The following is an 82,451-nucleotide window of genomic DNA, read 5'->3' as shown; positions in this document are numbered from 1 at the left end:
CCGTCGCCATGCTCACCTCGCTTTGGTGCACACGAGTATTGAGCATAGTCGAGATTGGTGCAGATCACTTCTGATATTGAACTGTCAGGAGCTGGCTGCACAACAGCCATTACGCCCAATCAACTGGTGCAGTCGTCTTCTGAAAATGACACATGGCATCTGACATCAAGTTAGGGTATGCCTCAATCTGACGGCTGCGAACCGCCAGGGACAGGCGCAATGTCAGATTCTGTCGCGGCCTTGGCGCGTGCCTGGAAGCGTTCATAGCAATCCAGCCCGCAGAAATGTTCGACGTATTCCGCGCCTTCCGGGGTGAAGGCGGCATCGAGCGGAATTTCTTTGCAGCATACGCAGCAGGTGGTGCAACTGGCAGTGTTCGGGGCGTTTGCGTTCATGGTGGTACTCCTCCAGATTGGTAGCGAAGCTCAAAGCTGCCCACTCTCGGCTGGCTGGGAAGCGGTCATGATCTTCCCTTGAAGGCCCGCAGCAGCCGCGTCACAGACAGGACAAACAAGCCGGTCAGCGTGAGGGCTGCAATACCCCAGTGCTCCCCGATGAACGCGCCGGCCGTCGTGCCGGCTAGCACAATGGCGAGAATCGGCAAATGGCAGGGACAGGTGAGCACGGCCAGCGCGCCCCACAAGTAGCCGGTGATCGGTTTGTGCGTCTCAGACGGCAAGTGCTCTGGGCTGTTCATGGCAGACTCTCCGCGTGCTGTGCCGGTTCGGTTGGCATGGCGGCCAGTTGCATTTCGAGGCTGGCCAGGGCCTCGCGCCGACGCTCGACGAGTTGCCGCAACACGGCAAGCTGCGCAGACGCACCGTCACCGTCCGCAGCATCCAGCGCCCGGCACAGCCGCGCCAGTGCGTCCAGGCCGATACCCGCTTCGAAGGCAGCCCGTACAAAGCGCAGCCGTTGCAACGCGGTGTCATCGAACAAGCCGTAGCCGCCCGTGGTGTACGCGACCGGCCGTAGCAATCCGCGCAGCAGGTAGTCGCGCACGATATGCACGCTCACCCCGGCATCAAGGGCCAGCCGGGACACTGTGTAGGCGCTCATTGAACACCTCCTTTTCCTCATCCGGCGCAGCACGAAAGCTGCTTCACGTCCTTGCTGAAGGTCTGCGCCGCGAGCTTCAGCCCTTCGACCATGGTCAGGTAGGGGAACAATTGGTCGGCCAGTTCCTGCACGGTCATACGGTTGCGAATGGCGAGCACCGCCGTCTGGATCAGTTCACCCGCTTCCGGGGCCACCGCTTGCACGCCGATGAGCCGTCCGCTACCTTCCTCGATGACCAGCTTGATGAAGCCGCGTGTGTCGAAGTTGGCAAGCGCACGCGGCACGTTATCCAGTGTTAGCAGGCGACTGTCGGTCTCGATCCCGTCGTGATGTGCTTCCGCCTCGCTGTAGCCCACGGTGGCGACCTGCGGGTCGGTGAACACCACGGCCGGCATTGCGGTCAGGTCCAGGGCCGCATCGCCGCCAGTCATGTTGATCGCCGCACGAGTGCCGGCCGCTGCCGCCACATAGACGAACTGCGGCTGGTCGGTGCAGTCGCCGGCCGCGTAGATGTTCGGGCTACTGGTGCGCATGCCCTTGTCGATGACGATGGCCCCCTGCGCATTGACGGCTACCCCCGCCGCTTCCAATGCCAGGCTGCGCGTGTTCGGTGTCCGGCCGGTGGCGACCAGCAGCTTGTCGGCGCGCAATTCACCGTGCGTGGTGGTCAGCACGAATTCACCGTCCATATGGGCGACCTGGCTGGCTTGCGTGTGCTCCAGCACCTCGATGCCCTCGGCACGGAAAGCGGCTGTCACCGCCTCGCCGATGGCCGGGTCTTCACGGAAGAACAAGGTATTGCGCGCCAGGGCCGTGACCTTGCTGCCCAGCCGGGCAAAGGCTTGCGCCAGCTCCAGCGCCACCACCGACGAGCCGATTACGGCAAGGCGTTCGGGAATGGTGTCGCTCGCCAGGGCCTCGGTGGAAGTCCAGTAGGGTGACTCTTTCAAGCCCGGAATCGGCGGGACCGCCGGGCTGGCACCCGTGGCGACCAGGCAGCGGTCGAACATCACGACGCGCTCGCCACCCTCGTTCAAACTAACGATAAGGCTCTGGTCGTCCTTGAAACGCGCTTCACCGTGCAGAACGGTGATGGCTGAATTGCCGTCCAGGATGCCTTCGTACTTGGCATGACGGAGTTCTTCGACACGGGCCTGCTGCTGGGCCAGCAGCCGCTCGCGCAAGATCGTCGGCGGTGTGGGTGGCATGCCGCCGTCGAATGGGCTTTCCCGGCGCAGATGGGCGATGTGGGCGGCGCGGATCATGATCTTGGACGGCACACAACCGACGTTGACGCAGGTGCCGCCGATGGTGCCGCGCTCAATCAGCGTGACCTGCGCGCCTTGCTCGACGGCCTTCAGTGCTGCCGCCATCGCGGCTCCACCGCTACCAATGACGACGACCTGCAACGGGCGTTCGTTGCCACTGGGCTTATCAGCGGCCCCTATCCAGCCGCGCATCTTGTCGAGCAGGCCGGCGCGGTTGTCCGTCGGTGGCGCATCGGCAAGCGTTGCCTCGTAGCCCAGTCCGGCCACGGCGGTAGTCAGCGCATCCGATGACGTGCCCGCCTCAATGGCGAGTTGCGCTGTGCCCTTCGGATAGGACACCAGCGCCGATTGCACGCCGGGCACTTTCTCCAAGGCTTCCTTGACGTGAGCCGCGCACGAGTCGCAGGTCATCCCGGTGATTTTCAGGGTGGTCATGTATTTTTCCTTTTCTGTGGTGGCTACGGCTGTTGCCGTCAGCCACGTTGTTCTGGCAATTCACAGCTGTCCGGCCCGCAGCGGCGATGTGCTGGCGAGATGAAATCCCAGACCGACACCCCAACCATCAAGGCCAGGCCGACATAGAGCAGTCCACCGCTCTGCCAGCCGTAAGCCCGCATTAAAAACACCGCTGCCAGCACCAAGATCGGGCCTATCGTGCCGAGCGCCGTGCGTCGCCACTGTCGATGATTGAGCCAAGCGATAGCATTGGCGAGTAACGCGATGCCGGCGAACATCGGCAGCAGGATGCCAATGAATAGCCCCTCGTACTGGCTCAAGAAGCCCAGTCCGATGGCCGCGCCAAAGCTGGCGATGGCAGGAAAACAGGCGGCGCAGCCCATCGCGGAAACGACGCTGCCGAGCGCGCCGGTTTTGCCAGCGATGCGCGTGATGAGTCCCATGTGTCGCTCCCGAGTTCGGTTAACGGATCAGCGTTTGAGGCTGGACGGATAGCCCGCGTCCTCGGTCGCCTTGGTCAACTTCTGGACGTTGGTCTTGGCATCGTCGAAGGTGACGACGGCCTGGCGCTTGTCGAAACTTACGTCGGTCTTGCTCACGCCCTCAACCTTGGAAAGCGCGTGCTTGACAGTGATCGGGCAAGAGGCGCAGGTCATGCCAGGCACGGACAGCGTGACGGTCTGGGTGGCGGCCCACACGGGGGCAACAACGGCAGCGAGGGCGAGGGCGGCAAACAGTTTTTTCATGATGAACTCCTGTGATTAATAGAAAAATGGCATGACGTAGGGAAATCCGAGCGAGACCAGGACCAGCGCGGCCACGATCCAGAAAATGAGCTTGTAAGTAGCTCGCACTTGGGGAATCGCGCAGACCTCACCCGGTTTGCAGGCTTGCGCCGGGCGGTAGATGCGCCGCCAGGCGAAAAACAGCGCGACCAGCGCTGCGCCGATGAAGATCGGGCGATAGGGTTCCAGCACCGTCAGGTTGCCGATCCATGCCCCGCTGAACCCCAAGGCGATCAAAACCAGCGGCCCCAGGCAGCAGGCCGACGCAAGAATGGCGGCCAGCCCACCGGCGAAGAGCGCGCCGCGCCCGTTTTGTGGTTCAGACTTTTGTGGTTCAGACTTTTGTGGTTCAGACTTTTGTGGTTCAGACATACGCTTGTCCTTTCAAATTTGGTTTGGATAGCTTAAGCTTACTTCCGTAGTTATGTACGGAGTCAAGCGATATGCAAATTAATTTTGAGAATCTGACCATTGGCGTTTTTGCCAAGGCGGCCGGGGTCAATGTGGAGACCATCCGGTTCTACCAGCGCAAGGGCCTGCTGCCGGAGCCAGACAAGCCCTATGGCAGCATTCGCCGCTATGGCGAGGCGGATGTAACACGAGTGCGGTTCGTGAAATCGGCCCAGCGGCTGGGCTTTAGCCTGGACGAAATCGCCGAGCTACTGCGGCTGGAGGATGGCACCCATTGCGAGGAAGCCAGCGGCCTGGCCGAGCACAAGCTCAAGGATGTGCGCGAGAAGATGGCCGACTTGGCACGCATGGAGGCCGTGCTGTCTGAACTGGTGTGCGCCTGCCATGCGCGGAAAGGGAACGTTTCCTGCCCGCTGATTGCGTCACTGCAAGACGGAACGAAGCTCGCTGCATCGGCGCGGGGGAGTCACGGGGTGACTACGCCTTAGCGTGCTTTATTTTCCGAATTCTGAGACGACCCCTGGTATGGATGACGGATGGCTGGCCGCTGTATGAATCACGCCTGAAGGGAAAGCTGCACGTTATCAGCAAGCGTTACACTCAGCGCATTGAGCGACATAACCTGAATCTGAGACAACATCTGGCAAGGCTGGGACGGAAGTCACTGTCGTTCTCAAAATCGGTGGAGCTGCATGACAAGGTCATCGGGCATTATCTGAACATAAAACACTATCAGTAAGTTGGAGTCATTACCGGTTTAGTCTATGAATAAACATTAAATAATGTCTACTTCCACCAGAACCCCAAAGTGATCCGATACAACCGGATAAAAATCGTTATTAAAAATCACCTGATGCTGCTTTACCACCATCGGTTGATTACTAAGAACCAAATCAATGCGTAGCGCTTGGCTATTTTGTTCCCAACCGTCAATATTTTTAATTACAGTAGTTCCGGAGTCTTTTATTTCTGCTATTTCATAACAATCTATCAAACCGCACTGTAATACATAATCATAACCTTCATTGCGTATATGGCTTGGGTTGTTGAAATCGCCTAATAGAAAGCTCAACTCTGTTGATAATGTTGCCTTTATTCTGTTGAACTGGTCCTCAAATGAGCTCTCTGAGTCACTCCACCAGCCGCAATGACAATTATAAAGATTGAAATCACCTCGTTGAGAAGTGACCTTAATACGCACTGCTCGCCTATGTTTCCAAAAGTTCACATCATAGTTATCACTTAGGTCAATGACCTCATGCTCGACAATCGGCAGTCGCGTCAAGAATGCCAGTCCCTCTTGATATACGTCATAACTTTGATGAACGAAATCCCATGTAAGTTGGTAGTGATAGCCGTATTCCATGAGTTTTTTCTGTAATAAATATCCATAGTTATCAGCGAGCACGGTGTGATTAGTTAATATATTGGCATCAACAGCCGAGCTATTTTGATGTTGATTCACTTCCTGTAATGCAACGACATCGCACCCTTGCTCGATAATGGCTTGCGCTACCACATCCAACTTTTCTAGTTGTTTCTCTTCTTGCCAACTATGGGTATTTAGCGTCATTAACTTCATTTATTATTCACTTATTCATTGTAGCGAGTTAAACGCAGCTCAAGGCTGCGTTTCTCGAGGTTATTTTATCTAGGGTAGAGAATGAATTACGCAGGTTGTGCTGAAAACTTCTCAACTAATCTAGATTTAATGACATCCACTCCTGGACCATAAATAACTTGTACTCCCTGTTCTTTAATTACAGCACCAAGTGCTCCTGTCGGCTTCCATAATGCATATTCAGCAACCAACTGCGGGTCATTAACTGTAATGCGCAAGCGAGTCATACAAGCATCAATCTCAACAATATTGGCACGGCCACCTAAATTCTGAATAATAATGTCCATCTTCTCATCTTCTGACATGGATTCTGAACTTTCATCGAGGTAGTTACCCATACGGCCCGGTGTTGGCAATTTAAATTTGACAATGAGCACACGGAATAATCCATAGTTAACACCAAAGAAAACAATAGAAACCAATGCGAAGCGAACCAAATCACCACCGATTCCCGCTGAAACCATCATAGGTATACGAGTGAGTAACTCAATCAAACCAAAGGCATGTATACGTAGGTCCATCACATCGACCAACGCAAATGCAATCCCTGTTAATACCGCATGCGCAACATACAAAACAGGAGCAATAAACATAAACATGAATTCAATAGGCTCTGTCACACCGGTTAATAACACAGCAAGACACGCAGATAAAAACATTGGCTTGTATTGTGCGCGCTTATCACTATCAACACAGTGATACATCGCAAGTCCAATACCAATCAATGAAGACGCTGCGATAATAACTTGGCCCGCTTTAAAACGTGCTGGATGCACCGTATCTAATAGATGTTGGTAAGTTGTCGGATCGCTTAATTTAAGATTATTTAAATCGCTAACCCAAGCAAGCCATAGTGGATCTTGACCATAAACACTTGCCCCCGCATTCACCCCTGTTAAAAGCTCATAAGTACCACCCAACTCGGTGTAATTCATTGGAATAGTTAAAGTGTGGTGTAAACCAAATGGCAGTAATAAGCGCTCTAACGTACCATACAAGAAAGGAGCAGTGATCGGCGCAGTGTCTTTAGAGGTTGCAATCCATTGACCAAAATCATTAAGCGCACCTTGAATTAAAGGCCATACGATTGATAAAGCAAACGCAATAATCATCGAATAGAAAATAACAACAAAAGGTACAAAACGCTTACCGTTGAAAAATGCTAATGCCTGAGGTAAGCGAGCGAAGTCATGATAACGGTTAAATAAGTTGGCACCTAAATAGCCAGACATAATACCGATAAACACACCCATATTTAGAGCAGGAGCACCCAAAATATTAGTGAAGAATTGAGAGACAGGTAGCTCAGAACCAAATAGGCTCATCACAACCGCCTCGGGATCACTGAGCATAGCGTTATCCACGCCTAATATAACCCCAGTGATACGGTTAATTAAGATGAAGGCGATCAGCGCGGCAAATGCTCCTCCTGCACGTTCTTTAGCCCATGATCCACCAATAGCGACAGCAAATAATAGGTGAAGATTAACTATGATCCCCCAGCCTATGTTTTCCATAATAGCGCCTAGTGTTTCAATGGCACCAATACCACCAGCATACATTGCGACAACTTTACCGAGTGATATCATGATACCAGCGGCTGGCATCACCGCGATAACAACGATAAGGGATTTCCCAAATCGTTGCCAAAAATCAAAAGATAGTAACTGACTCATAAATGATTCCTTGGTTTAAATGCAGGGTAGCCTTATCAAGGCCCTGCGATAAATATAATTTAGTGCTTTCTTGCAAATATATACGCAGCATAAGGTGGGGCAATTTGCGTCGCTATAAAATCTGAGCGAACGTGTTCATTGTTGACATTCTGATTATCAAGCATTAACTCGCCTAATTGCATGCGGTCGATATCAACGATGCTCTCTTGTGGACTTAAATTGGTAATAATGGTCCATGTCATATCTTGTGCAACACGTTGATAAGCATAGATATTAGGGTCGTTAGGTAGCAGCAATTGATAGCGGCCAACCACTAAACTTACATTTGACTTACGCAGAGCAATCAGCTGCTTATAGAAACTCAAAATCGAATTTGGATCTTTCTGTTGTTGCTCAACATTGATATCTGCGTACTGTTGATTGACGGAGAACCAAGGTTGCACCTCAGAAAAACCGGCAAAATCCTGCGCATTCCATTGCATTGGCAAGCGACTGTGGTCGCGAGATACTTGATTTAACAAGGCTAAGATGTCTGCATCGCTTTGACCTTGTTGAGATAGCTTTTGAATTAAATTTCTAGCAGACACATCATTAAATTCATCAAGAGAAGTAAACTGATGATTTACCATACCAATCTCTTGGCCCTGATAAATAAACGGAGTTCCTTTCATCAAGAAATAACAACTCGCTAACGCGGTAGCACTGGCATACCTAGAGGTAGGGTCGGCAAAAGTATCAATGCTACGAGCTTGATCGTGGTTTTCTAAATAAAGCGCATTCCAGCCTTTACCTTCTAATGCATCTTGCCAACGCGATAAAATGCGTTTGAACTCCACTAGATCTAAAGGCACGTTGCTTTGTTCTTCCGACCATAGCTTCATGTGTTCAAACTGAAAAATCATGTTGAAAACACCGCCTTGATCGTGCTCGGTCGCTTCGGCAACCCAAAGTAATGCATTGTCGGCAGTCACCCCATTAGCCTCACCAACTGTCACTATGTTAAAGGGATCAAACGCCTGCTCTTTTAACTCATGCAGATGTTTTTCAATCCCTGCCACATTCATATGATAATCAAACGAAGAGACATACTTTTCACCCTTTGGATTGGGTAAAGAAGGTAAACCTGGTTGTTTCTGAATATGGCTAATTGCATCCACACGGAAGCCATCAATACCACGCTCCAACCACCAATAAATCATTTTAAATAGTGCTTGTTTAACTTCAGGATTTTCCCAATTCAGATCAGGTTGTTTTTTTGAAAATAGGTGCAAGTAGTACTGTGCAGTTTTTTTATCATATTCCCATGCGCTGCCATGAAAAATACTTTCCCAGTTGTTTGGGTCGCAAGTCGGTTTTTCAGCGGTAGGCTCACAACCATCACGCCAAATATACCAATCGCGCTTAGGGCTATTTTTGTTATCTCGAGATTCAATGAACCATGGGTGCTCGTCGCTAGTGTGGTTGATCACTAAATCCATAATAATGCGAATGCCACGTTTATGAGCAGCACTGATTAGTTCATCCACATCCTCAAGGGTTCCAAAGTCAGGATGAATCGCTTGATAGTCACTAATATCGTACCCGTTATCATCATTAGGTGATGCATAGAATGGGCAAATCCATATTAAATCAATGCCCAAATCAGCAAGATAATCGAGCTTAGCAATGATGCCATTGATGTCACCAATACCGTCCTGGTTTGTATCATAAAAACTACGGGGATAAATTTGGTAGGCGGTTGCTTTCTTCCACCACGCGAGTGGTTTTGAGTGCATATTAGGAGCGAGTGTCATCGGTTATACTATATGTGTTATCGTTAACATATATAGTTAAGTAGAACCGATTTGGACTCAACACAATTTCAGAGGAATTGTGAGCTTTCTCTCATCTTTATGTCGAATGTGCCTTCAACAGAACTGAAATCGCGCTTGAGCAATTTTTTGACAGCTTGGTAGCCCACTTGATAGTAGTTAAAAGCGACAGTCGTCAGGCTCGGGACTAACAAATCGCTGTAGTCATAGTCACCCATGCCTACAATCCATACGTTATGACCGATCTTGAGTTGCTGTTCTTTGGCGCGACGATATAAACGAATGGCAATATTATCGGTGGCACAAAAGTAGACATGATTAGGCTGTAATTGAACGGCCTGATAGCCAGCTTTGTCCTCCGAGTTGGCTAGGGCTTGTAGTGATAAATTCAACTCAGGGACGGTGTCGGTAATAGTGGCTTGCATCAACTTAGTGCGGCTAGAAAGCATACGCTCATCATAAATATAATGTACGGCAGCCAGCGGTGCCTGCTGCTGTTTTAACTGAGTGATGGTGTGGGAGACGAGGGCTTTAATCGCTGCATGATCGGGGTAATATAAACAGCAATGGTGGGGGGTATTTTTGCCAATAAATACCACATTGTCTAAGGTTCGATAAAAAGTCTCTTCGACACTGTGCTTTGACGCAATAATAATCGTGCCCAATGCATTTAAGCCGTTAAACTCTCTCACAGCTTGGCATTCTGACTCATGGTTAAACCCTGTGGCATGAAACAGCATTCGTACTTGTGATTCATTGGCAGCAGCCAGCGCCCCTTTAATCACTAAACTGGTCGTATATGACTCAATACGAGGCGCGATGAAACCAATAATATTGGATTGGCTACGAATGGAGCGAGCAAATATATTAGGCGTGTAATGACTCTCTTTGACGATGGCATCAATTTTAAGGCGGTTCTCTTCCGAGACATAACCGCCATTAAAGTAACGCGACACAGTCATTGTTGAAATTCCAAGCTGCCTTGAAATCTCAGCCATGGTCATTTTTTTACTCATTACCTATTTCCTTCAATAATGCACTATTGCCATATCTCCAAGTGACTTCAAGATACAGAATTCAGAGTTGAGTCACTTGGGCATAGTATCCAATATATTGGCTAACAACACAGTAAATAAAACTGGGTGGACGTATGAGTGTTTAATTTTCACTCACAAGATTTAGACCTGAACTCAAGACCAAGGAGCGAGCGGTAATGCTGCCAACTTACTGATTTAGTGTATGATGGTGATTTTAAGGTGCTTGCGTGGCTTCCATTTCCATCAGATGTCCTTCCTGCTCCGCTACTGAAGGCGTGGTGCGTAACGGCAAAAGCACTGCCGGACATCAGCGCTATCTCTGCTCTCATTGCCGTAAAACATGGCAACTACAGTTCACTTACACCGCCTCTCAGCCCGGTACGCACCAGAAAATCATTGATATGGCCATGAATGGCGTCGGATGTCGCGCCAGTGCACGCATTATGGGCGTTGGCCTCAACACGGTTTTACGTCACTTAAAAAACTCAGGCCGCAGTCGGTAACCTGGCGCATACAACCGGGCAGTGATGTGATTGTCTGCGCTGAAATGGACGAACAGTGGGGCTACGTCGGTGCTAAATCACGTCAGCGCTGGCTGTTTTACGCGTATGACAGGATACGGAGGACGGTTGTGGCGCACGTCTTCGGTGAACGCACTCTGGCCACACTGGAGCGTCTTCTGAGCCTGCTGTCGGCCTTTGAGGTCGTGGTATGGATGACGGATGGCTGGCCGCTGTATGAATCACGCCTGAAGGGAAAGCTGCACGTTATCAGCAAGCGTTACACTCAGCGCATTGAGCGACATAACCTGAATCTGAGACAACATCTGGCAAGGCTTGGACGGAAGTCACTGTCGTTCTCAAAATCGGTGGAGCTGCATGACAAGGTCATCGGGCATTATCTGAACATAAAACACTATCAGTAAGTTGGAGTCATTACCGAGTTATCCCGATAAAAACGTCCGCCGTAAACATGTTCCCGAGCCGTTCAGGCTTGCTGGTCATGATGATGCAATAATAGAAGATGATTTCTGACCCGGCCGGCTCAGCTCGTCACAGGAAAAACATTATGACTTATACCAAAAACCAGCACATGCTCTCGCAGTGGTTTCTCAGGAACTTCCGCAGCGATGATACGGCACTGAGTCCGAAGGAGAAGCAGCGGGTCTGGGCTCATGTAGTGGTTCTTACGGCAGAAGGCGAAAATGACATAAAGGATATCCCGCTGCCCATCTCCAGCGTGGCCGTCTGTAAGGATTGCTTCCGTCTTACCGACGGTGATACCGGGGATATTTTTGACATTGAGAATGAGCTCAGTGACTACGAAAAGGAAATGGCTGTGCTTGTCCGGGATCTGGTTCAAAACCATAACTTCACGAGGCTGGCTAACTGCGACAGGGATGATTTTCCGATAGAGAAGCTTGCAAGTTTCGGCATATTTCAGATGATACTCAACCTGAATAACCCGCAAAGCAGATTCCCGGGTAAAGCTGAGTTATTCCGGTCATTTATTATTCCAGTTAAAAATGACCTTCAGAATATCATTTCTGAGACGCTTTCTTTGCCTGAAGTTATGCCGGAGATTGCTTCTTTAAGTATCTATCAGAAGCTGATTCGTATCGCTCGTTCCTCTTCAGAAGATGATGAAAAAGCGAAGGCCATGTTTGTATTATTTTCCCTCCTTGCGCTTCAGGGAAAAATAACAATGGTTGACGTAATGGCTAAGTTACGCGGAGCACTTTTTTCCGGTATCCATCGTGTGGATATATTTCATACCGGGCACCACTTTGACAGTACAGAACCACGGCCGGTGTTTACAGTATCACCTAACGTATTTTGTAAAATGACAGAAGAACCCGTTCTGTACCTTCCCCTGGCTCATAATTTGGCGCTTAAGTTTCATCAGTATCCGCAATCCGGATTTTTTACCCCTCTGGAAATTAATGTATTCAGCCCTGCCCCCCAGAACTTAATGATCGAAGACCCATCACGGATCAATATTTATAAATGCTCCTATGATTATATTGATCAGACCATGTCCACAATTGATATGTATAACGTGGGATTTTCGAATATTATTTATTCAAGCTGGCAGCTGAGTGACGTTGAAAATTATCTGCGACTGCAGAACGAACATCGTGACACTTATTATCTTCCGGAACATCCCGTCCGCTGGACAGTAACCACGGAGAAAGGCTGATGGCCCTGACCCCGGAACAGATAAGCCGACGACAGCAGCTCGTGGCAACGGGTACCTTCAATGCCGATACCCTGCTGCCCGGCGAGGAGTGGACCAGGCCCAGTATCGCTGACGTCCGGCACGTCCTGTCGCTGATCACACTGAATGACATACAGCTGGCCGATCGGCTGTATGTCAGGGAGCGTACGGTGCGAAAATGGCGTAAAGGAGAGACCAGAATGGTGTTCACCACCTGGTGCTGCCTGTGCCAGGTTGCCGGACTTGGATCCCCGTTAGAATAAGTTTCTGAACCATCTGCGGATCCTGCATTTCATCTCAGGGAAGATGAAACGGCGATAGTATCGCCAGTTTCGCTTCCAGATATGAGGAATATCGTCAAAATTGGTCAAAATCCAGGTCAGGCCCCGGTAAGCGGCCACGATTGCCCAGATGAAGTGGCCAATGGCGATTAGGGTGTAGATTACAGTAAATACTGCAGTTACGAATGTAGACATCATGTTCTCCTTAACGTCTTTGTGTATGTGCAGGTATTTACTTTCAGGTGGGGAGGCCTTTAAGGCCGGTTGGAAGAAAAACCTGTAAAAAGTTTTCCTTTTTACTTTGTTGCTATTTCAGGTTCAGTCAGTCAGTAATTTTGCATTGCATGCAATAATCCCCTCTTTGCAACAATCTTTCGCCATTAGTGCCTTGCAAGCACTAATCATTCTCCACCTCCGCTTAGATCCGAAAAAAGGTAAAGTCGGATCTCCAGACTACAGCCGGGTTGCTTTGGCTAAAAAAGCCTGAGATGGAAGCAGGGGAGTAAGCTGATATAATGATGTAAGAACAAATCTTACATTAAGAAGCGGAGGGGTTATGGCCCGTACGATGACGGTGGACGTGGGTGATGAGCTGCGGGAATTTATCGATTCCCTGGTTAAGGCCGGTGATTACCGCACCCAGAGCGAGGTCATGCGTGACGCGTTGCGTCTGCTGCGTGAGAAGCAGGCTGAATCCCGTCTTCAGGAACTGCGCGATCTGCTGGCTGAAGGGCTCAGCAGCGGCGAGGCGAAACCATGGAACAAGGATGCATTCCTGAATAATGTCAGGGCCAGGGTGGCAAATGAAAGAGATTGAGCTGACACCCAAAGCAGAAGAAGATCTGGAAGCAATCTGGGGCTACAGCTTCCGACAGTTCGGGATTGTTCAGGCGGATGCGTATATCAGCCGTATAGCAGCGGTTTTTAACGTGCTGGCCATGCATGACATCGGCACGCATCGCGCTGAGCTGGGAGACAATATCTGCTCGTTGCCGGTGGAACAGCACATGATCTATTTTGTGCCATCGCATTCGGTGGTTACGGTCATACGTATTCTCAGCCAGTCTCAGGATACGGCACGGCATGAACCCTGGATATAATCGGGCAAGAAACTTTAAATACATAAAAATCAATTACTTAGTTCGTGTAATCCATCTTATGTTAAATTTTATTTGATCAGGGCCAAATATGGTAATGGATGCTTTTAATGACACTCATGAATTACGAAAAAAAACGCTCCCGGACGGGAGCGTAAGCCAGTGACTTCGGCGTCAAATGAGGGTATGACAAGTGGAGCGGCGGGTTAATTCGGGGTGATCTGGCTGCGATGCTTTTCAGCCTGCTGCTGATGAATAACGGAAGACTGACCATTATTCGCTTTCTCATGCACAACTGCGGCTTTTTCATGCTCGTTCATTTCAGAAAATGACTTTGCGGTCTCGTTGGTGGCTCCTGATTTGCCATTCATCATTTTTTTATGCATTTCCGCCATGTCCTGGTGGGCAGAAGCATTACCGTTTTGCATCATTTCATGGGACATTGCAGCCTGATCGTGGCCGCTCATATCCATCATTGTCATGCTGTCTCCCTGAACAGCGCTTTTTTCAGCAGAAGACTGCATCTGATGGGCAGGTGCCTGGGCATTATTTACCTGGTCATGCATGTTCATTGTCTCTGCAGCCATGGCGGATGAAGTGACAGCCAAAATGGCAAAAAATGATACAAGGATCTTTTTCATGGTTGGGTCTCCGGTGTTTTCATACCCAGGCAATCAACGGCTTGTAACAGAGAAAGCATTTGATCTCAGGGCTGATTAATCATCACTCCAGGAACCAGGCGATTGCGTTATCACACTGCTCCTGATTTACGAATGATTATAAAAAACCGCCTCTGTTTATCGCGTGACTGAATGATGACATTTTTGTCACCTTCCCTGTTTCGTCTGAATAACGGTATTAATCTCTTAACAGATGCACACTGAATACAATTTCCCGCCCCTGCTGTGCTGCTGACAGTTCGCCGCCGTGGGCATGAATGATCGACCTCGTGATTGATAATCCCAGTCCCGCGCCTTCCGTATTGTGGACCCGTGATGAGTCTGCGCGATAGAAACGGTCAAACAAACGATCCAGATTAGCGGGAACCGGGCCAGTCATCGTATTCGTAATCATCACGTTCACCCCGTCACTGACACGCTCCAGACGTATCGCAGTACAGGTGTTATCGGGAGAATATTTGATGGCATTGGAAAGCAGATTACTGAAAGCACGGCGCAGCATATCGCTGTCTCCGGCAACAATCCCCTCTCCTTCCACCGTGATTGTCTTTCCTGTTTCGTCTGCCAGGGGCTCGAACAGCTCACGTAATTCATTCAGCTCGGCGGCCAGATCCACATCATGTTTATCCAGCTGCAGCAGACCATGTTCTGAACGAGCCAGAAAAAGCATGTCGCTGGTCATTCGTGACAGCCTTTTCAGCTCTTCCAGGTTCGCGAACAAAATTTCGCGGTAATGCGAAACATCCCTTTCCTTGGCCAGGGCAAACTGCGTCTGCATCATCAGGTTACTGACCGGGGTGCGAAGCTCATGTGCGATGTCAGACGAGAAATCTGACAGTTTCCGGAATGACCCCTCCAGGCGATCGAACATATTATTAAACTCCTGCATGGTCTCAGAGATTTCAGGCGGAGCCAGTTCGGGATTAAGACGCTGATCCAGGCTGTGCACGGTCATGGAGGAAGCCAGACTGGTCATTTCCCGTAACGGTTTCAGACCAATACGTGTGGTTAGCCAGCCCAGAAAAATGGAAATAAAGACCAGACCGATATTGAACCAGAACAGCCAGGTACTGAGTTTGTCCATAAACAAGGTGTGATACCCTGTATCCGTGGCAACCGTAATAATGAAATGTTTGCTTTTACCCTGTTCCGGCGTCACGGCAACCCGCCGCGAGATACTGCGGTACACGGTGTTATTTTCTTCCGTCTGGATCATATAGTCGAGAATATCACCCGACTTATTAAGCAGGCTCGCTGGCACAACAGAATTTTTGGCATACAGTTCCACGATTTTTTCATTTTCCATGTTTTTTATAGAAATGAATAAACCATTATGCCCCACCATCGCATCGTTTATTTTTTCTGATAATGACTTAATATCCGTTTTGTTCCGGAACGTCTCTGTTTTAAGAAACTCTTCGGTGAGCTGAAGTTTCCCTGTCAGAAAATCGCGGTCCTGATTATCGAAGTAGCCATTAAGGGTGCTAATCAGGATAAAGCTTGATAACCACCATACCGTAAGCATCACTGCCGAAAAAATCAGGCTCAGGCGTGTGGTCAGGGAAATTTTTAACCTCACTCTTCTCTGATCTCCAGGACATATCCGGCACCGCGAACGGTATGGATCAGTTTTGGCTCAAAGTCATCATCAATTTTACTTCTCAGACGTCTCACGGCGACATCAATCACATTTGTATCACTGTCAAAATTCATATTCCAGACTAGGGACGAAATAAGGCTTCTGGGTAACACTTCTCCGGAGCGTTGCAGCAGCAGCTCCAGCAGTACGTATTCTTTACCGGTTAGATGGATCTTCTTCCCCGACCGGGTCACGGTCCGGCGCACCATATCAACAGTCATATCGGCGATGGTGCACACCGTGGCGGCCTGCGAGCGAGCCCGACGCAGCAAGGTTTTTACACGTGCAACCAGCTCGGTAAAATCGAAAGGCTTAATCAGGTAGTCATCTGCGCCAAGCTCCAGTCCTTTCACTTTGTCCCGCACATTGTCCTTGGCGGTTAAAAACAGGACCGGTTCTTCGTGCCCGGATTCCCTCAGTGCGCTGATGATTTGCCACCCGTCGAGGACAGGCAGCATTACGTCCAGTATTATCAAATCATACTGTCCCTTCGAGGCGGCCCCGAGACCATCACGGCCATTATTGAAGAGATCGGCCTGGTATCCTTCCTCAACCAGCCCCTGCTGGAGGTAACGACCTGTTTTGTGTTCATCTTCAACGATTAAAATACGCTGCATGGTCAACTCGCTGATATAAAATTAAAAATCTCACGCATGAGCGCTGGCTGTCCCCTAGCTGACCGAAGACGGCGAAAGCATGCCGAGCCACGCTACGGCGCCCAGAATGATAATCGCAACGATAAATTCAGTCAGGATGCTGTTTCGCATCAGGGCAACGCTGCGATCATAATTCCCTTCCCTGACCATAACTTCAAGCCGGGGACCAAGGTGAAACCGGTTTGCTGCAGCCAGAAGAAGCATCAGACCAAACAGAGCCGTCTTGGCAAGCAATATCCCTCCCCAGGAGCTGTTGAATAAGGGGGTTAAGTTACCTTCAGCAATATACAGATAGTTGACCAGCGCACTCAGGATAAGGGCGACAACAATCACCGTACCTGCCGTGGCAAATTTTGCCAGGGAGTCCGATATCACACTGACGCTCTGTGCATTATGCGCGTTTCTGCGCATAAGCAGGATAGCAAATGCAACCAGAGCACCTGTCCAGGCTCCGGCAGCGCCGAGATGAGTCAGATCGCTCAGTAAATGGAGATAGTAATGCAGACCGTCATGCATGACGGCATGTCCTCCCCAGGCAAGTGTGGCCAGCGCCACGCCCCCACTCATCGTCATCAGCAGGCAGGACAATACTCTCTTTTTAGTGTAGAGGAACAAGGCGCCGAGCGTGCTAAACAGGGCACAGAGCCTGACAATCCAGCTAATACCTACATCAGTTTCTTCTATAACCATCTCGATAATATGGATGGATAATTCCCTGAGATCAGTTACTCCGCTCATGGCATTAGATACCAGGAGCATATTAATGCCAGTAAGAATGATGCCTGCAACAACAGCAAAGGTTATAAACGACCTGAAATTAGTCAGGTTATACGTTTCATGTCTGACACCACTTAATCCATATATCTGAAAAAATGGCAATCCAAATATTACCATCAAATCAAGATAAAGAAGAAAACGAATAACAATCATAATCAGGTCGTTCATAATATTACTTCACTGTAAAGGTGTAATTACCGGTAATAGGGTGCGTATCTGAAGAAACTGCGCGCCAGTCAACACGATAAGTGCCAGCGGGTAAAGGTTCTCGCGGAATAATGATCATCGATTTAGGGTCAGCGCCTGGTGCCACTTTTGCCGCGACCGGCATCGGAGAATGTGATGACATACCTTTCATACCCGTCATCGTTAATTTTGCACCTGAGAATTTCACGGTCAGATCTTCCGAGAAATTAAGCTGAATCTTATCCGGGGCCGCTACGGCCGAATCAGCCTGTGGCACAGAGCTTTTTAATTCCGGATGGGCCATAGCAGAAAAAGCGACGCCCATAACCAGGCCACCTGTAAGAATGGCTTTATGTAAAATCGACATATTATTTACCTGTTTAGTTTAGTGTTTTAAGTCAACGCATTAAAACCAGATTCTGGCTCCCGCCAGGAATACTACCTGATGGTCTTTCTCACCCTCTCTTTTCGCCATATCGGACGTTTTCCCGTAAAGCTGATTCCAGGAGACGCCTATATAGGGTGCAAACTCACGGCGTATTTCGTAGCGCAGCCGAAGGCCCAGCTCTGTGTCAGCTAATCCCCTGCCGCGCCCCCGCAATTCATCGTCCTGACTGTAGAGATTTACCTCATAGGATGGCTGGAGTATGAGCCGGTTAGTCAGTAAAACATCGTATTCTCCCCCCAGACGGAGGGCTGCTTTTCCGTCATTACTGACAAAAGCCGTAATTTCAGACTCAAAATTATAGAGCGCGAGCCCCTGAAAACCGACAGCAGCCCAGGTCTGGGCTGAAGCAGGTCTGAAATCCTGTCTTACACCCGCAACCAAATCCCACCAGGGGCCAACCGCGTGCCCCCAGAGTAGCTGGGCTTCTGCCGTCTCCGTTTCCCCCCCGCTTCGTTCGCCTTCACTCTTTAGCCAGAGCCGGTCAGTGTCGCCTCCAATCCAGCTGTTAACACTCCAGCTGAAATTGTTGGAGTTATCCGACCGTTGCCATTCCAGTTGATCCAGCAAGACCAGATAATTAATCGCATTGTCGTGAATCGCATGCCCCGGTAAATTGCCGAATGCAGCCTTCCGGTCGGCATCGGTAACAGGCGGAATTGGCGTTCTGCTCTCAGTTAAAATGGGCTCCATTGACGTCATCTCAGTGAAATTCTCATCTACCGGCATCTGCATGGAAGACATGTCGTGCCCGGCGTGGGGATCTGCAGAGACGGCGCTCGCCGCAATAGAAAGCTGTGAGGTAAACAAACCGGCGACCAGAACAGGTATGGCCTTAAAACTTCTCTTCATTCGCATCATTCCTCCACCCGGACTTCACGAAACATTCCCATTTCCATGTGATAGAGCAAATGGCAGTGATACGCCCAGCGGCCAAGCGCATCTGCTGTCACTCTGTAACTGCGTTTTGTACCAGGGGGAATATCTATTGTGTGTTTACGAACCATGAAATTACCGTTTTCATCTTCCAGATCGCTCCACATACCATGCAGGTGAATGGGGTGAGTCATCATGGTATCGTTGACCAGCGTGATCCTGAGTCGCTCACCGTATTTCAGCAGCACCGGTGCGGCATCTGAAAACTTGATTCCGTTAAATGACCAGGCAAACTTTTCCATGTGACCGGTTAAATGCAGTTCTATGGTGCGGCCAGGTTCACGTCCGTCAGGATCCCCAAAGCGGCTTTTCAAATCCGCGTACGTGAGAACCTTTCTTCCGTTATTTCGAAGACCAATACCAGGATCGTTTAATTTCGGAGAGACGCTCATCGCCTGCATATCAACCAGTGGGTTACCCGTTTCTGACGCAGGATGACTTTGCATACCCGGCATTCCGGCCATCTGGGAATGATCCATACCGGTCATGCTGCTGTGATCCATGGGCGCGGAGGATGTCCCGCTATCCGCAAGGTCAGCACCGTCCATAGACATCATCTCTCCGCTGTTTTCCATGCCTCCCATCTGGCTGTGGTCCATTCCTGCCATATCATGTCCCATTCCTCCCATACCCATATCTTCCATGGTCAACAGAGGACGGGGATCGAGGGCGGGAACGGCAGCACTTAACCCCTCTCTCGTGGCCAGTGTCCCCCGAGCGTAGCCGGACCTGTCCATGGATTGTGCGAAGATGGTATAGGCCTCACCCTGAGGCTCCACAATGACATCATAGGTTTCGGCAACGGCAATCCTGAATTCGTCAACGGTAACCGGGTTTACATACTGGCCATCTGCAGCCACGACCGTCATTTTCAGCCCGGGGATGCGGATATCGAAATAGGTCATTGCCGAACCGTTGATAAACCGTAAGCGTATCTTTTCACCGGGACGGAACAGCCCGGTCCAGTTTTTCAGCGGGGCCTGACCGTTCATGAGATAGGTGTAGGTGTAGCCACTGACATCCGCGAGGTCAGTCGGATTCATTTTCATTTCAGCCCACATTTTCCGATCGGCAATAGTGGCTGACAGCCCCCTGGTATTCACGTCGCGGAAAAAAGAGCCAACGGTTGGTTTATTGAAATTGTAGTAATCCGACTGTTTTTTTAATTTTTTCAGAAGACTGTGAGGATTTTCATCGGTCCAGTCAGACAACATGACCACGTGCTCACGATCGTAAGCAAACGGTTCCGGCTCCCTGGCATCGATGATAATGGCACCGTATACCCCCTCCTGTTCCTGCAGACCGGAATGGCTGTGGTACCAGTAAGTCCCGTTCTGCTTAACCTTAAAGGTGTAAACGTAGGTATCATCAGGCTCTATGCCCTTAAAACTCAGCCCCGGAACACCATCCATATTGGCTGGAAGAATAATGCCGTGCCAGTGAATGGACGTCTGTTCATTAAGACGGTTCTTGACCTTCAGGGTAATGGTGTCACCTTCTTTCCAGCGAAGAACGGGCCCCGGCAGGCCTCCATTGATTGTTTTGGCCTGACGCTCACTGCCCGTGATATTGACGGCCGTTTCACCAATGGTCAGGTCAAACTGAGTACCCTGCAGGGATGCGGCAACTGGCAGGCTCAGACTGGAACGCGCATTGAAACTCCATACGCCAAGACTTCCGGCTACGCCAGAGAGGGTTAATCCCTTCAGGAAAGTTCGTCGAGACGTTTTCAACAGCATGCGCATTCCCTTATTTAAAGTATGGTTACTGACAAAGTTCGAGAACCGATTTAAATCAAATTTCTGGTTCATCCTCTTACAATGAAATGAAGCTAGCACACCTTAAGAAACAAATTCATTACAATCGTGTAATGTACGTAGCTGTATTACATTTACGTCATCTTCCCCACAGGTTGATTATTTTTATATATGATCGTGATGACATCTTTTATTTACCTAAGAAGGTAATTACACATGAATGTATTAATCACAACCACTGCGTTTACAACTTTATTCTGTGGGGCAGTTTTTGCCAAGTCCAGTGATATTGCCCATGAAGCACATCGATTCGTGAATAATGCCTCAGCCGTTAGCCATGTTAATTCCTCGACGCATGAAAACTTGCCTGGCAGGATTAATAAAAACAACACGCCATCATTCTCTGAAATGAATGAACATGAAAGGGCCATTGTTGCACATTCATTTATGAACAACAGCGCGTCCTATGCACATCAAAAAATGATTGAGGAACATAAAAAAATGCTATCCGGGAGTGATGCAAATTCAGAGACATCTTCTTCTTTTAACGAACTGAATGCCGGAGAGAAAGCCGCCCTCGTGCATGAGCAGGTCAATAATGCCGGTGCGGAAGCTCATCAGACGCAGGCAAGAAAGCTTCGCGGGCTGTATTCGTCCAGGTAAAGACAGGTGGGTTAGTGCTTAGCGTCAGGTGCGCAGCAGGACTTCACTGACGGGTTACGTCGCAGGACATGAGCCTCATATTGCTCTGCCGTAACCTGTTTCAGACCCGTTAATCATCACCGTCGGGCTGGTCATACACTTCCCAGAGCTTCAGGAGCAAACGGGAAATAAGATATGTTACAAAAATGACGACCATCAACGGTGCTCCCGGTTAACTGACAGATGACACGCCTCCTGAAAACCCCTAGCATACGCCGCAGTGTTCATGCTAACGGCGAATTCCAGTAAATGTATTCTACCGATGTCGTAAAAGAAAATGCCTACCTTTCTGCCACCCGCTCGGGGCTGGAATCGAACGAGATCGCTATCCTTCAGCGATCTTTGCCTTCCCGGTTTAATCTTCGGCATTTGAAAAAAAATGAATCATTAAAACTCGTACTGCAAAAGAAAGCGGGAAAATCACGTGTAGTGGCCTATAAATTTACGTCCGGTTCATTTAATTACACGGCGTATCGTATATCAGACAAAAAGTTCTATAACCTTTCCGATACTTCCGGGAAAGGCAGTCTCGATTATCCGTTACCGGCCACAGCAAGACTCAGCTCGCCTTTCAATCCAGCAAGACTTAACCCGGTATCGGGAAAAGTGAGCCCCCATAATGGCATTGATTATTCCATGCCCATGAACACGAAAATAGTCAGCGTCATCGACGGAAAAATCACCCGGGCCGAATATAACAGTACCATGGGGTATTTTGTTGAAGTAACGGGAAAAGCTGGTGTTATAACTCGCTATCTCCACCTCAATAAAATACTCGTTACTAAAGGGGCCAGGGTTACCCGGGGAGACGCTATTGCGTTATCCGGTAACAGCGGACGTTCATCCGGTCCTCATCTGCATTACGAGCTGGTCATCAATAACAATCCTGTTAACTCACTGGCGTTCCGGACGGCGGCACCCGCTGATAACAAACTCGAACAGCATGCCTTTGCGCATGCCAGAGACTACGAACGATACCTGGACTGATAACGGGACCGCGACGCGGTCCCGTCTGCCGGATTAATTTTTTTTATCGTTTTCACTTCCGTGATGTTGATGATCTCCATGCCCCCCGTGACCGTGGAAAAGATGCATGAGCGGACAAAGCAGCAGTAACAGATATGGCCAGTAGCCTGCCACATGTGACCAGTGTTCGCGCAGGAGAGCAAATGCCGCAATCGCGGCGACAGCAATAAGCGCATAGGTTGTACTTTTCATACCGGACTCCTTCTGTTAGTAACAGACCCTTCATTCAGGGTTATTTCCCGAGCCTGACACTTTTCAGACGCAACGCATTTGCAATGACGCTAACGGAGGAAAGGGCCATAGCCGCCGCCGCAATAACTGGCGACAGCAGTATTCCATACACAGGATAAAGCAGACCTGCAGCTACAGGCACCCCAAGAGCATTGTAGATAAACGCAAAAAACAGATTCTGCCGGATATTTTTCATGGTGATCTCTGACAGATGACGGGCCCTGTTGAGTATCATCAAATCGCCTTTGAGAAGGGTAACGCCAGCACTTTCTATTGCCACATCTGTACCCGTTCCCATGGCTATACCCACGTCAGCCGCTGCCAGCGCCGGGGCATCATTCACACCGTCTCCGGCCATCGCAACCACATGGCCAGACTCTTTCAGTCGGGTTATCACTGCTTTTTTGCCATCCGGCAGAATCCCGGCTTCAACCTCATCTATTCCCAGTTTCCGTGCGACTGCTTCAGCAGTAAGCTGGTTATCCCCGGTGAGCATAACAATGCGGATCCCCGCCTGACGCAAAGCTTTAAGCGCATCCGGCGTGGTTGCTTTCACGGGATCCGAGATAGCTATCAGGCCTGCAAGGTTCCCGTCTGTGGCCACATAGATAACGGTAGCGCCTTCCATCCGCAACGTATCCGCAACGGCCTTTTGATTATCAATAACGATACTGTTTTCCTGCATAGCCAGTTCATTACCAATAACAACCCGTTGACCTTCGACATCGCCTGAGACACCTTTCCCCGACGGGGCATTGAAATTACTGACGGCAGGTATCACGATCCCCTTTTCCTGCGCGGCTCTGACAACAGCCATACCCAACGGATGCTGCGAACCTTTTTCCACTGCAGCTGTTACACGTAAAAGAGATATTTCCCCACCCGGACTGAGACTGATAATCCCTGTCACCGTAGGCGAACCTTCCGTGAGCGTGCCTGTTTTGTCGACAACCAGCGTGTCCACTTTTTCAAGACGCTCAAGGGCTTCGGCATTCTTGATTAACACCCCGGCCTGGGCGCCTTTGCCCACCCCCACCATTATCGACATCGGCGTGGCCAGTCCCAGCGCGCAGGGACAGGCAATAATCAGGACCGACACAGCCGCAATGAGACCGTGCGCCATCCTGGGCTCGGGCCCCCAGACAGACCAGATCAAGAAAGCAACAACCGCGATAAGTATCACCAGAGGAACAAACCACCCTGAAACGCTGTCTGCCATTCTCTGGATGGGGGCACGCGAACGCTGTGCATCAGCGACCATCTGAACAATTCGTGAGAGCATCGTTTCATCACCGACTTTCTCTGCTCGGATGATAAGACTACCTGTCTGATTAATCGTCCCCCCAATGACAGGTTCACCCTCTTTTTTGGTAACCGGCATAGACTCCCCGGTCACCATCGATTCATCAACAGTTGTTTTGCCTTCGACCACGATACCGTCGACCGGAATACTCTCTCCAGGTCTGATGCGGAGCTTATCGCCAGGCAGGACATCTTCTGCATTAATATCCGTTTCATGACCGTCATGATCCAGCCGCCTGGCTGTTTTGGGGGCAAGGTTCAGAAGCGCAGTAATGGCACCTGAGGTTTGTTCCCGTGCCCGCAGTTCAAGAACCTGTCCCAGCAGAACAAGCACCGTAATTACTGCTGCGGCTTCAAAATAAACGGCCACCAGGCCATCCATGTTTCTGAACGATGCAGGAAACCAGGAGGGGAAGACGGTTGCAATGACGCTGTAAACCCAGGCTGCGCCGGTCCCCATTGCAACAAGGGTAAACATATTCAGGGAGCGGTTACGCAACGACATTCCGGCCCGGGCGAAGAATGGCCAGCCACAGTACAACACGACTGGAGAGGCCAGAAGCAGCTGCAGCCATGTGTTGTATTGTGGCGGTACTGTATTCCTCAAGGCGGGAAACAGATGAGATCCCATTTCGAGTATCAGAACCGGAAACGCCAGCAACAACCCCAGCCAGAAGCGTCTTGTCATGTCGCGAAGTTCATCACTCGGCCCCGTCGATGCCGTGGCTACGAGCGGTTCCAGTGCCATTCCACAGACAGGACAGCTTCCGGGACCACTGCGGCGTATCTCCGGGTGCATCGGACATGTCCACACACCTTCAGAAATATCTTTCTCCGCCTGATGGTGAGGCTGTTTTATCTGGTCTGGGCTGACTTCGTGGTGATCGTGGTGGTGGGAATGTTCACTGGCATCTTCGGTAAGATAACGGTCGGGATGGGCTGTAAATTTACTCTCACAGCTGGCAGAGCAGAAATAAAGCTGATGGTCCTGGTATCGAATGCTGCTGTGCGCCTTGTCGGGCAGGAATGCCATCCCGCACACGGGATCTCTCACCTTATGCAATACGTGGCTCTCGTCCGGGGATAATGTCTGTTCAGAAGCAGTCTGGTTGTTGTGTTGCACTACATTGTCATTTTTCACAGTAACTCTCCTTATGCATGCCTGAAGCATTTTCTGTCTTCAGGGTATGTCATGGATGCGATTACCACGAATGTCGCCGGCACAGGAGTGCCTGCTGCCGGCGTCCCGTTATCAGCCGTTCCGCTGACTATTCGATTCGCTGGAAGACTTTTTTACTGCCCTCCGGAGAGAATGAAATAACATCGTAAGCCTCTTTACGGGCCCCCATCTCCATTCCCGGGCTCCCCGCAGGCATGCCCGGGGTGGCAAGACCATAAATCCCTGAACCAGACAGCATTGCCTTATGTATCGTGGCTGCAGGCACATGGCCTTCAATGATCAAATTACCAGTAACTGCGGTATGACAGCTTCTCAGCTCAGCAGGAACAGCATATTTTTCTTTCAGGGCTGACAGGGCCTGATCATTCATGACGTGGGTCCGCACCTCAAACCCGTCCTTTTCCATCGCCTTGCCCCACAGGGAACAGCAACCACAGTTTTCAGACTTGTACATATCTATTACTTTTTCACCTGCCATTGCAGGAAGTGAAAGGCCAAAAGCCAGGGTCATTAAAATTATTTTTTTCATACTCACCTCTGTATGTTATCGATATAAACCCTGACGTCAGGGTGAATTTATGCAAAAGGACACCCGCAGGGGTGCCCTTTCAGGGTTATGACACGCTCTTTTTATGTCTGCGCAGCCAGATGAGTTTATAGGCGGCAGGAATAATGAACAGGGACAGCAGCGGAGCTGTGATCATCCCGCCAATCATGGGGGCCGCGATACGGCTCATGACTTCTGAACCTGCGCCGGTACCCCAGAGTATCGGCAGCAGACCCGCGATGATCACCGCCACGGTCATGGCTTTCGGCCGGACACGCAGCACGGCACCATGATAAAGGGCTTCATCAAGACCTTCCGGTGTGAACGTTTCTTTGTTTGACAGTTCCGGATGCGCTTCAATGGCATGACGCAGATACATCAGCATGACCACGCCAAACTCTGCTGCCACACCGGCCAGGGCGATAAACCCGGTTCCGGTTGCGACTGACATATGGAAGCCCTGCCAGTACAGGAACCATATCCCGCCAACCAGGGCGAACGGCAGACTCATCAGGATCAACAACGCTTCATCAACCCGGCGGAACGCCAGATACAACAGGATGAAAATGATCATCACCGTCATCGGCACCATCAATTTAAGTTTCTTGTTGGCGTGCTCAAGCAGTTCAAATTGTCCGGAGAATGACACGCTGGTACCCGGTCTCAGTTTCACTTTCTGACTGATAGCCGTTTTAATATCATTAACCACCGACACCATATCCCTGCCGCGCGCGTCAATGTAAATCCAGCTGGCTGGACGGGCATTTTCCGTTTTCAGCATAGTCGGCCCTGAAACGACCTTAATATCCGCGACATCGCCCAGCGTGATCTGCTGCTTCATCGGGGTCAGGATCGGCATCTGTTTCAATGCATTTGGACTGTTCCGATAATCCTGCGGATAGCGAATATTAATCGGGTAGCGGGCCACGCCTTCAACCGTTTCCCCTACCGTTGCGCCGCCGATGGCTGATGAGACAAACAGCTGTACATCACCAACAGTCATACCGTAACGGGACGCTTTTTCCCGGTTGATATCGATATCGATGTAACGCCCGCCTTCAAGTCGCTCAGCCAGGGCAGACACCACGCCCGGCACGGTTTTGGCTACCGCCTCGATACTCTGCGCAGTCGCATCAATATCGGCCAGGACAGTCCCTGAGACCTTGATACCTATCGGGCTTTTGATCCCGGTTGAGAGCATATCAATACGGTTACGGATTGGCGGAACCCAGAGGTTTGCCAGACCCGGTAAACGGACGGTCTTGTCGAGTTCTTCAATAATCTTGTCAATCGTCATACCCGGACGCCACTGATCCTCAGGTTTGAGCTGGATCGTGGTTTCCACCATTTCAAGCGGTGCGGAATCCGTTGCGGTCTCTGCTTTACCGGTCTTGCCAAATACAGAGGCCACTTCAGGAACGCTTTTGATTAACTTGTCCGTCGTCTGCAGGAGTGCTGCAGCTTCTGCCGGAGAGACGCCAGGCAATGTTGATGGCATATACAGCAGGTCGCCCTCATTGATCTTCGGCAGAAACTCCCCCCCCACCTGACTCAATGGCCATATAACGGTGAAAATGGACAAGGCCGCAACCAGCAGGGTTATTTTTGGCCAATGGAGGACCCGCAGCAGCAATGGATGATACGCTTTGATCAGCACCCGGTTCAGGGGGTTACTGGTCTCGGCAGGAATTTTTCCCCGGATCCAGAATCCCATCAAGATCGGAATGACAATGATGGCCAGCGCGGCCGCTCCCGCCATGGAGTACGTTTTCGTGAATGCCAGCGGGCCAAACAGACGTCCTTCCTGACCTTCCAGGGTAAAGATAGGAATAAAGGACAGGGTGATGATCAGCAGGCTGATAAACAGTGCGGGTCCCACTTCCACGGAGGCGTCGGTAATCACCTTCCAGCGGGTGGCATTGTCAATCTGCTCACCCGGATGCTGATGATCCCACTCCTCAAGCCGTTTATGCGCATTCTCAATCATCACAATGGCGGCATCCACCATCGCACCGACGGCAATAGCTATCCCTCCCAGCGACATGATATTGGCGTTTAGTCCCTGGAAGTGCATGACGATAAAGGCGATACATAGGCCAAGCGGCAGAGAGATAATCGCCACCAGGGCAGAACGTACGTGCCACAGGAACAGGGCACAGACGATGGCCACCACGAAAAACTCTTCCAGAAGTTTGGAACTGAGGTTATCAATCGCCCGGTCGATTAACTGGCTGCGATCGTAGGTGGTCACGATTTCAACGCCTTCCGGCAGACTGGCCTTCAGCGTGTCCAGTTTATCCTTGACTGCTGTGATAACGTCGCGCGCATTTTTACCCGACCGCAGGATCACCACGCCGCCAGCAACTTCCCCCTGGCCGTTCAGTTCGGCAATACCACGCCGCATTTCAGGCCCGGTCTGCACGCGGGCAACATCCCGCAAATAAACCGGCACTCCGTTCTCGCCTGTTTTCAGGACGATGTTATTAAAATCATCAATGCTCTGCAGATAGCCGCTGGCGCGGACCATATACTCCGCTTCGGCTATTTCAACGGATGAACCACCGGCTTCCTGGTTAGATGATTCAAGAGCCTGTTTCACTTCGGGCAGGCTGATCCCATACTGGGACAGTTTTACCGGATTGACCTGAATCTGGTACTGCTTCACCACGCCACCGACCGAGGCTACCTCAGCCACGTTCGGGATGGTCTTCAGTTCAAATTTCAGAAACCAGTCCTGCAAAGAACGCAGTTCTGAAAGGTCGTGTTTTCCGCTGCGATCGACCAGGGCATATTCAAATATCCAGCCCACTCCCGTGGCGTCCGGGCCGATTTCAGAGCTCACACCCGCAGGCAGTTTGCCCTGAACCTGATTCAGGTATTCCAGCACGCGCGAACGGGCCCAGTACAGATCGGTGCCGTCTTCAAAAATGACATACACATACGAATCACCGAACTGTGAAAAGCCACGCACGGTTTTTGCGCCAGGTACGGACAGCATGGTGGTGGTAAGCGGATAGGTGACCTGGTTTTCTACAATCTGCGGGGCCTGTCCGGGATAGCTGGTTTTAATAATGACCTGCACATCTGACAGGTCAGGCAGCGCATCGACCGGCGTGTTAATTATCGTCCATGTGCCCCAGATGCTGAGAAACAGTGCGCCCATCATGACCAGGAAACGGTTGGCGACAGAGCGCCGGATAATCCATTCAATCATCGTCGTCTCCTCAGTGCCCTGAATGCATATTTACAGGCTGCTCAGACATTGCTGGCATACTGTTTTCTGTTTTTTCAGGGTGGCGCATACGTTCCAGCGCGCCCGTAATATTGGCTTCGGAGTCAATGAGGAACAGGCCACTGACCACCACGGTATCGCCTTCATTCAGGCCGGAGCCAATGCCGGACTGTTGCTGTGATTCATGCAGAACGTGGATCTGTTTCGGCACAAACTTGCCTTCATCATCAACAGTAATCACGCGCTGTTCTTTGCCGGTATCGATAACGGCCTGGCTTGGTATCAGCAGCATCTCCTGGCTTTGGGTATTCAGTTTGAGATAGGCATTCATGCCTGGCTTGAGAAACTCATCCTTATTAGAAACCTGGAGGCGGACCTGAAGCGTGCGGGTTGTCTGATCCACGCTGGGAAGAATGTTCCATTTTTCGACATGGAATGTTTTATCCGGATAAGCCGGTACCGAAATTTCAAACTGCGACGTATCTTTCAGCAGATAGGCGATAGATTCTGGCACTGCAGCGCTGATCCAGACCGGGTCCATCCCCTGAATCTGAGCCACCACCTTATCTTTGGAAATATTCATGCCGGTGCGCAGGTCAAATGCAGTAATGACACCATCAATAGGTGCTTTAATGGTAAAACGGGTCTGGATTGTGCGGGTTGAACGCAGCCTTTGAATATCTTCTTCCGGCATACCAGCCAGACGAAGTCGCTCCAGAACCCCTTTTATCTGGGTTGGCGTACCGCCTGTACCGGATAACAGCAGAAACTCACTTTGTGCCTCAACCCATTCAGGAATGGTGATATCGATAAGCGGAGTGCCTTTCTTCACATGATCGCCAATCGTCAGGGGATACACTTTTTCGACGAAACCATCAGAACGCGCCTGCACAATGACAAACTGATATTCGTTGTAACTGACATTAGCCGGGATTGTCTGAGAATAATTCAGCATTCCTCGCGTGACTTTTTGCGTTTTTAATCCCAGATTCTGAACCTGAGTTGGATCGATACGGATCCCGCCACTGCTTTTATCGCCACTTTCATCAGCATATTTCGGCACCAGGTCCATATCCATAAAGGGAGATTTTCCGGGTTTATCAAATTTAGTATCCGGTTTCATCGGGTCATACCAGAAAAGTACCTTTTTCTCCGGTGCCTTTTGTTCTGTTTGTACTGTTTTTTGTGATGAGTTTAAATACTGCCAGGCAGTAACCGATATCAGCCCTCCTGCTATGAGGCTGCTGATAATTATTGCAGCATATTTTATCTTTAAAGAAGCCATACAATTTCTCGCTGAAAAATCAAAACACCTGGCATATGCGCCCGATCATTAATTCACAGTAATCCCATAATGAATGTTCAGGCGCACTGGATGTATTCGCTCCGGAGTGTCAATCAGGATTGCGTAACGTTAATGCTTTTGAGTAAGGAGATATTGCCCTGCTGAATAAACGAGAAATCGACATGGTTGCCGGTTTTCAGGGCATTGATAGCGTCGTCTGCATTAACAAAAGTGAAGCGCATGGTCATTGCAGGCCAGCCCACCGCCGGGATTGCTTCATGCGAAATGGTGATCTTTTTACTATTCATATCAATTTCTTTAACGATACCGGTGCCCTTGATAACCTGCTGTACCGAAGCATCACTGGCAGCATTCATATCGCCATGCTGATGTGTTTCAGCATTAAGACCGGCAGAAAACATGACAGAGAAGGCACCAAATAAAACGGCTTTAAGTGAATTACGCATTTTTAATTTCCTGATTAATTGAATAAATTTACTCTACCCAACCGCCACCCAGCGCGGTAAACAGATTAATTTCGTTAACCTGTCGGGAATAGGTAAGATCGAGAATGGTTTGCTGCGTCGCGAAGAGGGAACGTTCTGCATCCAGCACTTCGATGTAACTGACAGCACCACTTGCATACAATCCTCTGGCACGCTGTAGAGTTATCTGTAGTGAATCAAGATAACGCTGCTGTGACTCAAGTTGCTGGCTAAGGCTGTCGCGCAGCGCAAGCGTGTCGGAAACATCTTTAAAGGCTGACTGAATTTTTTGTTCGTAATTAACCACCGACTGTTGCTGGCGAATTTCAGCCAGCTTCAGATTGGCTTTATTCCTGCCAGCATTAAAAATAGGAATTTCAATTTTAGGGATAAAATTCCACATTCCACTTCCTGACGTAAACAGGCTGGACAGCTCCGTACTGCTTGCGGAAAGACCACTGGTCAGGGTAATGGAAGGGAAAAAGGCCGCCCGCGCTGCGCCAATACTGGCATCAGCCGCTTTCAGCTGATATTCCGCTTCCATAATATCCGGTCGCTGCAGCAAAATTTGTGAAGACAGATTTGGTGGCAATTTTACTGGGGCTATCTCCCCGCCTTTCATCCCTTTTTCTGACGGAAGTGCGCGGTACGTTCCCAGCACCAGTTGCAGGGCATTGTTTGCCTGAGCCAGATCGCCTTCTCGTTTGGCTATTTCGGCGCGGGTACTTTCGATTTGTCCTCTCGCCTGTTCAAGTGCCAGAACGTTCGTACTCCCGGTCACGAGCTGTTGCTCAACGAAAGCATAGGACTGTTGATAATTTTTCAGCGTTTCCCGCGCGATACGGAGTTGTTCATACGCCAGTTGCTGGCTGAAATAGCTCTGCGAAACGTTGGAGACCAGCAGGATGTGTACGGCCCGACGGGCCTCTTCGCTGGCGAAATAGCTCTGGCGATCAGCGTCACTCATGTTCTTAAGTTTGCCGAAAAAATCGAGCTCATAGCTGAGCTCAAGACCCGCGTCGTACTCCTGTGTGGTCGGCTTGTCGCCTTTCAGGCCACCGCTGTAGGTGATCCCGGATGAGGCATTCAGCTGGGGATAACGATCTGCATCCGTGACGTTGAACTGGGCCCGGGCCTCTTCAACCTTCAGGGCAGCCATTCTCAAATCACGGTTATTATTCAGAGCTTCAGTAATCAGCCGTGTAACCTGGGGATCGACAAAAAAGTTACGCCAGCCCGTATCCTGATAACCATTCACTGCTGGCATCAGGCTGTTTCGGGACAGTGAAAACTGCTGGGGTACCGGTGCTGCCGGGCGCTGATATTCAGGTGCCAGAGAGACACAACCGGCCAGGATGAATATCGTGCTAATGCTGAGTAATTTTAATTTGAACATAACGCTTCTCGTCCAGGCAGACCTGGTAAATGGTTCAAATGAAGTCCAGAGTATTGATAGGGGTACTTTACCGAACGCTCTCTGTTTGCCGGGTGACAGGATAATGACAATGTTGTCATTTTTGCTGTAATCCGTTGATAACGATCGTGGGCGCAATAGAATGACATTAGCAGCCAGCCGGGGAGCAAGATGAAAATACTGATCGTCGAAGACGAAATTAAAACGGGTGAATATCTCAGCAAGGGGCTTACAGAGGCCGGGTTCGTTGTGGATCACGTTGATAATGGTCTTACCGGATATCACCTCGCCATGACCGCCGAGTATGATTTAGTCATTCTGGATATCATGCTGCCTGATGTGAACGGCTGGGATATCATCCGTATGCTGCGCACAGCCGGAAAGGGGATGCCGGTCTTACTGCTGACGGCCCTTGGCACGATCGAACACAGGGTCAAAGGACTTGAGCTGGGTGCAGACGATTATCTGGTTAAACCCTTTGCATTTGCCGAGCTCCTCGCCCGGGTGAGAACCCTCCTGAGGCGGGGAAATACGATGATCACAGAGAGCCAGTTTAAAGTGTCTGACCTCTCGGTTGATCTCGTATCCAGAAAAGTCAGTCGCGCCGGGAACCGCATTGTGCTCACCAGTAAAGAGTTCAGCCTGCTGGAATTTTTCATTCGCCATCAGGGAGAGGTTCTTCCCCGCTCCCTGATTGCCTCTCAGGTCTGGGACATGAATTTTGACAGCGACACTAACGCGATTGATGTTGCTGTAAAGCGACTCCGCGCTAAAATAGACAACGATTACGAGACAAAGCTGATTCAGACAGTCCGGGGCGTGGGCTATATGCTGGAGGTCCCGGATGCATAGCAAACCTTCCAGGCGCCCTTTCTCACTCGCTCTGCGGCTGACCTTTTTTATCAGCCTGTCCACGATCCTGGCCTTTGGCGCCTTCACCTGGTTTATGCTGCATTCCGTTGAAAATCATTTTGCCGAGCAGGATGTCAGCGATCTGCAGCAAATCAGCACCACACTGAACCGTATACTGCAGTCCCCGGCGGATCCGGATGAAAAAAAAATAAGTAAAATAAAGGAGTCGATTGCCAGCTACCGCAACGTTGCCCTTTTGCTCCTCAATCCTAGGGGAGAGGTGCTCTTCAGCTCAGCGCAGGGGGCGGCACTACGCCCGGCCGTGAATTCAGCCGATTTTAGCGAGCACAGCCGCGCACGGGATGTTTTTCTCTGGACGGTGGAAGATCCTGCGGGTCCGGTGCACGCCGAATCCGGAATGAAAATGAACACCTACAGGATTATCGCCTCCTCTGGTCAGGCGATATTTCAGGGCAAACAGCAGAACTATGTCATGCTGACTGGCCTCTCCATTAATTTCCATCTCCATTACCTCGATGCGCTGAAAAAAAATCTGATTGCGATTGCCGTCGTGATAAGCCTGCTGATTGTTCTGATCATTCGCATCGCTGTCCGTCAGGGGCATCTGCCCCTTCGTAATGTCAGTAATGCCATTAAAAACATCACCTCCGAGAATCTTGATGCGCGGCTGGAACCGACACGCGTTCCCATTGAGCTGGAGCAGTTGGTTATCTCGTTCAATCATATGATTGGAAAGATTGAGGATGTCTTTACCCGCCAGGCCAATTTCTCTGCCGATATCGCGCATGAGATCAGAACGCCCATCACCAATCTGGTGACGCAGACTGAAATCGCACTGAGTCAGGATCGAACCCAGAAGGAACTTGAGGATGTCCTCTACTCCAGTCTTGAAGAGTATAACCGGATGACCAAAATGGTCAGCGACATGCTGTTCCTGGCGCAGGCGGACAATAATCAGCTCATACCTGACAGGGTCCGGTTTGACCTCAGAGCAGAAGTCATGAAAGTCTTCGAGTTTTTCGAAGCCTGGGCCGAAGAACGCAATATCACGCTCAAATTTAACGGGATGCCCTGCCTGGTTGAGGGAGATCCACAAATGTTCAGAAGAGCGATCAATAATCTGTTATCCAATGCCCTGCGTTATACCCCGGAGGGACAGACAATCACCGTCTCAATAAGAAAGGAAGAGAGCTTTTTTGACCTTGTGATTGAAAATCCGGGCAAACCAATTCCTGAAGAGCATTTATCAAGGCTGTTTGACCGTTTTTATCGGGTGGATCCGTCCAGACAACGAAAAGGAGAAGGCAGCGGCATCGGTCTGGCGATTGTGAAGTCAATCGTGGAAGCACATCACGGAAGCGTGCAGGTGGAATCGGACGTACGCTCAACTCGTTTTATCTTATCCGTGCCCAGACTGGAGAAAATGATCCCGGAGCCCCAAAACTGAGAATAAAGATTTAAATGACAAAGATGTCATTAGCCTGTCATGCAGCAAACAGAAGCCATTCGATATAATTAGTGCAACTTATCAGGAAGGCTGGATTGCTTCATCAATACCCGGCGTCAGATTACGCCAGGAAATGAATATCCAGCCCTCTCCCGGAGAAATAAACACTGCCGAACCTGTTTCAGTTATGGAACTGAAAAAACCGGTTGTACTTCCCCGGACATCACTAATTCAGAAATGGAGAGTTATCATGAAAAATATCGTCTTAGCTGCTGTTATGGGTCTTGGCTTAATCTCGTCGGCGTGGGCCTCAGAGACTATTGATATTCACGAGCAAGTTAATAATGCACAGGCACCAGCTCATCAGATCCAGTCAGCTTCAGCTACAAACGCAATAAAGGGGTCTACACCACAGATGGCCAGTATGAATCAGCATGAACAGGCCGTTATTGCTCATGAAACCATGACGAACGGATCGGCGGATGGGCACCAGAAAATGGTGGAAAGTCATCAGAAGATGATGGGAAATAACTCCGTTTCCCCTACCGCGCCGTCAACGTCGTATGCCGCGATGGATGAGCATGAAAGAGCGGCGATAGCCCATGAATTCATGAATAACGGTCAGTCTGGCCCACATCAGGCCATGGCCGAAGCGCATCGCCGCATGATGAATGCAGGCTGAATGCGACTGTAGTATCCGTGCTTTTACCCTTTCCTTGATAGATTATTCCTTAACCGGATATGTTGTGACATTTTGCCCCCATCAGGGGGCTTTTTTATCTGACTCAGCTACAATTAACCGGTACCTACCTGAAAAGGATTTATTAAATGAAAATCAAAAACACCCTTTTTGTTATATTAATGTTATCCCTGCCAGCCATTTCTGCCGAACATTCGGACATGAAAATGTCAGATATGTCCTCATCGGCATCGTCGCAGGAATATATGAAGGGCATGAAAGATATGCATGACAAAATGATGGCCGCCGTTAATGAGTCCGATCCCGACAAGGCCTTTGCAAAAGGTATGGTTGCACACCATGAAGGGGCAATTGCCATGGCGGAAACCGAGCTCAAATACGGAAAAGATCCCGAAATGAGAAAGCTTGCGCAGGACATCATAAAAGCGCAGAAAGGTGAAATCGGGCAAATGAATAAATGGCTAGATAGCCAAAAATAACAATTGCAAAAACGCCATGATAAGCGTAAATTTAAATCACTCCCGGGCACGGGAGCCTGTTAAACGTCAAATAATTAAAACCCGATTAATTTCGGGTTTTTTATATTTTGTCCCCAGTTCCTGTATTGTGGGGCGCAATATATGCACCTGCTATGTTTTTTCCTGACTTAATTCCTTCTGTTTCAAAAAATATAGCCAGCGCTTCCGGAAGCGTTGATTTCCCGAAGTCATTTCGGCCGACAATGCCCGTCATGCCTTCATCAAAAATGATCTCAGTGGAGTTTCTGTAGCCTCTGAAGTTCGTAAGTTTTAATTTTCTGAGCCGCATATACAGTCCTGTGTGTAAGAAAGCGTTGTGACCGGAACCCTGAATACAATATCTGTCGTGTATGAGCCTGAGCCCTGGCGGGGAAATGCCGTGATTCAGGATAACCTGATGGCATTCCGGGATTATGATCCGGTCGCGTTTCCTGAACATTTCTGCCCTTTCCGTCACCCGGAACTTTCTCAGGCTGGTATACAGGCGTCTCAGATCAGGACGGGCGGCAGACGCTTTTTATGACCCTTGTTTTCTGCGGAGCGGGCCTGAGAACATTTATTGCTTTATGGTGAACAAAGTCATTATCGGATGCTGAAAATGGAATAATCCTCCAATCGCAATAATCTACCTACTTTCTTGACCTATCTACAATAATCCCTCTCTTCTTATGCCAGGATCCGAAAAAAGTAAAAATCGGATCTCTGGTTAAGCTGATTTGGTGAAATGAAGTTTGCTGTAGCTGGTAAGAATTTCCGTGATGAGGGGAGGGGTCTCAGTCCCGTCAGCATGGTGCCGTATGTATCAGCACCGGAATGGCGGAGAGCATCTGATAGGCGCTTTCGTATATAGAGAAACTGGATGCATGTGGTCACGTTTATGCCCTTGTAAAGGCTTACGGTAACTATTAGTTTATGGTCTGTACTGACATCCCGGTTGCGTAAACGCAGATATCAATTTTTGATAGACATGTTAAAAGGAGGTAACAGTGAAGCGATTCCCGAATGGCTCAGACTGGCGTAAATGGGATCTGCACGTGCATACCCCTTCGTCATCACTTGAGAATCAGTATCGGAATGACTGGGAAGCTTATCTTTCTGCAATTGAAGCGTTTGGCGACGAGGTCGCTGTCATGGGTGCAACCGACTACTGCACTATCACCGGGTATGAGAGACTGCTCGCATACCGTGCGCAGGGTCGGATAGCCAACATTGAGGCCGTTTTTCCTAACATAGAATTTCGCATCACACCTGAAACGCAAAAAGATAAGGGTGTGAATATTCATCTTATTATCAATCCGGCGGATACCGGTCACGTTGACAAAATAAAACACGCTCTGGGCCGGCTTCATTTCCGTTACGGCGGGCAGAACTACTCCTGCAGCGATCAGCAACTGACTGAGCTGGGGATTGCGGTCGCAGGGTTGTCCTCTCCCGAGAAAAATCTGCGCGACGGCATTAATCAGTTCAAGCCTTCTTTTGACGTTTTTGAAGACTGGCTGAGGAGTGAAACCTGGCTGCGGAACAACGCTATTGTCATTGCATCTAATAGCTCAGGAGACGGAATCTCTGGGCTCCGCGACAATGGTCTCCTTGCTGTCCGGCAGAACATCTATCGCCTGGTAGACGCGATTTTTTCCGGTAACCCCCAGGATTGTGAGTACTTTCAGGGGCGTGGCAGCGACAGCAGGACTGAAGTCATCAGTAAATATGGCAAGCTACTTCCCTGCGTTCACGGTTCGGATGCACATGGACTGGCTAAAATTTTTCGTCCCGACGAGGACCGTTTTTGCTGGATTAAAGCCGATCCCACTTTTGCGGGATTAAAACAGGTGCTTTACGATCACACCCGCGTCAGGATTCAGAAAACGTCCCCCCATACTAAAACGCCTTATCAGTATATTAAACACGTCTGTTTTACGGACCGTAGTGGCCATGCACTTTTTTCAGGCCAGCCTGTTCACTTCAGTCCCGACCTGAATGCGATCATAGGCGGGAAGTCTTCAGGAAAATCTCTGCTGCTTTACCACATGGCATGCGCCATTAATGCCGGTGAGGTTAGCAAGAAAATCAGGATCTCCGGACAGGCAGCCTATGACGACTTTAGCAATCTCAATGTTGAAGTCACATGGGGAAACGGGGAAGTAAGTTCATTACATGGTGACGACAGCAGGCCTGTGACCTACATTCCTCAGCTCTATATCAATCACCTTGCCGAACGCAGCGGCCAGCTTCAGCTCAATCAACTGGTCGAGGAAATTCTTTATCAGAATAATAATTTCAAAGCTTTTGCACTTGAAAATACTGCACAGCGGGAAGCGACTATACGGGTCATAAAAACCAGGATTGATTATCTTACCGAGCTTCGCAAAAAATACAGCGAGTGCGGTAAGGAAATGGAGAAATACGGCACGCAAAAGGCGGTAAGTGATGAAATCCGCCGGCAGGAGGAGAAGATCGCTCAGCTGAGGAAGCAGGCATCTTTTACACCGGATGAAGAAAAGCAGTATATGGCACTCAGAGTGCGCACGGACAACCTTCACTCCCGCCGGCGCGCGATAGATGATCTTACTGATGCCAGTAGAAGTCTGAAAGAAAGCCTTTATCGGCATGCCGGTAGCACGATACAAAGCCTTACCGACCAACTCAGGCTGGATTTTCCGCTGTCTGAAAATTCCTCTTTTCTGGAGAAAAGCCTTCGTCAGCTGGAGGACAACCTTTCAGCAGCTGTCAGTGACTTCATTGGTCGCCACGAGGCCCGTTTTGGCTGCATCCCCGCAAGGCTGAGGCGGATTGATACCGAAAGCGCAGCCAAAAAGGAAACGCTGCTTCCCCTGTCGGTAAAAATTACCGATCAGGAAACGCTCAAAGCGGCCACGGCTGCGCTGGAAAAGGAAAAAGAAAAGCTCAGACAGCTACAACAGCTCTCAGAACGCCGTCAGTCCATTTTACAGGAAGGCAATGATACAAAAAGTCAGCTCCATACAGAGTATGCGTGCCTTACTGGTCTTTACCAGGCTTACGTGGACGAGCTCAGTAAGCCTGAATACCACCCCGAAGGTGAAATTAGCGTAATTGCTCGCATATCCTTCAATACTGAGAAGTTTGATCGCTTTACCGGCTGCTTTGACCGGCGAGGGAATATAAACCTACTGCTCGGCGAGCTGGCCTGTCCGAAAGGCGGCTATGCATTTTCCCCTGATCGCCATGCGGATACGATTGCAGGCATATATGACCGCTACAGAAACGGCGGGGTTGCTCCCGCTCTTCGTAAGGGCATTGAGGACTCTGATATGTTGAGTTACCTCTATGATGACTGCTACCTGATTGATTTTTCTGTCCGTTACCGGAGCGACGATATCGTGCAGATGTCGCCGGGTAAACGGGGTCTGGTGCTGCTTAACCTGATCCTTCACCTGAGCAATTCGCGGCACCCTATCCTTATTGATCAGCCTGAAGACAATCTCGATAACCGGACGATTTATTCCCAGCTCAATGATTTCGTCAGGCAGCGCAAGGCTGACCGGCAGATCATCATGGTGACGCACAATGCCAACCTTGTCGTGGGAACGGATGCCGAATGCGTGATTGTATCTAACCAGAGTGGGCAGCGCTCGGGCATTGAGAACAGTGAATTCCGGTTTGAATATTATACCGGCTCACTGGAGTGCTCGTTCATCTCACAGGATGATTCCGGCCGTCTGCACTCCCGGGGTATCAGAGAACACGTTTGTGAAATTCTGGAAGGCGGGATCCAAGCCTTTAAGGAAAGGGAGCGCAAGTACGGCCTGTAGACTAAAACGGTTCTTCAGTTCTTGCCATACGCTGCTGCGTCGGCCAGAACTGACCATATTTCTGTTCTCTTATTATCACCTTGATTCGAAACTCAATGTTCCGGATCTATCAGCCTTTCAACCGTCCACCATTTATTCCGGTTGCGCCAATCTTTTGACTGGCGGGATAATCAGCTCAGACCTATTTTGGATAGTTAAAATTTTACAGAGAGTGCAAGTAAATGGTTGATTCAACACAAATTAGTGAAAATCTTGGTTCACAAAAACCCCAATTTAACTGGAATGCCCTTTTCCAGGGTGATCATACACGTGGGGCCTACAATGCCTGTGTGGGGAACAACGGTTCACCGGACCTTTATTATTATGCTGACGGCTTCGCTGACAGCGTATTCCTGCTTATTGATGCCCTGATTTCAGGGCAGCGCGCATTACTGGATACCCTTATTTATCCTATCTGCTTCAATCTGCGGCACTCAGTGGAACTGACTATTAAGGGGCAGATACAGGATCTCAGCCGGCTAACGAAACTACGTAAACAGCCGCTTGCACCGGATGCGGACGTAGAAAAAGTGCTGAATCAGCACGATATTATGAACCTGTGGGCATTTTTTTCAGGCCATGCAGCCGCGTTTGATCGACGTTATAATGAAAAGGTGTCAGCGCTGGAACCTCTCATTCGCTGTATTGGGGAAACCGATCCCACTGGTCAGACGTTTCGCTACAGTTACAGTACTGAAGCCAAGAAACATCTGACAGACGTCAGTGTTATCAACGTATTGGTTCTGCGTGATCAGTTTCGCGTCATTCGTGAGCAACTGGAAGAACTAACAGGGTTGACTCACTGGCTATGGAAGGAATACTCAACCGGGGTTTTCACCAAAAACCTCAGTCGTAATGATCTTCAGGCTATCGCTGTTCAGTTGCCCGTGCGGCAGTCATGGTCTGAGCCTTCTTCAGGCCTTACTGGCATCAAAGATTCCATCAAATCTGAATACAATATTGGCAGCAAAGAACTGTCTGAGGCATTCAGAAAAATTCAAGACAGCAGAGATTTGGCTCGAATTATCGGCGTGCCCGGAGCTATTCCTGGATTGTCTATGGCAGATTTGATAACTCTCAACGACTTCTGGAAGGTGGCATGGGATCGCGATGCTTTGTCAGACGAATTACGTGATGACATATCCGGCATTAGTACTTCTCCGGTTGTACCGGTTAGCCCTATGCAGGGGTTGAACCATGAACTCCAGGTAACGAAAGACACCCGGGCTTCTTTCAATCAGTTTAAGCAGTGGGCAACAGCAGAGAAACTTGCCGGGCTACAGGCATTACTGGACGCCGGATATTATTGTTTTAGTGAGGAGCATGACAGCTGCTACGAATCTTACAAAAAGGAAGTGGAGGTCGCATTCTCAGCTTCTCAACGGAGCCGCATGGCTGAAATAAAGGAGGTCTGGTTGCGCAGCGTCGGGCGGCGAGCTTATCCTTCGCGCATCATAGATAAACTCAAACGGGCTGGTTTCAAAGAAGAAAGCGACTTACTGGAGCAAAATCTTTTCGCCTGAAAAAGAATGGCTGAATTTCCCGCATTAAGAAAGGCCACACGGTGGTGGCCTTAACGCAATTACTTCTGGTTTGCCGAGGAGGTTATGGTTGCGGTATAGGCACGGAGTGTTTCATCTACGCCATCGACAAGGGCATTGGCCAGTTCACTAAGTGTCTGGGTGTCTCCTATACGGGAGTCCTCCACGCTGTAGCAGTGCAGGGAGCAGGACTCTTCCTGGAAACGGAAGCCTATTCCCAGAGCGTTGTTCTGGTAAATGAAAGGTGCGCCATACCCCGGGTCAGGCATCAGAATGTGGCCATTGCAGTTGGGCAGGCTGAACAGCTTGGTAGCGCCAGCTGGCAGAGCCCGGGTATTCTCTGTACGTAACGTCAGCAGAACCTGTCTCAGTCCTTTCTCACCACCTTCGCCCTGAAAAACCTCCGCCTGGCTGTAAAAGCCTTTCGCCCGTGCCTCATAGAGACGATCTGCGGGATCAAGTCCCATAATACTGCGTAACTGATTAATGTGACCGTAATAATCCTGGCGGCGATACCACGCCCCCCAGAAGCGGGCAATACTGGTCTAGAAGGCTTCAATGGTCTGCTCATCTCGACTGGCGACTTCACAGAACAGAGCAAAATACAGGGCAGTACCACCGTAGAATTGCGGCACCCCCCGCATAACCTGGCTGGCCCGCGAGCGGAGGTGCTGCGCATTACGGAGCAGAATCCGGGTCAAATCATCTTCCGTACTTATACCAAGCAGATCGCGGTAGGCTACTTCAAACTGGGGGGCCGGAGGTACACTGTTCCAGGCCTGAAGAACCTGACTGCCGCTATACTGGGCGATATCCTGATCCAGGGAAGCGACCAGCGAGCTTTTGAGGCAGAAGACGTGGAGGAGGCTGCCCATGCTGGCACTGACCATCTCACGCAGCAACGCGGACTGGTTAATGTCGCGGGCTTTTGCCACTTCTTTCAGCGCGTGGCCCTGATCGGTCGGAATACCCTTGAGCGAAACCGACACTGTCCCCTGGGACTCATTTCTTCCATTTGTAGGCTGAATTTCCATAATGAACTCATCTTTGACTTTTTAAGCTAAATCACACAAAAATACCACATCCGGTGATTATGGCGCCAAATGGTACGTGTGTTATGATTGCCTGATTGTATTACGATTTTAATGTTTTTATTACCTACCCTCTCATCTTTTCACTGAGATCCGATTTCTGGTGAAGTCGGATCTGCGCTGACAAATCTCAGGAAAATGTTAACGAGAAACGCCATGAAGAAATCTAAAGAATAATGAGGGTCAGGTCCTGCTGTAAGCGGAAAGCGGACATCGGCTTAATGTCAGAAATGACATTTCTGATTCAATCTCACCATTGTGAATTTAGTGAAAAGCAGGAAGAAAAACTCTGCTGACGGTAAAATCGCATTCGGTTAAAGTCTTTCCTGCTGGAAATTTACCGAATGTCGCAGCGGTAAAACCGGCACGTTCTTCCTTGGTACTGGCTTACCGACTCCCCCGCAGGCACAACACATAGTAATCAGCGCCGTAGCGGGCACAATTCGGTCTTATTGGTGTTTTGCCTAATGCCGGAGAATGTGAACAGGGGTGAAGGGCTGTTATCCAGGATGAGCAGAGATGATTGACGGAGTCGTCATATTACGGTAGTATTATCTTAAGTACACCCGCCACGCCTAGTCTCTTTGAGATGCGCATTATGGCGGGTTTTTTTTTGCCTGATTTCTTTGAATGGAAAGGACGCAATGGCACCCCATCAGACCAATAGACCTCGACTCTACCAAAAACCTACTGAAACAAGCGAAGCATTAATTTCAAAGCTGCGTCTTAAAGGTTTAACCATCACTGATGAGAATGCTGCGAAAACTGCACTTACATTCATTGGCTATTACAGGTTAAGGGGATATTTTATCCCTTACTATCATATGACTCAGGAAAGGAAGCCTCAGATACAAGAGCCTAAAACTTTCTTACCGGGAACAACGCTACAGAATATTATAGAACTGTATGAATTTGACAGAAAACTGCGCCTGATAGTGCTGGAGCAAATCCAGAAAGTAGAGATCGGTCTGCGAACCTGCCTTTCTGAATATATGAGTGCGAAATACGGTTGTCACTGGTTCATGGATTTGACAAACCTTGATAATGACTATGATTATCAAGGTTTTTTTGAGCAAATCAGGAATTCTAAAGAGGTTTTCATAGACCATTATAAAGCAACATATGATCATCCAAAATACCCACCCTCTTGGATGATTACAGAGACTCTCAGCTTTGGTGCATGGTCGAGAATTTACAAAAATCTGCATCACTACGATCAAAAGCAGATTGCACTGAAATTCAATATACGCAGCGCGGAAATTATGGCTTCATGGTTTCATACTCTAAGCCATTTACGTAATCTTGCTGCACACCATAACCGTATATGGAACCGTTCTTTTAAAGCTTTCCCTCCAGGAAAACTTAATGGGTATGAAACCCATATGTCTAATCCGCAAACGCTTTATAGCCGACTCGTTGTGTTAAAGTATCTATCAGACCAGGTTTCATGGTCTGACGGTCTAAAAAATCAGTTGGATACTTTAATGGTAGAGAAACCTAGCTGTGTGACATGGCAAAAAATGGGCTTCATCGAAGATTGGAAACACACCCCCCTTTGGACACGAGCAGTAAATCCGCCTCCACAGGTTTGAGAGCGCAAAAGTAAAAACATGATCACTTCTCTTTAAGTCATCTTAAATAACTCTGAGGTGTCTGTTAAACCCGTGGCTATTCATACGGTATCAGCGCTCCCAGCCGCGGGACAATCTGACGGAATTCATAATGTCGTCAGTCAGTTCTGGCAGGAATTGTTCCTCTTGCAATTTTTCAAGGCGTTGAAGAATGATTTCAGAACTACCTAGCAGATCACTGAGTCTTTCAAGATCGAGAGATAGATATGGGCCGCGAACACTATTGTAAGCTTCTCCCCGTATGATAAGGAGTAGATTCAGAAAGCCATCATCTTTAGCGACAACTGACCGGATCCAGGATTTTACCGTCTCCGGCGAATCAATCTCTCCCCAGGCATACAGATAACCGCCAAGGTCATTACACATAAATAGCTGGTTTTTTCGGGCTGCGCTGCTCATTCTGCTGCTCAGTAGCATCCGCATGACGTCCAGTTCCTGTACTGTCAGTAACTGATCATCTGCAGGCCAGGCTCGGCCCCCTCTCATACCGTGACCCCAGAGCAAATCCCTCATAAACTGAGCGAGCCATGACCATGACTGCCCGCAACAAAACAGCCTGTGAAGTTGTGCCAGGGACTGCCTTCGCCGTAATTTCAGCATCCGTCGAAGCAGATCGCAAACCACGGCTTTTCCCGGTGTGTCGTGGCGATCGAGCCATCGCCCCAGAATTTGAAAACGTCGGATAGCATCATCGTTATAGTTAAAGAAATAGTTCAATAATCCCGAACACGATTCATAGCTCAGACTGTTTATCCGGCCGGCCGTCAGCTCACTCAGGATATGCTCATACCAGGTGAACGAGCTGATGCTGATTTCTTTAATCTGGCTCAGCATTTCAGTTGCCAGAGTCGTAAATTCCTCAGGCACAGCGAAGCGCTGCAGCAGCCCGTCCAGATATGCAGGAGGTAACACATTCTGTGGGGCTGAAAATGCAAAGTAGTAGCGCCAGTGCAGATGAGACCCCAGTCTTTTCTGGTCAGCCATGTCCTCCCGGGCTGCGCCATCTCCGGTTTCAAACAACAGTATCTGGTTTTTACTTCCCTGTATTCCTGGCAGCCATTTTTTGAGTTCCCAGGGAGAGGAAGCCCTTGTCGTACCATACAGATCCAGACATTCCTGCAGTGCTACGCTCATCTTTAATGCCTCTTCTTCACTCATGCGGCCCTGTCGGGTAACGACGACGGCATACTCACTGAGATAGTGTTCTGTCCAGTCATGTAAACGGGCATTAGTGACCCTGATAAGTTGCAGGAGGCACAAATCAGGAAACCAGACGTAATCCCTTACATCCGGGTAACGAAAGCGAAGAGCATCGATCGTCAGATCCACCATGCGGGGAGTGGACAAAAATACGCCGTAAACACTTGCAGCAGCAATGATCCCTGCGTGTGTTTTTTCATCCGGCTCATCACCATTGACTTGGAAGTAGACGGCGACAGCGCTCTGAATAAACGTTTCCTGAAGCCGGAAGGTTTCCGGACGGGGCAGACTGAACGGCAGCTGAATGATTTTCTGCAGATAGGCCAGCCCATCCCCCACCTTAAGAGCTGTGCTGAGCGCGCTGGCCAGAATGTCCCTGTCATAACTCAGGACGTAGCGAAAACGTGGAAAGTCAGCAACAGATTTCACCACCCTGATCACTTCTGCCGCCTGAAGGGGTTCAAGTCTGTCAAGATCATCGATCAGTATCACAAAGCTCAGATCCAGCTCTTCCATTCTGCGAGCGATACGGCTGCGCAGTTCGGCGGCTGTAGGCTTTCTGCCCGACAAATTGAGTTTGCCTAGTGCACGGGTATAGGCGCTGATGTCAGGTACTCCGGGAATTAGTGCAGCCAGCTCCGCAACGGGTGATACCAGACGCGAAGTGGCCTGGATGTACTGGAAAATGGTCAGTGTGGTCGCTGTGATCTTTTTCCGTTTCTGGTGTTTTTCGGACTCATACTGTTCAACAATGGCCGCCACGGGAAGCAGCAGCGAACCAACCGGACTGAAGCTGTCGCCATTTAACCAGGGCGACAAAGTGATGATGTGATCCTTATCTCCGCGGGAAGTCTGCAGCTGCTGTTCCAGCAGGTTCAGGAGACTTGATTTTCCAGCTCCCCAGGGGGCTTCAATACCAATCACCGCACTGCCTTCCCGGCCAAGACGCCAGACAGACCGGGCAAGGTGTCTGGCCACTTCATTCGCACTGTAGCGATCATCCTCAGGTCTTGTGATTGGCTGGCCCAGGCGGGTACCTGGCGACAGTGCTGACGTCTGGTTCATCAGATGTCTCCGTACAGGCAGCGCAGTCCGGTCACGGTCTCCGCCAGCGTGCCTTCTGCACATCGCATGCTGAGTTCCCGGACCAGGGTCTCAAAGGCTTCTGCCGGCATAAAAATCCGCAGCCCGTCGATGCCGAAAAATCCTTCTTTTGATACGTGTCCCGGGGGAGAGAACATCACGCGTTCCCCCTGATGGCCGTGTGCCAGAGCTTCAGGATGACGGGCGTACAGCGTGAACAGACCCAGCAGTTCGGAGAACACTTCCCAGCCGTACGGCACCACAAAGTCCTGGCCGGTGATCAGCAGGTGCAGGCGTGGGGGACTGTACCAGGCGCCCGGACGCTCGCCGGGATGCTGGCCGTCGGTGCGGATCTGAAGGCGCAGCGTGCCGGCTTCGATGGTTTCCGTCACGGCCGGGATCGCCGGGTGCAGATCCTGTGCCAGCGCGGTGGCCTTCCCTTCTGTCCAGGCCAGCCCCCGCAGAACCAAGGGAAAAATGGCCTTCAGCCGCGGCAGGGTAAAGATTTCCGCCAGGACCGCGTCCGGCACCTCCGCCAGACCAAAGCAGTCACTATCCAGCGGGCGCAGGAGGTGCCCGGCATACATCTGATCCACAACCGGGCGCAGCGCCGACCGGAAGGCGTCAAATTCCTCCGTCCTGTTCTCCCCGGCCAGGCGGAAGATCCCCTTCAGCCAGGGGCCATCCATCGGATGGTCGTGCTCCACCTGCCAGGCCAGCAGATCGCGGGTGATGTCGAGCAGGGTGCCCAGGGCCGGGAGGGTGGCCAGCCTGTTCTGGCCGCGGAGGAAGGCCTCCCGGGCATGAACCAGGATGAAGCGCAGCTCATCCCGTGAGACAGGGGCCGTGCCGAAGGTCTGGCCGAGAATGATATGCCGGTACAGCTGCCGGACCGTGGCCTCCGGATCGGCGATCAGCTGAAAATACCCGTCGCCGGTGGCAGCCGTTTTCAGGCCATCATCGAGGAAGCGTTCGGCCAGGGCATTGACCGACGTGTTCTCACGACCGGCGCGCACCTTCAGCGCCTCGATCAGTTTCTTGTGAAAGCGCAGGGTCAGCTGACTCAGCATGGGAACTCCTGTCAGAATGTCTGTATTCAATGAATACAGTTTCAGTGAATGAAATGAACATGGATGAAGTAAATCATTTAATAATTCAGAGGTCAATTTAATGACATGATGTCAACCTGATGAATGCAATTCTTAGGTGCTTACGCCTTTTCACCGCAGATCCGAAAACCCTGAGTCCCGGATCACGGCGATTTTCTGCGCATATTTTTGAAAAAAAGATTAAATATGTGCTATATTATAATAAGTTAGTAACACTCCTCCCTCCCAATTCCTGACCCGCCTGTCGGGGCTGTACTGATACAGCTTTCCTTCTCGCTTCCGGAAACCCTGCTATTATCGATTTTTCGGAATTTCGGGATTGGTGCATCCGGTAATTGCGGGATGGTACTGTTATCTTGCTAATCATTTTAGGCGGACAATGGAATGTTACGCAGATGATGATAAATACAGTAATTAGTAGAAAGCTTACGATAAGGAAATCAATTATGAGTAACACAACGACATACATCAATCAGGGCAACAGCGTTTCACCTTCTTCAATTCTGGAAATGCTTTCAGGTTATGGCTGCCAGAAAGTATGGCTATACCGTACGATAAATACGCAGGGGGAAACTCTTCTTGTGCTTCTCGATGAGGAGAATGGGATATACGAGGAAATGGCCAGCCGCCTCGATGCTCCGGATATGAAAGAGTGGGCCTTTCAGTATTCTGACGGCGGTTATAAATCCCGTACGCTTCCTGAAGGAGCGTTTGAGCTCGATTTGAGCTGCCCTGATGAAGCGGCATGGTATATGGATCTTTTATAGCAGCAGGCCGTAAGGAAAGCTGTGAACAGGCGGGATTTCTCATTTAGAGGACCACACAGAGAGGTGCAGGTGTTATGGGAAGCGTGAAAGACCAGTTGCTGGATATTGAAGCTGAACGATTTGATAAATGGCTTGAGGAGAATCATCCGGATGTGGTCCCCGGTTCAGAAGAATGGGAGCACGCCGCGAACCTGTACTGCTGGGAGCAGGAGGCGCTGGCCGATCAGGCTCAGTGGGATCATGAACACGGGTTGTTTGAGGCTTCCCTGAACAACGTTCATCAGCGTTACCTGCACGCCCGTCAGGAACTGACGAAGCTGTATGCCCTGCTCGATGCAGAGCAGCCTGAACTGGTATACAGAATGTCTTTCGTTCATGCCGTGACGGTTATGGAGGCATACCTGATGTACTGTGCGAGGGCAATGCTGGAGCATGACTGGCCGCTCAAAAGATACTTCGAAGAGTTTTACTTGCCTTTTGCCAGGGCAGACAAAAAAGTGAAGCAGGCTGCCCGTGAGATGCCACTTTCCAAGTTCCGCCCTGTTGCAAGGAATGTTGTTGCGAGTATGACGTTTCATAACGTGAAAACCATTGAGCGCTATTTCGGGACCGTGCTCCATATCCCGCCCGTCTGGCCAACTGAGCCGCTGGGTATCATCGCTGACTGGCGAAATGACCTGGTACACCGTAACGGTGTGGACGAACATGATGTGCCAAGAAAGATATCATCGCTGCAATTGCGGAATGCCCTTCAGAGAGTGACTGACCTTATAGAGGCCGCACATCAGTCCCTGCGTCTGGAAGTGGACTATTTTGGAAACTGGCGTAATGAAGAAAACCGGGAAATCATCGCATCGGCACTGAATATACCTCCAGCCGGAGAGTCATCCTGATGACCGGACTCGTTACCCTGGGGCAGCAGCCGGGAACGGTAGCTCAGTTTCCTGTGTCCATCGACTATCCGGCGGCGCTGGCGCTGCGACAGATGGCTCTGGTCCAGGATGAACTGCCGAAATACCTGCTGGCACCGGAAGTGAGTGCCCTGCTCCACTATGTGCCTGATCTGCACCGCAAGATGCTGCTGGCGACGCTGTGGAACACGGGCGCGCGTATAAATGAAGCCCTGGCCCTGACCCGGAGTGATTTTTCACTGCAGCCACCCTACCCGTTCGTGCAGCTGGCCACCCTCAAGCAGCGCGCGGAGAAAGCGGCCAGAACGGCCGGTCGTACGCCTGCAGGTAGTCAGCCACATCGTCTGGTTCCGCTTTCCGATCACAGTTACGTCAGCCAGCTGGAGATGATGGTGGCCACGCTGAAAATTCCGCTGGAGCGCCGAAACAAACGAACCGGCAGAACAGAAAGAGCCCGTATCTGGGAGATCACCGACCGGACGGTCCGGACCTGGCTCAACGAAGCGGTCGATACCGCGGCGGCTGACAGCGTGACGTTTTCGGTGCCGGTGACGCCGCACACATTCCGCCACAGCTACGCGATGCACATGCTGTACGCCGGCATTCCGCTGAAAGTGCTGCAGAGTCTGATGGGCCATAAATCGATCAGCTCGACAGAAGTCTACACTAAGGTGTTTGCGCTCGATGTTGCGGCACGTCACAGGGTACAGTTCCAGATGCCGGGGGCGGAGGCGGTCGCGATGCTGAAAGGAAATGGGTAAGACAGCATCACTACCTAACTGATACTCCCGGCGGGCTTGTCTCGCCTTACCCTGATTTACTGCCCTTTCCGGTTTCTGTATTTTCAGGAAGCGCTGCCTCACCGGGGGCAGTTTGTCACAGAACACATCATATGGGCCTTACCACCACCCGATCACCACATCATCCAAGGAAAAAGGATCCATTTTGGATCCTTCTCTGATCAGCCTGCTAAATTATCTCTTTCCTTTTTATGGTATATTTCCAGAAACAGGAAAATGTAAGATCCCGGCTCTGCGGGTTTTTTCCGTAGTTTCCGACGCCGGCAGCGGCGAAAATGGAACCAGAACTTCACCAGATTGCGCTAGGTGAAAAATGACACGGTTAACGGGGGTTATCGGGCCAGATTTTGCGTAGCGCATCCTTATCGCCAGGTGCGTTATGAATCTGCCCGCTTTTGTTCATCACTCCCCTGCCCTGCAGGTGACTGCCACTTCTGCACCGTTTGACTACGGCCGGGCTCTCTCGCTGCGGGAAATGGCCAGGCACTATAACGAGATGCCTAAATACCTTCTGGCACCGGAAGTGGCTGGTCTGCTGCATTACTTACCCGACTGGAATCAACACGCCTTTATTAACACGCTGTGGAACACCGGCGCACGCCTCAACGAAACACTGGCACTCAGAAGAAGGGACTTTCACCTCAATGATTAGATCCCGCACGTGGTGGTCCGTACGGCCAAACAACGCCGCACAGCTGGCGGTCGCCCGAAAAAGGAATAAAGTGCGAACCGGGTGATCCCGCTGTCAGACCCCGGATACGTGGATGAAATGCGTCGGCTATTTGCGAGCACGCGGGAAAGATTCGAGGACGACAAGCTAATAGGTGAACATCGGGCCATGCCGGTCTGGGGAGTTACCGACCGGACAGTACGCAACTGGCTTGAGCGTGCCGTCGACGCAGCGGAACGGGACGGCGTGTGATTCAGTATTCCGGTCAGCCCGCATACGTTCAGACACAGCTTCGCAATGCACCTTTTATATGGCCATGTTCACCCGAAGGTTCTGCAGGTCCTGATGGGGCACAAGAAGTTTGAATCAACGGAAGTGTACACAAAGATATTTGCGCTCGATGTGGCCGCCAGTCAGCAGGTCCGGTTCTCACTCGATACGCAGGATGCGCTGCAGCTTCTGCGCGGCAATCGTTAGCCCTGTTCACGATAAAAATGGCTTAGCTAACTTAATATCTGTTTCGTGTAGATAACTAACATCCAACGGAAAGCGGTCACTATCATAAATGGGCGGGAGCATTCATAACAGGCGGTTACTTTCATAACTTGATCACAGATAAGATATCGCTGCGTTCATAAAACTCGGCTCATTTAAACGGCGTAAAGCCCTCAGAATTGAAGTGGTTTACTGAATTTGGCCACCTGAACAGAGGTGATATGCTCACCTCAGAACAACACAGGTGCCATAATGAAAAAAAGAAATTTCAGCGCAGAGTTTAAACGCGAATCCGCTCAACTGGTCGTTGACCAGAATTACACCGTGGCAGATGCAGCCAGCGCTATGGATGTCGGCCTTTCCACAATGACGCGATGGGTGAAACAATTACGTGATGAGCGGCAGGGAAAAACACCAAAAGCCTCCCCCATTACCCCGGAACAAATTGAAATCCGTGAGCTCAGGAAAAAGCTACAACGTATTGAAATGGAAAATGAAATATTAAAAAAGGCTACCGCGCTCTTGATGTCAGACTCCCTGAACAGTTCTCGATAATCGGGAAACTCAGGGCGCGTTATCCTGTGGCCACTCTCTGCCATGTGTTCGGGGTCCATCGCAGCAGCTACAAATACTGGAAAAACCGTCCTGAAAAGCCAGACGGCAGACGGGCTGTATTACGCAGCCAGGTACTTGAACTGCATGGCATCAGCCACGGCTCTGCCGGAGCAAGAAGCATCGCCACAATGGCAACCCAGAGAGGCTACCAGATGGGGCGCTGGCTTGCTGGCAGACTCATGAAAGAGCTGGGGCTGGTCAGTTGCCAGCAGCCGACTCACCGGTATAAGCGTGGCGGTCATGAGCACGTTGCTATCCCGAATCATCTTGAGCGACAGTTCGCCGTACCGTTACCATGCTGTCCCGCCCTGGACGCATGACCGAAACGGAGACGCTGAATGAGTACGCTGTCTCCCGTCTGCGCGCGCCACTTATCGCACTTTATCAGGACCCGGCGCAACGCACCATGCAGGCTGTTCATACGCTTCTGGCACATTCCGGTCTGTACCTGAAAGAGCAGCATGACTGCCTTGTTATCTGTGACGGTTACGATCAGACGCGTACGCCCGTACGCGCTGAACGTGTCTGGCCAGCCCTGACGAAAGCGGTCATGAACAGCTATGAAGGTGGGTGGCAGCCTGTTCCTCATGACATTTTCCGCCAGGTCCCTCCGGCGGAACGTTTTGCCGGCGGAGGACTGAAAGCCCGCCCGGTCAGCGATCGGGAATGGGCAAAACTGCGCACCGGTTCGGGTCCGCAGGGCGCGCTTAAACGTGAGATTTTCTCCGACAAAGAAAGCCTGTGGAGCTATGCGGTACCGGGCAGCACGTCTGTACCGATTACGGCGATCGGGTGGTGTTCAGAAACGGCAGTGATTTTGCGTCCCTTCAGCGTGAGCTAAACCGGGTATCCCCTGTGCTTTTCGCCAGGGACCCGAAGATGGGCTTTGCTCCGGAAGGGAATGACATACAGTTTAACCAGGCGCTTGCTGAGATGGTGGGCTGGTATAATGTGTACCGTGCGGGAGAAGAGGATCAGGTCCGTATCAGCCGACCGGATGTGGACAGAATGCGTGAGCAGTGCGAAGCGTTTTTCCGTAACGCAGAGGCGGAGCAGAATACACCGGCATACATCTCACATGAGCCACGTAACGACTGGAAGCCACCTTCTCCGCGTTAGCATGAGCAGGCGCACTAAACCTCTTTACGCAAGCCATTCATCATGGTTGACACTAACTTATATTAGCGTAATATTATTTTTGAGCGGGAAGCCAACTGCATTAGGGTGCAATAGTTGGTGGATGAACCCCATAGAAGCCCTAACTTCTGTGCCTGGGTGAGACCTCAGCACCTTTAGTCTGAAGGTGTTTAATATAAAAAGACAACATTATTAGCCGCAGTGTTCATCATTGCGGCTTTTTGTTATCTGCAATACAGCAACTTCCCTCTGCGGTGTTTGTTCAGCCCCTTTGCTTCTGTGTGCATAAAGTTCCAGAGAACCTTTCCATCCCAGGGTGCAACAACTACCAGCATTTGCTGCCTCTGCTTGTATGTGCCGATAAAGATATAACGCACCATTTCATCGTCATACATTGTTTCCCATATCTCGTAGGGATGCTCAAGTGTGTCGAGTGCCAGCTTTACGTAACGTTCACGTGCGTCTACGCGCTTCTCCACAATGTGGGCAAGCTTATCGCGTACAATACACATGTTTCCTATATGCGTTGCCTTAATAACTGCAGACATTTCTGGCGAGCTGAAACCCATATGTGCTTCCAGGAACGCCAGGGCTTCTTCAGCTGTACTCCCTGCGACGATCTCTTCTGGTTGATCACGACGTTCTTCAGCTTCAAGGTTCCTGAGGTCTTTCAGGTCCAAATCTTTAAAGGTTGGTAATCCATTGAGAGCTTTAGCCATTCTTATTGTTAAATCCGCCATTTATACGCAGATGAGCAGGATATCATTACACTTCCCGGGTCGCCAGAACAGGCAGACCGAATAACACCGAAGGCAAGGCAGAAGCAGGCATAAGATAATTAAAGAAAAAAGGCCGCGCAAGCGGCCTTTTTTTATCAACGAGAAAGATTCGGCCACTTAACTGAGGCGGAGCCCTGCTGGGTTCGAATAATTGTTGTTTGAGCGATGTCCTGGCCGCTATCTCCGGAAGGCTAATATTACGCAGAATTGCATCTGTAGGTATCATCGCTTCCGGTGCGGCTGTTTCATCAGTCTCAGGTTTGTTGAGCGTGATATAGCGTAAGGTAAGTTCTGCCATGGTTGTGGTTTTGATAACTTCCAGTGCTTCCTCCCACAGACTTTTTTCACGCCCGCGGCGGTCCATGTCATATTCTGTCATCAGGTTGTGCGCTTCCTGGCGGTTGGCCAGCCGCCAGGAAGGTGGCGATCGCTTTCCACGGCTCTCCTCTTGACTTCTTTTTGCGGCGGGATGGTTTTCCGGACGGGGCAGGATTAGGCGAATGGCCTCGGCCTCCGTCCGGGCAACGGCCACGATCCCAACTCCTTCAATAAACCCTTTGGTCGTGTTTGCACTGTGCAGGGGGTAAAAGGGGGCCGCTTGGAAAACGGAAAATATCCTACGTTAAGCCTATTTTTTGAGCTGGCATGACGGGCAGCTATGAGCGAAGTATAGTCATTCGCCCTATCTCTTTTGTCGCACTTTCAACAAGGGGGTCGCTTGGAAAGCGGAACGAGGTCAGTCTCCGCCCGGACTGCTCAGCTCTTTAAACAGCAAAAGAGAGGCATCTTATGAGAAGGGATTGTTCAGTATGTCAGGGCAGACTGCTTTTTCATCCGCAGGTACTGAGGGTAAATGCTCAATTCCGGTACGATTCTTACTCTATAGCCAGACAGAATTCAGCATTGTGCTGAACCCGAATCTTTTTTTACTCTGACAGGCCTGTTCATCAGAACCCTGAAAAAACAATTTTCCCGTTCACATTTTTATTTTCCATGTCCTCATGAGCCCGGCGAAGTGCTTTTGTAGTGGTCATTCAATCCTTGTAACATCAGGATGATCCTGGTGTCAGTGAAAATACGAAATCAACACGTTGGTATCATTACCCACCTGTAAACTGACGTCGGCATTTTGAATCTCACTTCGGCGTGCCCCCTCCGAATGGCGCAAAACATTTCGTGGTATGGCATGATAGCACCCGAAGAGAGTCAATTCAGGGTGGTAAATGTGAAACCAGTAACGCTATACGATGTCGCAGAGTATGCCGGTGTCTCTTATCAGACCGTTTCCCGCGTGATGAACCAGGCCAGCCACGTCTCTGCGAAAACGCGGGAAAAGGTGGAAGCGGCGATGGCGCAGCTGAACTACATTCCCAACCGCGTGGCACAACAACTGGCGGGCAAACAGTCGTTGCTGATTGGCGTTGCTACCTCCAGTCTGGCCCTGCACGCGCCGTCGCAAATTGTCGCGGCGATTAAATCTCGCGCCGATCAACTGGGTGCCAGCGTGGTGGTGTCGATGGTAGAACGAAGCAGCGTCGAAGCCTGTAAAGCGGCGGTACATAACCTTCTCGCGCAACGCGTCAGTGGTCTGATCATTAACTATCCGCTGGATGACGAGGATGCCATTGCTGTGGAAGCTGCCTGCGCTAATGTTCCGGCCCTATTTCTTGATGTCTCTGACCAGACTCCCATCAACAGTATTATTTTTTCCCATGAAGACGGTACGCGACTGGGTGTGGAGCATCTGATCGCATTGGGTCACCAGCAAATCGCGTTGTTAGCCGGTCCATTAAGTTCTGTCTCGGCGCGTCTGCGTCTGGCGGACTGGCATAAATATCTCACACGCAATCAAATTCATCCGATAGCGGAACGGGAAGGCGACTGGAGTGCCATGTCCGGTTTTCAACAAACTATGCAAATGCTGAATGAGGGCATCGTTCCCACTGCGATGCTGGTTGCCAACGATCAGATGGCGCTGGGCGCAATGCGCGCTATTACCGAGTCCGGGCTGCGCGTTGGTGCGGATATCTCGGTAGTGGGATACGACGATACCGAAGACAGCTCGTGTTATATCCCGCCGTTAACCACCATCAAACAGGATTTTCGCCTGCTGGGGAAAACTAGCGTGGACCGCTTGCTGAAACTCTCTCAGGGCCAGGCGGTGAAGAGCAATCAGCTGTTGCCCGTCTCACTGGTGAAAAGAAAAACCACCCTACCGCCCAATACGCAAACCACCTCTCCCCGCACGTTGGCAGATTCCTTAATGCAGCTGGCACGACAAGTTTCCCGACTTGAAAGCGGGCAGTGAGCGCAACGCAATTAATGTGAGTCAGCTCACTCATTAGGCACCCCAGGCTTTACACTCTATGTGTCCGGCTCGTATGTTATGCGAAAATGTGAGCGGATAACAATTCACACAGGATACAACTATGACAATGATTACGGATTCACTGGCCGTCGTATTACAACGTCGTGACTGGGAAAACCCTGGCGTTACCCAACTTAATCGCCTTGCGGCACATCCCCCTTTCGCCAGCTGGCGTAATAGCGAAGAGGCTCGCACCGATCGCCCTTCCCAAGAGTCGCGCAGCCTGAATGGTGAATGGCGCTTTGCCTGGTTCCCGGCACCAGAAGCGGTACCAGAAAGCTGGCTGGAGCGCGATCTTCCTGACGCCGATACTGTCATCGTCCCCTCAAACTGGCAGATGCACGGTTACGATGCGCCTATCTACACCAACGTGACCTATCCCATTGCGGTCAATCCGCCGTATGTTCCCACGGAGAATCCGACGGGTTGTTACTCGCTCACATTTAATATTGATGAAAGCTGGCTACAGGAAGGCCAGACGCGAATTATTTTTGATGGTGTTAACTCGGCGTTTCATTTGTGGTGCAACGGGCGCTGGGTCGGTTACGGACAGGACAGTCGTTTGCCGTCTGAATTTGACCTGAGCGCATTTTTACACGCCGGAGAAAACCGCCTCGCGGTGATGGTGCTGCGCTGGAGTAACGGCAATTATCTGGAAGATCAGGATATGTGGCGGATGAGCGGCATTTTCCGTGACGTCTCGTTGCTGCACAAACCGACCACACAAATCAGCGATTTCCATGTTGTTACTCACTTTAATGATAATTTCAGCCGCGCTGTACTGGAGGCAAAAGTTCAGATGTACGGCGTGCTGCGCGATGAGCTGAGGGTGACGGTTTCTTTGTGGCAGGGTGAAACACAGGTCGCCAGCGGCACCGCGCCTTTCGGCGGTGAAATTATCGATGAGCGTGGCGGTTATGCCAATCGCGTCACGCTACGTCTGAACGTCGAAAACCCGGCGCTGTGGAGCGCCGAAATCCCGAATCTCTACCGTGCGGTGATTGAACTGCACACCGCCGACGGCATGCTGATTGAAGCAGAAGCCTGCGATGTCGGTTTCCGCGAGGTGCGGATTGAAAATGGCCTGCTGCTGCTGAACGGCAAGCCGTTGTTGATTCGCGGTGTTAACCGTCACGAGCATCATCCTCTGCATGGTCAGGTCATGGATGAGCAGACGATGGTGCAGGATATCCTGCTGATGAAGCAGAACAACTTTAACGCCGTGCGCTGTTCGCATTATCCGAATCATCCGCTGTGGTACACGTTGTGCGACCGCTACGGCCTGTACGTGGTGGATGAAGCCAATATTGAAACCCACGGCATGGTGCCAATGAATCGTCTGACCGATGATCCGCTCTGGCTACCCGCGATGAGCGAACGCGTAACGCGAATGGTGCAGCGCGATCGTAATCACCCGAGTGTGATCATCTGGTCGCTGGGGAATGAATCAGGCCACGGTGCTAATCACGATGCGCTCTATCGCTGGATTAAATCTGTCGATCCTTCCCGCCCGGTACAGTATGAAGGCGGCGGAGCCGACACCTCCGCAACCGATATTATTTGCCCGATGTACGCGCGTGTGGATGAAGACCAGCCCTTCCCGGCTGTGCCGAAATGGTCCATCAAAAAATGGCTTTCGCTGCCTGGAGAACTGCGTCCGCTGATCCTTTGCGAATATGCCCACGCAATGGGTAACAGTCTTGGTGGCTTCGCTAAATACTGGCAGGCGTTTCGTCAATACCCCCGTTTACAGGGCGGCTTCGTCTGGGACTGGGTCGATCAATCGCTGATTAAATATGATGAAAACGGCAACCCGTGGTCGGCTTACGGCGGTGATTTTGGCGATACGCCGAACGATCGCCAGTTCTGCATGAACGGTCTGGTCTTTGCAGACCGCACGCCGCATCCAGCGCTGACAGAAGCAAAACACCAGCAGCAGTTTTTCCAGTTCCGTTTATCCGGGCAAACCATCGAAGTGACCAGCGAATACCTGTTCCGTCATAGCGATAACGAGCTCCTGCGCTGGATGGTGGCGCTGGATGGCAAGCTGCTGACAAGCGGTGAAGTGCCTCTGGATGTCGCTCCACAAGGAAAACAGTTGATTGAACTGCCTGAACTACCGCAGCCGGAGAGCACCGGGCAACTCTGGCTAACGGTTCACGTAGTGCAACCGAACGCGACCACATGGTCAGCAGCCGGGCACATCAGCGCCTGGCAGCAATGGCGTCTGGCGGAAAACCTCAGCGTGACACAACCCTCCGCGCCCCACGCCATCCCGCAACTGACCACCAGCGAAACGGATTTTTGCATCGAACTTGGTAATAAGCGTTGGCAATTTAACCGGTTGTCAGGTCTTCTTTCACAAATGTGGATCGGCGATGAAAAACAACTGCTGACGCCGCTGCGCGATCAATTCACCCGTGCACCGCTGGATAATGACATTGGCGTAAGTGAAACGACCCGCATTGACCCTAACGCCTGGGTCGAACGCTGGAAGGCGGCGGGCCATTACCAGGCCGAAGCAGCGTTGTTGCAGTGCACGGCAGATACACTTGCCGACGCGGTGCTGATTACGACCGCCCACGCGTGGCAGCATCAGGGGAAAACCTTATTTATCAGCCGGAAAACTTACCGGATTGATGGTAGTGGTCAAATGGCGATTACCGTTGATGCTGAAGTGGCAAGCGATACGCCGCATCCGGCGCGGATTGGCCTGACCTGCCAGCTGGCGCAGGTCGCAGAGCGAGTAAACTGGCTCGGATTAGGACCGCAAGAAAATTATCCCGACCGTCTTACTGCGGCCTGTTTTGACCGCTGGGACTTGCCATTGTCAGACATGTATACTCCGTACGTTTTCCCGAGCGAAAACGGTCTGCGCTGCGGGACGCGCGAATTGAGTTATGGCCCACACCAGTGGCGCGGCGACTTCCAGTTCAACATCAGCCACTACAGCCAACAACAACTGATGGAAACCAGTCATCGCCATCTGCTGCACGCGGAAGAAGGCACATGGCTGAATATCGACGGTTTCCATATGGGAATTGGTGGCGACGACTCCTGGAGCCCGTCAGTGTCGGTGGAATTCCAGCTGAGCGCCGGTCGCTACCATTACCAGTTGGTCTGGTGTCAAAAATAATAATAACCAGGCAGACCATGTCTGCCCGTATTTTGCGTAAGGAAATCCATTATGTACTATTTAAAAAACACAAACTTTTGGATGTTCGGTTTATTCTTTTTCTTTTACTTTTTTATCATGGGAGCCTACTTCCCGTTTTTCCCGATTTGGCTACATGACATCAACCATATCAGCAAAAGTGATACGGGTATTATTTTTGCCGCTATTTCTCTGTTCTCGATATTATTCCAACCGCTGTTTGGTCTGATTTCTGACAAACTCGGACTGCGAAAATACCTGCTGTGGATTATTACCGGCATGTTAGTGATGTTTGCGCCGTTCTTTATTTTTATCTTCGGGCCACTGTTACAATACAACATTTTAGTAGGAGCGATTGTTGGTGGTATTTATCTTGGCTTTTGTTTTAACGCCGGTGCGCCAGCAGTAGAGGCATTTATCGAGAAAGTCAGCCGTCGTAGTAATTTCGAATTTGGTCGCGCGCGGATGTTTGGCTGTGTTGGCTGGGCGATGTGTGCCTCGATTGTCGGCATCATGTTTACCATCAATAATCAGTTTGTTTTCTGGCTGGGTTCTGGCTGTGCATTCATCCTCGCCGTTTTGCTCTTTTTCGCCAAAACAGATGCGCCCTCTTCCGCCACGGTTGCCAATGCGGTAGGTGCCAACCATTCGGCATTTAGCCTTAAGCTGGCGCTGGAACTGTTCAGACAGCCAAAACTGTGGTTTTTGTCACTGTATGTTATTGGCGTCTCCTGCACCTACGATGTTTTTGACCAACAGTTTGCTAATTTCTTTACTTCTTTTTTTGCCAACGGTGAACAGGGTACGCGGGTATTTGGCTACGTAACGACAATGGGCGAATTACTTAACGCCTCGATTATGTTCTTTGCGCCGCTGATCATTAATCGCATCGGTGGGAAAAACGCCCTGCTGCTGGCAGGCACTATTATGTCAGTACGTATTATTGGCTCATCGTTCGCTACCTCAGCACTGGAAGTGGTTATTCTGAAAACGCTGCATATGTTTGAAGTACCGTTCCTGCTGGTGGGCTGCTTTAAATATATTACCAGCCAGTTTGAAGTGCGTTTTTCAGCGACGATTTATCTGGTCTGTTTCTGCTTCTTTAAGCAACTGGCGATGATTTTTATGTCTATTCTGGCGGGCAATATGTATGAAAGCATCGGTTTCCAGGGCGCTTACCTGGTGCTGGGTCTGGTGGCGCTGGGCTTCACCTTAATTTCCGTGTTCACGCTTAGCGGCCCCGGCCCACTTTCCCTGCTGCGTCGCCAGGTGAATGAAGTCGCTTAAGAAATTAATGTCGGATACGGCGCGAGCGCCTTATCCGACCAACTTATCAGGACGGAATGTTAAAAATGAACATGTCGATGACAGAAAAAATAAAAGCAGGCAAGCTATTTACCGATATGTGCGAAGGCTTACCTGAAAAAAGACTTCGTGGGAAAACATTAATGTATGAGTTCAATCACTCGCTTCCATCAGAAGTTGAAAAAAGGGTAATGACTCCAACTTATTGATAGTGTTTTATGTTCAGATAATGCCCGATGACTTTGTCATGCAGCTCCACCGATTTTGAGAGCGACAGCGACTTCCGTCCCAGCCGTGCCAGGTGCTGCCTCAGATTCAGGTTATGCCGCTCAATTCGCTGCGTATATCGCTTGCTGATTACGTGCAGCTTTCCCTTCAGGCGGGATTCATACAGCGGCCAGCCATCCGTCATCCATATCACCACGTCAAAGGGTGACAGCAGGCTCATAAGGGATCGTCTCAGAAAACGGAAAATAAAGCACGTTAAGCCGGTGGCAGTGGTCGCAACGGTCTGAACTTGCCTGCGCCGACCTTGGTGCTGCTGCGCCAGAGGTAATCGCCGGTCAGATTGATGTGTTCCCACCCCAGCGGTGACAGGTATTGAAACAGCGTCTCGTCTACCGGTTTGCCGTGCCCGTTCAAAGCATTGGTTGCCCGTTCCAGATAGGCCGTGTTCCAAAGCACGATGGCCGCCGTTACCAGATTGAGGCCGCTGGCCCGGTAGCGTTGTTGCTCAAAACTGCGGTCGCGGATTTCGCCCAGTCGGTTGAAGAACACCGCCCTGGCCAGCGCGTTGCGCGCCTCGCCTTTGTTGAGTCCGGCCTGCACGCGGCGGCGCAGCTCCACGCTTTGCAGCCAATCCAGTATGAACAACGTGCGCTCAATGCGCCCCAGCTCGCGCAGTGCAACGGCCAGTCCGTTCTGACGCGGATAGCTGCCGAGCTTGCGCAACATCAGCGAGGCCGTCACCGTACCCTGCTTGATCGAAGTGGCGAACCGCAAGATTTCATCCCAATGGGCGCGTATCTGCTTGATGTTCAGCCGGTCGCTGCTAATCATCGGCTTGAGCGCGTCATAGGCGGCATCGCCCTTTGGGATGAATAGCTTGGTGTCGCCCAGGTCTCGGATACGTGGCGCGAATCGGAAGCCCAGTAGGTGCATCAGGCCGAAGACATGATCGGTAAGGCGATCAATGACAAGGTGCGGATGTATGGCCGCATCGGCCAAGCCTTGCTGGAAGCCAAACAGAGCGGCGGCGATCCGTTCGCCGCCATCGAGGCCGTAATGCCGTGGGATACCTTCGCCGCCAGCGTCACGGAGGCGCAAAAGCTCGCGCAGCCGGAGAGCTTCGACTTTCTGCATCGCATCGGTGAAAGCTACGCCACGTTGCGCCGCTACGCGCCGCAGTTCCTGGACGTACTTAAGTTACGGGCGGCACCAGCCGCCAAGGGCGTACTCGATGCCATCGAGGTGCTTCGCGGCATGAACAGCGACAACGCCCGCAAGGTGCCCGCCGACGCGCCGACCGCATTCATCAAGCCACGCTGGGCGAAACTGGTGCTCACGGACGATGGCATTGACCGGCGCTACTACGAGCTGTGCGCCCTGTCAGAGCTAAAGAACGCGCTGCGATCAGGCGATGTCTGGGTGCAGGGTTCGCGCCAGTTCAAGGACTTTGATGAGTACCTGGTGCCGGCCGAGAAGTTCGCTACTCTGAAGCTGGCCAACGAATTGTCGCTGGCAGTGGCCACCGATTGCGATCAGTATTTGCACGACCGACTGGCATTGCTGGAACAGCAGCTTGCCACCGTCAACCGCATGGCGGCGGCCAATGATCTGCCGGATGCCATCATTACCGAGTCCGGCCTGAAGATCACGCCGCTGGACGCGGCGGTGCCGGAGACCGCACAAGCCCTAATCGACCAGTCGGCGATGCTGCTGCCACACGTCAAGATTACCGAACTGCTGATGGAAGTTGATGAGTGGACAGGCTTCACCCGGCATTTCACGCATCTGAAGACCGGCGACACGGCCAAGGACAAAACCTTGCTGCTGACGACGATCCTGGCTGATGGCATCAATCTCGGGCTAACCAAGATGGCCGAGTCCTGCCCAGGCACGACTTACGCCAAGCTGTCGTGGCTGCAAGCCTGGCACATCCGGGATGAAACGTACTCAACGGCGCTGGCCGAACTGGTCAACGCGCAGTTCCGGCAATCCTTTGCCGGAAACTGGGGCGATGGCACCACGTCATCGTCGGATGGCCAAAATTTCAGAACCGGCAGCAAAGCGGAGAGCACCGGGCATATCAACCCGAAGTATGGAAGCAGTCCAGGCCGGACGTTTTATACCCATATCTCCGACCAGTACGCGCCCTTCAGCACCAAGGTAGTCAACGTCGGCGTGCGTGATTCAACCTATGTGCTCGATGGCCTGCTGTACCACGAGTCGGACTTGCGGATCGAGGAGCACTACACCGACACAGCGGGCTTTGCCGGAAGCCTGAAACTGCTGCTGATGCTTGTTCTTGGCGGCGTTGAATAGTTTGCCAATGATGCGGTCGTGCAGGTCGATGATTTCGTCGGTGACGGTGGCCATACCTTCAATGGCCAGCGAAACCAGAGTGGCATAGCGTCGTTGCATCTCGAACTTTGCCAGATCGGCAGGCGTCATCTGCCCACCCTCACGGGCGATCTTGAGCAGGCGGTTCTGGTGAACTTGTCGCTCGATGCCTGCGGGAAGGTCAAGCGCCTGCCAAGCCTTGAGGCGCTCGATGTGTTCAAGCATATGCCGAGAGTTCGGCTTGACGGGCGACTGGCGCAGCCATGCCAGCCACGTCAATTTGCTGCCGTCCTTGCGCTTGAGAAGTTCGTCCAGGCGCTGACGGTGGAGCGATAACAAAGAATCGGTCAACGCCGCGTAAATACGCCGGTTGGCACGGGTGATGGCCTCGGCGCTCGCGCGCTCGATGGCATTCATGGCGGGCAGGATGATGCTCTGCCGCCGCAGGTTTTCGACAAGGGTGCTGGCCAGCACAATCCCTTTATCGGTCTGCAAGGCCAGCTCGGTCAATGTATGCACGGCTGCCGGTAGTGACTCATGGTGAAGGGCTTGAACCCGAACACCGTTTGCAGCTCGACCAAGTGCTCCCGCCGCGTCTGCTCGCGCTGGCCGTAATCGTTCCAACTTTCCACCGGCACCTTGAGTTGTGCGGCCACCATGCGCAACAGGGGCGGAAACGGAGGCTCATCGATGCCCAAGAAGATGCCAGGGAATCGCAAGTAGCAAAGCTGCACGGCGAAGCCCAATCGATTCGCAGCGCCGCGACGCTGGCGGATCACCGATAGGTCGGTTTCGTTGAACGTGTAGTGCCGTATCAGTTCGTCTTTGGCATCTGGTAGTGCCAGCAGGCTTTCGCGCTCGGTGGCGGACAGGATTGAGCGGCGCGGCATGATCAGTCTTCCCGCAGGTACTGGTACAAGGTTTCGCGACTGATGCCGAAGTCACGGGCCACCAAGGTTTTTTGATCGCCTGCCGCGACTCGCTGTTTCAACTTGGCAATTTGTTCGCTGTTCAGCGATTTCTTTCGTCCCTGGTAGGCACCGCGCTGCTTGGCCAGCACGATTCCCTCGCGCTGGCGTTCGCGGATCAGTGCGCGCTCGAACTCCGCAAAAGCCCCCATGACCGACAGCATCAAATTGGCCATCGGTGAGTCATCGCCGGTGAACGCCAGCCCTTCTTTGACAAACTCCATCCGCACGCCCCGTTGTGTCAGCCCCTGAACGATGCGGCGCAGGTCATCGAGATTGCGTGCCAACCTGTCCATGCTGTGCACCACCACGGTGTCGCCCTCGCGCACAAAGGCCAGCAGCCTTTCAAGTTCGGGACGTTGCGTGTCCTTGCCGGAAGCCTTATCGGTGAATACCTTACCGACTTCGATTTGCTCCAGTTGCCGATCAGGGTTCTGGTCGAAGCTGCTGACGCGGATATAGCCAATGCGTTGACCTTGCAAGGTGCCTCCAAAGGTAAAAGTGTCAGGATGAAATCCATTACCCTTGGCGGCTTGTGTCAATAAATACAAACTACAACTCTATTCTGACGTGCTTTGCGCCAAGCATCTGACATCAGGTTAGGGTATAGCTTAACCGGACACCTCGACCTCTGTGCCTTTACTGCTTTTCGGTACAACCGTCAAGAACAGGCAGAGCGCTCCGATAGTTATCGCCACATCAGCGAGGTTGAAGGCGGGCCAGTGCGCAAGTCGCCAATGGAAGTCAAGGAAATCAACAACCTGTCCACGCAGCACACGATCCGCGACATTGCCCAGCGCACCGCCGAGGATCAGGCTGTATCCCATCGCTTCGAGACGGGGCAATTGCTGGCACAGCATGCGTCCCAGCCAAGCAGAAACGACCAGGCCCAGCGTGATGAAAAAGTAACGTTGCCAGCCGCCAGCGTTCGCCAGAAAGCTGAATGCCGCGCCGGGATTCAGGACATGGACGAAGTTGAAGAAGGGCGTGACTTCGACCTGTTCACCGTAGGCAAACGTGCGGGTGATGGCGAACTTTGCGAGCTGATCGGTCATGACAGCACTGGCGGCCACTGCGAACCAGACCCAAGTCGATGTGCGGCGAGCCGATTGCCACACAGGGACGGCCAGCGGCATCAGCCACCCGGCGAGCGCCGTGCAACTCAATCCAAGTACCCACCCCGCCAGCACATCGGCAGGAAAGTGCATTCCGGCTGCGATGCGTGACCAACCGACCAATGCGGCGTACAACACCAAGCCGATGCGGCCACGACGGCCTATCAAAGGCCAGAGCGCGCCGACCACCAGCGCGGCATAGGTGGCATGCCCGCTGGGCAGGCTGTAGTGTCGTTCGATGCCCCCGATAACGCGCACCATGTCGCCAAAAACGGCAGGCGGGCGTGGAAAGTCGATCCATAGCTTCAAGATGGTGGCGACGAGAAATGCCAACGCAAAGGCCACGCTAAAGACTCTGAGTCTGTACCGGATGGCATCGGCCCGCGTTGGGTCAGGTGCCGACTTTGACCATCCCCACATCGCCAAGAGCATCAGTGGTGCAGTCCAGTAGTTGCCTATCACAAGGTTGAAGAACGATGCCAGCGGTTCCAGCGCTGCAGGTGTGCTCATGTTGATGGCTTGGAACAACGCGATGTTCAGACCACCCCAGTCGTAGAGAAAGAATTTCCAGCTCATTTGCGCAACAGCCTCAAGCCATTGCCAACGACGAGCAAGCTGGCCCCCATATCAGCAAACACCGCCATCCACATGGTCGCTTGACCCGTGAAGGTCAGCACCAGAAATACTGCCTTGATGCCAAGGGCCAGCACAATGTTTTGCATCAGCACCTGCGCCGTCGCACGCGACAGGCGCACGAAGGTCGGAATCTTGCGCAGGTTGTCGTCCATCAGGGCCACGTCGGCGGTCTCGATTGCGGTATCTGTGCCAGCCGCTCCCATTGCAAAGCCGATGTCCGCACGCGCCAAGGCCGGGGCATCGTTGATGCCATCACCGACCATGCCAACCTTGCCGCTTCGGGCCAGTTGCTCCACTTCGCGCAATTTGTCATCTGGGAGTAGGTTGCCTTGCGCACGGTCGATTCCGGCTTGTGCGGCAATGGCCTGTGCCGTATGGGGGTTGTCGCCGGTCAGCATCATGGTGTTGATGCCCAGTGCGTGCAGCTCGGCGATGGCGGTCCTGCTGCTGTCCTTGATGGTGTCCGCTACGGCGAATAAGGCATGTACCGCCTTTGCGCCTACCAACATCACGACGGTCTTGCCAGCGGTTTCCAGCGCAGCGATGCGCTGCTCCAGCTCTGGTGTGCACTGCCCCAGCTCTTCGAGCATCCGGTGGTTGCCCAGATGGTAGGTCGCACCGTTGATTTGGCCTTGCACACCCCGACCGGGCAGCGCGTTGAATTCGGCCACGTCGAGCAAGGCAACCCCGTCCGTCTGCGCGGCCTGTGCCACCGCCTTGGATACAGGATGGTCCGAGCGGGCCGCCAGACTGGCAGCGATGCTGCGGCTGTCCGAGGCGAGTGCATTGCCCCATGTGACAAAGTCGGTCTGTGCGGGCTTGCCGTGCGTGATCGTGCCGGTCTTGTCCAGAGCCAGCCAGCGCAGCTTGCGGCCTTCTTCCAGATAGACGCCACCTTTGATGAGAATGCCGTGGCGGGCGGCGGCGGCCAGGCCGCTGACGATGCTGACCGGTGTAGAGATCACCAGTGCGCACGGGCAGGCGACCACCAGCAGAACCAATGCACGGTAGATCCAGTCGAGCCATGCCGCACCCATGAACAGCGGCGGCAACAACGCGACGGCGATGGCAACGCCGAATACAACGGGGGTGTACCAGCGGGCGAACTGATCGACAAAACGCTGAGTCGGCGCACGACTACCTTGCGCAGCCTCTACCGCGTGAATGATCCGGGCCAAAGTGGAGTTGTTGGCCAAGGCGGTGACGCGGTACTCGAACGAGCCGGATTCGTTGATCGTGCCAGCGAACACCGAATCACCGGGGGATTTTTCGACCGGGAGGCTTTCACCCGTGATCGGGGCTTGGTTGACGGCAGAGCGGCCTTCCAGCACCTCACCATCAAGGGCGATGCGCTCACCTGGTTTGACCCGGACGCGGGCGCCGATGGTGATTTGCTTGGCGCCCACCTCGCGCCATGTGCCGTCAGCCTGCTGTACCGTGGCCTGTTCCGGGGTCAGGTCGAGCAGGCCACGGATAGCGTTACGAGCGCGATCCAGCGATTTGGCTTCGATTACCTCGGCCAGCGCGAACAGTACCATCACCATTGCCGCTTCGGGCCAGTGGCCGATCAACATGGCACCCGTGACCGCAATCGACATGAGGGCGTTCATGTTGAGATTACGGTTCTTGAGCGCAATCCACCCCTTCTTGTAGGTGGAGAGGCCACCCGTGAAGACCGCGACAAGCGCCAGAACGACAACCGACCAGTGATTGCCGTTGTGGAGCCAGTAGACCGCCTCGGCCGCCGATGCAGTGACCAAGGAGATGCCCAGCGGCCACCAGTTGGTCGGCGTGGTCACAGGGGCGGCGGATGGAGATGCGACCTCTGCCGTGTCCACGACCTGCGCCTCGAATCCAAGCGCTTGCAGTGCCACGAGCACGTCTGGCAGAACCTGGTTCGCATGGCGTACCGACAGCGTGCGCTGCATCAGGTTGAAATCGAGATCAGCAACACCGGCCACGGTGCCGAGCTTGTTGCGGATCAACGTCTCTTCGGTCGGGCAATCCATCTTGGCAATGGACAGCTTGGTCGTCTGCTCGGCCGACGCCTGATCCATGCGCACAGCTTGCATGCCGATGGCCTTCAGCGCCTGCTCGACGGGAGACAACGAAGGCAATTCGTGTCGCACGGCCAAGGTACGTTGCATCAGGTTGAATTCAAGACCCGCCACCCCCGCCAGACCGGCCAGTTTGCTTCGGATCAGCGCCTCTTCGGTCGGGCAATCCATGTTCTCGATGCGGTACACCGCTTGAGCCGATCCGGTTGCCAGCGGGGCCGGTGCCGTGGGTTGGATGATCGGCTCAGTCGTGCAGCCACACCCCTTTGAAGCGCATTCGCTCATGAGTAACTCCTGAAAATCTTCTATTCAGCCTCCATTAAAATCTCTATAGTCACTATAGAGTCAAGTGATAATTGGAGATTGATGCATGGAAATCAGAATTGGCGACCTCGCCAAGCGCTCTGGGTGCGAGGTCGTGACCATCCGCTACTACGAGAAGGAAGGGCTACTGCCGAAGCCAGCGCGAAGCGGTGGCAACTTCCGGCTGTACGGTGAGGCGCACATTGAGCGCTTGCAATTCATCCGTCATTGCCGTTCGCTCGACATGACGTTGAGCGAGATTCGCGCATTGCTGGGTCTGCGAGACAACCCGATGCAGGACTGTGGGGAGGTCAACACGCTGCTGGAGGCCCATATTCAACAGGTGGAAATGCGTGTGTCCGCGCTGTTGCAGTTAAAACGGCACTTGGTTGATTTGCGCGAGAAGTGTTCTGGCTCTCGATCTGTAGAGGCGTGCGGCATTTTGCAAGGGTTGGGCAATTGCAATTGCCATGGTGAAAGTGCCACGAACAGTCAAACATCTGGGTAAGTAAGGGCTTAGCGTGCTTTATTTTCCGTTTTCTGAGGCGACCCCTATCTTGCCTTACCATCCTCGTTTTCAAAGGCGACAAACTCTTTAAAACAACCTTCATGCCGCATATGCAAACGTTCACAGAGTTTTTGAGAGGCCAGATTGTAAACTTCTACCCAGGCATACAAACGCCTGGCATCTTTTACTTTAAATAAATAATCAAATAGTGCAGCAACTGACTCGCTCGCATATCCCTGACGTTCATAACGTTGATTAAAATGCCAGCCCACTGACCATGTATTGCTGTCTGGCTCGTCGCTATTGTCCGCAAAAAAATGTCCGATTAACGTATCAGTTTCTTTTAGACAAACGGCAAACTGCGCTGGGTCCGTGGCTCGTTTAGCCACGTCGCTCTCCGCCTCGGCTAGCGAATGTAACTTTTCATCATTAAAGCAAGGAGCACGTGGTGAAGAGAGGTAATCGAAAAGTGCTGCCGCATCCTCTGCCTTAAAAGGGCGAATGATTAACCTTTGAGTGACAATGATGTTCATAATGTCCTTGATAATGTTATGCCAGCCAGTTCAGCAAGAAACCTGCTTTAAACTGGCCGGGACACAGGGCAGAGATTAGCCGTTCCGGCTATTCCCAGGTCTGCCTTTTCGCATGCCAGTAAATCGGGTGATCGCCACGAAAAATACCGGAACAAAGAAAATGGCCAGTAGCGTTCCGCTAATCATCCCGCCGAATACACCGGTGCCAATCGCATGCTGCGTGCTGTCGCTGGCTCCACTGGCGAGCATCAGCGGAACAACACCTAATGTGAAAGCCAGAGAAGTCATGAGTATTGGCCGCAAGCGCTGCTTTGCTGCCATCAATGTCGCATCAATAAGGCTCTTTCCTTCATTCATCAATTGTCTCGCGAACTCGATAATCAAAATCGCATTCTTGGCGGAAAGTCCAATCAGGGTTATCAGGCCCACTTTGAAAAAGACGTCATTCGTCATATTCGTAACGGATACGGCGAGCACAGCGCCAAGCAGCCCCAGAGGAACAACGAGTATGACCGCGAAGGGAACGGACCAGCTTTCGTAAAGCGCAGCCAGCACCATGAATACCACCAGTACCGAGAGCACAATAAGACCCGGAAGCTGTGATGCGGACTCCCTTTCCTGTAACGAACTTCCCGCCCACTCACCGGCGAACCCCGGTGGTAAGTGCTTAGCCAGCTTGTCCATTGCCGCCATTGCGGTACCCGACGATTTTCCCTGTGCGGCACTCCCGGTAATGCGTATGGCAGGATACCGGTAAAATCTTTATCAATACTCTGCACCACGCCCTTGACCTCAACCTTTCGGCCACCAATCTTGTCATCCGCTGCAACTTCGTTTTCATCGTAGAATGCGGTTAAAGCTTTAGCCGTAGTTCTTTAAACACTACCATCAGAGTCATCACTACCGGCGTTAGCCTTAACGGATTGCTTCGGACCATTTAAGGCTGCGGTAAACTAAGAAATGACGCTCTTATTTCTGTATAACTGACGAACTCAGTGCAGGAATGAGGTTCGGTTTTGTCTTTAGCGACAACTTTACCTTTTTCATGAATCATCATGCCTGCATCCGTACCGAGGATAATGGTGTCATGAATAATTGAATATGCAGGGGTTCCTTTCTCCATGCCCTGTGTGGCTTGCGCTAATACTCCTTTGGTTGATTGTTCACTCGGTTCTTTGGCGTTGATTTCACCTTTTATCGCCAGCTCACAGGTTGTAATGAATCGCGTTCGGATATAGGCTGCGGCGGAGTTATTATAGTGCTGCAGATTCCAGGTGCTACGGGATGCTTGTTGGCCAGCAATCACAGAAAAAGAGAAAACGATGAAGGACAGCGCTAACGTTTTTTTCATTTCCATTCTAGAGAAAAATAAAAATAAAAATAAAAATAAAAACAAAAACAGGCGGCTTAAGAGGCGAGTTAACTCACGGTGGCTTTGGCGTTTATTGGATGCGGGTTTAAAGGTTCATTACTCGGTCAGACTTTGCCGTCGCACCAGAGAGTAGAATATGCTCCCTTGTATTCAGGTCGATACCGATAATTGACGGTGAAAATTCTCCCGTTGTGTCGTACTGAAGACCATAGTATCGGTTCGGTGTATCAGTTTCACTATCAACTCGTGATTTTACGTTGATAAACACTACGTGGATAGAAGGCAGATCCTTTTCACTTGCTGCTATTCTGATAGCTTCTATATGGGCGATATTCCGTTTAAACGTATCCTGTAACTTAAGCCGCCGTTTATCCGGAAATTTAGCCCATATTGAGTCGTTAATATCACCTTTAAGCGTCCCAGCGTAGTTTCTTTTTTCTAATAAATAAATGCCGTGGGCATAAATAGCACATGAGAAACATGAGTGGTTTGCCTGCTTTTATGGGTAATGTCAGGTCACGTAGCAGAATGACACTATCTCCCTTCAGTAACGTACTAGGTATTTGACTTTTTTGCAACCGTCTAATTGTTGGATATCAAGGTCAGAATACAAAGAATATTAGCTGTCGGCAGGAAAATGACAGTGACGCCAGCGATGTTGGCTATTTCGAAATCCATTTATCATCCCAGATGGTGGATGCTTGTGGATTACAATCTACTGCCCAGTTTTTCTGCATCTTATTTTAGCACATCTGTAGCTGAAATTACAGACTTGTTATACGCCTTTCAGGTTATACGCCTTTCAGAGCGCCCGGTAATTGCAGATCTCTCTACCTTCAGCGGCTATGTTACCAAGGCTTCTGAATTTCTCATCCTGATGTGCTTCGTAGCGCCTGATTTACAAGTTTCTCATGTTCTCCTCCTGTATCCGAATAGTCTACACAAAGGATTTAATCCACTATACCAGACAGGGGAAGATTTTAGACAACACCCATACGTGTTTTGCCAGAATGCACAAAATAGTTTTAAGGTGTTTAAGCGCAGCGCCGATGCTTGATAGGCAGTGATAGGGATTGAGAATGTGGAATGGACGAATAATGGCATGAAAAAAAGTTACTTTTTACGTACCCTGTATATCCGTGAAAGTTTGATTAATACTTGTAACACTTTTACTCAAAAAGTTGAACACGGTCGATTTTTCCATGTTTAACTTTTTATAAAAAAGTTGAACATAAGAATCCACTCCATGTTTAACTTTTTATAAAAAAGATGAACATAAGATTTCACTCCATGTTTAACTTTTTATAAAAAAGTTGAACATCAGAGTTCACTCCATGTTTAACTTATTCATGAAAAGTTAAACATAAGGCAGCATTACCATGTGCGACTTTTATCGAAGAAGTTGCACATAAGCAGTAGACTGAGTACAGGATTTTGTTAAGTGAAGACCACTTCTGGTAAAAAAGTGTTACATGCATTAGCATTGTTCATAATCAGCTGATCTGACTAATTGACTAAAAGTGTTACAGGACAGGGGGTTCAGAAAAGTTAATTTAAACCTGATCTTCTGAGGCTTCAGATTATGTTTTTTCTCTTAAGGGGGGCAGATTTTTACTGCCTTGCATTTACAAGGCCTAAAGGAGGGGATGTACAAGATGCTTGCTGATACACAAGACGCCTTATCCCACTCCCCTCCCGGGTTTTACAGTGTGAAATGCCTATAATTCGGGATTTCATCACCTGACAGAATCCCTGCATTGCTAGGTTTAGTTGATTAAAAATGTCCATATCTCAGTACTGATATTGTTTCAACTTATTGGTGAATGTGAGTTTTTTTCTTAAAGGGTAGCGTATTACCGCCAAAAATATGTGTTATTATCTGGCGTTAATTCTAAGTTTATTTTTAAGTGAGTTCACATGTCTGAAGTGCTCAAATCATTAAACAATATCCGTACTCTTCGCGCTCAGGGCCGTGAGCTTCCTTTAGAAATTCTCGAAGAAATCCTTGAAAAGTTAGAAGTAGTTGTCTCTGAACGTCGTGAGGAAGAATCATCCAAAGCAGCTTCCCTGCAAGCTCGTCAGGAAAAATTTGAAGCCCTGCGTAAATTAATGGAAGAAGATGGTATTAACCCTGAAGAGCTAATGGGCGCATTCTCTTCAAAATCTTCCTCACCGAAGAAATTCCGTGAGCCTCGCCCTACCAAATATACATTTACTGATGAAAATGGTGAGACCAAAACATGGACGGGTCAGGGACGCACTCCTAAAGATCTAACTGAGCAACTTTCAGCAGGTAAAACTCTGGATGATTTCTGATCTAAGTCAGATTTAATGAAAGTGTACGCAATATTCAACCCATTAAAAGTGGCCGTAATCTGGCCTTTTTTGATACTGTCTTTTTATGAGTTTAATATTTCCTATTTATGATAAAGGTTATTGGTTGTTTGAAGGCCTCAAGATTTTCGGTTATTTTTTTAGCATTCATTTAACTATTAAATTTCCCTCACAATGTTATGCTTAAATGAAATTACTATATTATGACGGATGGCCGTTATTTGCATTGGATTCGATGCATAACAATACATGCAATAAAAACCTTTTAAAATTAAGCTTTAATCCATCCTGTTTTTTGGAACAGGAGGTTGCATTTCTCTGTGCTATATAGGTTAGGCAGATATTATGGGGCGCGCCATCTGTTTGTTGATTCGACTTAATGGTATGTGAACTAAGTGGTGACTTATACTACAAATATGTTGCGGATATACAGCCCAGTGAAGTTATAGTTCGGCCATGTTTAAATACAAAATTCGCTTTGCGCTATAGCAGATAAGAATCTGGTCTATAACACATCATGTTTACCATTAAGACGGGATGCTGACGCCCAGCTTATGTATTTTCGAACGGTATGACTTTAGGCTCATCCATCGATGGTAATACCAGGAATGCGAATCTCGTTAATAAAATCCGGATCTATTTCCTCCCACAATTGGCCAACATGGACCGCTACTGGATTTTCCATGGCGCTTACCTTTATCCTTAATTAGCTTAATTTTCTCAAGTGACCCACCCGTTCGGATTGAAAGGATTTCATCCTTAACACCTTAATCTTTGAGCTCACATATGATAGGACGGTATTTGAGTGGTACAGGTTTTGCCTTTATCACAGTGATTCCTTATCAGTCATCCATTGCTAACGGTCGAGGTCCGCATGAAGACGAGACTTCCGGCGCTGTAAATCAGCTCTCTGCGCTCAGGAAAAGACATAGCCGCTATGTAGGGGAAAGCGCCATTGTTCACATATTGTAAACGGGTATGGGCGGTGCTATCATGTTCACATAATGTAAACGGATGGAACGACCGCAAGATGCACGTAATTTCAAAAGAGCCTTTTGAGGAAGCGGCAAAGCAATATCCCAACGATTCGTTAGCCGTTCGGGCGCTGTACCGCTTAGTCCGCGAGACGGACTTTTCTTCTCCAGCTGAGATGCGAACGCTGATACCGAGCCTGGACAATTTTAAGTATCGTAATAAGTGGTGGGTGTTGGATGTAGGGGGCAACAACTTGAGGGTTATCGCCTATATCAATTTCGTGAATAAACGCTTCTATGTGAAGCACATCGCCACCCACGCTGATTACGACAAGTTGACCCGCTATTACAGGGAGAACAAAGAATGATTACCGACACTGCAAAAGCCATTGAAGCAACCAAACAACTCGTAGCTGCTGTTCCCTTCCTGGGGGGCAGTTCGTCCGAGAGCGATTACCGCGAAGCGATAGAGTTGGTGGACTATCTGATCGAAAACGACGACGAGAACCCGCTTATTGACTTCCTGGCGAGTAAAATTGCTGACTATGAGGATAACAGCCCTCGTTTCGCTGAATTCAACAAGGCTATCGCTGAAATGCCAGTCGGCGTTGCCCTTCTGCGCACCCTGATTGACCAGTACAGGCTGTCTTATTCTGACCTTAAGGAGGAGATCGGCTCTAAATCGCTGGTTAGCCAGATTCTCTCTGGTCAGCGGTCACTGACAATCATGCACATTAAGGCGCTGTCTGCTCGTTTTGGTGTCAAACCAGAGTGGTTCCTTTGACTGTCACGTAGTCCATAAACATTTTCTCTGCTGCTCTGGTGATTTTCCTGCAATCGCCAGAGCGTCAATAAACGGCTGCTTTTCCAACGCGAACTGATCAGCCAACTGCTCCAGTCCCTTGTTTTTCTCTTCCTCTTTCTGTAACGCTGCCTCTTTCTTGGCGGCATGAATCGCCACGGATAATCTAGACACTTCCTAGCCGTTGATAATACTGGTTTTCATATTCTGTCGGTGACATCTGATCGCTGGAACCATGCCGACGCTTACTGTTATAAAACATTTCGATGTAATCAAAAATATCACTGCGGGCTTCTTCCCGCGTTCCGTAGCTCTTTTTCTTTATCCGTTCGCGTTTCAACAACTGGAAAAAGCTTTCTGCAACCGCATTATCATGGCAGTTACCGTGACGGCTCATGCTGCCCTCCAGGCCGTGTGATTTCAGGAACGACTGCCACTCATGGCTTGTGTACTGACTGCCCTGATCCGAATGAACCAGCACCTGTTTTTGGGGATTACGGCGCCATACAGCCATCAGCAGTGCGTTCAGGACAATGTCCTTTGTCATCCGGGATTGCATGGACCAGCCGATAATTTTGCGTGAGAACAGATCAACAACCACGGCAAGATACAGCCAGCCTTCGTGGGTCCTGATGTAGGTTATGTCCGTTACCCAACGCTTATCCGGAGCATCCGGATTGAACTGTCGCTGGAGCCTGTTGGGCGACACGATACTGGCCTCGCCTTTACGTGCCCGCGGGCTCCGGTATCCGACCTGAGCCTTTATCCCGACACGTTTCATCAGTCGCCAGACTCTGTTCACTCCGCACTGTTGCCCGCTGTCACGCAGATCCAGATGGATTTTGCGATAACCATAGACGCATCCCGATTCCAGCCAGAACTGTTTAATCTGTCCTGTCAGTCTCAGGTCTGCCTGATGGCGTTGTGAATGCGGCTGCTGAAGCCAGGCGTAAAAACCACTGGGATGAACATCCAGCACCCGACAGAGCAGGCGAACAGGCCAGCAACAGGAGTTGTCACGGATAAAGGCGTACCTCAGTCGGACAGCTTTGCGAAGTACGCCGCGGCTTTTTTTAATATGTCCCGTTCGTCGGTAACCCGCTTCAGCTCTTTCTGGAGACGGCGGATCTCGGCCTGAGCATCTGACTGTTCTTTATTAATGGAAGGATCCGGACCGTACTTCTTTATTCAGGCATAAAGGCTGTGGGTGGTGATATCGAGACGTGTTGCAACGCTGGCAACAGAATAACCGCGATCAACAACCTGTTTGACTGCTTCAGTTTTAAACTCTTCGGGATAACGCTTACCGCTCATGGGCACCTCTCTTTAAGCCATCTTAAATGACTCTGAGGTGTCTGTTAAACCCGTGGCGATTCATTACCATACATAATTCTTTGCTCAAGAGGACTCTTCACTGAACGAAAAGCACGAAAATGTACCCATAAAAAAACCTCCGCAACAGCATGATTTAATAGGATTTAATATCAAAATTTCAAGCTGAAATTCCCATGATTCCCCTAGTAACAAACACCTGACCATAGTGAATTTATGACAATTAGTTAACTCTAGGTGTAAGTATCCCTGCAATCCGCGCCATTCACTTTTAGAGGTCTTCCGATGCCCCCTAGGGAGATCGCTATGCGTAAGATCTGATTCACCGAGCACCAGATCATCGCCGTTCTGAAGTCCGTCGAAGATGGCAGGACCATTAAAGATGTGTGTCGTTAAGCCGCTATTTCCGAAGCCAGCTATTAAAACTAGCAGGCGAGATATGGCGGGATGGAAGCTGCTGATATCAAAAAATCAAAGATCTTGAGGACGAGAATCGTCGTCTTACCCCCATTAATCAGTAACAAACCACCCAAAAATGCACGCTAGAAACGCTACGTAAAAATCTACCCGATGACTGGATATGCACTCAATTGAATAACCCCCGGTTTCAGTCCGTTTTATCGGGATTAGCCTTCTGTTTAGGTAAGTCCGGAGGCTTCACTTGCTGATTAATTTGCGCGCGACGCGTAAGCCAAGGATGGTCAGCTTTAGATTTTACATAGAATTTTGAGCGTAAATCTATGCGGGCATTATCCACACGTTCATGGACACTCTTCTCATAATCCAGTGGTATAGGCTCCGGACCATCAATATACTTTTACCACCCCAATAATTTCCCGACATAAAGAACGTTCATTTCACCGTCAAAGCTTTAGCAAACCGTGACAACCGAATGTCGAAGTCGATATCCCCGGCCTTCACTGCGTATCTGAAACTCAATGCTTTTGTACTGGAAAGTGAGATTTTTGGAGAGAACGCGCCTCGCCTGAAGACTCAAGATATAACCCAGTTCTTTCAGAATGGTGTACATCAAGGTGGGCATTATCAGCAATACGAGGCGGCGTAGCGAACCGGTCGTTATACGCTTCAATAAATGTCGGCAATCATGCGTTTGCTGTTTCAATATTGCTGATACCCTGAAGCCGCATTTCCTTAACCAGCCTGTCCTAGAGTGTCTGATTGGCGCGTTCTAACCGCCCTTTTGCCTGCGGGCTGTTGGCATGGATTGGCTCGATGCCCAGTGCCTTTACCGCACGTGTAAACTGAGTCAACTCCCCTTCCCGCTCCGGGTTATTTACTCGGAATATACTGTGTCTGTCAGAGTAGAGAACCAGTGGTATGCCATGATCATTAAGGTAACCCCGAAGGGTTTCCATGTAGCCCGGGTTGTCTCTGCAGGAGCGAATCGCAGCGCTATCAGAGCATTGGTGGCATCATCGATAAAGACTATCAGTGTGCATTTGGGGCCCCTGCCTTCAAACTATTCATGAGGCGAGCCATCGATGTGGATGAGTTCACCGTAGGATGGAAGTCGCATGCGGCGCTGATATATTCGGACAAGTTTATGACGACGTTCACGCCATATCCCCTCCTCTACCATCCACTTCCTGAGAGTTTCAGTGGATAAACACAAGCCGTGTATCTCGCACAATTTCTCATTGATAAGGCCAACAGAACCTTTATTTCGATATCGATGCACCAGACGTTTAACTTGCCGGATGGAAATACCAATTCGCACCGCCGCTTGTTCCTGATTATATGGCAATTGATTGAGTCCTGAATAATCTGAAGTCTGTCAAGTTCCTTATGTCTCATCGTAATTGTTTCTTTTACCATGTCCCCCCAGATAATTGTCTGGGGACATTTTAGAATGATTCAAAGGGGACATTACAGCTTGGCGTTAACAATGGCCTTACCTCCCTTGCCTTGCGGCAGTTAAAAGGCTATTCTGTTTGTGTCGAGTCAAACAAATGGCCTCGTTTTGTACTGACACCCAAAAGTTGGACAGAATAAACGAAGCATCTAAGAAAGAGTCCATGGAATACATGGGCTTTTTTTCCTTAAAAAGCTAAATTAACTATTCCACTGCCAAATATCCATTTTTCTGCTTTCTCCATGCTCTTCTCTGTTTCTACAACAACCTGTATTCAAGCTTTTCTAGTGTAGATTTAGCTTTTAAGTCTACACCAGTTAATTGAGTAAGGTCCGATGCTTGTTGAAGTAAAGATTAATTGAGTTATATAGAGCATTTTTACATCTATCGCATGCGCACTTTTATCACTTCGAAGAAGTCAAATCTATACATATGCCAAATATCTACACCTGCTTAGCATAAGCTTAAAAGCCAGTCGATCAGACAGACACGCGCTTCACCGTGACAGGTTGAACGGCGCCGAGTCAGTTTTCTTCCGCAAGCCAATGCATCGCGCTCACACGGCGGGCCACCTGTTGTCACGCCAGACTTACCGTCATCCATGTCATGGACAATCAGGTTCTGCAGCAGCCCGACGGAGGCGATGGTTTCAGCCAGGCTGCATACGCTGTCTAAGGAACACAGGATGGTTCGGACGGTGAAGGAGGATTTAACGAGATCAGACAGCGGAACAGTCTCGGTCTGCGCAGCATCGATCGCCGCCTGAAGTGCAGCCAGTTAGGCTTTGTTTGGTTTCTTTACGCTGGCCTTTTTTACGGTTCTTGCTTTAACATCTGTTACTGACATAGTTAGTACCACTCCGATATTCACGATTGTCGGTCCTGCGGAGTTGGCGCTCCGACAGGGTATTTTCTTACTGAACCTGCTCTGGTGAGGTCGCCGCGTGTCTGATGTAGCGGTTAAGGTGGTTCCCCGCATCGGGTTCGAAATTTCACACCCGCGCCATCAGTCGTCCGTTGTAGTAACGAATGGTCAGACGGAAATGTGCCTCCTGATCGTCTTCAATCATCACATTGGTATACTGCGCCGCCACTGCCTCTTCCCGGGTTAATGCCCCTTCCGGCAGCATCAGAGCCGTTTTTTCAGCCCGGCATTCAGGACGGCCGCCAATTCCACATCTCCAGGTGATCTTGACCCGCCATCTCCGGACAGCTTTTGTATCTTAAGTTAACGATGTCCGCTGCCGCCGATATTCCCTCGGGGAGTGATAGCCCAGCGCGCTGTGCGGGTGGTTTTCATTGTAATGTGTGAACGCTGCTGCAAGGTTTCGCAGGGCTGTTCTCACATCTGGTTTTGCCATGAACGCGATATAGTCTTCCTTCATCGTCTTCACGAACCGTTCGGCCATGCCATTGCTCTGCGGGCTGCTCACCGCTGTTGTACACGGCTCCAGATTCAGCTCTCTGGCGAACCTCCGCGTTTCATGCGCGGTATATGCTGAACCGTTATCCGTCAGCCATTGAACCGGTGTGGTCGGCAGCCCGTCGCCGAAGCGCTTTTCCACCGACCTCAGCATCACATCCTGCACCGTCGAACTGTCGTAGCCTCCTGTGCTCGCTGCCCAGTCTATGGCTTCTCTGTCGCAGCAGTCCAGCGCGAACGTGACCCGCAGCTTCTCACCGTTGTCGCAGCCGAACTCGAAGCCATCTGAACACCAGCGCATATCGCTTTCTGCCACCGCGATTTTGCCCTTATGTTCACGCTTCGACCGCTCTGGTTTGTCATGCAGTAACAGCAGATTATGCTCGCTCATAAGCCGGTAAAGCCGTTTGGCGTTCACGGGGGGCAGTCCCTCTGTACGACGTTGCGTACGCAGGATGCCCCACACACGGCGATAGCCGTAACTGGGCATATCGCTGATGATATCGAGGATCTCTGACAGTATTTCAGCGTCTGCTTCGTCATCACGCCGGTTACAGCGCCTGTCCTGCCAGTCGGCAGAACGGTTAATTCGCAGTGACAGCTGCGCACGCGACACGCCCATGGTGCGGCTGACCAGCGCTATTCCCCGTCCTTTGGCAACAAGGGCGCGTACGCTATCCATTTTCGCGACTGAGCGTACTCCACGGCTTCTTTCAGGATCTCAACTTCCATCGTCTTCTTGCCCAGCAGGCGCTGAAGCTCCCGGACCTGCTTCAGAGCAGCAGTAAGCTCAGAAGCTGGAACAACTTCTTCTCCGGCCGCAACGGCGGTGAGGCTGCCTTCCTGATATTGCTTCTTCCACTTAAACAGCAGGCTGGGCTGGATGCCATGCAGGCGGGCGACATGGGAGACATTCATGCCCGGCTCCATCGTCTGCTGGATAATGGCGATCTTCTCCTGAGGAGTTTTACGTTTACGGACTTCTTGCCCTAACAGGATCCCGGTCATCTCAAAATTGGCGTTAGTGTTAGACATATATTCAAGCCTATCTCTTATCTGGAGATACAGCTACTGTCTGGTGTTTCAGGGGGCTACATCAATTCCACATCTCCAGGCGTGGGCACATACTGCACCTCCGGCTGGCTATGAAATTCCTTCAGGGTTTTGCTCACTACACACCTCCTTCTGAACAGGGTCTGGCCTTCAAAAACCACATTATCCGTTGAGTTTCCGGAGCCGCGGCTTTAACGCTTTATGGTAAACCACTGTTTTTTTTCCACGGATAAATGCACTTCATCCGTTTGAGACCCTTCGCCGCAGGGGCGTAAACATCATTGGCAGACGCAGCTGTATGGGGCAAGCGGGAAATTTATTCCGGTCTAATGAAGCGAACCGGAATGGCCGGGGGAAATATATTGCGAAAGGGTTTGTCAACCAAGAAGACTGTGGTGCTATCAGCACCCGGCAGGAGAGCCATAAACGGAGAAAAGGCATACGGTGAGAGATGGGCAGGGACACGCCGTAATGACGTAAGCCGCGCGCATTGCCCTCTGCATGGCATCGATAACACCAACGGCATTGATGCCATGCCTGAAGCGCAGGAAGCGGCGCGACTGAGCGGCGCAGCCATTCCGGCTCCTGCGAGCATGGATGTTGCGTCATGGGATGGACACCCGCTGCCCCAGAGGAGCTTGGCAGAGACAGCATCGTTGGCTCTGTATGAAGCATGACAGCCCGACCGGACGTCAATTGTAACCTCAAGAATTAAAAAAATTATCAAGTTGTTGTTTTATAATATTATTACCTTATGAATTTGTTATATTGCTAACTTGCGATGTCATTAAGATGTGATGTTGCTAACCAGTAATTCCTTTCCACCTAAGGTTCAGACCCTTACCAGCGCCTTTTGCGTAAAGACCTGACTTAAGGATGGTTAGAATCTCAGGCAAAAGTCCCGGTGAAGGGAGTTCTCGACATCGCCTCCTGAAAAGATCTTTCTACTTTTTATGGGCTTCAGCCATTTCGATATATCGCAGATTATTTGCGGTCGGCAGCAACGTACTGATGCGATAGAGACGCACCCGCTCGTTAAAATATTCTTTGAGATGTTACGGTTATTCTCTGGCCACCGCTTCAGGTATAACCGGCATATTCATACATTCTTGTATGCAACAGCGGATGTGACAAGGTCTACAGCAACCTTGTCTTGGTCTTCTTTTCAAAACTTCGCATTATTTGCATCACTTATACGCGCCTCCGACCCTGTAATATCCCGTCATCAAGCTTAATCTCATCCGCACATACGGGCTACAGACAGCACAGGTGGGCAGATTGCCTGCCAGGTTTATAGCGGCTTAACCACCTGCCGTAGCCCTACCCCTTCCCAACCTTCAAAATGAAGTGTCCGCCCATATACACTCAACAATGACAGGTCATGAAGTAGCAAATTTTATCGACTACCTACGCGGTCGTCAGTTTCCCCTGACCTGAATCACGACGGCTGGTATTAATCATGTTTTGAACTGACGCAATATGCCAAGGGTCTGTGGATCGAGTTTCATGATGCTCTCCTTAGCGGCAGGGGATCCCCCTGCCCGTCCTAATCAGTTGTTGAACACATTACCGTCGACAAACACCAGACCGCCGCTGAACAAGTCACGCGCGTAGGCTTCAAAATCAAAGTAACTACGAAGCAACTATGGAATCTCGTTCAACAGGCCGGAATACCTTCCCAGTCTTGGAACATGAGTTGCGGATCGTGCTCGTTTGAATGCAGGGCATATCAGGATTCGAGAAAATCCTCTTTTCCGTCAAATCGGTCAAGTCGAACCACTTTTCGAAAATGCTGCCGCAGTTGTATTTGTGCCAAGTGCCAACGTATACAGCCGGTGTTGTTGTGCTCATGAAAATTCCTCCGTGGTATATGTCGTCTGAGTTCCGGCTTACGCCGTGCCGAAACGAAGCCCGACGAATAGTGGAGAATGCAATGGGCGTTACAGGAGGCCGTGGCGCAGAAAATATCCTAGGCAGCTTGTACGGTTATCGAGCGGATAGTGAGCGAGAGAACGACGGGAAGACCGGCTGCAGACATTAGATAATAACTGCGATGGGCGAGGATGACGGACAAGCGCACCCTTGCAGCCGCAGCGGTCGGGCTAGATTAGAGGCACGGCGTTTGCCGCAGTCTGCACGAATGTCACTCGATGCGTGGCCATAACACCGTGTAGGTCCCGCGGTAAGCCGGACTACATGACATCCTTTTTTCAAGCACTGAGAGCTCAGTTAATACTCCTTTTCCTGACACATTGTGCACAGGCTTACCCACCGATTCAGTGGATAACTTTTAAGGTAAAGTTTAAAAATTCATAATCTGATGCGAGCTGACTAGATTGGACCACGGTCCCAGTTATGGGGTCGGGACCACGGTCCCAGTTATG

At 50.7% G+C, this 82,451-nt stretch carries 68 protein-coding genes and 14 pseudogenes; 34 read left to right on the top strand and 48 right to left on the bottom strand.

Annotation, left to right across the window (positions count from 1 at the left end; genetic code table 11):
• Window positions 1-182: 182 nt before the first annotated feature.
• The 7 genes from ACF8PE_RS06985 to merT form a co-directional block, all read right to left on the bottom strand.
• Window positions 183-395, bottom strand: coding sequence for a DUF3330 domain-containing protein (locus ACF8PE_RS06985; RefSeq protein ID WP_000993245.1), 213 nt, complete (start codon window positions 393-395; stop codon window positions 183-185).
• Between the two features lie 65 nt (window positions 396-460).
• Entirely contained in the window at window positions 461-697 is a 237-nt protein-coding gene (gene merE, locus ACF8PE_RS06980; RefSeq protein ID WP_001087807.1) for a broad-spectrum mercury transporter MerE, read from the bottom strand.
• A complete protein-coding gene (merD, locus tag ACF8PE_RS06975; RefSeq protein WP_001277466.1) occupies window positions 694-1,059 on the bottom strand; it encodes a mercury resistance co-regulator MerD in 366 nt (121 codons plus the stop codon). Before merD ends, merE begins: the two co-directional genes overlap by 4 nt.
• Window positions 1,060-1,076: 17 nt before the next feature.
• Entirely contained in the window at window positions 1,077-2,762 is a 1,686-nt protein-coding gene (merA, locus tag ACF8PE_RS06970; RefSeq protein ID WP_000209296.1) for a mercury(II) reductase, read from the bottom strand.
• Window positions 2,763-2,800: 38 nt separating this feature from the next.
• The gene (gene merC / locus ACF8PE_RS06965) at window positions 2,801-3,226 is read right to left on the bottom strand and encodes an organomercurial transporter MerC (protein ID WP_000522996.1); all 426 of its coding nucleotides are present in this window, start codon (window positions 3,224-3,226) and stop codon (window positions 2,801-2,803) included.
• A 27-nt stretch (window positions 3,227-3,253) separates the two neighbouring features.
• Window positions 3,254-3,529 carry a mercury resistance system periplasmic binding protein MerP gene (merP, locus tag ACF8PE_RS06960; RefSeq protein ID WP_000732275.1) on the bottom strand — a complete coding sequence of 92 codons (276 nt, stop codon included), beginning with the start codon at window positions 3,527-3,529 and terminating at the stop codon, window positions 3,254-3,256.
• A gap of 15 nt (window positions 3,530-3,544) precedes the next feature.
• Entirely contained in the window at window positions 3,545-3,940 is a 396-nt protein-coding gene (merT, locus tag ACF8PE_RS06955; RefSeq protein WP_001294653.1) for a mercuric ion transporter MerT, read from the bottom strand.
• A 71-nt stretch (window positions 3,941-4,011) separates the two neighbouring features.
• Between merT and merR the strand changes: the two genes are divergently transcribed.
• Complete coding sequence (gene merR / locus ACF8PE_RS06950) at window positions 4,012-4,467, top strand: Hg(II)-responsive transcriptional regulator (protein ID WP_001166628.1); 456 nt, start codon at window positions 4,012-4,014, stop codon at window positions 4,465-4,467.
• 32 nt (window positions 4,468-4,499) lie between these two features.
• A pseudogene (locus ACF8PE_RS06945) lies at window positions 4,500-4,718 on the top strand (IS1 family transposase); the annotation flags it as partial.
• Window positions 4,719-4,754: 36 nt separating this feature from the next.
• Here ACF8PE_RS06945 and ACF8PE_RS06940 read toward each other — a convergent pair.
• From ACF8PE_RS06940 to ACF8PE_RS06925, 4 genes are all read right to left on the bottom strand, one after another.
• Window positions 4,755-5,561, bottom strand: a complete 807-nt coding sequence (locus ACF8PE_RS06940) for an endonuclease/exonuclease/phosphatase family protein (RefSeq protein WP_073971254.1) — start codon at window positions 5,559-5,561, stop codon at window positions 4,755-4,757.
• 86 nt (window positions 5,562-5,647) lie between these two features.
• A complete protein-coding gene (locus ACF8PE_RS06935; RefSeq protein WP_062779820.1) occupies window positions 5,648-7,276 on the bottom strand; it encodes a PTS transporter subunit IIBC in 1,629 nt (542 codons plus the stop codon).
• A 59-nt stretch (window positions 7,277-7,335) separates the two neighbouring features.
• Window positions 7,336-9,069, bottom strand: a complete 1,734-nt coding sequence (locus ACF8PE_RS06930; protein WP_062779822.1) for an alpha-glucosidase — start codon at window positions 9,067-9,069, stop codon at window positions 7,336-7,338.
• Between the two features lie 68 nt (window positions 9,070-9,137).
• The gene (locus ACF8PE_RS06925) at window positions 9,138-10,103 is read right to left on the bottom strand and encodes a LacI family DNA-binding transcriptional regulator (RefSeq protein WP_045332106.1); all 966 of its coding nucleotides are present in this window, start codon (window positions 10,101-10,103) and stop codon (window positions 9,138-9,140) included.
• Between the two features lie 248 nt (window positions 10,104-10,351).
• On the opposite strand from ACF8PE_RS06925, the gene ACF8PE_RS06920 reads away from it, so the two are divergent.
• The 3 genes from ACF8PE_RS06920 to ACF8PE_RS06910 all read left to right on the top strand — a co-directional run bounded on the left by ACF8PE_RS06920 (window position 10,352) and on the right by ACF8PE_RS06910 (window position 12,604).
• Window positions 10,352-11,049 (top strand): IS1 family transposase gene (locus ACF8PE_RS06920; protein ID WP_223289738.1). Its coding sequence is split into 2 segments (ribosomal slippage): window positions 10,352-10,601 and window positions 10,601-11,049, totalling 699 coding nucleotides; the frame shifts between segments, so codons are not numbered across the junction.
• A gap of 143 nt (window positions 11,050-11,192) precedes the next feature.
• Window positions 11,193-12,323 (top strand): DUF4238 domain-containing protein, encoded by a 1,131-nt coding sequence (locus ACF8PE_RS06915; protein WP_392494709.1) that lies wholly within the window; start codon window positions 11,193-11,195, stop codon window positions 12,321-12,323.
• Entirely contained in the window at window positions 12,323-12,604 is a 282-nt protein-coding gene (locus ACF8PE_RS06910; RefSeq protein ID WP_225760194.1) for a korC, read from the top strand. The genes ACF8PE_RS06915 and ACF8PE_RS06910 overlap by 1 nt, the downstream gene beginning before the upstream one ends.
• Here the strand turns inward: ACF8PE_RS06910 and ACF8PE_RS06905 are convergent.
• The gene (locus ACF8PE_RS06905; protein ID WP_225760193.1) at window positions 12,596-12,817 is read right to left on the bottom strand and encodes a hypothetical protein; all 222 of its coding nucleotides are present in this window, start codon (window positions 12,815-12,817) and stop codon (window positions 12,596-12,598) included. The genes ACF8PE_RS06910 and ACF8PE_RS06905 overlap by 9 nt on opposite strands.
• Before the next feature lie 361 nt (window positions 12,818-13,178).
• Between ACF8PE_RS06905 and ACF8PE_RS06900 the strand changes: the two genes are divergently transcribed.
• Both ACF8PE_RS06900 and ACF8PE_RS06895 read left to right on the top strand, forming a co-directional pair.
• Window positions 13,179-13,439 carry a type II toxin-antitoxin system ParD family antitoxin gene (locus ACF8PE_RS06900; protein ID WP_127851271.1) on the top strand — a complete coding sequence of 87 codons (261 nt, stop codon included), beginning with the start codon at window positions 13,179-13,181 and terminating at the stop codon, window positions 13,437-13,439.
• Window positions 13,426-13,722: a type II toxin-antitoxin system RelE/ParE family toxin gene (locus ACF8PE_RS06895; protein WP_015572038.1), complete on the top strand. Its 297-nt coding sequence runs from the start codon at window positions 13,426-13,428 to the stop codon at window positions 13,720-13,722. The genes ACF8PE_RS06900 and ACF8PE_RS06895 overlap by 14 nt, the downstream gene beginning before the upstream one ends.
• A gap of 203 nt (window positions 13,723-13,925) precedes the next feature.
• Here ACF8PE_RS06895 and ACF8PE_RS06890 read toward each other — a convergent pair whose 3' ends face one another.
• The 7 genes from ACF8PE_RS06890 to pcoA all read right to left on the bottom strand — a co-directional run bounded on the left by ACF8PE_RS06890 (window position 13,926) and on the right by pcoA (window position 20,777).
• The gene (locus ACF8PE_RS06890; RefSeq protein WP_156238023.1) at window positions 13,926-14,360 is read right to left on the bottom strand and encodes a copper-binding protein; all 435 of its coding nucleotides are present in this window, start codon (window positions 14,358-14,360) and stop codon (window positions 13,926-13,928) included.
• Between the two features lie 217 nt (window positions 14,361-14,577).
• Window positions 14,578-15,978 (bottom strand): copper resistance membrane spanning protein PcoS, encoded by a 1,401-nt coding sequence (gene pcoS, locus ACF8PE_RS06885; RefSeq protein WP_156238022.1) that lies wholly within the window; start codon window positions 15,976-15,978, stop codon window positions 14,578-14,580.
• Complete coding sequence (gene pcoR, locus ACF8PE_RS06880) at window positions 15,975-16,655, bottom strand: copper response regulator transcription factor PcoR (RefSeq protein ID WP_156238021.1); 681 nt, start codon at window positions 16,653-16,655, stop codon at window positions 15,975-15,977. Before pcoR ends, pcoS begins: the two co-directional genes overlap by 4 nt.
• Before the next feature lie 54 nt (window positions 16,656-16,709).
• Window positions 16,710-17,588: a copper resistance inner membrane protein PcoD gene (gene pcoD, locus ACF8PE_RS06875; protein ID WP_370463889.1), complete on the bottom strand. Its 879-nt coding sequence runs from the start codon at window positions 17,586-17,588 to the stop codon at window positions 16,710-16,712.
• A 55-nt stretch (window positions 17,589-17,643) separates the two neighbouring features.
• Window positions 17,644-18,024, bottom strand: a complete 381-nt coding sequence (gene pcoC, locus ACF8PE_RS06870; protein ID WP_156238019.1) for a copper resistance system metallochaperone PcoC — start codon at window positions 18,022-18,024, stop codon at window positions 17,644-17,646.
• A gap of 39 nt (window positions 18,025-18,063) precedes the next feature.
• On the bottom strand, window positions 18,064-18,954 hold the full coding sequence (locus ACF8PE_RS06865; RefSeq protein ID WP_392494708.1) for a copper resistance protein B: 891 nt from the start codon (window positions 18,952-18,954) through the stop codon (window positions 18,064-18,066).
• A 5-nt stretch (window positions 18,955-18,959) separates the two neighbouring features.
• Window positions 18,960-20,777, bottom strand: a complete 1,818-nt coding sequence (gene pcoA, locus ACF8PE_RS06860) for a multicopper oxidase PcoA (protein ID WP_156240134.1) — start codon at window positions 20,775-20,777, stop codon at window positions 18,960-18,962.
• A 234-nt stretch (window positions 20,778-21,011) separates the two neighbouring features.
• Here pcoA and ACF8PE_RS06855 point away from each other — a divergent pair, with 234 nt between their 5' ends.
• Together ACF8PE_RS06855 and ACF8PE_RS06850 are read left to right on the top strand one after the other, a co-directional pair.
• Window positions 21,012-21,458, top strand: a complete 447-nt coding sequence (locus tag ACF8PE_RS06855) for a copper resistance protein (protein WP_148740080.1) — start codon at window positions 21,012-21,014, stop codon at window positions 21,456-21,458.
• Window positions 21,459-21,746: 288 nt separating this feature from the next.
• Window positions 21,747-22,484, top strand: a complete 738-nt coding sequence (locus ACF8PE_RS06850) for a peptidoglycan DD-metalloendopeptidase family protein (RefSeq protein ID WP_148740082.1) — start codon at window positions 21,747-21,749, stop codon at window positions 22,482-22,484.
• Between the two features lie 33 nt (window positions 22,485-22,517).
• On the opposite strand, the gene ACF8PE_RS06845 is transcribed toward ACF8PE_RS06850, so the two are convergent.
• The 7 genes from ACF8PE_RS06845 to silC form a co-directional block, all read right to left on the bottom strand.
• Complete coding sequence (locus ACF8PE_RS06845) at window positions 22,518-22,715, bottom strand: DUF2933 domain-containing protein (protein WP_004388331.1); 198 nt, start codon at window positions 22,713-22,715, stop codon at window positions 22,518-22,520.
• 40 nt (window positions 22,716-22,755) lie between these two features.
• On the bottom strand, window positions 22,756-25,227 hold the full coding sequence (silP, locus tag ACF8PE_RS06840; protein WP_392494707.1) for an Ag(+)-translocating P-type ATPase SilP: 2,472 nt from the start codon (window positions 25,225-25,227) through the stop codon (window positions 22,756-22,758).
• Window positions 25,228-25,324: 97 nt separating this feature from the next.
• Window positions 25,325-25,765, bottom strand: coding sequence for a DUF411 domain-containing protein (locus ACF8PE_RS06835; protein ID WP_001549797.1), 441 nt, complete (start codon window positions 25,763-25,765; stop codon window positions 25,325-25,327).
• 85 nt (window positions 25,766-25,850) lie between these two features.
• Window positions 25,851-28,997 carry a Cu(+)/Ag(+) efflux RND transporter permease subunit SilA gene (gene silA / locus ACF8PE_RS06830; protein ID WP_392494706.1) on the bottom strand — a complete coding sequence of 1,049 codons (3,147 nt, stop codon included), beginning with the start codon at window positions 28,995-28,997 and terminating at the stop codon, window positions 25,851-25,853.
• 10 nt (window positions 28,998-29,007) lie between these two features.
• Window positions 29,008-30,300, bottom strand: coding sequence for a Cu(+)/Ag(+) efflux RND transporter periplasmic adaptor subunit SilB (gene silB, locus ACF8PE_RS06825; protein ID WP_001548143.1), 1,293 nt, complete (start codon window positions 30,298-30,300; stop codon window positions 29,008-29,010).
• Window positions 30,301-30,413: 113 nt separating this feature from the next.
• Window positions 30,414-30,767, bottom strand: a complete 354-nt coding sequence (cusF, locus tag ACF8PE_RS06820; RefSeq protein ID WP_001246156.1) for a cation efflux system protein CusF — start codon at window positions 30,765-30,767, stop codon at window positions 30,414-30,416.
• Between the two features lie 28 nt (window positions 30,768-30,795).
• Window positions 30,796-32,181 (bottom strand): Cu(+)/Ag(+) efflux RND transporter outer membrane channel SilC, encoded by a 1,386-nt coding sequence (gene silC / locus ACF8PE_RS06815; protein ID WP_045344199.1) that lies wholly within the window; start codon window positions 32,179-32,181, stop codon window positions 30,796-30,798.
• A gap of 189 nt (window positions 32,182-32,370) precedes the next feature.
• Here silC and silR point away from each other — a divergent pair, with 189 nt between their 5' ends.
• The 4 genes from silR to ACF8PE_RS06795 all read left to right on the top strand — a co-directional run bounded on the left by silR (window position 32,371) and on the right by ACF8PE_RS06795 (window position 35,698).
• Entirely contained in the window at window positions 32,371-33,051 is a 681-nt protein-coding gene (gene silR / locus ACF8PE_RS06810) for a copper/silver response regulator transcription factor SilR (protein WP_045344197.1), read from the top strand.
• Window positions 33,044-34,519: a copper/silver sensor histidine kinase SilS gene (silS, locus tag ACF8PE_RS06805; protein ID WP_045344195.1), complete on the top strand. Its 1,476-nt coding sequence runs from the start codon at window positions 33,044-33,046 to the stop codon at window positions 34,517-34,519. The genes silR and silS overlap by 8 nt, the downstream gene beginning before the upstream one ends.
• A 250-nt stretch (window positions 34,520-34,769) precedes the next feature.
• Complete coding sequence (locus ACF8PE_RS06800; protein WP_142486210.1) at window positions 34,770-35,201, top strand: copper-binding protein; 432 nt, start codon at window positions 34,770-34,772, stop codon at window positions 35,199-35,201.
• Between the two features lie 146 nt (window positions 35,202-35,347).
• The gene (locus ACF8PE_RS06795) at window positions 35,348-35,698 is read left to right on the top strand and encodes a DUF305 domain-containing protein (protein ID WP_040078796.1); all 351 of its coding nucleotides are present in this window, start codon (window positions 35,348-35,350) and stop codon (window positions 35,696-35,698) included.
• Window positions 35,699-35,852: 154 nt separating this feature from the next.
• Here the strand turns inward: ACF8PE_RS06795 and ACF8PE_RS06790 are convergent.
• Window positions 35,853-36,026, bottom strand: a pseudogene (locus ACF8PE_RS06790) (AAA family ATPase); the annotation flags it as partial.
• Between the two features lie 697 nt (window positions 36,027-36,723).
• Between ACF8PE_RS06790 and ACF8PE_RS06785 the strand changes: the two are divergent.
• Together ACF8PE_RS06785 and ACF8PE_RS06780 are read left to right on the top strand one after the other, a co-directional pair.
• The gene (locus ACF8PE_RS06785) at window positions 36,724-39,528 is read left to right on the top strand and encodes a TrlF family AAA-like ATPase (protein WP_392494705.1); all 2,805 of its coding nucleotides are present in this window, start codon (window positions 36,724-36,726) and stop codon (window positions 39,526-39,528) included.
• A gap of 221 nt (window positions 39,529-39,749) precedes the next feature.
• Window positions 39,750-41,090, top strand: coding sequence for a hypothetical protein (locus ACF8PE_RS06780; RefSeq protein WP_392494704.1), 1,341 nt, complete (start codon window positions 39,750-39,752; stop codon window positions 41,088-41,090).
• Window positions 41,091-41,149: 59 nt separating this feature from the next.
• Here ACF8PE_RS06780 and ACF8PE_RS06775 read toward each other — a convergent pair whose 3' ends face one another.
• Complete coding sequence (locus ACF8PE_RS06775) at window positions 41,150-41,575, bottom strand: hypothetical protein (protein ID WP_392494703.1); 426 nt, start codon at window positions 41,573-41,575, stop codon at window positions 41,150-41,152.
• 78 nt (window positions 41,576-41,653) lie between these two features.
• On the bottom strand, window positions 41,654-42,142 hold the full coding sequence (locus ACF8PE_RS06770; protein WP_392494702.1) for a hypothetical protein: 489 nt from the start codon (window positions 42,140-42,142) through the stop codon (window positions 41,654-41,656).
• Window positions 42,143-42,843: 701 nt separating this feature from the next.
• Between ACF8PE_RS06770 and ACF8PE_RS06765 the strand changes: the two genes are divergently transcribed.
• Window positions 42,844-43,791: an Abi family protein gene (locus tag ACF8PE_RS06765; protein WP_392494701.1), complete on the top strand. Its 948-nt coding sequence runs from the start codon at window positions 42,844-42,846 to the stop codon at window positions 43,789-43,791.
• Between the two features lie 90 nt (window positions 43,792-43,881).
• On the opposite strand, the gene ACF8PE_RS06760 is transcribed toward ACF8PE_RS06765, so the two are convergent.
• Both ACF8PE_RS06760 and pifC read right to left on the bottom strand, forming a co-directional pair.
• A complete protein-coding gene (locus ACF8PE_RS06760; RefSeq protein WP_392494700.1) occupies window positions 43,882-46,095 on the bottom strand; it encodes a P-loop NTPase fold protein in 2,214 nt (737 codons plus the stop codon).
• Entirely contained in the window at window positions 46,095-47,183 is a 1,089-nt protein-coding gene (pifC, locus tag ACF8PE_RS06755; protein WP_392494699.1) for a transcriptional repressor PifC, read from the bottom strand. The genes ACF8PE_RS06760 and pifC overlap by 1 nt, the downstream gene beginning before the upstream one ends.
• Window positions 47,184-47,668: 485 nt before the next feature.
• On the opposite strand from pifC, the gene ACF8PE_RS06750 reads away from it, so the two are divergent.
• The 7 genes and pseudogenes from ACF8PE_RS06750 (at window position 47,669) to ACF8PE_RS06720 (ending at window position 52,599) form a co-directional block, all read left to right on the top strand.
• Entirely contained in the window at window positions 47,669-47,989 is a 321-nt protein-coding gene (locus ACF8PE_RS06750) for a hypothetical protein (RefSeq protein WP_022652205.1), read from the top strand.
• Between the two features lie 74 nt (window positions 47,990-48,063).
• A complete protein-coding gene (locus ACF8PE_RS06745; protein WP_022652204.1) occupies window positions 48,064-48,882 on the top strand; it encodes a hypothetical protein in 819 nt (272 codons plus the stop codon).
• Window positions 48,882-49,661, top strand: a complete 780-nt coding sequence (locus ACF8PE_RS06740; protein WP_022652203.1) for a site-specific integrase — start codon at window positions 48,882-48,884, stop codon at window positions 49,659-49,661. The genes ACF8PE_RS06745 and ACF8PE_RS06740 overlap by 1 nt, the downstream gene beginning before the upstream one ends.
• A 418-nt stretch (window positions 49,662-50,079) precedes the next feature.
• Window positions 50,080-50,847: pseudogene (locus ACF8PE_RS06735) on the top strand (tyrosine-type recombinase/integrase).
• A gap of 270 nt (window positions 50,848-51,117) precedes the next feature.
• Window positions 51,118-51,776 (top strand): annotated as a pseudogene (locus ACF8PE_RS06730) (transposase); the annotation flags it as partial.
• A 20-nt stretch (window positions 51,777-51,796) separates the two neighbouring features.
• Window positions 51,797-52,321 (top strand): hypothetical protein, encoded by a 525-nt coding sequence (locus ACF8PE_RS06725; protein WP_103181175.1) that lies wholly within the window; start codon window positions 51,797-51,799, stop codon window positions 52,319-52,321.
• Window positions 52,322-52,359: 38 nt separating this feature from the next.
• Entirely contained in the window at window positions 52,360-52,599 is a 240-nt protein-coding gene (locus ACF8PE_RS06720) for a hypothetical protein (protein WP_103181176.1), read from the top strand.
• Between the two features lie 242 nt (window positions 52,600-52,841).
• Here the strand turns inward: ACF8PE_RS06720 and ACF8PE_RS06715 are convergent, their stop codons facing one another.
• Both ACF8PE_RS06715 and ACF8PE_RS06710 read right to left on the bottom strand, forming a co-directional pair.
• The gene (locus ACF8PE_RS06715) at window positions 52,842-53,336 is read right to left on the bottom strand and encodes a PBECR2 nuclease fold domain-containing protein (protein ID WP_058663152.1); all 495 of its coding nucleotides are present in this window, start codon (window positions 53,334-53,336) and stop codon (window positions 52,842-52,844) included.
• A 46-nt stretch (window positions 53,337-53,382) separates the two neighbouring features.
• A complete protein-coding gene (locus ACF8PE_RS06710; protein ID WP_103793519.1) occupies window positions 53,383-53,928 on the bottom strand; it encodes a hypothetical protein in 546 nt (181 codons plus the stop codon).
• A 693-nt stretch (window positions 53,929-54,621) separates the two neighbouring features.
• On the opposite strand from ACF8PE_RS06710, the gene lacI reads away from it, so the two are divergent.
• The 4 genes and pseudogenes from lacI to ACF8PE_RS06690 form a co-directional block, all read left to right on the top strand.
• The gene (gene lacI / locus ACF8PE_RS06705; RefSeq protein ID WP_016809493.1) at window positions 54,622-55,704 is read left to right on the top strand and encodes a DNA-binding transcriptional repressor LacI; all 1,083 of its coding nucleotides are present in this window, start codon (window positions 54,622-54,624) and stop codon (window positions 55,702-55,704) included.
• Between the two features lie 121 nt (window positions 55,705-55,825).
• Window positions 55,826-58,900, top strand: coding sequence for a beta-galactosidase (gene lacZ / locus ACF8PE_RS06700; protein ID WP_103181178.1), 3,075 nt, complete (start codon window positions 55,826-55,828; stop codon window positions 58,898-58,900).
• 51 nt (window positions 58,901-58,951) lie between these two features.
• Window positions 58,952-60,205, top strand: coding sequence for a lactose permease (gene lacY, locus ACF8PE_RS06695; protein WP_088221856.1), 1,254 nt, complete (start codon window positions 58,952-58,954; stop codon window positions 60,203-60,205).
• Between the two features lie 65 nt (window positions 60,206-60,270).
• A pseudogene (locus ACF8PE_RS06690) lies at window positions 60,271-60,411 on the top strand (maltose acetyltransferase domain-containing protein); the annotation flags it as partial.
• A gap of 14 nt (window positions 60,412-60,425) precedes the next feature.
• On the opposite strand, the pseudogene ACF8PE_RS06685 reads toward ACF8PE_RS06690, so the two are convergent.
• Window positions 60,426-60,674, bottom strand: a pseudogene (locus ACF8PE_RS06685) (IS1 family transposase); the annotation flags it as partial.
• Window positions 60,675-60,706: 32 nt separating this feature from the next.
• Window positions 60,707-61,405, bottom strand: a pseudogene (locus ACF8PE_RS06680) (Tn3 family transposase); the annotation flags it as partial.
• Between ACF8PE_RS06680 and ACF8PE_RS06675 the strand changes: the two are divergent.
• A pseudogene (locus tag ACF8PE_RS06675) lies at window positions 61,403-62,749 on the top strand (Tn3 family transposase); the annotation flags it as partial. The pseudogenes ACF8PE_RS06680 and ACF8PE_RS06675 overlap by 3 nt on opposite strands.
• On the opposite strand, the pseudogene ACF8PE_RS06670 reads toward ACF8PE_RS06675, so the two are convergent.
• The 4 genes and pseudogenes from ACF8PE_RS06670 to ACF8PE_RS06655 form a co-directional block, all read right to left on the bottom strand.
• Window positions 62,636-63,675 (bottom strand): annotated as a pseudogene (locus ACF8PE_RS06670) (DUF4158 domain-containing protein). The pseudogenes ACF8PE_RS06675 and ACF8PE_RS06670 overlap by 114 nt on opposite strands.
• Window positions 63,676-63,677: 2 nt before the next feature.
• A complete protein-coding gene (locus tag ACF8PE_RS06665; protein ID WP_270736440.1) occupies window positions 63,678-64,235 on the bottom strand; it encodes a recombinase family protein in 558 nt (185 codons plus the stop codon).
• 129 nt (window positions 64,236-64,364) lie between these two features.
• A complete protein-coding gene (gene lspA / locus ACF8PE_RS06660; RefSeq protein ID WP_392494698.1) occupies window positions 64,365-65,444 on the bottom strand; it encodes a signal peptidase II in 1,080 nt (359 codons plus the stop codon).
• Complete coding sequence (locus ACF8PE_RS06655) at window positions 65,441-67,846, bottom strand: heavy metal translocating P-type ATPase (protein ID WP_034375348.1); 2,406 nt, start codon at window positions 67,844-67,846, stop codon at window positions 65,441-65,443. The genes lspA and ACF8PE_RS06655 overlap by 4 nt, the downstream gene beginning before the upstream one ends.
• An 85-nt stretch (window positions 67,847-67,931) precedes the next feature.
• Here ACF8PE_RS06655 and cadR point away from each other — a divergent pair, with 85 nt between their 5' ends.
• On the top strand, window positions 67,932-68,372 hold the full coding sequence (gene cadR / locus ACF8PE_RS06650; protein WP_003804130.1) for a Cd(II)/Pb(II)-responsive transcriptional regulator: 441 nt from the start codon (window positions 67,932-67,934) through the stop codon (window positions 68,370-68,372).
• A gap of 44 nt (window positions 68,373-68,416) precedes the next feature.
• Here cadR and ACF8PE_RS06645 read toward each other — a convergent pair whose 3' ends face one another.
• The 3 genes and pseudogenes from ACF8PE_RS06645 to ACF8PE_RS06635 all read right to left on the bottom strand — a co-directional run bounded on the left by ACF8PE_RS06645 (window position 68,417) and on the right by ACF8PE_RS06635 (window position 70,256).
• Entirely contained in the window at window positions 68,417-68,905 is a 489-nt protein-coding gene (locus tag ACF8PE_RS06645; RefSeq protein ID WP_103793613.1) for a GNAT family N-acetyltransferase, read from the bottom strand.
• Window positions 68,906-68,980: 75 nt separating this feature from the next.
• Window positions 68,981-69,667, bottom strand: a pseudogene (locus ACF8PE_RS06640) (efflux RND transporter permease subunit); the annotation flags it as partial.
• Between the two features lie 175 nt (window positions 69,668-69,842).
• Window positions 69,843-70,256, bottom strand: a complete 414-nt coding sequence (locus tag ACF8PE_RS06635) for a hypothetical protein (RefSeq protein WP_103181181.1) — start codon at window positions 70,254-70,256, stop codon at window positions 69,843-69,845.
• 664 nt (window positions 70,257-70,920) lie between these two features.
• Here ACF8PE_RS06635 and ACF8PE_RS06630 point away from each other — a divergent pair.
• The 4 genes from ACF8PE_RS06630 (at window position 70,921) to ACF8PE_RS06615 (ending at window position 74,369) form a co-directional block, all read left to right on the top strand.
• On the top strand, window positions 70,921-71,334 hold the full coding sequence (locus ACF8PE_RS06630; protein ID WP_130588776.1) for a hypothetical protein: 414 nt from the start codon (window positions 70,921-70,923) through the stop codon (window positions 71,332-71,334).
• Window positions 71,335-72,194: 860 nt separating this feature from the next.
• Window positions 72,195-72,593, top strand: coding sequence for an H-NS family nucleoid-associated regulatory protein (locus tag ACF8PE_RS06625; RefSeq protein ID WP_103181183.1), 399 nt, complete (start codon window positions 72,195-72,197; stop codon window positions 72,591-72,593).
• Window positions 72,594-73,641: 1,048 nt separating this feature from the next.
• Window positions 73,642-73,953, top strand: coding sequence for a type II toxin-antitoxin system HigB family toxin (locus tag ACF8PE_RS06620; RefSeq protein ID WP_045898923.1), 312 nt, complete (start codon window positions 73,642-73,644; stop codon window positions 73,951-73,953).
• Entirely contained in the window at window positions 73,950-74,369 is a 420-nt protein-coding gene (locus tag ACF8PE_RS06615; RefSeq protein WP_103181184.1) for a type II toxin-antitoxin system HigA family antitoxin, read from the top strand. The genes ACF8PE_RS06620 and ACF8PE_RS06615 overlap by 4 nt, the downstream gene beginning before the upstream one ends.
• 3 nt (window positions 74,370-74,372) lie before the next feature.
• On the opposite strand, the gene ACF8PE_RS06610 is transcribed toward ACF8PE_RS06615, so the two are convergent.
• Both ACF8PE_RS06610 and ACF8PE_RS06605 read right to left on the bottom strand, forming a co-directional pair.
• Window positions 74,373-74,546 (bottom strand): hypothetical protein, encoded by a 174-nt coding sequence (locus ACF8PE_RS06610; RefSeq protein WP_223610755.1) that lies wholly within the window; start codon window positions 74,544-74,546, stop codon window positions 74,373-74,375.
• Between the two features lie 7 nt (window positions 74,547-74,553).
• Window positions 74,554-75,701: pseudogene (locus ACF8PE_RS06605) on the bottom strand (IS3 family transposase).
• Between the two features lie 354 nt (window positions 75,702-76,055).
• Here ACF8PE_RS06605 and ACF8PE_RS06600 point away from each other — a divergent pair.
• Window positions 76,056-76,222 (top strand): annotated as a pseudogene (locus tag ACF8PE_RS06600) (transposase); the annotation flags it as partial.
• A gap of 104 nt (window positions 76,223-76,326) precedes the next feature.
• On the opposite strand, the gene ACF8PE_RS06595 reads toward ACF8PE_RS06600, so the two are convergent.
• The 4 genes and pseudogenes from ACF8PE_RS06595 to ACF8PE_RS06580 all read right to left on the bottom strand — a co-directional run bounded on the left by ACF8PE_RS06595 (window position 76,327) and on the right by ACF8PE_RS06580 (window position 81,924).
• Window positions 76,327-76,476 (bottom strand): hypothetical protein, encoded by a 150-nt coding sequence (locus ACF8PE_RS06595; RefSeq protein ID WP_158250578.1) that lies wholly within the window; start codon window positions 76,474-76,476, stop codon window positions 76,327-76,329.
• 2,110 nt (window positions 76,477-78,586) lie between these two features.
• Window positions 78,587-78,721: pseudogene (locus ACF8PE_RS06590) on the bottom strand (DUF905 family protein); the annotation flags it as partial.
• Between the two features lie 93 nt (window positions 78,722-78,814).
• A protein-coding gene (locus tag ACF8PE_RS06585) for an IS3 family transposase (RefSeq protein ID WP_103181205.1) occupies window positions 78,815-80,022 on the bottom strand; the annotation gives its coding sequence in 2 pieces (ribosomal slippage) (window positions 78,815-79,701 and window positions 79,701-80,022; 1,209 coding nt in all).
• A 1,595-nt stretch (window positions 80,023-81,617) separates the two neighbouring features.
• Window positions 81,618-81,924: pseudogene (locus tag ACF8PE_RS06580) on the bottom strand (antirestriction protein ArdA).
• Window positions 81,925-82,451 lie beyond the last annotated feature (527 nt).

The sequence above is a fragment of the Leclercia sp. GLN_9 genome (assembly GCF_043105735.1).
Lineage (GTDB): Bacteria > Pseudomonadota > Gammaproteobacteria > Enterobacterales > Enterobacteriaceae > Enterobacter > Enterobacter adecarboxylatus.
This window is presented reverse-complemented; position numbering and strand designations above follow the sequence as displayed.

Bases quoted from the DNA above. Each gene is read 5' to 3' on its own strand.
- silA (WP_392494706.1), bottom strand. From the start codon at position 28,997: ATGATTGAATGGATTATCCGGCGCTCTGTCGCCAACCGTTTCCTGGTC.
- silS (WP_045344195.1), top strand. From the start codon at position 33,044: ATGCATAGCAAACCTTCCAGGCGCCCTTTCTCACTCGCTCTGCGGCTG.
- pcoC (WP_156238019.1), bottom strand. From the start codon at position 18,024: ATGTCGATTTTACATAAAGCCATTCTTACAGGTGGCCTGGTTATGGGC.
- ACF8PE_RS06930 (WP_062779822.1), bottom strand. From the start codon at position 9,069: ATGACACTCGCTCCTAATATGCACTCAAAACCACTCGCGTGGTGGAAG.
- ACF8PE_RS06655 (WP_034375348.1), bottom strand. From the start codon at position 67,846: ATGAGCGAATGCGCTTCAAAGGGGTGTGGCTGCACGACTGAGCCGATC.
- merE (WP_001087807.1), bottom strand. From the start codon at position 697: ATGAACAGCCCAGAGCACTTGCCGTCTGAGACGCACAAACCGATCACC.
- ACF8PE_RS06745 (WP_022652204.1), top strand. From the start codon at position 48,064: ATGGGAAGCGTGAAAGACCAGTTGCTGGATATTGAAGCTGAACGATTT.
- ACF8PE_RS06900 (WP_127851271.1), top strand. From the start codon at position 13,179: ATGGCCCGTACGATGACGGTGGACGTGGGTGATGAGCTGCGGGAATTT.
- lacZ (WP_103181178.1), top strand. From the start codon at position 55,826: ATGACAATGATTACGGATTCACTGGCCGTCGTATTACAACGTCGTGAC.
- ACF8PE_RS06635 (WP_103181181.1), bottom strand. From the start codon at position 70,256: ATGAAAAAAACGTTAGCGCTGTCCTTCATCGTTTTCTCTTTTTCTGTG.
- ACF8PE_RS06925 (WP_045332106.1), bottom strand. From the start codon at position 10,103: ATGAGTAAAAAAATGACCATGGCTGAGATTTCAAGGCAGCTTGGAATT.
- merC (WP_000522996.1), bottom strand. From the start codon at position 3,226: ATGGGACTCATCACGCGCATCGCTGGCAAAACCGGCGCGCTCGGCAGC.
- ACF8PE_RS06985 (WP_000993245.1), bottom strand. From the start codon at position 395: ATGAACGCAAACGCCCCGAACACTGCCAGTTGCACCACCTGCTGCGTA.
- merP (WP_000732275.1), bottom strand. From the start codon at position 3,529: ATGAAAAAACTGTTTGCCGCCCTCGCCCTCGCTGCCGTTGTTGCCCCC.
- silR (WP_045344197.1), top strand. From the start codon at position 32,371: ATGAAAATACTGATCGTCGAAGACGAAATTAAAACGGGTGAATATCTC.
- cusF (WP_001246156.1), bottom strand. From the start codon at position 30,767: ATGCGTAATTCACTTAAAGCCGTTTTATTTGGTGCCTTCTCTGTCATG.
- pcoR (WP_156238021.1), bottom strand. From the start codon at position 16,655: ATGCAGCGTATTTTAATCGTTGAAGATGAACACAAAACAGGTCGTTAC.
- pcoA (WP_156240134.1), bottom strand. From the start codon at position 20,777: ATGCTGTTGAAAACGTCTCGACGAACTTTCCTGAAGGGATTAACCCTC.
- ACF8PE_RS06935 (WP_062779820.1), bottom strand. From the start codon at position 7,276: ATGAGTCAGTTACTATCTTTTGATTTTTGGCAACGATTTGGGAAATCC.
- pifC (WP_392494699.1), bottom strand. From the start codon at position 47,183: ATGCTGAGTCAGCTGACCCTGCGCTTTCACAAGAAACTGATCGAGGCG.
- ACF8PE_RS06855 (WP_148740080.1), top strand. From the start codon at position 21,012: ATGAATGTATTAATCACAACCACTGCGTTTACAACTTTATTCTGTGGG.
- ACF8PE_RS06915 (WP_392494709.1), top strand. From the start codon at position 11,193: ATGACTTATACCAAAAACCAGCACATGCTCTCGCAGTGGTTTCTCAGG.
- ACF8PE_RS06750 (WP_022652205.1), top strand. From the start codon at position 47,669: ATGAGTAACACAACGACATACATCAATCAGGGCAACAGCGTTTCACCT.
- ACF8PE_RS06865 (WP_392494708.1), bottom strand. From the start codon at position 18,954: ATGAAGAGAAGTTTTAAGGCCATACCTGTTCTGGTCGCCGGTTTGTTT.
- ACF8PE_RS06765 (WP_392494701.1), top strand. From the start codon at position 42,844: ATGGCACCCCATCAGACCAATAGACCTCGACTCTACCAAAAACCTACT.
- ACF8PE_RS06910 (WP_225760194.1), top strand. From the start codon at position 12,323: ATGGCCCTGACCCCGGAACAGATAAGCCGACGACAGCAGCTCGTGGCA.
- ACF8PE_RS06845 (WP_004388331.1), bottom strand. From the start codon at position 22,715: ATGAAAAGTACAACCTATGCGCTTATTGCTGTCGCCGCGATTGCGGCA.
- ACF8PE_RS06715 (WP_058663152.1), bottom strand. From the start codon at position 53,336: ATGGCTAAAGCTCTCAATGGATTACCAACCTTTAAAGATTTGGACCTG.
- ACF8PE_RS06895 (WP_015572038.1), top strand. From the start codon at position 13,426: ATGAAAGAGATTGAGCTGACACCCAAAGCAGAAGAAGATCTGGAAGCA.
- silC (WP_045344199.1), bottom strand. From the start codon at position 32,181: ATGTTCAAATTAAAATTACTCAGCATTAGCACGATATTCATCCTGGCC.
- lacY (WP_088221856.1), top strand. From the start codon at position 58,952: ATGTACTATTTAAAAAACACAAACTTTTGGATGTTCGGTTTATTCTTT.
- cadR (WP_003804130.1), top strand. From the start codon at position 67,932: ATGGAAATCAGAATTGGCGACCTCGCCAAGCGCTCTGGGTGCGAGGTC.
- ACF8PE_RS06780 (WP_392494704.1), top strand. From the start codon at position 39,750: ATGGTTGATTCAACACAAATTAGTGAAAATCTTGGTTCACAAAAACCC.
- ACF8PE_RS06890 (WP_156238023.1), bottom strand. From the start codon at position 14,360: ATGAAAAAGATCCTTGTATCATTTTTTGCCATTTTGGCTGTCACTTCA.
- ACF8PE_RS06760 (WP_392494700.1), bottom strand. From the start codon at position 46,095: ATGAACCAGACGTCAGCACTGTCGCCAGGTACCCGCCTGGGCCAGCCA.
- ACF8PE_RS06770 (WP_392494702.1), bottom strand. From the start codon at position 42,142: ATGGAAATTCAGCCTACAAATGGAAGAAATGAGTCCCAGGGGACAGTG.
- ACF8PE_RS06835 (WP_001549797.1), bottom strand. From the start codon at position 25,765: ATGAAAAAAATAATTTTAATGACCCTGGCTTTTGGCCTTTCACTTCCT.
- silP (WP_392494707.1), bottom strand. From the start codon at position 25,227: ATGCTTCAGGCATGCATAAGGAGAGTTACTGTGAAAAATGACAATGTA.
- ACF8PE_RS06850 (WP_148740082.1), top strand. From the start codon at position 21,747: ATGTATTCTACCGATGTCGTAAAAGAAAATGCCTACCTTTCTGCCACC.
- ACF8PE_RS06645 (WP_103793613.1), bottom strand. From the start codon at position 68,905: ATGAACATCATTGTCACTCAAAGGTTAATCATTCGCCCTTTTAAGGCA.
- ACF8PE_RS06905 (WP_225760193.1), bottom strand. From the start codon at position 12,817: ATGTCTACATTCGTAACTGCAGTATTTACTGTAATCTACACCCTAATC.
- ACF8PE_RS06625 (WP_103181183.1), top strand. From the start codon at position 72,195: ATGTCTGAAGTGCTCAAATCATTAAACAATATCCGTACTCTTCGCGCT.
- lspA (WP_392494698.1), bottom strand. From the start codon at position 65,444: ATGAGCTGGAAATTCTTTCTCTACGACTGGGGTGGTCTGAACATCGCG.
- ACF8PE_RS06800 (WP_142486210.1), top strand. From the start codon at position 34,770: ATGAAAAATATCGTCTTAGCTGCTGTTATGGGTCTTGGCTTAATCTCG.
- ACF8PE_RS06775 (WP_392494703.1), bottom strand. From the start codon at position 41,575: ATGGGACTTGATCCCGCAGATCGTCTCTATGAGGCACGGGCGAAAGGC.
- ACF8PE_RS06795 (WP_040078796.1), top strand. From the start codon at position 35,348: ATGAAAATCAAAAACACCCTTTTTGTTATATTAATGTTATCCCTGCCA.
- ACF8PE_RS06720 (WP_103181176.1), top strand. From the start codon at position 52,360: ATGGGCTTTGCTCCGGAAGGGAATGACATACAGTTTAACCAGGCGCTT.
- silB (WP_001548143.1), bottom strand. From the start codon at position 30,300: ATGGCTTCTTTAAAGATAAAATATGCTGCAATAATTATCAGCAGCCTC.
- ACF8PE_RS06615 (WP_103181184.1), top strand. From the start codon at position 73,950: ATGATTACCGACACTGCAAAAGCCATTGAAGCAACCAAACAACTCGTA.
- ACF8PE_RS06725 (WP_103181175.1), top strand. From the start codon at position 51,797: ATGACCGAAACGGAGACGCTGAATGAGTACGCTGTCTCCCGTCTGCGC.
- merD (WP_001277466.1), bottom strand. From the start codon at position 1,059: ATGAGCGCCTACACAGTGTCCCGGCTGGCCCTTGATGCCGGGGTGAGC.
- ACF8PE_RS06740 (WP_022652203.1), top strand. From the start codon at position 48,882: ATGACCGGACTCGTTACCCTGGGGCAGCAGCCGGGAACGGTAGCTCAG.
- pcoD (WP_370463889.1), bottom strand. From the start codon at position 17,588: ATGGTAATATTTGGATTGCCATTTTTTCAGATATATGGATTAAGTGGT.
- ACF8PE_RS06620 (WP_045898923.1), top strand. From the start codon at position 73,642: ATGCACGTAATTTCAAAAGAGCCTTTTGAGGAAGCGGCAAAGCAATAT.
- ACF8PE_RS06940 (WP_073971254.1), bottom strand. From the start codon at position 5,561: ATGAAGTTAATGACGCTAAATACCCATAGTTGGCAAGAAGAGAAACAA.
- merT (WP_001294653.1), bottom strand. From the start codon at position 3,940: ATGTCTGAACCACAAAAGTCTGAACCACAAAAGTCTGAACCACAAAAG.
- merR (WP_001166628.1), top strand. From the start codon at position 4,012: ATGCAAATTAATTTTGAGAATCTGACCATTGGCGTTTTTGCCAAGGCG.
- merA (WP_000209296.1), bottom strand. From the start codon at position 2,762: ATGACCACCCTGAAAATCACCGGGATGACCTGCGACTCGTGCGCGGCT.